The 114,317-nt window shown below is 54.8% G+C and carries 106 protein-coding genes, 2 tRNA genes, 1 pseudogene and 1 riboswitch (1 of these 110 running past the window's edge); of the genes and pseudogenes, 55 read left to right on the top strand and 54 right to left on the bottom strand.

The genetic code is table 11. The features are described from left to right. The 4 genes from tuf to rpsL all read right to left on the bottom strand — a co-directional run bounded on the left by tuf (nt 1) and on the right by rpsL (nt 4,233). Nucleotides 1-1,176 carry an elongation factor Tu gene (tuf, locus tag BLP79_RS10495; RefSeq protein WP_090218782.1) on the bottom strand — a complete coding sequence of 392 codons (1,176 nt, stop codon included), beginning with the start codon at nt 1,174-1,176 and terminating at the stop codon, nt 1-3. Between the two features lie 63 nt (nt 1,177-1,239). Beyond that, complete coding sequence (fusA, locus tag BLP79_RS10500) at nt 1,240-3,357, bottom strand: elongation factor G (RefSeq protein WP_090218784.1); 2,118 nt, start codon at nt 3,355-3,357, stop codon at nt 1,240-1,242. 18 nt (nt 3,358-3,375) lie between these two features. Continuing rightward, nucleotides 3,376-3,846: a 30S ribosomal protein S7 gene (rpsG, locus tag BLP79_RS10505; RefSeq protein WP_090218786.1), complete on the bottom strand. Its 471-nt coding sequence runs from the start codon at nt 3,844-3,846 to the stop codon at nt 3,376-3,378. Between the two features lie 15 nt (nt 3,847-3,861). Further along, nucleotides 3,862-4,233, bottom strand: coding sequence for a 30S ribosomal protein S12 (gene rpsL, locus BLP79_RS10510; protein WP_005621086.1), 372 nt, complete (start codon nt 4,231-4,233; stop codon nt 3,862-3,864). A gap of 434 nt (nt 4,234-4,667) precedes the next feature. On the opposite strand from rpsL, the gene BLP79_RS10515 reads away from it, so the two are divergent. After that, nucleotides 4,668-5,477: a putative rhamnosyl transferase gene (locus BLP79_RS10515; protein WP_090218787.1), complete on the top strand. Its 810-nt coding sequence runs from the start codon at nt 4,668-4,670 to the stop codon at nt 5,475-5,477. Here BLP79_RS10515 and BLP79_RS10520 read toward each other — a convergent pair. From BLP79_RS10520 to BLP79_RS10530, 3 genes are all read right to left on the bottom strand, one after another. Next, a complete protein-coding gene (locus BLP79_RS10520; RefSeq protein ID WP_090218789.1) occupies nt 5,452-6,339 on the bottom strand; it encodes a DMT family transporter in 888 nt (295 codons plus the stop codon). The genes BLP79_RS10515 and BLP79_RS10520 overlap by 26 nt on opposite strands. Beyond that, nucleotides 6,336-7,148 carry a glycosyltransferase gene (locus BLP79_RS10525; RefSeq protein WP_090218791.1) on the bottom strand — a complete coding sequence of 271 codons (813 nt, stop codon included), beginning with the start codon at nt 7,146-7,148 and terminating at the stop codon, nt 6,336-6,338. Before BLP79_RS10525 ends, BLP79_RS10520 begins: the two co-directional genes overlap by 4 nt. A gap of 99 nt (nt 7,149-7,247) precedes the next feature. Beyond that, nucleotides 7,248-7,334: transfer RNA gene (locus BLP79_RS10530), tRNA-Leu, on the bottom strand. A 215-nt stretch (nt 7,335-7,549) separates the two neighbouring features. Here BLP79_RS10530 and BLP79_RS10535 point away from each other — a divergent pair. Beyond that, a complete protein-coding gene (locus tag BLP79_RS10535) occupies nt 7,550-8,539 on the top strand; it encodes a complex I NDUFA9 subunit family protein (RefSeq protein ID WP_090218793.1) in 990 nt (329 codons plus the stop codon). 58 nt (nt 8,540-8,597) lie between these two features. On the opposite strand, the gene BLP79_RS10540 is transcribed toward BLP79_RS10535, so the two are convergent. Then, the gene (locus BLP79_RS10540) at nt 8,598-9,404 is read right to left on the bottom strand and encodes an undecaprenyl-diphosphate phosphatase (protein WP_090218795.1); all 807 of its coding nucleotides are present in this window, start codon (nt 9,402-9,404) and stop codon (nt 8,598-8,600) included. A 223-nt stretch (nt 9,405-9,627) separates the two neighbouring features. Between BLP79_RS10540 and BLP79_RS10545 the strand changes: the two genes are divergently transcribed. The 6 genes from BLP79_RS10545 (at nt 9,628) to BLP79_RS10570 (ending at nt 20,423) form a co-directional block, all read left to right on the top strand. Then, nucleotides 9,628-11,070, top strand: a complete 1,443-nt coding sequence (locus BLP79_RS10545) for an NAD(P)-dependent oxidoreductase (RefSeq protein WP_090218796.1) — start codon at nt 9,628-9,630, stop codon at nt 11,068-11,070. Between the two features lie 139 nt (nt 11,071-11,209). After that, nucleotides 11,210-15,742 (top strand): glutamate synthase large subunit, encoded by a 4,533-nt coding sequence (gene gltB, locus BLP79_RS10550; protein WP_090218798.1) that lies wholly within the window; start codon nt 11,210-11,212, stop codon nt 15,740-15,742. 106 nt (nt 15,743-15,848) lie between these two features. Next, nucleotides 15,849-16,583, top strand: a complete 735-nt coding sequence (gene mtgA, locus BLP79_RS10555; RefSeq protein ID WP_090218800.1) for a monofunctional biosynthetic peptidoglycan transglycosylase — start codon at nt 15,849-15,851, stop codon at nt 16,581-16,583. A gap of 69 nt (nt 16,584-16,652) precedes the next feature. Continuing rightward, nucleotides 16,653-17,318, top strand: coding sequence for an FtsZ-binding protein FzlA (gene fzlA / locus BLP79_RS10560; RefSeq protein ID WP_090218802.1), 666 nt, complete (start codon nt 16,653-16,655; stop codon nt 17,316-17,318). Between the two features lie 40 nt (nt 17,319-17,358). Beyond that, a complete protein-coding gene (gene queG, locus BLP79_RS10565) occupies nt 17,359-18,414 on the top strand; it encodes a tRNA epoxyqueuosine(34) reductase QueG (RefSeq protein WP_090218803.1) in 1,056 nt (351 codons plus the stop codon). Beyond that, nucleotides 18,411-20,423 carry a hydantoinase/oxoprolinase N-terminal domain-containing protein gene (locus BLP79_RS10570; protein ID WP_090218805.1) on the top strand — a complete coding sequence of 671 codons (2,013 nt, stop codon included), beginning with the start codon at nt 18,411-18,413 and terminating at the stop codon, nt 20,421-20,423. Before queG ends, BLP79_RS10570 begins: the two co-directional genes overlap by 4 nt. A 32-nt stretch (nt 20,424-20,455) precedes the next feature. Here BLP79_RS10570 and msrA read toward each other — a convergent pair whose 3' ends face one another. The 7 genes from msrA to ade all read right to left on the bottom strand — a co-directional run bounded on the left by msrA (nt 20,456) and on the right by ade (nt 27,291). Next, nucleotides 20,456-20,968, bottom strand: a complete 513-nt coding sequence (gene msrA / locus BLP79_RS10575) for a peptide-methionine (S)-S-oxide reductase MsrA (protein ID WP_090218806.1) — start codon at nt 20,966-20,968, stop codon at nt 20,456-20,458. Continuing rightward, complete coding sequence (gene msrB / locus BLP79_RS10580; RefSeq protein WP_090218808.1) at nt 20,968-21,414, bottom strand: peptide-methionine (R)-S-oxide reductase MsrB; 447 nt, start codon at nt 21,412-21,414, stop codon at nt 20,968-20,970. Before msrB ends, msrA begins: the two co-directional genes overlap by 1 nt. 102 nt (nt 21,415-21,516) lie before the next feature. Beyond that, the gene (locus tag BLP79_RS10585) at nt 21,517-22,677 is read right to left on the bottom strand and encodes a class I SAM-dependent methyltransferase (RefSeq protein WP_408607943.1); all 1,161 of its coding nucleotides are present in this window, start codon (nt 22,675-22,677) and stop codon (nt 21,517-21,519) included. Between the two features lie 171 nt (nt 22,678-22,848). After that, the gene (locus tag BLP79_RS10590) at nt 22,849-23,442 is read right to left on the bottom strand and encodes an NAD(P)H-dependent oxidoreductase (protein WP_090218812.1); all 594 of its coding nucleotides are present in this window, start codon (nt 23,440-23,442) and stop codon (nt 22,849-22,851) included. A 147-nt stretch (nt 23,443-23,589) separates the two neighbouring features. After that, nucleotides 23,590-23,883: an HU family DNA-binding protein gene (locus tag BLP79_RS10595; RefSeq protein ID WP_090218814.1), complete on the bottom strand. Its 294-nt coding sequence runs from the start codon at nt 23,881-23,883 to the stop codon at nt 23,590-23,592. 142 nt (nt 23,884-24,025) lie between these two features. Beyond that, entirely contained in the window at nt 24,026-25,492 is a 1,467-nt protein-coding gene (locus BLP79_RS10600) for an AMP nucleosidase (protein ID WP_090218815.1), read from the bottom strand. Next, nucleotides 25,489-27,291: an adenine deaminase gene (gene ade, locus BLP79_RS10605; protein WP_090218817.1), complete on the bottom strand. Its 1,803-nt coding sequence runs from the start codon at nt 27,289-27,291 to the stop codon at nt 25,489-25,491. Before ade ends, BLP79_RS10600 begins: the two co-directional genes overlap by 4 nt. Before the next feature lie 122 nt (nt 27,292-27,413). On the opposite strand from ade, the gene BLP79_RS10610 reads away from it, so the two are divergent. Then, the gene (locus BLP79_RS10610; RefSeq protein WP_090218819.1) at nt 27,414-27,809 is read left to right on the top strand and encodes a DUF2306 domain-containing protein; all 396 of its coding nucleotides are present in this window, start codon (nt 27,414-27,416) and stop codon (nt 27,807-27,809) included. Between the two features lie 8 nt (nt 27,810-27,817). Here the strand turns inward: BLP79_RS10610 and BLP79_RS10615 are convergent, their stop codons facing one another. Next, on the bottom strand, nt 27,818-28,759 hold the full coding sequence (locus tag BLP79_RS10615) for a GlxA family transcriptional regulator (protein ID WP_090218821.1): 942 nt from the start codon (nt 28,757-28,759) through the stop codon (nt 27,818-27,820). A gap of 80 nt (nt 28,760-28,839) precedes the next feature. Here BLP79_RS10615 and BLP79_RS10620 point away from each other — a divergent pair, with 80 nt between their 5' ends. From BLP79_RS10620 to BLP79_RS10645, 6 genes are all read left to right on the top strand, one after another. After that, nucleotides 28,840-30,003: an acyl-CoA dehydrogenase family protein gene (locus BLP79_RS10620; protein ID WP_090218823.1), complete on the top strand. Its 1,164-nt coding sequence runs from the start codon at nt 28,840-28,842 to the stop codon at nt 30,001-30,003. Nucleotides 30,004-30,005: 2 nt separating this feature from the next. Then, nucleotides 30,006-30,317 carry an Rdx family protein gene (locus BLP79_RS10625; protein ID WP_090218825.1) on the top strand — a complete coding sequence of 104 codons (312 nt, stop codon included), beginning with the start codon at nt 30,006-30,008 and terminating at the stop codon, nt 30,315-30,317. A 6-nt stretch (nt 30,318-30,323) separates the two neighbouring features. Then, nucleotides 30,324-32,354, top strand: a complete 2,031-nt coding sequence (locus BLP79_RS10630) for an acetate--CoA ligase family protein (protein ID WP_090218826.1) — start codon at nt 30,324-30,326, stop codon at nt 32,352-32,354. Nucleotides 32,355-32,357: 3 nt separating this feature from the next. After that, a complete protein-coding gene (locus tag BLP79_RS10635; protein ID WP_090218828.1) occupies nt 32,358-33,143 on the top strand; it encodes a carnitinyl-CoA dehydratase in 786 nt (261 codons plus the stop codon). A gap of 309 nt (nt 33,144-33,452) precedes the next feature. Continuing rightward, a complete protein-coding gene (locus tag BLP79_RS10640) occupies nt 33,453-34,316 on the top strand; it encodes an SDR family oxidoreductase (RefSeq protein ID WP_090218830.1) in 864 nt (287 codons plus the stop codon). An 8-nt stretch (nt 34,317-34,324) separates the two neighbouring features. Beyond that, the gene (locus tag BLP79_RS10645; RefSeq protein WP_090218831.1) at nt 34,325-34,654 is read left to right on the top strand and encodes a hypothetical protein; all 330 of its coding nucleotides are present in this window, start codon (nt 34,325-34,327) and stop codon (nt 34,652-34,654) included. A gap of 7 nt (nt 34,655-34,661) precedes the next feature. On the opposite strand, the gene dxs is transcribed toward BLP79_RS10645, so the two are convergent. From dxs to BLP79_RS10665, 4 genes are read right to left on the bottom strand one after another with little or no spacing between them, the layout of a single operon-like run. Beyond that, nucleotides 34,662-36,590, bottom strand: a complete 1,929-nt coding sequence (gene dxs / locus BLP79_RS10650) for a 1-deoxy-D-xylulose-5-phosphate synthase (RefSeq protein WP_090218833.1) — start codon at nt 36,588-36,590, stop codon at nt 34,662-34,664. Nucleotides 36,591-36,633: 43 nt separating this feature from the next. Beyond that, a complete protein-coding gene (locus tag BLP79_RS10655) occupies nt 36,634-37,497 on the bottom strand; it encodes a polyprenyl synthetase family protein (protein ID WP_090218834.1) in 864 nt (287 codons plus the stop codon). 3 nt (nt 37,498-37,500) lie between these two features. Further along, on the bottom strand, nt 37,501-37,743 hold the full coding sequence (locus BLP79_RS10660) for an exodeoxyribonuclease VII small subunit (RefSeq protein ID WP_090218835.1): 243 nt from the start codon (nt 37,741-37,743) through the stop codon (nt 37,501-37,503). Continuing rightward, nucleotides 37,740-38,666, bottom strand: coding sequence for a histone deacetylase family protein (locus BLP79_RS10665; protein WP_090218837.1), 927 nt, complete (start codon nt 38,664-38,666; stop codon nt 37,740-37,742). The genes BLP79_RS10660 and BLP79_RS10665 overlap by 4 nt, the downstream gene beginning before the upstream one ends. 254 nt (nt 38,667-38,920) lie before the next feature. On the opposite strand from BLP79_RS10665, the gene BLP79_RS10670 reads away from it, so the two are divergent. Next, nucleotides 38,921-39,379: a DUF3592 domain-containing protein gene (locus tag BLP79_RS10670; protein WP_090218839.1), complete on the top strand. Its 459-nt coding sequence runs from the start codon at nt 38,921-38,923 to the stop codon at nt 39,377-39,379. Between the two features lie 189 nt (nt 39,380-39,568). On the opposite strand, the gene BLP79_RS10675 is transcribed toward BLP79_RS10670, so the two are convergent. Further along, nucleotides 39,569-40,267 (bottom strand): response regulator, encoded by a 699-nt coding sequence (locus tag BLP79_RS10675; RefSeq protein WP_090218841.1) that lies wholly within the window; start codon nt 40,265-40,267, stop codon nt 39,569-39,571. Continuing rightward, the gene (locus BLP79_RS10680; protein ID WP_090218843.1) at nt 40,264-40,776 is read right to left on the bottom strand and encodes a MarR family winged helix-turn-helix transcriptional regulator; all 513 of its coding nucleotides are present in this window, start codon (nt 40,774-40,776) and stop codon (nt 40,264-40,266) included. The genes BLP79_RS10675 and BLP79_RS10680 overlap by 4 nt, the downstream gene beginning before the upstream one ends. A 158-nt stretch (nt 40,777-40,934) precedes the next feature. Between BLP79_RS10680 and BLP79_RS10685 the strand changes: the two genes are divergently transcribed. Continuing rightward, nucleotides 40,935-41,801, top strand: coding sequence for a branched-chain amino acid aminotransferase (locus BLP79_RS10685; RefSeq protein WP_090218845.1), 867 nt, complete (start codon nt 40,935-40,937; stop codon nt 41,799-41,801). Nucleotides 41,802-41,876: 75 nt separating this feature from the next. Here the strand turns inward: BLP79_RS10685 and BLP79_RS10690 are convergent, their stop codons facing one another. Then, a complete protein-coding gene (locus tag BLP79_RS10690; protein ID WP_090218846.1) occupies nt 41,877-42,305 on the bottom strand; it encodes an organic hydroperoxide resistance protein in 429 nt (142 codons plus the stop codon). 108 nt (nt 42,306-42,413) lie between these two features. On the opposite strand from BLP79_RS10690, the gene BLP79_RS10695 reads away from it, so the two are divergent. Beyond that, a complete protein-coding gene (locus BLP79_RS10695; RefSeq protein WP_090218848.1) occupies nt 42,414-42,851 on the top strand; it encodes a MarR family winged helix-turn-helix transcriptional regulator in 438 nt (145 codons plus the stop codon). Here BLP79_RS10695 and BLP79_RS10700 read toward each other — a convergent pair. From BLP79_RS10700 to BLP79_RS10710, 3 genes are all read right to left on the bottom strand, one after another. Then, nucleotides 42,848-43,789, bottom strand: coding sequence for a DMT family transporter (locus BLP79_RS10700; RefSeq protein ID WP_090218849.1), 942 nt, complete (start codon nt 43,787-43,789; stop codon nt 42,848-42,850). The genes BLP79_RS10695 and BLP79_RS10700 overlap by 4 nt on opposite strands. 199 nt (nt 43,790-43,988) lie before the next feature. After that, nucleotides 43,989-45,092, bottom strand: coding sequence for a chorismate synthase (gene aroC, locus BLP79_RS10705; RefSeq protein ID WP_090218854.1), 1,104 nt, complete (start codon nt 45,090-45,092; stop codon nt 43,989-43,991). Between the two features lie 113 nt (nt 45,093-45,205). Next, entirely contained in the window at nt 45,206-45,646 is a 441-nt protein-coding gene (locus tag BLP79_RS10710) for a 6,7-dimethyl-8-ribityllumazine synthase (protein ID WP_090218856.1), read from the bottom strand. Between the two features lie 79 nt (nt 45,647-45,725). After that, nucleotides 45,726-45,868: riboswitch (FMN riboswitch) on the bottom strand. 122 nt (nt 45,869-45,990) lie between these two features. Between BLP79_RS10710 and BLP79_RS10715 the strand changes: the two genes are divergently transcribed. From BLP79_RS10715 to BLP79_RS10740, 6 genes are all read left to right on the top strand, one after another. Continuing rightward, nucleotides 45,991-46,587, top strand: a complete 597-nt coding sequence (locus BLP79_RS10715; RefSeq protein ID WP_090218858.1) for a glutathione S-transferase — start codon at nt 45,991-45,993, stop codon at nt 46,585-46,587. 228 nt (nt 46,588-46,815) lie between these two features. Continuing rightward, the gene (gene petA / locus BLP79_RS10720) at nt 46,816-47,403 is read left to right on the top strand and encodes a ubiquinol-cytochrome c reductase iron-sulfur subunit (protein WP_090219178.1); all 588 of its coding nucleotides are present in this window, start codon (nt 46,816-46,818) and stop codon (nt 47,401-47,403) included. An 11-nt stretch (nt 47,404-47,414) separates the two neighbouring features. Next, on the top strand, nt 47,415-48,743 hold the full coding sequence (locus BLP79_RS10725) for a cytochrome b (protein WP_090218860.1): 1,329 nt from the start codon (nt 47,415-47,417) through the stop codon (nt 48,741-48,743). Between the two features lie 18 nt (nt 48,744-48,761). Next, nucleotides 48,762-49,556 carry a cytochrome c1 gene (locus tag BLP79_RS10730; protein WP_090218861.1) on the top strand — a complete coding sequence of 265 codons (795 nt, stop codon included), beginning with the start codon at nt 48,762-48,764 and terminating at the stop codon, nt 49,554-49,556. A 99-nt stretch (nt 49,557-49,655) separates the two neighbouring features. Continuing rightward, on the top strand, nt 49,656-50,108 hold the full coding sequence (locus tag BLP79_RS10735; RefSeq protein ID WP_090218863.1) for a thiol-disulfide oxidoreductase DCC family protein: 453 nt from the start codon (nt 49,656-49,658) through the stop codon (nt 50,106-50,108). Then, nucleotides 50,105-51,730, top strand: coding sequence for a saccharopine dehydrogenase family protein (locus tag BLP79_RS10740; RefSeq protein ID WP_090218865.1), 1,626 nt, complete (start codon nt 50,105-50,107; stop codon nt 51,728-51,730). Before BLP79_RS10735 ends, BLP79_RS10740 begins: the two co-directional genes overlap by 4 nt. On the opposite strand, the gene mtaB is transcribed toward BLP79_RS10740, so the two are convergent. Both mtaB and dapF read right to left on the bottom strand, forming a co-directional pair. Then, nucleotides 51,727-52,989 carry a tRNA (N(6)-L-threonylcarbamoyladenosine(37)-C(2))-methylthiotransferase MtaB gene (gene mtaB / locus BLP79_RS10745; protein ID WP_090218867.1) on the bottom strand — a complete coding sequence of 421 codons (1,263 nt, stop codon included), beginning with the start codon at nt 52,987-52,989 and terminating at the stop codon, nt 51,727-51,729. The genes BLP79_RS10740 and mtaB overlap by 4 nt on opposite strands. Beyond that, a complete protein-coding gene (gene dapF, locus BLP79_RS10750; protein WP_090218868.1) occupies nt 52,986-53,834 on the bottom strand; it encodes a diaminopimelate epimerase in 849 nt (282 codons plus the stop codon). Before dapF ends, mtaB begins: the two co-directional genes overlap by 4 nt. 197 nt (nt 53,835-54,031) lie before the next feature. Here dapF and BLP79_RS10755 point away from each other — a divergent pair. After that, nucleotides 54,032-54,107: transfer RNA gene (locus BLP79_RS10755), tRNA-Lys, on the top strand. A gap of 798 nt (nt 54,108-54,905) precedes the next feature. Here BLP79_RS10755 and BLP79_RS10765 read toward each other — a convergent pair. Both BLP79_RS10765 and BLP79_RS10770 read right to left on the bottom strand, forming a co-directional pair. Further along, on the bottom strand, nt 54,906-55,994 hold the full coding sequence (locus BLP79_RS10765) for a GlxA family transcriptional regulator (RefSeq protein ID WP_090218870.1): 1,089 nt from the start codon (nt 55,992-55,994) through the stop codon (nt 54,906-54,908). Nucleotides 55,995-56,023: 29 nt separating this feature from the next. Then, a complete protein-coding gene (locus BLP79_RS10770; protein ID WP_090218872.1) occupies nt 56,024-58,426 on the bottom strand; it encodes a GcvT family protein in 2,403 nt (800 codons plus the stop codon). A 221-nt stretch (nt 58,427-58,647) separates the two neighbouring features. Between BLP79_RS10770 and dctP the strand changes: the two genes are divergently transcribed. The 8 genes from dctP (at nt 58,648) to BLP79_RS10810 (ending at nt 67,227) form a co-directional block, all read left to right on the top strand. After that, nucleotides 58,648-59,631, top strand: a complete 984-nt coding sequence (dctP, locus tag BLP79_RS10775) for a TRAP transporter substrate-binding protein DctP (RefSeq protein ID WP_090218874.1) — start codon at nt 58,648-58,650, stop codon at nt 59,629-59,631. Nucleotides 59,632-59,695: 64 nt separating this feature from the next. Continuing rightward, complete coding sequence (locus BLP79_RS10780) at nt 59,696-60,199, top strand: TRAP transporter small permease (RefSeq protein WP_139163196.1); 504 nt, start codon at nt 59,696-59,698, stop codon at nt 60,197-60,199. 1 nt (nt 60,200) lies between these two features. Then, nucleotides 60,201-61,526, top strand: coding sequence for a TRAP transporter large permease (locus BLP79_RS10785; protein ID WP_090218878.1), 1,326 nt, complete (start codon nt 60,201-60,203; stop codon nt 61,524-61,526). 53 nt (nt 61,527-61,579) lie between these two features. Next, nucleotides 61,580-62,833 carry a sarcosine oxidase subunit beta family protein gene (locus BLP79_RS10790; protein WP_090219180.1) on the top strand — a complete coding sequence of 418 codons (1,254 nt, stop codon included), beginning with the start codon at nt 61,580-61,582 and terminating at the stop codon, nt 62,831-62,833. 14 nt (nt 62,834-62,847) lie between these two features. Beyond that, nucleotides 62,848-63,114: a sarcosine oxidase subunit delta gene (locus tag BLP79_RS10795; protein ID WP_090218880.1), complete on the top strand. Its 267-nt coding sequence runs from the start codon at nt 62,848-62,850 to the stop codon at nt 63,112-63,114. Next, a complete protein-coding gene (locus BLP79_RS10800; RefSeq protein WP_090218882.1) occupies nt 63,111-65,906 on the top strand; it encodes an FAD-dependent oxidoreductase in 2,796 nt (931 codons plus the stop codon). Before BLP79_RS10795 ends, BLP79_RS10800 begins: the two co-directional genes overlap by 4 nt. Beyond that, complete coding sequence (locus BLP79_RS10805) at nt 65,899-66,456, top strand: aminomethyltransferase family protein (protein ID WP_090218883.1); 558 nt, start codon at nt 65,899-65,901, stop codon at nt 66,454-66,456. Before BLP79_RS10800 ends, BLP79_RS10805 begins: the two co-directional genes overlap by 8 nt. A gap of 81 nt (nt 66,457-66,537) precedes the next feature. Further along, entirely contained in the window at nt 66,538-67,227 is a 690-nt protein-coding gene (locus tag BLP79_RS10810; RefSeq protein ID WP_157843981.1) for a TetR/AcrR family transcriptional regulator, read from the top strand. Here BLP79_RS10810 and BLP79_RS20215 read toward each other — a convergent pair. Further along, nucleotides 67,224-67,529, bottom strand: a complete 306-nt coding sequence (locus BLP79_RS20215; protein ID WP_332835866.1) for an Lrp/AsnC family transcriptional regulator — start codon at nt 67,527-67,529, stop codon at nt 67,224-67,226. The genes BLP79_RS10810 and BLP79_RS20215 overlap by 4 nt on opposite strands. A gap of 271 nt (nt 67,530-67,800) precedes the next feature. Between BLP79_RS20215 and BLP79_RS10820 the strand changes: the two genes are divergently transcribed. The 4 genes from BLP79_RS10820 to BLP79_RS10835 are packed head-to-tail and all read left to right on the top strand — an operon-like array spanning nt 67,801 to nt 73,310. Next, nucleotides 67,801-69,006, top strand: coding sequence for a methionine gamma-lyase (locus tag BLP79_RS10820; RefSeq protein ID WP_090218894.1), 1,206 nt, complete (start codon nt 67,801-67,803; stop codon nt 69,004-69,006). A 31-nt stretch (nt 69,007-69,037) separates the two neighbouring features. Continuing rightward, nucleotides 69,038-70,354 carry a trans-sulfuration enzyme family protein gene (locus BLP79_RS10825; protein WP_090218896.1) on the top strand — a complete coding sequence of 439 codons (1,317 nt, stop codon included), beginning with the start codon at nt 69,038-69,040 and terminating at the stop codon, nt 70,352-70,354. Next, entirely contained in the window at nt 70,354-70,905 is a 552-nt protein-coding gene (locus BLP79_RS10830; RefSeq protein WP_090218898.1) for an OsmC family protein, read from the top strand. Before BLP79_RS10825 ends, BLP79_RS10830 begins: the two co-directional genes overlap by 1 nt. Before the next feature lie 23 nt (nt 70,906-70,928). Further along, the gene (locus BLP79_RS10835; RefSeq protein ID WP_090218900.1) at nt 70,929-73,310 is read left to right on the top strand and encodes a 1-deoxy-D-xylulose-5-phosphate synthase N-terminal domain-containing protein; all 2,382 of its coding nucleotides are present in this window, start codon (nt 70,929-70,931) and stop codon (nt 73,308-73,310) included. A gap of 119 nt (nt 73,311-73,429) precedes the next feature. Here BLP79_RS10835 and BLP79_RS10840 read toward each other — a convergent pair whose 3' ends face one another. The 8 genes from BLP79_RS10840 to BLP79_RS10875 all read right to left on the bottom strand — a co-directional run bounded on the left by BLP79_RS10840 (nt 73,430) and on the right by BLP79_RS10875 (nt 78,228). Continuing rightward, a complete protein-coding gene (locus BLP79_RS10840; protein WP_090218902.1) occupies nt 73,430-74,092 on the bottom strand; it encodes a DsbA family protein in 663 nt (220 codons plus the stop codon). 27 nt (nt 74,093-74,119) lie between these two features. Further along, a complete protein-coding gene (locus tag BLP79_RS10845) occupies nt 74,120-74,743 on the bottom strand; it encodes a glutathione S-transferase family protein (protein ID WP_090218904.1) in 624 nt (207 codons plus the stop codon). Nucleotides 74,744-74,747: 4 nt separating this feature from the next. Beyond that, nucleotides 74,748-75,644, bottom strand: a complete 897-nt coding sequence (locus BLP79_RS10850; RefSeq protein ID WP_090218906.1) for an NmrA family NAD(P)-binding protein — start codon at nt 75,642-75,644, stop codon at nt 74,748-74,750. 10 nt (nt 75,645-75,654) lie between these two features. Beyond that, nucleotides 75,655-76,593: a pyridoxamine 5'-phosphate oxidase family protein gene (locus BLP79_RS10855; RefSeq protein WP_090218907.1), complete on the bottom strand. Its 939-nt coding sequence runs from the start codon at nt 76,591-76,593 to the stop codon at nt 75,655-75,657. A gap of 24 nt (nt 76,594-76,617) precedes the next feature. After that, a complete protein-coding gene (locus tag BLP79_RS10860; RefSeq protein WP_090218909.1) occupies nt 76,618-77,004 on the bottom strand; it encodes a YybH family protein in 387 nt (128 codons plus the stop codon). 23 nt (nt 77,005-77,027) lie between these two features. Beyond that, nucleotides 77,028-77,459, bottom strand: a complete 432-nt coding sequence (locus BLP79_RS10865) for a DUF4440 domain-containing protein (RefSeq protein ID WP_090218910.1) — start codon at nt 77,457-77,459, stop codon at nt 77,028-77,030. A gap of 69 nt (nt 77,460-77,528) precedes the next feature. Further along, nucleotides 77,529-77,915, bottom strand: a complete 387-nt coding sequence (locus tag BLP79_RS10870; RefSeq protein ID WP_090218912.1) for a YybH family protein — start codon at nt 77,913-77,915, stop codon at nt 77,529-77,531. A gap of 4 nt (nt 77,916-77,919) precedes the next feature. After that, nucleotides 77,920-78,228, bottom strand: coding sequence for a hypothetical protein (locus tag BLP79_RS10875; protein WP_090219182.1), 309 nt, complete (start codon nt 78,226-78,228; stop codon nt 77,920-77,922). A 99-nt stretch (nt 78,229-78,327) separates the two neighbouring features. On the opposite strand from BLP79_RS10875, the gene BLP79_RS10880 reads away from it, so the two are divergent. Further along, nucleotides 78,328-79,230 (top strand): LysR substrate-binding domain-containing protein, encoded by a 903-nt coding sequence (locus BLP79_RS10880; protein WP_090218914.1) that lies wholly within the window; start codon nt 78,328-78,330, stop codon nt 79,228-79,230. Nucleotides 79,231-79,525: 295 nt separating this feature from the next. Here the strand turns inward: BLP79_RS10880 and BLP79_RS20180 are convergent, their stop codons facing one another. After that, nucleotides 79,526-79,648 carry a hypothetical protein gene (locus BLP79_RS20180; RefSeq protein ID WP_269799321.1) on the bottom strand — a complete coding sequence of 41 codons (123 nt, stop codon included), beginning with the start codon at nt 79,646-79,648 and terminating at the stop codon, nt 79,526-79,528. Nucleotides 79,649-80,001: 353 nt separating this feature from the next. On the opposite strand from BLP79_RS20180, the gene BLP79_RS10885 reads away from it, so the two are divergent. The 4 genes and pseudogenes from BLP79_RS10885 to BLP79_RS19510 all read left to right on the top strand — a co-directional run. Continuing rightward, nucleotides 80,002-81,015 carry a TRAP transporter substrate-binding protein gene (locus BLP79_RS10885; protein ID WP_232716426.1) on the top strand — a complete coding sequence of 338 codons (1,014 nt, stop codon included), beginning with the start codon at nt 80,002-80,004 and terminating at the stop codon, nt 81,013-81,015. A gap of 75 nt (nt 81,016-81,090) precedes the next feature. Next, nucleotides 81,091-81,525 (top strand): TRAP transporter small permease, encoded by a 435-nt coding sequence (locus BLP79_RS10890; RefSeq protein ID WP_170830488.1) that lies wholly within the window; start codon nt 81,091-81,093, stop codon nt 81,523-81,525. Further along, the gene (locus BLP79_RS10895; protein ID WP_090218918.1) at nt 81,522-82,832 is read left to right on the top strand and encodes a TRAP transporter large permease; all 1,311 of its coding nucleotides are present in this window, start codon (nt 81,522-81,524) and stop codon (nt 82,830-82,832) included. Before BLP79_RS10890 ends, BLP79_RS10895 begins: the two co-directional genes overlap by 4 nt. Nucleotides 82,833-83,026: 194 nt before the next feature. Continuing rightward, nucleotides 83,027-83,161, top strand: a pseudogene (locus BLP79_RS19510) (IS5/IS1182 family transposase); the annotation flags it as partial. 9 nt (nt 83,162-83,170) lie between these two features. Here BLP79_RS19510 and BLP79_RS10905 read toward each other — a convergent pair. Further along, on the bottom strand, nt 83,171-83,779 hold the full coding sequence (locus BLP79_RS10905; protein WP_090218922.1) for a methyltransferase domain-containing protein: 609 nt from the start codon (nt 83,777-83,779) through the stop codon (nt 83,171-83,173). 73 nt (nt 83,780-83,852) lie between these two features. On the opposite strand from BLP79_RS10905, the gene BLP79_RS10910 reads away from it, so the two are divergent. After that, a complete protein-coding gene (locus BLP79_RS10910; RefSeq protein WP_090218924.1) occupies nt 83,853-84,293 on the top strand; it encodes a MarR family winged helix-turn-helix transcriptional regulator in 441 nt (146 codons plus the stop codon). Nucleotides 84,294-84,972: 679 nt separating this feature from the next. On the opposite strand, the gene BLP79_RS10915 is transcribed toward BLP79_RS10910, so the two are convergent. From BLP79_RS10915 to BLP79_RS10925, 3 genes are read right to left on the bottom strand one after another with little or no spacing between them, the layout of a single operon-like run. Further along, complete coding sequence (locus BLP79_RS10915; RefSeq protein WP_090218926.1) at nt 84,973-85,887, bottom strand: esterase-like activity of phytase family protein; 915 nt, start codon at nt 85,885-85,887, stop codon at nt 84,973-84,975. Beyond that, on the bottom strand, nt 85,860-86,711 hold the full coding sequence (mepA, locus tag BLP79_RS10920) for a penicillin-insensitive murein endopeptidase (protein ID WP_232716446.1): 852 nt from the start codon (nt 86,709-86,711) through the stop codon (nt 85,860-85,862). Before mepA ends, BLP79_RS10915 begins: the two co-directional genes overlap by 28 nt. A 29-nt stretch (nt 86,712-86,740) precedes the next feature. Continuing rightward, entirely contained in the window at nt 86,741-88,105 is a 1,365-nt protein-coding gene (locus BLP79_RS10925; RefSeq protein ID WP_090218929.1) for an MFS transporter, read from the bottom strand. Between the two features lie 283 nt (nt 88,106-88,388). Between BLP79_RS10925 and BLP79_RS10930 the strand changes: the two genes are divergently transcribed. The 3 genes from BLP79_RS10930 (at nt 88,389) to yaaA (ending at nt 91,628) form a co-directional block, all read left to right on the top strand. Next, on the top strand, nt 88,389-88,676 hold the full coding sequence (locus tag BLP79_RS10930; protein WP_090218931.1) for a YggT family protein: 288 nt from the start codon (nt 88,389-88,391) through the stop codon (nt 88,674-88,676). Nucleotides 88,677-88,773: 97 nt separating this feature from the next. Then, a complete protein-coding gene (gene recQ / locus BLP79_RS10935) occupies nt 88,774-90,834 on the top strand; it encodes a DNA helicase RecQ (RefSeq protein ID WP_090219187.1) in 2,061 nt (686 codons plus the stop codon). Nucleotides 90,835-90,863: 29 nt separating this feature from the next. Continuing rightward, the gene (yaaA, locus tag BLP79_RS10940; RefSeq protein WP_090218933.1) at nt 90,864-91,628 is read left to right on the top strand and encodes a peroxide stress protein YaaA; all 765 of its coding nucleotides are present in this window, start codon (nt 90,864-90,866) and stop codon (nt 91,626-91,628) included. On the opposite strand, the gene BLP79_RS10945 is transcribed toward yaaA, so the two are convergent. The 5 genes from BLP79_RS10945 to BLP79_RS10965 form a co-directional block, all read right to left on the bottom strand. Continuing rightward, the gene (locus tag BLP79_RS10945) at nt 91,629-93,827 is read right to left on the bottom strand and encodes a response regulator (protein ID WP_090218935.1); all 2,199 of its coding nucleotides are present in this window, start codon (nt 93,825-93,827) and stop codon (nt 91,629-91,631) included. A gap of 165 nt (nt 93,828-93,992) precedes the next feature. Next, the gene (locus BLP79_RS10950; RefSeq protein WP_090218936.1) at nt 93,993-96,035 is read right to left on the bottom strand and encodes a hypothetical protein; all 2,043 of its coding nucleotides are present in this window, start codon (nt 96,033-96,035) and stop codon (nt 93,993-93,995) included. A 3-nt stretch (nt 96,036-96,038) separates the two neighbouring features. Continuing rightward, nucleotides 96,039-98,801, bottom strand: a complete 2,763-nt coding sequence (locus tag BLP79_RS10955) for a DUF4159 domain-containing protein (RefSeq protein ID WP_090218938.1) — start codon at nt 98,799-98,801, stop codon at nt 96,039-96,041. Continuing rightward, the gene (locus BLP79_RS10960) at nt 98,798-99,685 is read right to left on the bottom strand and encodes a DUF58 domain-containing protein (RefSeq protein WP_232716428.1); all 888 of its coding nucleotides are present in this window, start codon (nt 99,683-99,685) and stop codon (nt 98,798-98,800) included. Before BLP79_RS10960 ends, BLP79_RS10955 begins: the two co-directional genes overlap by 4 nt. Then, complete coding sequence (locus tag BLP79_RS10965; protein ID WP_090218940.1) at nt 99,682-100,698, bottom strand: AAA family ATPase; 1,017 nt, start codon at nt 100,696-100,698, stop codon at nt 99,682-99,684. Before BLP79_RS10965 ends, BLP79_RS10960 begins: the two co-directional genes overlap by 4 nt. A gap of 63 nt (nt 100,699-100,761) precedes the next feature. Here BLP79_RS10965 and BLP79_RS10970 point away from each other — a divergent pair, with 63 nt between their 5' ends. From BLP79_RS10970 to BLP79_RS10980, 3 genes are all read left to right on the top strand, one after another. Next, nucleotides 100,762-101,346: a DUF1285 domain-containing protein gene (locus BLP79_RS10970; protein ID WP_090219191.1), complete on the top strand. Its 585-nt coding sequence runs from the start codon at nt 100,762-100,764 to the stop codon at nt 101,344-101,346. A gap of 124 nt (nt 101,347-101,470) precedes the next feature. Next, a complete protein-coding gene (locus BLP79_RS10975; RefSeq protein WP_090219193.1) occupies nt 101,471-102,232 on the top strand; it encodes a hydroxypyruvate isomerase family protein in 762 nt (253 codons plus the stop codon). A 74-nt stretch (nt 102,233-102,306) separates the two neighbouring features. Then, on the top strand, nt 102,307-102,540 hold the full coding sequence (locus tag BLP79_RS10980) for a DUF2798 domain-containing protein (RefSeq protein ID WP_090218942.1): 234 nt from the start codon (nt 102,307-102,309) through the stop codon (nt 102,538-102,540). Between the two features lie 250 nt (nt 102,541-102,790). On the opposite strand, the gene polA is transcribed toward BLP79_RS10980, so the two are convergent. The 3 genes from polA to BLP79_RS10995 form a co-directional block, all read right to left on the bottom strand. After that, a complete protein-coding gene (polA, locus tag BLP79_RS10985) occupies nt 102,791-105,598 on the bottom strand; it encodes a DNA polymerase I (protein WP_090219195.1) in 2,808 nt (935 codons plus the stop codon). 104 nt (nt 105,599-105,702) lie between these two features. Beyond that, the gene (locus tag BLP79_RS10990; RefSeq protein ID WP_090218943.1) at nt 105,703-106,314 is read right to left on the bottom strand and encodes a Pr6Pr family membrane protein; all 612 of its coding nucleotides are present in this window, start codon (nt 106,312-106,314) and stop codon (nt 105,703-105,705) included. Continuing rightward, nucleotides 106,311-106,493, bottom strand: coding sequence for a zinc-finger domain-containing protein (locus tag BLP79_RS10995; protein ID WP_090218945.1), 183 nt, complete (start codon nt 106,491-106,493; stop codon nt 106,311-106,313). The genes BLP79_RS10990 and BLP79_RS10995 overlap by 4 nt, the downstream gene beginning before the upstream one ends. A gap of 71 nt (nt 106,494-106,564) precedes the next feature. Here BLP79_RS10995 and BLP79_RS11000 point away from each other — a divergent pair, with 71 nt between their 5' ends. Further along, nucleotides 106,565-107,494, top strand: a complete 930-nt coding sequence (locus tag BLP79_RS11000; RefSeq protein WP_090218946.1) for an ABC transporter ATP-binding protein — start codon at nt 106,565-106,567, stop codon at nt 107,492-107,494. A gap of 66 nt (nt 107,495-107,560) precedes the next feature. On the opposite strand, the gene BLP79_RS11005 is transcribed toward BLP79_RS11000, so the two are convergent. Beyond that, a complete protein-coding gene (locus tag BLP79_RS11005) occupies nt 107,561-108,241 on the bottom strand; it encodes a type 1 glutamine amidotransferase domain-containing protein (protein ID WP_090218947.1) in 681 nt (226 codons plus the stop codon). A gap of 195 nt (nt 108,242-108,436) precedes the next feature. On the opposite strand from BLP79_RS11005, the gene gpmI reads away from it, so the two are divergent. Genes gpmI through BLP79_RS11020 form a run of 3 tightly spaced genes read left to right on the top strand, consistent with a single transcriptional unit; the run spans nt 108,437 to nt 112,433 of the window. Beyond that, complete coding sequence (gene gpmI, locus BLP79_RS11010; protein WP_090218949.1) at nt 108,437-109,957, top strand: 2,3-bisphosphoglycerate-independent phosphoglycerate mutase; 1,521 nt, start codon at nt 108,437-108,439, stop codon at nt 109,955-109,957. Next, nucleotides 109,954-111,093, top strand: coding sequence for a murein hydrolase activator EnvC family protein (locus BLP79_RS11015; protein WP_090218950.1), 1,140 nt, complete (start codon nt 109,954-109,956; stop codon nt 111,091-111,093). Before gpmI ends, BLP79_RS11015 begins: the two co-directional genes overlap by 4 nt. Nucleotides 111,094-111,098: 5 nt before the next feature. Beyond that, complete coding sequence (locus tag BLP79_RS11020) at nt 111,099-112,433, top strand: S41 family peptidase (RefSeq protein WP_090218953.1); 1,335 nt, start codon at nt 111,099-111,101, stop codon at nt 112,431-112,433. Between the two features lie 58 nt (nt 112,434-112,491). Here BLP79_RS11020 and BLP79_RS11025 read toward each other — a convergent pair whose 3' ends face one another. Further along, on the bottom strand, nt 112,492-112,884 hold the full coding sequence (locus tag BLP79_RS11025) for a VOC family protein (RefSeq protein ID WP_090218954.1): 393 nt from the start codon (nt 112,882-112,884) through the stop codon (nt 112,492-112,494). Between the two features lie 109 nt (nt 112,885-112,993). Here BLP79_RS11025 and BLP79_RS11030 point away from each other — a divergent pair, with 109 nt between their 5' ends. Beyond that, complete coding sequence (locus BLP79_RS11030; protein WP_090218956.1) at nt 112,994-114,058, top strand: bifunctional transcriptional activator/DNA repair enzyme AdaA; 1,065 nt, start codon at nt 112,994-112,996, stop codon at nt 114,056-114,058. Continuing rightward, nucleotides 114,055-114,317 carry the beginning of an isocitrate lyase/PEP mutase family protein gene (locus BLP79_RS11035; RefSeq protein ID WP_090218957.1) on the top strand. The gene runs 481 nt beyond the window's last position, so 263 of the gene's 744 nt are visible here — the first part of the coding sequence; its start codon is at nt 114,055-114,057; its stop codon lies beyond the right edge, outside the window. The genes BLP79_RS11030 and BLP79_RS11035 overlap by 4 nt, the downstream gene beginning before the upstream one ends.

Raw genomic sequence — 114,317 nt, forward strand, 5'->3', positions numbered from 1 at the left:
TTACTCAGTGATTTTAGACACAACGCCCGCGCCAACGGTACGGCCGCCTTCGCGGATCGCGAAGCGCAGGCCGTTTTCCATCGCGATCGGCGCGATCAGCTCAACGTCGAACTTCAGGTTGTCGCCTGGCATTACCATTTCGGTGCCCTCAGGCAGAGTAACGGTGCCGGTGACGTCAGTGGTCCGGAAGTAGAACTGTGGACGGTAGTTCGCGAAGAACGGCGTGTGACGGCCACCTTCTTCTTTGGTCAGAATGTAGGCTTCTGCTTCGAACTTGGTGTGCGGCTGAACCGAACCTGGCTTACACAGAACCTGACCACGCTCAACGCCGTCACGGTCAACGCCGCGCAGCAGGGCGCCGATGTTGTCGCCCGCTTCGCCGGAATCCAGCAGCTTGCGGAACATTTCAACACCGGTACAGGTGGTGGTGGAAGTGTCACGGATACCAACGATTTCGATGCTGTCGCCAACATTGATCACGCCGCGCTCAACACGACCGGTCACAACGGTACCACGACCAGAGATCGAGAACACGTCTTCGATTGGCATCAGGAAGGGCTGGTCAACCGCGCGCTCAGGAGTGTCGATGTACTCATCAACAGCCGCCATCAGCTCTTTGATTTTCTCTTCGCCGATTTCTGGCTTGTCGCCTTCCATCGCCGCCAGAGCAGAACCCGCTACGATTGGAATATCGTCGCCTGGGTAGTCGTAGGAAGACAGCAGCTCGCGGATTTCCATTTCCACCAGTTCCAGCAGTTCTTCATCGTCGACCTGGTCAACTTTGTTCATGAAGACAACCATTTTGGGGATGCCAACCTGGCGACCCAGCAGGATGTGCTCACGGGTTTGGGGCATTGGGCCATCAGCTGCGTTCACAACCAGGATCGCGCCGTCCATCTGCGCCGCACCGGTGATCATGTTCTTCACGTAGTCCGCGTGACCTGGGCAGTCAACGTGGGCGTAGTGACGGCCTTCGGTTTCATACTCAACGTGCGCGGTTGAGATGGTGATGCCGCGCGCTTTTTCTTCGGGTGCGCCGTCGATCTGATCGTAAGCTTTGAAGTCACCAAAGTATTTGGTGATCGCTGCCGTCAGCGTGGTTTTACCGTGGTCAACGTGGCCGATGGTGCCGATGTTAACGTGCGGTTTCGTACGCTCAAACTTTTCCTTAGCCATGATGGCCTCCTTATATGTTGAGGCGGATGGGCACCCGTTGCCCACCCGCCAATGTCGTATCGCTTACGCGAATTTTGCCTGGATCTCGTCAGAGATGTTCTGCGGAACCGGATCGTAGTGCGAGAACTGCATGGTGAACTGGGCACGGCCAGAAGACATCGAACGCAGGGTGTTGATGTAACCGAACATGTTTGCCAGCGGTACGTTTGCGTCAATTGCAATCGCGTTACCACGTGGTTCTTGGCCTGAAACCTGACCGCGACGTGATGTCAGATCGCCGATGATACCGCCGGTGTATTCTTCGGGGGTGATCACTTCGACTTTCATCATCGGTTCCAGAAGTTTCGCGCCAGCTTTCTTCATGCCTTCACGCATGCACATACGTGCTGCGATTTCAAAGGCCAGAACGCTGGAGTCAACGTCGTGGAACTTACCGTCCAAGAGGGCAACTTTGAAGTCGATCACAGGGAAGCCAGCCAGAGGGCCGCTGTCCATGACCGAGTTGATGCCTTTTTCAACGCCGGGGATGTATTCTTTTGGAACGGCACCACCAACAATGCGGCTTTCAAACGAGTAACCTTCGCCCGCTTCTGTGGGGGAGATAACCAGTTTAACTTCACCGAACTGACCCGAACCACCCGACTGTTTCTTGTGGGTGTAAGAGTGCTCGATTTCGTGAGAGATGGTTTCACGATAGGCCACCTGAGGTGCACCAATGTTCGCTTCAACCTTGAACTCACGCTTCAGGCGATCAACCAGAATGTCGAGGTGCAGTTCGCCCATGCCTTTCATGATGGTCTGACCGGATTCCAGGTCAGTCTCAACACGGAAAGATGGATCTTCGGCTGCCAGACGCTGCAGACCCTGAGACATTTTCTCTTGGTCAGCTTTTGTCTTTGGCTCAACTGCGATCTCGATAACTGGATCGGGGAAGGTCATGGTTTCCAGAACCACAGGATCGTTCACTGCGCACAGTGTGTCACCAGTTGTGGTGTCTTTCAGACCTGCCAATGCGATGATGTCGCCAGCAAACGCTTCTGTGATCTCTTCACGGTTGTTGGAGTGCATCATCATCATACGACCGATGCGCTCTTTACGACCTTTGGTGGAGTTCAGCAGAGTGTCGCCTTTTTCCAGCTTACCGGAGTAGATGCGGGTAAAGGTCAGCGAGCCAACGAAGGGGTCGTTCATGATTTTGAACGCCAGACCAGAGAAGGCCATGTCGTCATCCGCACGACGTGCAATGTTACGCTCTTCGTTCTCGTCACCTGGTGCAAAGCCCATGTAATCAACAACGTCCAGCGGGCTGGGCAGATAGTCGATCACAGCGTTCAACAGAGGCTGAACACCTTTGTTTTTGAACGCAGAACCACCCAGAACAGGCACGAATGCCATTTCCAGAGTACCTTTGCGCAGCAACTCACGCAGCTTTTCTACAGAAGGCTCTTCGCCTTCCAGATAAGCTTCCATCGCAGCTTCGTCCATTTCGACGGCAGCTTCGATCATCTTCTCGCGCCACTCGTCGGCCATGTCCTTCAGGTCTGCGCGGATTTCACGCTTGTCCCAGGACGCGCCCAGATCTTCGCCTTCGTAAACCCATTCTTGCATGGTTACGAGGTCAATTAGACCTTCAAGTTCGGTTTCTGCACCGATCGGAATACCAACTGGCACAGCGTTTGCGCCGGTGCGGTCGATGATCATGTCAACGCAGTTGAAGAAGTCCGCGCCGATTTTGTCCATTTTGTTGACAAAAACGATACGTGGAACTTTGTAGCGGTCAGCCTGACGCCAAACGGTTTCAGTCTGAGGCTCAACACCAGCGTTTGCGTCAAGAACACAAACAGCACCGTCGAGAACCGCCAGAGAACGCTCAACTTCGATGGTGAAGTCAACGTGGCCGGGGGTGTCGATGATGTTCAGGCGGTGCTTTGGCGTGTCAGCGGTTTTACCGTCTTCGGTGCGTTCCCAGAATGTGGTGGTCGCAGCCGAAGTGATGGTGATGCCGCGTTCCTGCTCCTGCTCCATCCAGTCCATGGTGGCTGCACCATCGTGCACCTCACCGATGTTGTGGGATTTACCAGTGTAGTACAGGATACGCTCGGAGCAGGTTGTTTTACCTGCATCGATGTGCGCCATGATACCGAAGTTACGGTAGTGGTTGAGTGTATATTCGCGTGCCATTGGACGGAAGCCTCTTGATTACCAGCGATAGTGGCTGAAGGCTTTGTTTGCCTCGGCCATCTTGTGGGTGTCTTCGCGCTTTTTAACGGCAGAACCACGGCTTTGTACAGCGTCCAAAAGTTCGCCAGCCAGACGCTCTTCCATTGTGTTCTCGTTGCGACCACGGGCAGCAGAGATCAACCAGCGGATGGCCAGTGCTTCGCGGCGCTCAGGGCGAACTTCAACAGGAACCTGGTAGGTTGCACCACCCACACGACGTGAGCGAACCTCAACGGCGGGTTTTACGTTGTCCAGAGCTTCGTGGAACACTTCCACAGGAGCACGTTTGATTTTCGATTCAACACGATCAAACGCGTTGTAAACGATTTTTTCTGCAACCGACTTTTTGCCGTCGATCATCAGGTTGTTCATGAATTTGGTCAGAACGCGATCGCCAAATTTGGCGTCGGGCAGTACTTCGCGTTTCTCAGCGGCGTGACGACGTGACATATCAGCCTCTCCTTCTTACTTAGGACGCTTCGCGCCGTACTTCGAACGACGTTGTTTACGGTCTTTGACGCCCTGGGTATCCAGAACACCGCGCAGGATGTGGTAACGAACACCTGGAAGGTCTTTTACACGGCCGCCGCGGATCAGAACCACAGAGTGCTCCTGAAGGTTGTGGCTTTCACCTGGGATGTAAGAGATAACTTCGAAACCGTTGGTCAAACGAACCTTGGCAACTTTACGCATCGCCGAGTTCGGTTTCTTAGGTGTGGTGGTGTAAACGCGTGTGCAAACGCCGCGCTTTTGAGGGCACTGCTCCAAGTGCATGGACTTTGAGCGTTTTACTTTAGGCTGACGCGGCTTGCGGATCAGCTGTTGGATCGTTGGCATTCCGGTTATATCCCCGTTTGCAACATTTCGTCATGCAAGGCTTGCACCTCGCGGCTCATCTCGATCCGATGCCTGCGCAAGCAGAAAAACCGCAAACGTTGCCATTCCGAGGTCAACGTCGCGGTGGGGTGACAGAGGGGGCAGTTGAAAAAGTACCTGACCCTTGATCCACATCGGTTTTGAATTCGGCGATCAAAAGACGGACTTTTGGTGCCGGATGCGCGCGGTATAGAGAGAGTCGGACAGCTTGTCAACTTTGCGAAAAAGGCAAAGATATGCGTTCTGGCGCAGTAGAAAAATACTCGTATGGGGCACTCTTTATTTCTGACTGGAACGGGTTTTTCGCAGATCTACTGACCTGATTGCGACTTGCGCCAACTGTGCTGCGATGCCAGTTTGGCATGACAAGTTTAAAACATAGTAGAGCACTTTATATGCAAGTCATCGGCCTGTGTCGTTTTTCCTATCCCGCGCTTGGTGGCTTTCAGATCACCCATGACAGTGTTGAAGACAGAATCGCCTATCTTTATGCTGAAGAACGTTTGGAGGAACGCTTCCGCCTGCTTGAAACGGTTGCTCTGCCCTGCTTGCGAGAGCAGACACATCAGGATTTCGATCTGCTGATTGTGATCGGCACATCGTTGCCAAAACACCATCGCGACCGTTTGTATGATCTGACGGCTGATATGCCACAGGTGCAGATCATAGCAGAGCCGCCGCGCAAGCAACGTGAAGTGATGAAAGAGCTGCTCAACAAGGCGCGCCGTGATCCTTCACAGCCTTGTTTGCAATTTCGTCATGACGATGATGATGCCTTTTCAGTCGATTTCATCGAACGCCTGCGCCAGACCCTTTCTGAGTGTTCCGGGTTAGTGCAGCAGCACAAAGCGATTGCGGTGGATTTCAACAAAGGGTTTGTGGCTGAATTTGGTGCGAAAGGGATCGCAGCTAGCGAGGTTCACAGGCCCTATTATGTTGCGGCGCTTGGTATGTATGTGCAGGGCAATTGCCCTTTGACGATTATGAATTTCCATCACGAGAAAATTTTGCGGTTTATGCCGACGATTACCCTATCAGATCAGCCGATGTTTGTGCGCAGCCACAACGGATACAATGATTCAGGTGGTCACAAGGCGAGCAAACCTGTCCCGGTAGAGCCACTTACCCCTGCGCAGATCGGTGAATTTGAAGCCCGTTTCGCTATTCGTGAAGCTCAGATTAAACAGGTTTTTGCGGCCTCTTAAGGGGCTGTTTTCTGTGTTCACGGGCAAGCGTGAAGAGGCCGGCACCGACGACAACTGCGGCGCCCAAAAGCGTAAGCGCGTCTGGCCATTGCCCAAAAACGAAAAGGCCAATGATTAACGCCACCAAAAGACCTGAATAGCGAAACGGTGCGGTGAAAGACACCTCGCCTGATCGCATTGCCAGCACAGAAAACAGATATCCAGATAGGATGAACAGGGCGGCGGTTAGCAATAGTCCGGCCTGTGTTGTGGTGACAGTTTGCCAGTCCTGACCGGCGGCCATGGTGGCACCAAAGAGGGTTACGGCGATGCTTGTACAAAAGGCAAGCGACATAGAAGACATGCCTTCGGGCATTTTGCGTGTGACAATATCTCGTGCTGTGATGCACAATACGGCAAAGAGGGTGTAAAATGTGCCCTCCGCGAACCCGTCCGGCCCTGGGCGGACAATCAGCACAATACCTAAGAAGCCGATCAAGATCGCGCCCAACCGGCGCCATCCGACCGACTCACGGAATAAAACTGCAGCTGCAAGTGTGACGGTTAAAGGCAGGGCTTGCATGACGGCGGTAATATTGGCGATGGGCATCACCAAGAGGGCTGTCAGAAAGAAATAAGTGGCGGCAACCTCACACCCGCCGCGCACCAGAACAAATCCCCATTCAGCCGCATTACGTGGGTTGATCTGCTCTTTTGCCACAATAGCCAAGGCCAACAAAAGCACCGACGCGGAGGTGCCGCGCAACACAAGAATTTGCGAAAGCGGCAGCGTTACGCCGAGCAGTTTTACGATTGCATCGTTGCAGGTGTAGGCGCTCATGGCCAAGACCATAAAAAGCGCCCCTTTTTGGTTTGCGGTCATTGCAACAGATCTTTCAGATGTTCGGGGCTGAGCTTGAAATGCGTTTTCAGCTGTTTGCGTATCTCACGCGTGCTCATTTGGTGTGTTTGTCCTAGGCGCGCAACGCTTGAAAGATTGTCGCCATGCATCGTGCGTATAAAAGAGGGCGTCGAAAGATCTGAATAGACACTATAGTGTTGTGCATATCTGCGGTGATTGCGGCGATAGGGGTTGAACTTGCGCTCAACTTTGCCCACCAGTGTTGCGCCTGTAGACAAGGGGGAAGGTTCGCAAGCATCAAAAACGTCAACACCATCACTGGACTTGATGGCGTAAAAGCCGCGATTTCCGCACAATATAAAAGGCTCTTCTGTTTCTTGCACAGGGATCAGCGCTTCGGCCAGACGCCGCGTTCGTTTGATGAAATCTCGATCAACACCATCATCATCGTCCAGACGGAACAAGGCTTTGTGTGTTGCGCCGTCTAAATGCGCAAGCTCATACCCGTTCTGGATTTGATTGTAGTGCTTAATGGGCGAGGGCGCATAGCAGATCACTTGCGGATGTGGATCTATCAAAGCGAGAAGGCGTTCTAGGTAGCGCGTCGGCATCTGGTCAGATGTGAGTATCACCAATTGAAAGTTTTTATCTGATTGGCGCAACAAAGATGGTAGGCAAAGCTGTTCAAAAAGACGAAACCTCAGTTCCATCCGCTCTGTCGTAAACAGCTGCGCGATTGCATCTTCAAGAGAAGAAAAACGGCGGGTGTTGAATGTCGGACTCAGCATAGAAAACCGAACCAAGCCCACGATTTGCAGCTGTATCTTCATAATGCCAATGCCTGCTGAAAATCTATATCACGAAAAACAGCTAACGTGGCGTCTTGCAAAACGCAAACGTGAAAATTTGGCGATGTCTTGAAAGGGATATGGTGCCCAGAAGAGGACTCGAACCTCCACGTCCATACGGACACTAGCACCTGAAGCTAGCGCGTCTACCAATTCCGCCATCTGGGCACAGATGTCGTGGGGCGCTCTATACGAAGGGTTTTTATTGACGTCAAATGGAATTTTGAAGTTTTTTTAAATTCCAGAGGTTAGATCTTGTGTTCCCGGGAGCGCACAGATGAGAAAAAGCTCAGGCTTTGACCTTAATGTGAGGTGCTTTGCGCCTTGTTCCGCGCGCTCAGGGGCGGTAAATCGGTTCAACAGCTATTATTTGGAGCCAACAGATGTCCAAACTGGTCACGATCTACGGCGGATCTGGTTTTCTTGGTCGCTATATCGCGCGTCGCATGGCCAAAGAGGGCTGGCGCGTGCGTGTTGCAGTGCGTCGCCCGAATGAGGCAATGCATGTCAAACCTTATGGTGTGCCAGGGCAGGTGGAGCCTGTGTTCTGCAATATCCGTGATGATGCGTCGGTTGCAGCCGCCATGCAGGGTGCCGATGCTGTGGTGAACTGCGTGGGTGTTTTGAACGAGCTGGGCAAAAACTCTTTTGCGGCCGTTCACACAGATGGTGCTGAGCGGATTGCACGTGTGTCAGCAGCGCAGGGTGTTGCGCGTATTGTACATGTGTCAGCGATTGGCGCATCCGCGACGGGTGCAAGCGAATATGCGCGGACCAAAGCAGCGGGTGAAGCAGCCGTTCTGAAGAATCGCGCGGATGCTGTCATCCTGCGACCTTCGGTGATTTTTGGCACCGAAGACGGGTTCTTTAATCGGTTCGCTGCGATGACCCGTTTGTCGCCGGTCCTGCCAATTGCCTGCGGCGCAACCAAATTCCAACCGGTGTTTGTGGATGATGTCGCAAAGGCCGCCGTGGCGGGTATCCTGGGTGATGCAGCGTCCGGCACATATGAATTGGGCGGCCCCGAGGTAAAGAGTTTCCGCGCGCTGATGACCCAGATGCTGGAAGTGATTCACCGGCGTCGCATCGTTGTATCGCTGCCTGGACCAATCGCGGGATTGATGGCCTTTGGATTTGACCTTGTGCAAAAAGCGACGCTGCAGCTGATTGAAAATAAAACGCTGACGCGTGATCAATTGCAGAACCTGAAGTCAGACAATGTTGTATCTGAAGGGGCAAAAGGATTTGATGCGCTTGGCATTCGTCCCGTGGCCTTGGGATCGGTTTTGCCAGATTACCTATGGAAATTCCGCCCGTCTGGCCAATATGACGAGATGGTTGGATCAGCGCGCAATCTGCGGAACGATATCTAACTGATTTACGATCGGATTTATAAAAAGGCGCTGCTCTGGCGCCTTTTTCTATGTGTGGTTAGTTGGTGTAAGCTACAATCAGCAGAATACCCCCCAAAATGATGCGGTAGATCACATAAGGGGTAAAGCTGACGCTGCGCAGCAGGCGCATCATCAATGTCAGGGCGCCAAGAGCGGATACAAAGGCAAGAGCGGCGGCAATGGCTGCATCGCGCATCACGGCTGCGTTTGCCTCAACCGCCATTTCAGCCCCCAGCAAGATCCCTGAGGCAATGATTGTTGGGATCGACATCAGCATTGCAATACGTGCGCCGTCTTCGCGGGTGTATCCCAGCTGGCGTGCGCCTGTGATGGTGATGCCCGAACGCGAGGTGCCGGGGATCAAGGCCAGCATCTGCCAGAGCCCCATGATCAGCGCATCACGTATGCCCCAATCTTTGGTCTCTTTATGTGTTGGGCCCCATTGATCGGCCAGGTAGAGGACAATGCCAAAGCCAAGCATGGTCCAGCCGATCACGGTCATCGAGCGCAACATGTCGCTGAGGCCTGAAAAGTGGAGAACAGCTCCGAATATAATTGTGGGAATGGTGGCTATGATCAGCCCCAGTGCAAGCCGTGCGCCGGGTGTGTTGGCGCGACCACATATGAGTGTTGGGATGCCCTGCAGCCCTTCTCGCACGTCTTTCCAAAAATAAAGGATCACAGCAAAAAGCGTGCCGACGTGGACTGCGACATCAATGAGTTGCCCCTGATCTTCTATTCCGGTGAGAGCAGGCAGAAGAATCAGGTGCCCTGAGGAGGAGACAGGCAGGAATTCGGTAATGCCTTGAATGATCGCGACAATAAACAGATGAGCAAAAGACATGGGTAAGCCTAAAAGGAGAGGAGGAGGTAATCTATACAAGGTGTATAAGCCCTTGGCCTAAAATGGAAGTTCCGCAATAAGGTCCGATTTGGACCTAAAATATCTGTACATCCCTCTGAAACTCGTTATGAGAAGGGTAAGAATTGATCAATTAGGTCAATAATACTGACTTTATTACGCCACTCCGGCCAGTTGCCGGTGGTAGCAAAGAAGGAGGCAGCCCGTGGCCAAGCAACCGATGCTCAAATTTGTTCAAGTTGAACGCGACATGCCCGAAAAACGTACAGCACATGTACGGACTGAAGATTTCGACGAGATTTACCAAGAGTTCGCTGCTGTGAAGGCAGAAGAACAATCTTCGCGCTGCAGCCAGTGTGGTGTGCCGTATTGCCAATCACATTGCCCGTTGCACAACAATATCCCGGATTGGCTGCGTCTGACTGCAACTGGCCGTCTGGAAGAGGCTTATGCGACCTCACAGGCAACAAACACCTTTCCTGAAATCTGTGGCCGTATTTGCCCGCAGGACCGTCTGTGTGAAGGCAATTGTGTGATCGAACAGTCTGGCCATGGTACCGTGACCATTGGCGCGGTTGAAAAATACATCACCGATACGGCCTGGGAAAAGGGCTGGGTGAAAGCCAATGCGCCTTTGGCGGAACGCAGCGAATCTGTGGGGATCATTGGGGCCGGCCCTGGCGGTTTGGCAGCTGCGGATATGCTGCGCAAAGCTGGCGTACAAGTCACCGTATATGATCGTTATGACCGCGCGGGTGGCTTGCTGACCTACGGTATTCCGGGCTTTAAGCTGGAAAAAGACGTAGTGATGCGCCGCAATCAGCTGCTGGCAGATGGCGGTGTGACCTTTGTGATGAACTGTAACATCGGCGAAGATATCGCGTTTGAAGAGATCCGCGCGAAACATGATGCCGTGATCATCGCAACCGGTGTGTATAAATCGCGTGACCTTGATATGCCGGGGTCTGGTGCCACAGGCATTGTAAAAGCTATTGATTTTCTGACGGTTGCCAACAAGGCGTCGAACTTTGGCGATAGCATCGCGGAATTTGAAGATGGCACGTTGAACGCTGACGGCAAAAAAGTCGTGGTAATCGGTGGCGGTGATACTGCGATGGACTGCGTGCGCACCTCTATCCGTCAGGGTGCGACCTCGGTAAAATGTCTTTATCGTCGTGACCGGGCCAATATGCCCGGTTCGCAGCGGGAAACCCAGAACGCTGAAGAAGAAGGCGTGGTGTTTGAATGGTTGTCTGCGCCGAAAGCGTTTACCGATACGGACGGCAAAGTGTCTGGCGTGATGGTGCAGAAAATGCGCCTGGGCCAGCCGGATGCTTCTGGTCGCCAAGCGCCTGAACTTATTGAAGGTGCGGATTACTTGGAAGAGGCAGATCTGGTGATCAAGGCGCTGGGCTTCTCTCCTGAAGATTTGCCAACCCTTTGGAACCAGCCCGAGCTGCCGGTGACACGTTGGGGTACGATCAAGGCGCAACATCTAACGGGCGCCACCGAAATGGACGGCGTTTATGCCGTGGGCGACATTGTGCGGGGGGCATCGCTGGTGGTTTGGGCCATCAAAGATGGCCGCGATTGCGCCGAAGCGATCCTTGAAAAGTTCAACGCCAAGGGCGCCGTGGCTGCCGAATAAGCCAGATTTCAAGGGGGGTGCTATTTGTGCACCGGGCGTGCACCGCCTGTGCAGCGCAGCGGCCTCCCCCTTTTTTCGAATTGGTCAGACAGAGTGACCTAAAGAACAGCAATGTTGCCTCTGAAGAAGGAAACAGCCAATGACAAAATATGATGCAGAATGGGCCCGCGCTGAGGAAGCAAAGCGCAAGTGGATGTCTGAAAACGGGCTTTATGGTGAAGAGGAAGAGCACTCTTCCTGTGGTGTGGGGCTTGTCGTATCCGTCGATGGCCAAAAAAGCCGCAAAGTGGTTGAAGCGGGCATCGACGCGCTGAAAGCGATCTGGCACCGCGGCGCTGTGGATGCGGATGGGAAAACCGGCGATGGCGCGGGCATCCACGTGCAGATCCCGGTTCCGTTTTTCTATGATCAGATCAAACGCACAGGCCATGAACCACGGCAGGATGAATTGGTTGCGGTTGGTCAGGTGTTTTTGCCGCGTACCGATTTTGGCGCGCAGGAGACCTGCCGGACCATCGTCGAAACCGAAATTCTGCGCATGGGCTATTTTATCTACGGCTGGCGTCACGTGCCGGTGGATGTGTCCTGTCTGGGAGACAAGGCCAACGCGACCCGGCCCGAGATTGAACAAATCCTGATTTCAAACTCCAAAGGCGTTGATGAAGAGACTTTTGAGCGCGAGTTGTATGTGATCCGCCGCCGGATTGAAAAAGCGGCTGCGGCGGCGCAGGTGGGTGAATTGTATATCGCGTCTCTGTCCTGCCGGTCGATCATCTATAAAGGCATGATGCTGGCGGAACAGGTTGCGGTGTTTTACCCCGATCTGATGGACACGCGTTTTGAAAGCGCCTTTGCGATTTATCACCAGCGCTATTCCACCAACACATTCCCACAATGGTGGTTGGCGCAGCCATTCCGCATGTTGGCGCACAATGGTGAGATCAACACGCTGAAAGGCAACATCAACTGGATGAAGAGCCATGAAATTCGCATGGCCTCGGGTACCTTTGGCGATTACGCAGAGGATATCAAACCCATCATCGCAGGTGGATCATCTGATTCAGCGGCGCTGGATTCGGTGTTTGAGGTTCTGGTGCGCGCAGGCCGGTCTGCGCCGATGGCGAAAACCATGTTGGTGCCGGAAAGCTGGTCCAAACAGGCGTTGGAACTGCCCAAGGCCTGGCGGGACATGTATTCCTATTGCAACTCTGTGATGGAGCCTTGGGATGGCCCTGCTGCATTGGCTATGACCGATGGGCGCTGGGTGTGTGCGGGTCTGGACCGCAACGGTTTGCGCCCCATGCGCTATGTGGTGACGGGTGATGGTCTGGTGATTGCGGGATCTGAGGCGGGCATGGTGCCAATCGATGAGGCGTCTGTGGTGGAAAAAGGCGCGCTTGGCCCCGGTCAGATGCTGGCTGTGGACATGAAAAAAGGCAAGCTGTTCCACGACACCGAAATCAAAGACAAACTGGCGCGCGCGCTGCCGTTTGGCGACTGGGTGGGCAAGATTGCTGATCTGGACGACACGCTGAGCGGCGTGACCGAGGCGCCGCTGTTTAAAGGAGAGGACCTGCGTCGCCGTCAGGTTGCGGCAGGCTATACCATTGAAGAGCTGGAGCAAATCCTGTCTCCGATGGCGGAAGATGGCAAAGAAAGCCTTGCATCAATGGGAGATGATACGCCCTCGGCTGTGTTGTCGAAAATGTATCGCCCGTTGAGCCACTTCTTTAGACAGAACTTTAGCCAGGTGACCAACCCACCGATCGACAGTTTGCGGGAATACCGCGTGATGTCGCTGAAAACGCGGTTTGGAAACCTGAAGAACGTTCTGGATGAAGACAGCAGCCAGACCGAGATTATCGTTCTGGAAAGCCCCTTTGTGGGCAATGCGCAATGGGACAAGCTGGTCGCGCAGTTCAATGCGCCTTTGGCGGAAATCGATTGTAGCTTTGAACCGGGCCAAGGCGCGCTGCGCGTTGCGTTGGACCGTGTGCGGGCCGAGGCCGAAGAGGCTGTGCGCTCTGGTGCGGGGCATATTGTGCTGACGGATCAGTATTCAGACGCGGGCAAAGTCGCGATGCCGATGATTCTTGCGACCTCAGCTGTGCATAGCCATCTGACGCGCAAAGGTTTGCGGACCTTCTGCTCGTTGAATGTGCGGTCTGCGGAATGTGTGGACCCCCATTATTTCGCGGTACTGATTGGCTGTGGTGCAACGGTTGTAAACGCCTATCTGGCTGAGGATTCGCTGGCGGATCGGATTAACCGTGGCCTGTTGGACGGCACGCTGACTGAAAACGTAGCGCGTTACCGTGAGGCGATTGATCAGGGTCTTCTGAAAATCATGGCGAAGATGGGGATCTCGGTTGTTTCCTCATATCGCGGTGGTTTGAATTTTGAAGCAGTTGGTCTGTCGCGCGCGATGTGCGCGGAATTCTTCCCGGGTATGACCAGTCGGATTTCCGGTATTGGTGTCACGGGTATTCAACAAAAGGCCGAAGAAATTCACGCCAAAGGTTGGTCCACAGCTGAAGGCGTGCTGCCGATTGGTGGCTTCTACAAGGCGCGTAAATCTGGCGAGACCCACGCCTGGGAAGCGTCATCCATGCATATGATGCAGATGGCCTGTAATCGTGCCTCTTATGAGATGTGGAAACAGTATTCAGCCAAGATGCAATCAAACCCGCCGATCCATTTGCGGGACTTGCTGCACATCAAACCTTTGGGCGAAGCGGTGCCGCTGGAAGAGGTAGAATCGATCACGTCGATCCGCAAACGGTTTGTGACGCCGGGCATGTCGCTGGGCGCGTTGAGCCCCGAGGCGCACAAAACCCTTAACGTTGCGATGAACCGTATTGGTGCAAAATCAGATTCAGGTGAGGGCGGCGAAGATCCGGCGCATTTCCACCCTGAATCCAATGGCGATAACCCATCTGCAAAGATCAAACAGGTGGCGTCGGGTCGCTTTGGGGTGACTGCGGAATATCTGAACCAGTGTGAAGAGCTGGAAATCAAGGTGGCACAGGGTGCAAAACCCGGTGAGGGTGGCCAGCTGCCAGGCATGAAGGTCACAGATCTGATTGCGCGCCTGCGCCATTCGACCAAAGGTGTGACGCTGATTTCACCGCCGCCGCACCACGACATCTATTCGATCGAGGATCTGGCGCAGCTGATCTACGACCTGAAGCAGATCAACCCACGTTGTAAGGTGACCGTGAAGCTGGTTGCTGCATCCGGCGTTGGCACCATTGCGGCAGGTGTGGCCAAGGCTGAGGCCGACGTGATCCTGATTTCAGGTCACAACGGTGGGACTGGCGCGTCGCCTGCAACGTCGATCAAATATTGTGGTCTGCCATGGGAGATGGGCCTGACTGAGGCGCATCAGGTTCTGGCGATGAACAATCTGCGGGATCGTGTGACCCTGCGCACCGATGGCGGATTGCGCACCGGGCGTGATATTGTGATGGCTGCGATGCTGGGGGCCGAGGAATATGGCATTGGCACTGCCGCGCTGATTGCGATGGGCTGTATCATGGTGCGTCAATGCCAGTCCAACACTTGCCCGGTTGGGGTCTGTACCCAAGACGAGGACTTGCGCGGCAAGTTTACCGGCAACGCAGATAAGGTTGTAAACCTGATCACCTTCTATGCGCAGGAAGTGCGTGAGATTCTGGCGTCGATCGGCGCGCGGAGCTTGGATGATGTGATTGGCCGTGCGGATCTTTTGGCACAGGTTTCACGTGGATCAGCGCATCTGGACGATCTGGACCTGAACCCGATGTTGATCACCGTCGATGGCGCGCATGACATTGTTTACAATCGTGATCGTGACCGGAACGAAGTGCCAGACACGCTGGACGCAGAAATCGTGCGCGATGCGGCGCGGTTCCTGAAAGATGGTGAAAAGATGCAGCTGTCTTATGCGGTGCAAAACACGCATCGGACAGTGGGTACCCGCACGTCTAGCCATATCGTGCAGAACTTTGGCATGCGCAACACGCTGCAGCAGGATCATCTGACGGTGAAACTGCAGGGATCAGCAGGGCAGGCGCTGGGCGCGTTTGCGGCTCCGGGGTTGAAGCTGGAAGTGTCGGGTGATGCAAACGACTATGTGGGTAAAGGCCTGTCTGGTGGTTTCATCACAGTGCGCCCGCAGCAGGTCAGCCCGCTGAACGCTTCGGAAAATACCATTATCGGCAATACCGTGCTTTATGGTGCAACTGATGGCTATCTGTTTGCAGCGGGCCGCGCAGGCGAGCGTTTTGCCGTGCGAAATTCCGGTGCCAAGGTGGTGATCGAGGGCTGTGGTTCCAACGGGTGTGAATACATGACCGGCGGTATTGCAGTGATCCTTGGATCTATTGGTGCAAACTTTGGCGCGGGCATGACCGGTGGGATGGCGTATCTGTATGATCCTGACGGCGAGGCTGAAGCGATGATGAACATGGAAAGCCTGGTGATCTGCCCGGTGACTGTGGCGCATTGGGAAGGCCAGTTGAAAGGCCTGATTGAGCAGCATCTGGCAGAAACCCGCAGCCGCAAAGCGGCGGATATTCTGCAGCACTGGGACACTGAAAAGAGCAAATTTGTTCAAGTGTGTCCAAAAGAGATGCTGAATAAATTGCCGCATCCAATCGCCCACGAGGCAGCGGCAATCCCGGCTGAGTAAGCAAATATTACTTTATCCCCAACTGGCCCGCAGGTGTTTCACTTGCGGGTTTTTTTCGTGTGAATGTTCTCTTGGTGATCCGTGAGAGGCTGGATTATAGAGAGATATGGCAAAAGCAAAAAAACGGCCCAAGGGCAAAGAGGCAGGGAAAAAGAGCAAGCGCGGATTTCACCCGATCCGTTGGCTGCGGCGCTGGCTGATGCGCGCAGTTTTGGGGATGGTGGCGTTTGTTTTGTGCTTGGTTGTGCTGTTTTCGGTGGTCAACCCACCAACAACCCATACCATCTGGTCTGAAAAACGGCGTTTGGGGGATGTGGACCGCGAATGGGTGCCGATTGAGGATGTTGCGCCTGTGATGGCGCGTGCGATTGTCGCGGCTGAGGATGCCAATTACTGCACGCATTGGGGGTTTGATGTCGCTGCCATTCGGGCGGCCATTGAAGGGGGCCGTAAACGCGGCGGTTCTACCCTATCGCAGCAGGTCGTGAAAAATGTGTTTTTGTGGCAAGAGCGCAGCTGGCTGCGCAAGGCGCTTGAAACATTGCTGACGCCCGCGGTGGAAGCGGTTTGGAGCAAAAAGCGCATCCTTGAAGTCTATATGAATGTGGCTGAGATGGATGAAGGTGTGTTTGGCGTCGAAGCGGGATCACGGAAATATTTTAGTGTGGGCCCGGATGAGCTCTCTGCGCGTCAGGCGTCGCTTTTGGCGGCTGTTTTGCCCAATCCAAAGGGGCGATCTGCCGCAAACCCCAGTAAAACCCTTGCAAAGCGCGCCGAACGCATTCGTGACGGCGCGGCTACGATCCGCGCAGATGGCAGATCAGCCTGTTTCGAGGATTGAAGTTTCTGACAGCATTGGGCATGTCAGGGAGATCATTGCTTTCCACCGATTTGGAGTCTGCGTTCCCCGATGGCCCGCTTGTATCATGTCCCTCTTTCTCCGTTTTGCCGTAAGGTGCGTCTGTCTTTGGCAGAGAAAAAAATTGAGGTTGAGCTGATAGAAGAGCGGTATTGGGAACAAGACCCGGATTTCCTGCGTCGCAATCCAGCGGCAAAAATTCCTGTGCTGCGTCTTGATGGGATCATGATGTCAGAAAGTGCTGCGATTTGTGAGTATCTGGAAGACACGCGCCCTGAACCCCCTTTGATGCCTGCAGATCCTGAGGCCCGGTTTGAGGTGCGCCGCCTGATCAGCTGGTTTGATGATAAGTTTCATCACGAGGTGACTTCAAAACTGCTGTATGAGCGGGTGAACAAAAAGGTCACGGGGGAAGGCTATCCCGACAGTAAGAATGTGAAAGCAGGCGCCAAGGCGATCAAATATCATCTGGATTATATGGCGTGGCTGCTGGATCATCGCCGTTGGTTGGCGGGCGATGTGATGACGCTGGCGGATTTTGCCGCGGCGGCGCATCTGTCTTGTCTTGATTATATCTCGGATGTGGATTGGAACCGCTCGGCTGCGGTAAAAGACTGGTATGCCAAGATCAAATCGCGGCCAGCCTTTCGCTCTATCCTTGCGGATCAGATTTCCGGCTTCCGTCCGCCCGCGCATTATGCCGATCTAGACTTCTGATCGCTTGCGAGACGGTCTGCTGCGCCTTAGGTAGCAGGGCATGACGGATACAGCAGATCTAAAAACGCGCCTTATTGAACAGGCTTTGGCGGAAGGCTTTGTGGCTTGTCGGATCTGCCGCCCGTGGGACGTGCCAGAGGTGCCGGGCCGCTTGCAGGCGTTTTTGGATGCGGGCTATCACGGTCAGATGGGATGGATGGCTGATCGCACGGCTTGGCGCGGAGATCCGGCACAGCTGTGGCCTGAGGCGCGATCGGTTATCATGCTGGCGGAAAGCTACACGCCGGATGCAGATCCGATGGCGGTGGTTGGCCAATCCGATCTAGGCGCGATTTCGGTTTATGCGCGCAACAAGGACTATCATGATCTGGTCAAGAAACGGCTGAAACGGTTGGCGCGCTGGTTGATTGCTGAAACAGGTGATGACACGGCGGTCAAAGTGTTTGTCGATACTGCGCCGGTCCCGGAAAAGCCGCTGGCGCAGGCAGCCGGGCTGGGATGGCAGGGGAAACATACCAATCTGGTGAGCCGTGATTTTGGCAATTGGGCCTTTATAGGGTCTGTTTTTACCACGCTGGAGCTGCCTGCAGATACGCGTGAGCGGGATCATTGCGGATCGTGCCGCTCTTGTCTGACAGCCTGTCCGACAGATGCATTTCCTGCGCCCTATCAGCTGGATGCGCGGCGCTGCATTTCCTATTTGACGATTGAACACAAAGGTCCGGTTGATATGGATCTGCGCAGCAAGTTGGGCAATCGGATTTACGGCTGTGACGATTGTCTGGCGGCCTGTCCATGGAATAAATTTGCGGTTGCGGCCAGTGATCTGCGCTACGGCGCACGCGAAGAGCTGAACGCGCCGAAACTTGTTGAATTGGCCGCGCTGGATGATGCGGGATTTCGCGCGTTCTTTTCTGGCTCACCCATAAAACGGATCGGGCGGGATCGATTTGTGCGCAATGTCATGTATGCGATTGGGAATTCTGGTGATGCCAGCCTGTGCCCCGCTGCGCAAGATTTGGTAGAAGATCCAGATCCCACAGTGGCCGAGGCGGCGCGCTGGGCCGTGGACCGCTTGCAGGGAGATGTGACATGACGCTTGCCTTGGGGGTGGACACGGGTGGCACCTATACGGATGCGGTTTTAATTCGGGATGAAGCTGAGGTGATCGCAAGCGCCAAAGCGCTGACCACGCGCCATGATTTGGCGGAAGGGATCGCCGCGGCTGTGCGTGCTGTTTTACAGGCTTCAGGTGTGGATCCACGCCAGATCAGCCTGGCGTCCTTGTCCACCACATTGGCGACCAATGCCTTGGTCGAAGGGCAGGGCGGCCGCGTGGCGTTGATCTATATTGGCTTTGCCGCTGAAGATCTTGCGCGCCATGGGCTGGAAGAGGCGTTGAAAGGCGATCCCGTTCTGGTGATGGCGGGGGGGCATAGCCATTCCGGGGAGGAGGCCGCCCCTTTGGATCTGCAGGCGTTGGATGCGTTCTTGTACGACCATGGCACAAGTGTCAGCGGGTTTGCCATAGCCAGCCTGTTTGCAACGCGCAATCCCGCCCATGAACAGGTTGTTGCGGCGCATATTCGTAAGGTCGTTGACCGGCCGGTGACGTGTTCCCATCATCTATCAGCCAAGCTGAATGGACCAAAACGGGCGGTGACGGCGGTGTTGAATGCGCGCCTGATTGGGATGATTGATGGGCTGATCAACCGCGCAGAAACCTGTTTGCAGGCACTGGGTATAAGGGCACCTATGATGGTGGTGCGCGGGGATGGGGCCCTGATGCAGGGGGCTGAGGCGCGCAGGCGTCCGATTGAAACCATCCTGAGCGGCCCTGCCGCATCGGTTGTTGGCGCGCGGTGGTTGACGGGGTGTGAGACAGCGCTGGTCAGTGACATTGGCGGCACCACCACAGATGTGGCGCTGATCCGTGGGGGCAGGCCTGCGATTGATCCGGCGGGCGCAACGGTGGGCGGATTTAACACCATGGTCGAGGCCGTGGCGATGCGCACCACGGGGCTTGGCGGTGACAGTCAGGTGCACGCGGTGACCAGCGGCTTGCAGGGCGGCGTGACGCTTGGCCCGCGCCGGGTGTTGCCGATTGCGCTGGTGGCCGAAGTTGCGCCTGATGTGGTGCACGGTGTCTTGGATCGTGCATTGAATGCGCCGATTCTGGGCGAATATGATGGCATGTTTGCCAAAGCAGCCCTCACTGGTGGTGTGGATGGTTTGGCCCCACGCGAAATGGCTGTGTTTGATCGGATCGGTACGGATGTTGTACCGCTTGGCAGGGTGCTGCGCACGCGTCTGGATCAAAGCGCACTGCAGAAACTGATTGCGCGCGGGCTGGTGCAGATCGCGTCGGTCACGCCGTCAGATGCGGCGCATCTTTTGGGGCGTACATCTGAATGGGATGGGGCGGCGGCCGAGAAGGCGCTGGCCGTGATGGCGCGTCGCCGCATTGGCAGTGGTGCGCGTCTGGCCCCAGATGCTGAAACCTTGTCCCAGATGATTGTAGATCAACTGACCCGACAAACGGCGCAGGCGCTTTTGGAAGCGGCCTTTGCCGAAGAGGCTGCGGTTTTTGGGCAAACGCCTGCAGAATTAGCGCAGCATGTTTTGATGCAAAAAGGGCTTTCAAAGCACCGAGGGATTTTGGCGTTTGACGCTGGGCTAAACGTGGATGTGGTGGGGCTCGGCGCTTCTGCGGCCTGCTATTATCCCGCTGTGGGCCGCCATTTGAATTGCAAGATGATCTTGCCGGAACATGCGGGGGTGGCCAATGCGATTGGGGCGGTTGTGGGGCGTTTGACAGAACGGCGAAGCGGCACGGTGTCGGTTCTGAGTGAAGGCGTATATCGCGCCCATATCGCAGAGCGCCCGCAGGATTTTACATCCTCAGAGGCCGCACTGGCGGCGCTGGAAACAGCCCTGAGCCTTGAGGTAAAAGCAGCGCTGGGCGGGCAGGGTGTTTCAGATGTGACGATTTCGCCTGTGCGGGACATTCGAACCGCCGAGGTCGAAAACCAAGTTGTTTTTGTAGAAGGAACGGTGACGGTTGAGGCCACCGCAAGACCGCGTGTGGCCTCTGACGCAGGATAGCACAAGCGGTTCTGGCCTGTGCCAAGCTTTGTTTATTCTGCGGCTTCGCGTTTGGGCAGAACCCAATCTGGCCGCGCAAAATGGCAAGTATAGCCATTGGGCAGACGTTGCAGGTAATCCTGATGTTCTGGTTCGGCCTCCCAGAAATCGCTGACGGGCTCCAGCTCGGTTACGACTTTGCCGGGCCATAGACCTGAGGCATCGACATCCGCAATTGTGTCTTGGGCGGTGGCTTTTTGCGCCTCATCCACATAATAGATAGCAGAACGATAGCTCATGCCACGGTCGTTGCCCTGACGGTTCACTGTGGATGGGTCGTGGATCTGAAAGAAAAATTCCAGCAGCTTGCGGAATGAGGTTTGAGTGGGATCAAAGATGATCTCGATCCCTTCGGCATGGGTGCCGTGGTTTTTGTAGGTCGCATTGGGGACATCACCGCCTGTGTAGCCGACGCGGGTTGATGTGACGCCGGGGAGGGCGCGGATCAGCTCTTGCATGCCCCAGAAACATCCCCCTGCAAGAACAGCGCGTTCATGTGTGCTCATCAGTGTTCCTCCACTTGGTCGATATAAGCGCCGTAGCCCTCGGCCTCCATGTCTGCCAATGGAATGAACCGAAGGGCGGCTGAGTTGATGCAATAGCGTAAACCACCCTGATCACGGGGACCATCAGGAAAGACATGGCCCAGGTGGCTGTCACCATGGGTGGATCGCACTTCGGTGCGGATCATGCCCAGGGTGCGATCTTCGATTTCGGTGACATGGGCGACCTCGATGGGTTTGGTAAAGCTGGGCCAGCCACAACCGGATTCGTATTTTGAGGAAGAGGCAAATAGCGGCTCACCAGATACGATGTCTACGTAAAGGCCTATCTCTTTGTTGTTCAGCAATTTGCCGGTGCCGGGGCGTTCGGTGCCGGCGTTCTGCGTGACATAGAACTCTTCTTCGGAGAGGGCTGCGATTGCAGCTGGATCTTTTGTGTAACGCGTCATTGCGGGACCCCTTGTTATGATCTTTCGTCTCTAAATGGGGGTTTTAGAGCAATAATCAAAGGGAAATGTCGCGCAGCCTGTTGGTTTGGCTGCGCGCAGTGGTCAATTGTGATGAGAGGGGCGAGATGGCGCAGCCTGTGCCTGTGACCAAATCGCGGCGTCTTCGGGCAGATCTTTTGACAGGTTGGGCTCTGTCTCTGCCCAATCTTTCTGCACCCACAGCACTGCGCCGTCTGATGTGGCGTGCTGCAAGGTATTTTCATGCAAAGCAAGGCTGAGCGCGGAGGTGTCATGTTGTGCGGTGACACGCATCATGTCGCCGGGCTGCACCCGTTTTGGCTGATCCAACAGAAAGGCTGTGCGTCCCCAATGGCCATCTGATCCCAGATCATTGGTGACTGAAATGCCGGGGGCAAGCTCCATCTCAAAGGAGACGCAGACGGCGTGGAATTTCCCGGTGCGGGTGATCAATACATCTGCGCTTTGGCGAGCGGATTCCAAGCTTGGGCGGGTGAAATCAAAGCCAAACAGATCCACTGCAGGACCAAGCGCGCGCAGATTATAGGTGGCACAATCATTTGGTGTGATTTGCGCAACCTTGGCAAAGCGGTGGAAGGCGGAGAGATCAAAGCCTTCTGCCTGCTGAGGCCGCATTTGATGCGCCAACCGGTGGCTTTCAACGGGCTGGACCATCAATCTCCCACGTTCGGGGATGGTGCGCGCACCGGGTTTTGCGAGGGCTGCCATAGCATGGGTGAGCGTGGCCAAAGCCCCTTCGCCCAGCAACATGGTATCGACAATTTCCGACAGCACGACATCTGCAGGTTCAGGCATGTCAGTGCCGATCACAATTTCATGCGACCATTTTGACAAAACAGTAATGCGATCGCTGAGCCCATTGTCCGCAATAACCTTGCGTGCGGCCTGAGCAATCAGGGGCTGTTGTTCACAGGTATAGACGTGTTTTGCGCCTGCACGCGCGGCCATCATCGCGGTTAAACCCGCACCACAGCCAATATCAAGAACGATGTCACCGGGGCGTACTTTGGCCTGAATGGCGGCGGTATAGGCTTCGTTTCGGGCGGTGTCAGCCATCATCGGATAATGCCAGCGTGGTACAAAAGAATGATGCAGGCGGTCCTGCAAGAGCTGAGCTTCGTGGTGGCTTGGATCTAATGTTAGAGCCTGTTTCAATAGATTTGCGGTCGCGATGCCGCCATCTTCTAAGGATTGTGATTTGGCCAATTGGACAAGTGTTTCCACATCTTGCGCTGTTGGTTCTGAATGAGCGCAAGAGGCATTGGGTATTCTAATTTGAGGCAACTTCTGTTTTCCCTGAGTTCTGAGCAAATGCGTTTGTGGACTATTCATGGTAGCGTTCTAAGAATTGGTAAAACCCCGGCGGAATAACGCAGGTGTGAAGGTAAATGCTTCTTAATCTTGAATGAATTTGCCTATGTTTTTGCCTGTGCGAAAGCTGGTCGCAAGCAGGGTCTGGCGTCGGTCATCAGACCCTTTTGCGCCGCACAGAAGCTCTAACTTGCGCGGGGTGCAACCGAAATAGCCAAACGTGCCTTTGAACCATATCGTTTCAAGTGCAGAGCGATAGCCTTTGGTCTCGAGCTCATCAGATCGTGAGCCTGCGGGAACCAGAAGGACAGTTGGCCGTGGTTTCAGAAGGGAGGCGTTGGGATCAGACAATTGATTATAGGCCCAGTCCCATTGAAACACCCGATCCATCCATCCCTTGGTCATTGCTGGCATCCCCCACCAGTACAGAGGGAAGACAAAGCAGAGCGCATCAGCTCGGGTGATCCGGTTTTGTTCGCGGTGCAGGGCTGCTTGGGCAGGGTGGTCTGGATCGGGGGTGATATCGCTTTGCCGCCAGACCGGATCAAACCCTTCAGCATGTAAATCCGCACATTCGGTTGTATGCCCGGCGGTTTTGGCTCCAGCCATGAAACGCTGTGCTACAGCGGCGCTAAAGGAATTTGGGTTTGGGTGATCCAGAATGGTCAGAACGTGCATCAATGGTCTCCATGTGAACGATGTGGTCAGATGGCGTCTTGTTTGCGACCTCAAGTTACCTTGAGGGCAAGTGAAAAAAGAGGGAGACCAAAAAGAAAGGGCCGCTACAAGAGCGACCCTTTTGAAAGCGTGTGCTGAAGCTGAGAATTAGGCGTCTTCGTTGACGCTGTCTTTCAGAGCTTTTGCGATGGTCATTTTCACGACCTTGTCCGCTTCTTTCATGAATTTCTCGCCCGTGGCGGGATTGCGCACTTCGCGCTCGGGGCGTTCACGGCAGTAGATTTTTCCAATGCCAGGCAAGGTGACGGCACCGCCGCCTGATACTTCGCGGGTGATCAAGCCACAGATCGCGTCCAGCGCGGCACCTGCGATTTTCTTGTCACTGTCCATCTCTTCTGCCAATGCGGCGACCAGCTGAGTTTTGGTCATTGGTTTGGACATTTTTGTCTCTCCTTAGAATTGCCCGATGTCTTGGGCCTCATGGCGCAACATTAGCGGTATGTTGTGGTTTAACACAACGAGCTGTTGCACAAAACCTGCTCGATTTCGGCAATTTTCCCTTAAAATAAGCTGTTTTTCGCTGTCAGAGAAAGGCGGTTTCGTCAAAGGATCGTAACTTGCGGCTGTGAAGGCGCTCCAAAGGCATGCCACGCAGGCCTTCCATGGCTTTGATCCCGATTTGCAAATGTCGTGCGACCTGCGTGCGGTAGAAATCAGATGCCATGCCGGGGAGCTTTAATTCACCGTGCAGGGGTTTGTCTGACACACACAGTAGCGTGCCATAAGGGACGCGGAACCGGTAGCCATTTGCGGCGATTGTTGCGCTTTCCATATCAAGGGCCACAGCACGCGACTGGCTGAGGCGTTTGACGGGGCCGGATTGGTCGCGCAGCTCCCAGTTGCGGTTGTCAATTGTTGCCACGGTGCCAGTGCGCATGATGCGTTTCAGATCATAGCCTTTCAGGGCCGTGACATCGGCCACGGCCTCTTCCAAGGCGACCTGAATTTCGGCAAGCGCAGGAATGGGTGTCCAGACGGGCAGATCATCATCCAAAACGTGATCTTCGCGCAGGTAGGCATGGGCCAGTACAAAATCACCCAGCGCCTGTGTGTTGCGCAGGCCTGCGCAGTGTCCAACCATCAGCCAGGCATGAGGCCGCAGAACCGCGATATGGTCGGTTGCGGTTTTGGCATTGGACGGCCCGACACCGATATTGACCAATGTGATGCCATTTCCGTCGTCCCGTTTGAGGTGGTAGGTGGGCATCTGCGGCATTTTGGAGGTTTCGGGGATCTCGCCATCGGTGGTTGTGATCTCGTGGTTGCCGGTGCTCACAAAGGCGGTGTAACCCGACGCCGGATCTGCCAGTTGTTCGCGGGCGTAGGCTTCAAATTCCGAGACATAGAACTGGTAGTTGGTGAACAGAACGTGGTTTTGAAAATGTTCAGGATCTGTGGCGGTGTAATGGGCCAAGCGGGCCAGCGAATAATCCACGCGCTGGGCCGTAAACAGTGCCAGTGGGCCGGTGTCGCCCGTGGAGACGTCATGGGTTCCGTTCACGATGTCATCATTGGTGGTGGACAGGTCCGGTACATCAAAGACATCGCGCAGCACAAAACCTGCGGTGCCTTCTTGGGGAACTGTGACGTCTTCGCGCCCGACGACAGCAAAATGGACTGGAATAGGCGTGGCTGAGACGCCGATTTCCACGGGCTGGCCATGGTTGCGGATCAAAAGACGAATTTGCTGGATCAGATAATGGCGAAACAGATCTGGCCGGGTGACAGTGCTGGCATAGGTGCCGGGGGCGGACACGTGGCCAAAGCTGAGACGGCTATCGACGGGCGTGTAAGAGGTGATTTTCAGCCGGATTTCGGGATAAAAGGCACGGTAATGCACCGTATCAGAGACACCGTTTTCAACAGCTTCTGAAAATGCATGCGTGAGAAAATCAGTGGCCTGATCATACAGCTCTTGCAGACGGTCTACGGCAGCTGTTGCATCCATAAAGCTTTCGGATGCGGGAGGATTGGGTGTTTTAAGTGTCATTCGGAAGCCTCAATTACATTTATTTTTTTGAAAGTACGCACATCAATCAGGCCAAGATCTGAAATCCGCAATTCCGGGATCACCACCAGCGCCAGCAAAGAGTGCTGCATATAGGCATTGTTCAGGTCGCAGCCGCAGGCCCGCATGGCGGCGCCCAAGGCTTCGGCCTTGGCGGCGACCTCAGTTGCGGGGCTGTCGGACATCAGCCCAGCGATGGGCAGTTCGACAAGGGCCTGTTCGGCCCCGTCTTTGAACAGGGTGACACCGCCGCCCACGTCGCCAAGGCGATTGGCCGCCAGCGCCATCTGTTCATGGTCTGTACCAACGACGATCATATGGTGACTGTCATGCGCCACGGTGGAAGCCATGGCCATTTTGCCTTGATAACCAAAGCCTGAAACAAAGGCGTTGGTGACGCCGCCTGTGCCGCGATGGCGTTCGACAAGCGCGATCTGGCAGATGTCTTGTGTTGGTTCAACAAGGCCGTCTTTCACTGCAAGATCTGCCTGCAGGGCTTTGGTTGGGGCCTGATTTTCCACCACGCCAATCACATTGGCGGTAACGGATGTGGCTCCGTCTGGCGCGCTGATTTCAAAGTTTTTCGCGTTCAAGGTATGGCCCAGATGCACTGTGCCACGCGCATGTTCGGGCCAGTCAAGGTGGGGGCAGTCAACTTTGATCTCTCCGTCCTCTGCGATGATTTTACCGCGTCCGATGACCATTTCGATGGGTAATGTGGTTAGATCTGAGGTCAGAATAATATCAGCCCGTCGTCCGGGGGTGAGAGATCCGAGGTCGCGCTCTAGCCCGAAATGGGTTGCGGTGTTGATCGTTGCCATTTGTAGCGCGATCAGCGGATCACATCCGCAGGCGATGGCGTGGCGCACCACGCGGTTCATGTGTCCGTCGTTCACCAACGTGCCCGAATGGCAATCATCGGTGCACAGGATAAAGTTGCGTGGATCAAGCCCTTTTTCAGTGATCGCTGTGATCTGGCTTTCCACGTCATACCATGCAGACCCGAGCCGCATCATAGAGCGCATGCCTTGGCGGACCCGCGCGATGGCGTCTGCTTCGCAGGTGCCTTCGTGATCATCCGCGGGGCCGCCGGCCACATAAGCGGCAAAGTCAGGGCCTAAATCAGGGGACGCATAATGCCCGCCCACTGTTTTACCCGCGCGTTGGGTGGCGGCGATTTCCGCGAGCATCTTTGGATCAGCATTGGCCACACCGGGAAAGTTCATCATTTCACCCAGACCAATAATTCCGGGCCATGACATGGCTTCAGCCACATCTTCGGGGGTGATTTCAAAACCGGTTGTTTCCAACCCCGGCGCGGAGGGGGCACAGGATGGCATCTGGGTGAAGATATTGACCGGTTGCATGAGGGCTTCGTCGTGCATCAATCGCACGCCTTCCAGCCCAAGCACATTGGCGATTTCATGGGGGTCGGTGAACATGGTTGTGGTGCCATGAGGGATCACGGCACGGGCGAATTCGGCGGGGGTCAACATGCCGGATTCGATGTGCATATGTCCATCACAGAGGCCGGGGATCATATAGCGGCCTTTGGCCTCGATGATTTTGGTTTCGGGTCCAATGCAGGCACTGGCGTCGGGTCCAACATAGGCGATGCGGCCCGATTTTATTGCGATGTCGTGGTGATCCAGAACCTCACGCGTGTGCACATTCACCCATATGCCACCACGCACAACCGTATCCGCAGGCGCGCGACCGGCGGCAACATTGATCAATTGGGGGGCGACGTCGGGCCAACTTGGGAAAGCAATCTCTGACATGGTTTATCAAACACTGTTTGCGCCCACATGCGCAAGAGCCACAATGGTGATTTCATGGGAACTTCATATGGATTGGGCGGATTCTAAGCGCTAAGCAGTTTATAGAATTTATTGAAAGTCGTATGATGCACCCTTTGTTTGATGCTGCTGCCCCCATTCCTTTGCATGCATTGGCCGCCATGGCTGCAACCCTTTTGGGCGCTGTTCAGCTGTTGCTGCCCAAGGGAGGTTTTTTGCACATCGTCATGGGGCGGCTCTGGGTCGCTGGGATGGCCGTGGTCGCCGTCAGCTCGTTTTTCATATTGGAAATCCGCCTTTTGGGACCGTTTAGCCCTATCCACGGATTGTCGCTCTTTACGCTTGTGGTGCTGGCCTATGCGGTGCACGCGGCGCGACGGGGGCGGATTGCAGCGCATAGGAAAGCAATGATACGGCTTTATTGCTTGTCTCTGTTGCTGGCGGGAGCCTTTACACTATTGCCCGGACGGATCATGCATCAGGTGGTGTTTGGCGTTTGAACTGGTTTTCAACGGCCTTTGCGCAGGGCGCGCGGGGTTGTGTGGTAGGCCAGACGAAAAGCACGGGTAAAGGCGCTTGCGTTTTCATACCCCGAACGCAGGGCGATCTCAGCGATGGAGAGGTCTTGGGTCATGAGGAGCCTATGGGCCTGTGACAATCGTAAATGCCGGTATAGCGTTCGCGGAGGGATGCCGAGTTCGGTCTTAATGCGGCGTTCCAGCTCTTTTTGGCTGAGGCCAAGGCGCTGTGACAAGACCGATAAGGGTAAGGGTGTTTCAAGATTGCGTTGCATCAGCTCTATCACACGGCTGGTGTTGGTACTGTAGATCCGCGCGGCACTTTCGGGCCCTGTCTGTTCGGCCCCCATAAAGAGGGCGGAGACATCCAGCCGCAAGGCCTGCCCATGTGTTTGCCCGATGAGATCCAGCATCAGTTCAAAGGCAGCCAATGCGCCTGAGCAGGTAATACGGTTTCGGTCCAAAACCTTGCGGTGGCGCTGGGCGGACACCTTTGGGAAGGTTTCAGAGAACCGTTCAAATTCATCAAAATGAAGGGTGGCGCGATAGCCATCAAGCAAACCAGCACCCGCCAAAAGCCAGGCCCCTGTATCAAGACCGGCAAGGCAGGTGTAGCGGCGTTCAGCCGCTCTGAGTGCGCGATGTGTTCCTGAGGTGCTCAGATCTGCAAACCCGTAGCTTGGCATTACAAAGAGCGTGTCGCCTGCGGCCTCTGACAGTGGGCCCTGGGCGTGAATTTCCATATCAGAGGATGAACAGACCGAAGCGCCAGTTAGGGTGAGAACACGCCATTTATAAAGGGTCTGCTGTGCCAGCTTGTTGGCGGCGCGCATAGGTTCCACGACATTGGCAAGGCATTGTAGCGAGAACGCGTCAAACAGCAGGATGTCCATTTGCTGCGCGGCGGCACTTTGTTTTTTCCAAATAGGCATGATTTCGTCTTTTTGAGCACAGTTTGAATTGTGGCGCTGCGTATCGTGATGTTCAAGGGTGAATCTTGGGGAGCTGATTCATGCATTTTGCTATGACCGACGAGCAATCAATGATTGTCGAAACCACACGTGCGTTTGTGGAGCGTGAATTATATCCGCACGAAGCCTTAGTGGAGCGCACTGGGCATTTGCCCCGCGAGATTATCCAAGAGGTGAAAGCGAAGGCCATTGAAGCGGGGCTTTATGCAGCGAATATGCCCGAAGAAGTTGGGGGCGCTGGGCTCGATACGTTGACGTGGCTGATGTATGAAAAGGAACTGGGGCGCGCAAATTATGCGCTGCATTGGACCTGTGTCGCGCGGCCCTGCAACATCTTGCTTGCGGGCACGGATGAGCAGAAAGAGAAATATCTTTATCCCTGTATGGCAGGAGAGAAATGGGATTGCCTTGCTATGACCGAGCCGGGGGCAGGGTCAGATCTGCGCGGTATGGCTGCAACGGCCCGGCAAGAGGGCAGCGATTGGATTTTGAATGGCACCAAGCATTTTATCAGCCATGCAGATATTGCGGATTTCGCCATCGTCTTTATGGCCACGGGTGTTGAAGAGACGGCGCGCGGCCCGAAAAAGAAGATCACGGCGTTTTTTGTAGATAAAGGCGCGCCAGGGTTTACGGTTCGGGATGGGTATCAGAATGTATCGCACCGCGGCTATACCAATCAGGTATTGGAATTTGATGAGTGCCGCCTGCCGTCTTCGGCGGTGCTGGGTGAGGTTGATAAGGGATTTGAGGTTGCCAACACATGGCTGGGGGCAACGCGCCTGCAGGTTGCGGCCACCTGTTTAGGGCGCGCTGAACGTGCGTTCCAACATGCGGTTGAATATGCAGCAGAGCGACAGCAATTCGGCCAGAAGATTGGCAAGTTTCAAGGCGTTTCTTTCAAACTGGCGGATATGGCGCTTGAACTGAAGGCGGCGCATCTCCTCACGTGGGAAGCGGGATGGAAATTTGATCAGGGCACAGTGACTGAGGCGGATATGTCCATGGCCAAGTTGAAAGCGACCGAGATGCTGGCGATGGTCGCGGATGAGGCCATCCAAATTCACGGCGGTATGGGCTTGATGGATGAGTTGCCGCTTGAACGCATCTGGCGTGATGCGCGGGTGGAGCGGATCTGGGAGGGGACAAGCGAGATTCAGCGGCATATCATCAGTCGTGAACTTCTTAGACCCCACGGAGGATAGTTATGACCAAGCCGACCCAGAAACCTGTTGTTACCATCACTTATTGCATTGGCTGCAATTGGCTGTTGCGCGCAGGTTGGATGGCGCAAGAGCTGTTGTCGACTTTTAAGGAGCAATTAGGGGGTGTGACGCTTGTTCCCGGTGAGACGGGCGGTATTTTTGAAATACATCTTGATACCACATTGATCTGGGAGCGAAAACGCGACGGTGGCTTTCCGGATGTGAAAGACCTAAAGACGCGGGTCCGTGACAAGATCAACCCGAACCAAGACCTTGGCCACCTAGATCGGGTGGAGCAGGCCAGCCCCGAATAGGATCACATGCAGGCTCTGAACAGGCTTTTTTGCCCCAAATCTATTGCAGTCATCGGAGGAGGGACATGGTGCGCCTCTGTGATTGAACAATGCCGTGCTATGGGATTTCAAGGCGAAATCTGGCCCGTGCATCCCAGCGCAGAGCAGGTTGCAGGGCTGCGTGCGTTTCGCAGTGTCACTGACTTGCCAGATGCGCCAGATGCTGCATTTGTGGGGGTTAATCGCACGGCAACGCTTGATATCGTTGCAGGTCTTGCAGCGTGCGGCGCTGGGGGCGCTGTGTGTTTTGCATCGGGATTCTTAGAGGCTGAGGCAGAAGATGACACGGTTCGCAGCCTGAACGCACAGCTGTTGGAGGCGGCGGGAGACATGCCGTTTTTGGGCCCGAACTGCTATGGGTTTATCAATTATCTTGATGGCGCTTTGCTGTGGCCGGATCAGCATGGTGGTGTGCGGGTTGACCATGGCGTCGCAATTGTCACGCAAAGTTCCAACATCGCGCTGAACCTAACAATGCAGCAGCGCGGTGTGCCGCTGGCCTATGTTGTCACCGCTGGCAATCAGGCGCAGACAGGCATTGCTGAGATTGCAACAGCGCTTTTGGAGGATCCGCGTGTTACAGCGCTGGGCTTGCATATTGAAGGCTTTGGAGATCTTCGCGCGTTTGAAGCCCTTGCTGCACGGGCGCGGGACTTGGGCAAACGTATCGTTGCTTTGAAAGTAGGCCGTTCCCATGCAGCGAAGGCTGCAACCCTGTCGCATACTGCTTCGCTGGCCGGGGGGGATGCCGGGGCCGCAGCATTTTTGACCCGGCTTGGCATTGCGCGTCTGCCGGATTTACCGAGCTTTCTGGAGACGCTAAAGCTTTTGCACATCACCGGGGCTTTGCCGTCAGGGCAGATCAGATGCATGAGCTGTTCAGGAGGGGAGGCCAGTCTGGTTGCAGATGCAGCGCTTGGTCTGGATCTCACCTTTCCTGCGCTTTCAGCAGATCAGGCCACCGCGCTTGGAGCGGTGCTTGGACAGGCTGTGACCGTGGCGAATCCGCTTGATTATCATACGTCAATCTGGCGCAATGAAGCTGCGATGACGCAGTGTTTTGCGACGATGATGGCGCCAGATGCCGCGATAACGCTGCTTGTGTTAGATGTGCCGCGCCCGGATCGCTGTGACCCCGAGGATTGGCACATCACACTGGCCGCTTTGAAAGCAGCCAAAGAAACAGTGCCGGGGGCGCATGTGGGGGTCATTTCGACATTACCAGAACTGATGGTCGAAGATGTCGCACAAGATTTGATAGCAGCTGGAATCGTACCCTTTGCGGGGATTGAGGTCGCTTTGACAGCCTGTGAGGCAGCCAGCGTTATCTTGCGAGATATACCTGATCCGGTGTTATTGCCGACGCCCCAAGTGGGCGCGGATCTGGTGCCTGAAGCAGATGCCAAGGCGCGGCTTGCTGCCTTTGGCCTGCGGGTGCCTTTGGCACGGCGTGCGCTCTCGCCTGGTGCGGCGCGGGCGGTTGCGGCAGATATCGGCTTTCCTGTGGTTCTAAAGGGAGAAGGTATTGCGCATAAAACCGAAGCAGGGGCGGTGGTGCTGAATCTGCAAGAGGGGCTTTCGGTGCGTGAGGCAGCTGATGCAATGCCCTCCAGCCGCTATCTGGTGGAGGAAATGATCACAGGTGTGGCGGCTGAGTTGTTGATTGGTGTTGTCAAAGACCCGGCCCATGGATTTGTGCTTACACTGGCGGCAGGGGGGACGTTGACCGAGCTGTGGCAGGATCAGGCGTCTTTGTTGTTGCCCGTGGCTGATGATATGATTGAACAGGCGTTGTCGTCTTTGCGTATCGCACCGCTGTTGGAGGGGTATCGCGGCGCGCCTGCAGCAGATCGCGGCGCGATCCTACGTGCGATCCGCTCTGTTGAGGCCTATGTGCTGGCCGAAGCAGAGGGGCTGGCCGAGATCGAAATCAACCCATTGCTGTGTACCGCAACGGATGCGGTGGCTGCTGATGCGCTGTTGCGCAGAAAGGATTAGTTCATGACGGAGGCTGCGATACGAACCCGACGTGATGGTGTAATTTTAGAGGTTACTTTGGATCGCCCCAAAGCGAATGCCATTGATCTTGCGACCAGTCGTGAGATGGGGCGCGTGTTTCAGACGTTTCGCGATGATCCGGACCTGCGCGTGGCGATTTTGACAGGGGGTGGCGAAAAGTTCTTTTGCCCCGGGTGGGATTTAAAGGCGGCAGCAGCGGGTGATGCTGTGGATGGCGATTACGGCGTTGGGGGCTTTGGCGGTCTGCAAGAGTTGCGAGACTTGAACAAACCGGTGATTGCAGCGGTGAACGGAATCGCATGCGGTGGCGGGTTGGAATTGGCGCTGAGCGCAGATCTGATACTTGCGGCGGATCACGCGCGTTTTGCATTGCCTGAAATTCGATCCGGTACGGTTGCGGATGCGGCCAGTGTGAAGCTTCCCAAGCGTATTCCATACCATATCGCGATGGAACTGTTGCTGACAGGGCGTTGGTTTGATGCAGAGGAGGCGCAAAGATGGGGGCTTGTGAATGAGATTGTTGCGGGGGATCAGTTGATGGACCGGGCTTGGGAGCTTGCACGACATCTTGCTGCTGGTCCGCCCTTGGTGTACGCGGCAATCAAAGAAATTGTGCGCGAAGCTGAAAATGCGAAGTTTCAAGATGCGATGAATCGCATCACCAAACGCCAGCTTGCCACGGTTGATGTGCTCTATGAGAGCGAAGATCAACAAGAAGGCGCGCGCGCTTTTGCTGAAAAACGCGATCCCGTCTGGAAGGGATATTAAGTTTCGGGGGTGCTCCCGCCTGTTCTAGGTCATCTGTGATGACCTTCACAGTTGGGCGTGGCGCCGTGCCTGTGGCACGGCGCGGTTGGTGGCAAGTACATTGGCTGCGCCTAGACGAGACTGCGCCGCGCAGCGGCGCTTGGCCCAACGGGGGAGGGATCTGTCATTTGACAGTCCCGAGACGGGCGGGAGCCCGCCCTCTTTTCTCTGCAAAAAGGTTGTAGTCTTTTTGTGCGATCTTGGGTTTTGACCTTATTCTTTTGCCAGTTGGCTCTTGCATGGTGATGGCATGCTGCGCATTTAGAAGGGATGGAAAATACTCTTCTTTGTCTTGGATATGGTTATTCAGCCCAGGCTTTGGCGCGTCTTTTGGGGCCGAAAGGATGGCGTGTGATTGGGACCTCTCGCGATGGGCGCGCCTTGTCTGAGGGGGAGGTGATCCAATGGCCGGGACAAGAGATTTCTCTTGCGGGTGTGACACATGTCTTATGCTCTATCGCCCCCACTGCAGAGGGAGACGTCGTCTTGCCCGAATTGGGAGCCGCATTGCGTGCTGCGGACTTAAAGTGGGTTGGCTATCTGTCGACCACCGCAGTTTATGGCGATCACGCTGGGGCTTGGGTGACTGAGGAGACGCCCCCCACGCCAAGCGCGGGCCGTGGAGCATGGCGCGTGGCAGCAGAAGACGCTTGGCAGGCATTGGGTGCCCCAGTACACATTTTTCGTCTTGCTGGGATTTATGGCCCTGGGCGCGGCCCGTTTGCCAAGCTGATGTCGGGTAAGGCGCGGCGTATCATAAAGCCGGGGCAGGTTTTTTCGCGGATCCATGTTGACGATATCGCCCGAGTTCTTGACGCTTCAATCGAGCGCCCCAATCCGGGTGCTGTCTACAATGTCTGTGATGATGAACCGGCGCCGCCACAGGATGTTTTGGGCTATGCCGCGGAGCTGCTGGGACTGCCCATGCCAGCTGAGGTGCCATTTGATGAAGCTGCGATGAGCCCAATGGCACGCAGTTTTTATGGTGAAAACAAACGTGTGCGAAACGATCGGATCAAGGGGGAGCTGGGTGTTAAGCTGCTGTATCCTGACTATCGGGCTGGATTGAAGGCTGTGTTGGAGGCCGAAGATCTGGCAGGGTTTGTGCCGCCTGAGGATCCGCCAGGGGTTTGACATAGGCAATGCTATTTTTGTTCATTGTTTTGCAGTGGCGGACGTTGGGGCGGTTGCGGCGGCAACTTGAAGTCCGTTTCCCGGGGACCGTGCAAAAGATCTGGCGTAACATTCCGCTGTCCCGACGGATCGGAATCATTTTTTCACCTGCAGTGTTTATTGCGGTGTCAGAGCGGATGGCGCTGTTGGATCTCTTTGTTGCTCGGCCTGAACATATTCCGGCGTGGATGATGGGTGACGATGAGGTTGCTGCTCTTGTCTACCGTGTGAACCGTCATTGGTCAGCACGCGTGTACAAGGTTTACTTTGAACTCTCCGTTGGTTTTTTGCCGAGGTAACGGGCGTTTAAGCCCGCTTCTCACCAATCGATGCAACGCCCAGAACTTCAAGCACTTTGGCTTCGATCTGGGGCGCGTTCATCGCCGCGACCTCATACATATCGGCAGGGCTCGCCTGATCGATAAAGGTGTCGGGCAGCACCATGGAGCGGAATTTTAGACCGTGATCAAAGACGCCTTCGTCGGCCAACAATTGCGCGACGTGGGAGCCAAAGCCGCCAACCGCGCCCTCTTCGATGGTGATCAGCGCCTCGTGGTTGGCCGCCAGATCTAGGATCATGTCACGGTCCAGCGGTTTGGCAAAACGGGCGTCAGCGATGGTGGGCGTGATGCCTTTTGCGGCCAGTGCTTCGGCGGCGTTTTGCACTTCGGACAGGCGCGTGCCAAAGGATAAAATCGCAACGCGTGCGCCCTTGGTCACAATACGGCCTTTGCCGATTTCCAGCGCTTCGGGCACCTCTGGTAGATCAACCCCAACGCCTTCGCCACGGGGGTAGCGGAAGGCGATCGGACCTTCATTGTAGTCAGCAGCCGTTTTGGCCATATGGGCAAGCTCGGCCTCGTCGGCGGCGGCCATCACCACCATGCCGGGCAGGTTGGTCATAAAGCCGATGTCGAAACTGCCTGCATGGGTTGCACCATCTGCACCAACAAGTCCTGCGCGATCGATGGCAAATTTCACTGGCAGGCGTTGGATGGCAACATCATGCACAACCTGATCATAGCCGCGCTGCAAGAAGGTCGAATACATCGCGCAAAAGGGCTTCATCCCACCTGCCGCGAGCGCGGCAGCAAAGGTCACACCATGCTGTTCCGCGATGCCAACATCAAAGGTGCGCGAGGGGTAGCGTTCGGCCATCAGGTTGAGGCCGGTACCATCGGGCATCGCTGCGGTCACGGCGCAGATTTTATCATCCTTAGCAGCGAGATCCACCAAGGTTTTGCCAAACACGGATGTGTAAGAGGGCGCGTTTGAGGGCGCTTTTTTCTGTTTGCCGGTGACCATATCAAATTTGGCGGTGGCGTGACCTTTGTCATCTGCCGCTTCAGCCGGGGCGTAGCCTTTGCCCTTTTTGGTCAGGACATGGATCAGGACGGGGCCGGTGGCGCGCTCTTTCACCGTGCGCAGAACCGGCAAAAGCTGGTCCATGTCGTGGCCGTCGATAGGACCAAGATATGAAAACCCCAGCGCTTCAAACAGGGTGCCACCGACCGCCATGCCTTTCAGCATGTCCTTGGCGCGTTTGGCGCCTTCCCGGAAGGGGCTGGGCAGCAGGGAAACGGCCCCTTTGGCGGCGGCTTTCAGATCCTGAAAGGGCTGTTCAGCGTAAAGGCGCGACAGGTAAGAGGACAGCGCGCCAACAGGTGGCGCGATGGACATTTCGTTGTCGTTCAGGATCACAAACATGCGTTTGTTCAGATGGCCTGCGTTGTTCATCGCCTCAAAGGCCATGCCTGCCGACATGGAGCCATCGCCGATCACGGCAATCGCATCGCCGTTGCCTTCGGGGATGATACCACCCAGATCGCGCGCAACAGAAAACCCAAGGGCGGCGCTGATGGACGTTGACGAATGTGCCGCGCCAAAAGGATCATAGGGGCTTTCGGAGCGTTTGGTGAACCCGGACAACCCGTCTTTGGTGCGCAGCGTGCGAATACGGTCACGGCGTTCTGTCAGGATTTTATGGGGGTAGCACTGGTGCGACACGTCCCAGATCAGTTTGTCACGGGGGGTATCAAAGACAGCGTGCAGAGCTACCGTCAGCTCCACAACGCCAAGGCCTGCACCCAAGTGGCCGCCGGTTTCAGACACGGCTGAAATCGTTTCAGAGCGCAGTTCTTGCGCCACTTGTGTCAGTTGGGCGTCGCTTAGGTGTTTCAGATCTGCGGGGCGTGCAATCTGGTCCAACAGCGGGGTATGGGGCCGGTCTGACATGGGCGTTCCTTGTGGCGTGTCTGAGGGGCTGGGCCCTCAAGGTTTAGCTATCGCGCGAAATAACGAAGCGCGCTGCATCCTTCAAGCATTGCGCGTCATCGCCGTAGGGTTTCAGCGCGGCGCAGGCCTCTGTAACCAATTCAGCGGCACGGGCTTTGGCAGTATCCAGTCCCAGCAAAGAGACAAAAGTGGCTTTGCCCGCTGCGTCATCCTTGCGCAGGGCTTTGCCAACTTTTGCGGCGTCGCCTTCTATATCTAGGATGTCATCGGCGATTTGAAAGGCAAGTCCAAGCGCCGTGGCATAGCGGCGCAGAGGGGCCGGATCATCGCCAGCCAGAACTGCGCCTGCGATGGTGGACCATTCGATCAGGCAGCCGGTTTTGCGGCTTTGCAATTTTGTGATCTGTTCCAGTGTCAAAGGCGTTGTGGCGGTTTCAGCGGCGATGTCCAGCATCTGGCCTGAGACCATGCCGTCTTTGCCTGCGGATTGCGCAAGACCTTTGATGAGTGTCAGGGCATGGGGGCCATTTGCGGGATCAGCCAAAAGTTCAAAGGCAAAGCCCTGCAGGCTGTCGCCTGCCAGAACCGCCATCGCCTCATCCCACTTTTTGTGGACCGTGGGCTGGCCGCGGCGCAGATCATCGTCATCCATACAGGGCAGATCGTCATGCACCAGTGAATAAGCATGGACGCATTCAATCGCGAGGGCGGCATTCAACGCCGCCTGAGGTGCCACTCCGTGCAGGCGCGCGCTTTCCAAAACCAGAAAGCCGCGCAGCATTTTCCCACCGACAATGGCATAACGCATGGCTGCATGCAGAGCATCATCACCGGTAAGGCGCAGGTTGACCTGTTCGGTGATCTGGGACTGGGCCTGTGTCAGCGCATCCTTGAAGATGTCGGCCATGTTTTAGCCTGCGTCCAATGGCGCGGTGCCGCGCGCAGTTCCATTTGCATCCAGCGTGATTGCAGCCACTTTTTCCTCGGCGCGCTTCAGCTCATCTTCGCAGCGTTTCTTGAGCGCCGCGCCGCGTTCATAGAGTGCGATCGAAGCATCTAGCGCGACATCGCCCCGCTCCAGCTGATCGACTACGGTTTCCAGTTCACGCATTGCCAGTTCAAAGCTTAGGTCTTCGACGGGGGTCTCGCTCATGATCCTGCCTTTATCAATTCTTCCACATGCGCCTTGGTGGCGGCGGCCAGCGCGTTCAGATCATATCCGCCCTCCAAAGTCGAGACGATACGGCCAGAACAGATTTCACGCGCAAGTGTACAAAGCTCAGCGGTGAGCCAGCCGAAATCGCTCGTAGACCAATTCAAATTGGCGAGCGGGTCGTCTTGATGGGCGTCAAAACCGGCAGAGATGATGATCAGTTCGGGGTTAAATGCCTGAATGCGCGGGAAGGCCTGCGCCTGATAGGCTGCGCGCATTTCCGCCCCACCTGATTCTGGAGCTAAGGGGATGTTCATGATCTGACCGTGTGCGCCATCTTCTTCGGGTTTGCCTGATCCGGGCCAGAGCGGCATTTGCTGTGATGTAATCACCAAAGCGCGCGCTTCATCCCATAACAAATCCTGCGTGCCGTTGCCGTGGTGGACGTCAAAATCCACAACCGCAACGCGTTTCAGCCCGTGGTGTTCCAGCGCGTGCTTGGCGGCCAGTGCCGCATTGCCAAAGAAACAAAATCCCATCGCCGTGTCTGTCTCGGCGTGATGGCCGGGTGGCCGCACAGCCGCAAAGGCGTTTTGAACATCGCCGCCTAATACGAGATCGACCGCGCGGATTGCTGCCCCCGCTGCGCGGTAGGCTGCCGCAACCGAGCCGGGCGACAGGAATGTGTCGCCGTCAACCTGCGCAAAACCTGCCTGCGGGGCAGCTGCACGGATCCCGTCTACATAATCCTTGGGATGCAGGCGCAACAGATCATCTTCGGCCGCCATCGGGGCCGTAACCCGCTGTAGATCAAGACCTTCTAGAGCGTGGAGGACATGTTCCAGTCGCGCGACACGTTCAGGATGCCCGTCTGGCGTGACATGTTGCAGGCAATCTGCGTGGGTTATCAATGCTGTGGTCAAAACACCCTCCCGGAGCGAAAGCCCTTTGCGTTTGTGTGGCGCAGACTATGCCTCCCGCTCTTTCGCCTGCAAGCTCTTTTTGTGGGGGTGTTCGCGCGTGGAAAGGGAGGAATGTTTATGGAAAATACGTTTAGGTTGGTATCGCGCAAAGTGCTTCTGAAGGCGAGAAAGCTACGCCGTTCCTTATTTAGGTGCCGTGGCCAAGCCCAGCTTCGGCGTTGTCTTTCTGAATTTCATTTGTTGTAGTGGGTTTCATGCAAGAGTTTTGGAACGATTTATGCGCTGGGGAACGTTATGCGGTTTTGTATGTTTGCATTGCTTACGCATTAGTTTTGTCTGTTTTTTGCGTGGTGAGCTGTTTTCGCATGCGTCGCTGGCCTCATACACTTGGAAGGCTCCTTGAAGAAGGAGTTTCAGGGTATGGAGGTGGTGGTGATGGGATGTATGCCGCGCGGGTGAAGTACGAATATTCTGTTGATGGAGTTCTGCATACCGGAGCAAACCTGAGCCCATTCATGGTTCAAGCAACTGGAACCAGAATGGCGAAGTGGCAGATGACTGGGATCCAAAGGCATCAGGGAAACGGTGTCACCGTTTTTTATAGTCCAAGGCGACCCCACAAATCCTATCTGATCGTGCCCTCACTGCGAGGCATCGCGGGGCTTTTTCTGCTTTTTGCCAGTGTCATTGTGGTGATGTGGTTGGCAATTTAATTTTCGTAGTATTTGAACTGGCTAATTGATGTACTTGGCACGCTGCCAATACTTTATCAGTGAATGGTCGGACATTTGCAAAAATGCTTTGCCAAATCACAATGCCGGGACCCGCGCCAAAAGTGTGCTTTGGCAGACTGTACCTGTGTGGTGTGCATAGCGTGGGGCGCTGCAGTCTTTAGCTTATGATCAATCCGGAGCCAGCATGTAGCCTGCGCCGCGGACGGTTTGCAGGTATTGGGGTTGTTTGGGGTTGGGTTCGATCTTGCGGCGCAGGCGTGTGATTTGCACGTCAACAGCGCGCTCTTGGGCCTGTCCCCGGTCGCGGCCCAGATCTTCGACCAGTTTGGCGCGGCTCACTGGCTCACCCGGGCAGGCGGAAAAGATTTTCATCAGCTGACTCTCGGTGCTTGTCAGGCGCACCAGTTCTTGTCCCTGCCAGAGTTCCCCTCGTTCGATATCATAGCGGTTTTCACCTAAATGCAGCACCTTGGGGGTGCTCTCTTCGGCCTTGGTGTCGGGAACACGGCGCAGAATGGCGTTTATACGCAGCAAAAGCTCTTTGGGCTCAAACGGTTTGGCCAGATAATCATCCGCGCCGGCTTCTAGACCCTTGATCCGGTCTTCGGTTTCGCCTTGCGCGGTGAGTAGCAAGATCGGAGTTGCCATGGTTTCGCGCAGCGACCGTGTGAGGGAAACGCCGTCTTCGCCGGGCATGCGCACGTCCATGATGATCATGTCAAAATCCAAGCCCCCCAGAATGCGGCGGGCGTGTTCCGCGTCGCGGGCTGAGGTTACCAGAAAGCCTGCGCGCATCAGGAATTTTTTTAGCAACTCGCGAATGCGCTCGTCATCGTCAACGATCAGAAGATGGGCATCAAAAATCATGAGCTGGTTTCCCGCAGTTTAACATAAGCACGGCGCATATCCGCATCCATCATTGCCTCCAGAACCTTACGAAAGCCTTGCACAGCTTCTGGTCCTGCGTCCTTGTAGGCGGCGCGCATGCGTTCGCGTTGCGCGTCTGACAATTGTGCTTCAAGCGCATGGCCTTGTTCTGTCAAGAACAGATGCCGTTCCCGCTTGTCAACTGTTCCGACACGGCTTTCAACCAAACCATCTGCAATCAAGGTGCGCAGAACGCGGTTAAGAGACTGTTTGGTGACGCCAAGAATAGACAGGAGATTGTTGACGGTGGTGCCCGGCGCGCGATTGATAAAGTGGATGGCGCGGTGATGGGCGCGGCCATAGGCCAGTTTTGCCAAGATCCGATCTGGGTCTGCGGTGAATCCACGGTAGGCAAAAAACATCGCTTCGATGCCTTGGCGCAATTGTTCATCCGTCAAAAACAGCAGGCTTTCGCCCCCGCCAAACGGTCCAGGTCGCCCATCAGACATATGTCTTCTCTTCCTTCTTCTTCGTCAGCAGTTTAAGTCAGTGATGTTGACATTCCAAGAGCGAACATGTATCGAATCTCAGATTTTGCGCAATAATGCTTCATTGGAATCTTTTGCGGCGCAATAAACGGAAATTCTGTGCCTTGGGAGCGAGAGATATGGCAACTTACGATGATCGCGATGGTTTGATCTGGATGGACGGAGAATTGATCAACTGGCGTGATGCAAAGGTGCATCTGCTGACCCATGCGATGCATTATGCGTCTTCCGTTTTTGAGGGTGAGCGGGCTTACAATGGTAAGATCTTCAAAAGCCGCGAACATTCCGAGCGTCTGATTGCCTCGGCTGAGGCGCTGGATATGCCGATGCCCTATTCGGTTGAGGATATCGAAAAAGCCAAAGAAGAGACGCTGAAAGCCTCGGGCCTTGAAGATGCCTATGTGCGCGCGATCGTCTGGCGCGGGTCTGGTGAGGACATGGGGGTTGCTTCTGCGAAAAACCCGGTGCGCATGGCAATTGCGATCTGGGGGTGGGGTGCCTATTACGGCGATGCCAAGATGCAGGGCGCAAAACTGGATATCGCCGAATACAAACGCCCCAGCCCTGAAACGATTCCTGTGCATGCAAAAGCCGCAGGCCTTTACATGATCTGTACGATCTCAAAGCACAAAGCCGAGGCAAAAGGCTGCTCGGACGCGTTGTTTATGGACTGGCGGGGTTATGTGGCTGAAGCAACAGGGGCCAATATTTTCTTTGTGAAAGACGGAGAAGTTCACACCCCATTGGCGGATTGCTTTCTGAATGGGATTACGCGCCAAACCGTGATTCAGATGCTGAAAGACAAAGGTATCACCGTTCATGAACGCCGTATCAAACCCGAAGAGATGGACGGTTTTGAGCAATGCTGGCTGACAGGCACCGCCGCTGAGGTGACTCCGGTTGGTGAAATCGGGCCTTATACTTTTGAAGTTGGCGATATGACGCGTGAGATTGCGGCTGACTATGAGGCGCTTGTACGCGCCTAACAGCATGCAAGCTGTTTAATTCGAAAGGCACGCTGCGGTTCAGCGTGCCTTTTTTATGTCCAAGCTTAAGGCTGGTTATACAAGGGTATTGGTTACCTCAACGTTGCCTCGAACGGCGTTGGAATAAGGGCAGATCTTATGGCCTGCTTCGATCAGCGTCTGTGCCGCCTCGGCGTCGACACCCGGCAGTGAAATATTCAGTGCGACCGTCAAGCCAAATCCACCCGCCTCACGTGGGCCAATGCCAACATCCGCAGAGACAGTGACATCAGCTGGGACTTTGGCCAGACTGTCATCTTGGGTTGTGGCGAATTGCATCGCGCCAATGAAGCAGGCCGCATACCCGGCGGCAAACAGCTGTTCTGGATTGTGGCCCTTGCCAGATCCGCCCATCTCGGTGGGGGGCGCAAGCGTAAGGTCTAGACCAGATGCTGGAACGGTTGCGTGGCCTTCGCGACCTCCAGTTGCTTTTGCTGAAGCGGTGTAGATGGGGCTTACAGACATGAGGTACTCCATTTATCGTTTGCGATTATATCGTGTGCGATATAAATATGGAGTTTCCAAAAATATGCAAGCCTTGAGCTCACTTCAGGGAAGATTTATGTCTTGTGAATGACCCGACAGACCTTGCCACTTGATCAACAGCTTTGCTTTGCGCTTTATTCCGCGAACCATGTGATGGGGCGTCTTTATCGGCCGCTTCTTGCGAAGCTTGGGCTGACCTATCCCCAGTATCTGGTAATGTTGGCTCTGTGGGAGAAAGACAACCAACCTGTGGGCGCATTGGGGCAGGCTTTGGCATTGGAAACCAATACGTTGACACCCTTGCTAAAACGGATGGAGGGAGCGGGCTTTTTGACACGCACTCGCAATCCGGAAGACGAGAGAAGTGTTTCGATTTGCTTGTCTGAAAAAGGGCGCGCGCTTGAGGTGGATGCGGTTGATGTCGGTCTATGTGTTTCGGCTGCTGCCGGGGATGATCCGGGGGCGATTGACCTTTTGCGTGAAGAGATCAAAGCTTTGACTGAGCGTTTGAAATCAGCATCTTAACCGCCTTTCATATCGATCATCGGGCGTGCCTTGCCACGGACAAGGCCAAGGCGGCTTTCGCGCCATATGACTACGACATTGCCGCAGATCACAAGTACGGCGCCTGCCAACATGATCACAGTGGGCAGCTCTGAGAACCAGAAATATCCAAGAATGACTGCAAAGATCATCGAAACATAGTCGTAAGGTGCCAGTAAGGAAGCTGGAGCAAATCGATAAGACGAGGTGATCAGGATTTGTGCTACGCCACCAATCAAACCTGCAGTGATAAGCATGAGCAGCGCGGCGTTGCTTGGCAGAACCCATCCAAAGGGCAGCGTCAGTAGGCCTAAGGCGGAAGCAGTGATTGAAAAGTAGAACACAATCGCTGCCGTGTGTTCGCTTTGCACAAGACGGCGAATGTGGATTTGGACCAGACCACGCAACATTGTTCCAACGAGCACGCAAACAGCACCAATGGCCGCAGCCGTGCTGAGCTCATCACCACCACCCAGGCGGGGCCACAGCATGATGGTGACCCCAACAAGGCCAATGACCACTGCGCTGATGCGCACCATTCGAATGGTCTCACCCAGCAGGGCTGCTGCAAAAATTAGTGTAAATATAGGTGTCGCAAAGCCAATCGCTGTGACTTCAGGAAGCGGCAGTAGGCTGAGACCGACAAATGTAAGTCCCATCGCTGAGGTGCCGATCACACCGCGCCAGACATGTCCCATTGGGCGTTTAGCAATAAGGCCGTCCCGTAATTCACCACGTACAAGAAGCCAGAGCATGATAATCGGGATCGCGCAGAACGAACGGAAAAACACCGCTTGTCCAATGGGAACCTCTTCAGTTGCGGCCTTTATCAGTGCCGACATGACGGTAAAGAGGCCAATCGCTGCAACTTTTAACAAGATGCCAAGGCCGGGGCGATGCGCGGTAAGGGGGCGTGTCATGGCGGCAGACTGCGTCTGGTAGATGCAAAATTCAATGCTGCGTCGCGTATCGCTACAATCTGGTAGGGAAATTTGAACGGGGGTACGCCCTTTAGGAAAGAAAGAAAGGCTGCTGGTTTCTAAGGGGGAACCCTAGCGCCGTATTTAAGGAGTGACGCTAAGGCTGGAAGGATGTGGTAACGGCCGTTGTGAAAGTGGGTTAGCCGATGTGCCCTTGGTTTTCACCAATTTGCCCGCGGTGCAGCAAGAGATGATCCAGAATCACACAGGCCATCATGGCTTCGGCCACAGGTACGGCACGAATGCCAACGCAAGGATCATGGCGGCCCTTAGTGATCACCTCAGCCGGGGTGCCGTCTTTGCGGATCGACGCGCGCGGTGTCAGGATGGATGATGTGGGTTTCACAGCAAACCGCACGACAACCTCTTGCCCGGTTGAAATGCCGCCAAGAATACCTCCGGCATGGTTGGAAGAGTAAACGGGCTGACCATCATTGCCCATAAAGATCTCATCTGCGTTTTCAGAGCCTTTCAGGCGAGCGGCATTCATGCCTTCGCCAATTTCAACAGCCTTTACCGCATTGATCGACATCATTGCTGCCGCCAGATCCGTATCCAGTTTGTTATAGATCGGCGCGCCCAGACCTGCTGGCACACCTTTGGCAACCACTTCGATGACGGCCCCAACAGAATCATGCGCTTTGCGCAGGCCTTGCAGATAGTCTTCCCAGTCCTGAACAGCTGCGGCGTCGGGGATCCAGAAATCATTGGTGTCGATTGCATCCCAGTCAAAGCGGCTGCGGTCGATTTCCATCTCACCCATTTGGGTCATGTAGCCTTTGATCTGGATCTGCGGCGCAAGAGCTTTGATCGCTTCACGGGCCACGCCACCCGCGGCAACGCGTGCGGCCGTTTCGCGCGCAGAGGAGCGCCCGCCGCCACGATAATCCCGGTTTCCATATTTCTGGAAATAGGTGATATCCGCATGGCCAGGGCGGAAGGTTTGGGCAATTTCTCCATAGTCGCGGCTGCGTTGATCGGTGTTTTCGATCATCAGCTGGATTGGCGTGCCGGTCGATTTGCCTTCAAACACGCCAGACAGGATCTTTACCGCATCCGGTTCATTGCGCTGGGTGGTGTTTTTGTTCTGACCCGGGCGGCGCTTGTCCAGCCAGACCTGCAGCATTTCCGGTGTTACCGACACATTCGGAGGGCAGCCATCTACTGTTGCGCCCAAGGCAGGCCCGTGGCTTTCACCCCAGGTGGTCACACGGAAAAGATGGCCAAAGCTGTTCATCGACATGGGATGCCCTCCAAAATGCTGGGCTGTGCTTACTCTTGTGCGCGCTGTCTCTCAAGGGGCTTTGCGTTTCACCGGGGCAAGAGCCTGTCTCATGCCCCGACAAAGTCGCGGTATTAAGCCAATTCTGCTGCCTTTGCGCGGGTCTTTGTGATCAGCAAAGCGGCCTGCGCGGCTTCGCGTCCTTTTTGCACAAAATGCTCGCGGTAGATGGCGACGTGATGGTCGGTTTCCTGAAAGTGGTGTGGAGTCAAGGAGACGGACAAGACTGGAACGCCTGTGTCCATCCCTGCACGCATCAGCCCATCCACCACGGCTTGTGCAACGAAATCGTGGCGATAGATACCACCATCGACCACGAGGGCCGCGCAGGCGATGGCTGCGTAGTTTCCTGTCTTGGCCAGGTCCTGTGCCATTAAGGGCAGCTCAAACGCGCCGGGCACGTCAAAGACATCGACCTGATCCGCTGGAATGAGGGACAGAAACCCCTGAAGGGCTTGATCCACGATATCAGCATGCCAATTGGCCTTGATGAAAGCAAAACGGGTGTGTGTCATAGTAATCTCCTTCGGTTTGACACGTCACCCAAGGCGATCACGGGCAAAGAGGGCACATGCCAACGCCTGTGCTCTCATCACTCGTTCTCTTCCATCCGGACTATAACCGTCGGCTTTGGTTTTTCACCAAATCTGCTGACACCCCGTTTGGGGCCGCTCGCGGGCTCATGGATGTTTCCATATACCGCCGGTAGGGAATTTCACCCCGCCCTGAGAACGAGGCCGACACTGCCAAGCGGATTGAAAGTGTGCAAGGGGTTTTTAACGCACGCGCATGAGGTTCTATCGTGGACAGCGCAGCCTTTTCGCTCATAGGGTGAGCGAGACAAATTGGAGGCCCTGACATGAAGCTCTATTGCAGCCTATCTTCCCCCTTTGTGCGCAAAGTGCGTATGCTGTTGGAGGAAACAGGGCGCGGTGATGAAATTGAGATTGAATTGGTGAAGACATCGCCCATGGCCCCGCATGAGACTTTGCGGTCGGCCAATCCGCTGGCAAAAATCCCGGCCCTGGCGCGGGATGATGGCCCCACACTCTATGACAGCCGGGTGATTTGTGAATTTTTGGACGCCCATTTCCAGAGCGGATTGTATCATGCGGGCTGGGATAGCAAAGTCCTAGAGGCGACCGGAGATGGCATCACCGAAGCCGCCCTGCAGATCACATATGAACGTCGCTTTCGCAGTGAGGATCATGTGTTGGAAGATTGGATTGCGGCTCAAATGGGAAAAATTCATGCCGCCTGTGCAGCCCTGAATACGCGCTGGATGAGCCATTTGAAAGGTCCGCTTGATATGGGGCAGATTTCCGTTGCCTGTGCGTTGGGTTATGTGGATTTCCGTCATCCTGACGCTGGTTGGCGGCAGGGGAATGAAGCGCTGGCTGATTGGTACGCGAGTTTCGAATCGCTTTCTAGTTTTGCCGCGACACGGCCCGAGTGAGTGCGTGTTTTGAACGGAGAGGGCTTGAAACGCAAAAGAAGGGTTACAATATTATCCTGTGTTTGCGTCAACTCTGTGAAAGAAAGGCCACACTCTGGCCCCCTGCGCTGCTTTGACCGCTGGACGAATGCGTCTCTCCCGTTTAGATACCCGAATTGAGGCTCCGCTTTTTAAAGCGGTGCATGCGCATGTTTGCCCTAAATGGGCGCTGGAATTGGAGAAAACCTCGTGTCCCACGCAGAAGACCACGAAGGAACCCGGAGAGATTTCCTCTATTACGCCACTGCTGGCGCCGGGGCTGTGACCGCAGGAGCCGCGATTTGGCCTCTTGTGAACCAGATGAACCCTTCCGCTGATGTTCAGGCTCTGTCGTCGATTTTCGTCGATGTGTCTGGTGTAGAGCCCGGTACACAGCTGACTGTGATGTTCCTCGGTAAGCCGGTGTTCATTCGTCACCGTACTGGTGCAGAAATCCAAAAAGCACAGGAACAGGACTCAGAAGCCGTAGGCAACCTACCTGATCCGGTCGCGCGAAATGCAAACATCACCGACCAAGCCGCGCCTGCGAGCGATGAAAACCGCGTGTTGCCGTCTCCTGAAGGGGAAGCACCCGGTGCATGGCTGGTTCAGATGGGCGTTTGCACGCACCTTGGTTGTGTTCCACTGGGCGATGCTGGCGATTTTGACGGATGGTTCTGCCCGTGCCACGGTTCGCACTACGACCTGGCTGGCCGTATCCGTAAAGGTCCTGCGCCTGAAAACCTGCCGATCCCACCAGTACGCTGGGACAACGGCCTCACCCTGAAAATCGGTTAAGGGAGACCCTGATGTCCGGCATTCCTCACGACCATTATGAGCCCAAAACGGGTGCAGAGAAGTGGCTTCACAGCCGCCTGCCCGTTGTTGGTCTGATCTATGACACTATTATGATCCCCACTCCCAAAAACCTGAACTGGTGGTGGATTTGGGGTATCGTTCTGGCCTTCTGCCTTGTTCTGCAGATTGTCACCGGTATCATTTTGGTGATGCACTACACCCCGCACGTTGATTTGGCGTTTGCAAGTGTTGAGCACATCATGCGCAACGTGAACGGAGGTCATATGATCCGCTACGTTCACATGAACGGCGCATCGTTGTTCTTTGTTGCGGTATATATCCACATTTTCCGTGGTCTTTTCTACGGTTCCTACAAGGCCCCTCGTGAAATCACGTGGATTATCGGGATGCTTATCTACATCCTGATGATGGGTACGGCCTTTATGGGATATGTTCTTCCTTGGGGGCAGATGTCCTTCTGGGGTGCAACCGTTATCACTGGTCTGTTTGGTGCGATCCCGCTTGTTGGTGAGCCAATCCAAACCCTTTTGCTGGGTGGTCCAGCGGTAGACAACGCGACGCTGAACCGTTTCTTCAGCTTGCACTACCTCTTGCCGTTTGTGATTGCAGGTCTGGTGATTGTACACATCTGGGCGTTCCACACCACAGGCAACAACAACCCAACTGGTGTTGATGTGCGTAAAGGGTCGAAAGAAGAAGCAGAAAAAGACACTCTGCCATTCTGGCCTTACTTTGTGATCAAAGATTTCCTTGGTCTGGCTGTTGTTCTGGTCGTGTTCTGGGCGATTGTTGGCTTTATGCCAAACTACCTTGGCCACCCTGATAACTATATTCCAGCCAATCCATTGGTGACGCCTGCGCACATTGTGCCTGAATGGTACTTCCTGCCGTTCTACGCAATCCTGCGTGCCTTCACCGGTGAAGTCTGGGTTGTGCAGTTTGCCTCCTTTGTCACCGGCGGCATTGTCGACGCAAAGTTCTTTGGTGTTCTGGCTATGTTTGGTGCGATCATCGCAATGGCGCTGGCGCCTTGGCTGGACACATCAAGCGTGCGTTCGGGTAAGTACCGCCCACAGTTCAAGTGGTGGTTCCTGCTGCTTGTCATCGACTTCTTTGCGTTGATGTGGCTGGGTGCGATGCCTGCGGAAGAGCCCTTTGCGACCTTCTCGCTGATCGCCTCTACTTACTGGTTTGCATATTTCTTCGTGATCCTGCCGCTCTTGGGTGTGATCGAGAAGCCTGATGCGATGCCTGCAACCATCGAAGAGGATTTCAATGCCCATTACGGCAAGAAATCCGAAGCTACTCCTGCTGAGTAAGAAGAAGGACAGCTACCAATGTTCAAGAAACTTGTAACCGGTGCTGCCTTTGCTCTGGCGCTCATCCCTGCCGCATCTTTTGCGGCAGGTGGCGGCGAGCAGCACATCGAAGACTTTCAGTTCTCGTTCGAAGGGCCTTTTGGATCTTTCGACCAGAACCAGCTGCAACGCGGCTTGCAGATCTACACTGAGGTTTGCTCAGCCTGTCACGGACTGGAATTGGTTCCAATCCGCACGCTTGCAGATGAAGGTGGCCCGCAGCTGCCAGAAGATCAGGTTCGTGCCTACGCATCTGATAATTTCAGCGTCTATGATGCCGAGCTTGACGATGATCGTCCAGCAAAGCCAACGGATAACTTCCCGGGCAGCGCGCTTGAAACTGCACCTGACCTTAGCCTGATGGCAAAAGCACGTGCTGGTTTCCACGGTCCTTACGGTTTGGGCATCAACCAGATCGTAAAAGGCATGGGCGGCGCTGAGTATATTGCCTCTCTCTTGAGCGGCTATACAGGTGAGACCAAAGAAGAAGCTGGCACGACATTCTATGAAAATAAAGCCTTCCCTGGTGGCTGGATCGCTATGGCGCCCCCACTGTCGGATGAGCAGGTAGAATTCATTGATGGCCATGCAAACGATCTGCATCACCTGTCCGAGGATATCTCGGCCTTCCTGATGTGGACCGCAGAGCCCAAGATGATGGACCGTAAACAAGCCGGTCTGGTGGGCGTTTTGTTCCTGATCTTGTTGTCCGTGCTGCTGTATCTGACCAACAAGCGCCTGTGGGCGCCGCACAAGGGCAAAAAGCTGCACTAAGCAATGTTGAAATAAAAAGCCCCCGCATGTGACGGGGGCTTTTTATATTTGGGCCTTTGCTCTTCATGGCATTGGCCGTTGCATCGGTTCAGAGGATCTATGGCACAGGCAGCATACTCCTACCGTGATGATTCTGATGTCCCGCTCTTTGATGACACAACACCCGTCGCGGTGATGGATGCAGAATGTGCGCTTTGCAGTTGGGGCGCACAGATGATCCATCGGTTGGATAAACGCGGCACTGTACGCATCTGTCCTGTCCAATCGCCCTTGGGTGCTGCGCTGCTACGCCACTATGGGCTGCAGCCAGATGATCCCGACAGTTGGTTGTTTCTGGACCAAGGCCAGCCTTATATGGATTTTGACGCGGTGCTCTATGCCTGCGCAACGTTTGGGGGATGGGCCCGTCTGGCGTTGTGCTTGCATCTCGTTCCCAAACCCCTCCGGCATTGGCTGTACCAGCGTATGGCGCGCAATCGCTATACTGTTTTTGGCCACAAGGATATGTGCGCCTTGCCCGATCCGTCCTTTCAGAAGCGGCTTTTGCGATGAAGGTTCTAGTACTGGGTGGGAGTGGCGTGTTTGGATCACGCCTCGCCCAACTTTTAGTGCGCGACCAACATGAAGTTACGATTGCAGGCCGGCAAAAAGGGGCTCTTGATGCTTATGCCGCCGAATTAGGCTGTGCGGCCCAGCAGATGGATCGCACTGGAGATCTGAGCGCACTTGGTGACTATGATGTTGTGGTGGACGCAGCAGGGCCATTCCATGCCTATGAAGGAGACCCGTACCGGGTGGCACGCGCGGCGATTGAGTGCGGTGTGCACTATTTAGACTTGTCGGATGATGCTGCATTTTGTGCAGGAATCACAAGTTTGGAAGCGGAAGCGAAATCTGCAGGTGTCTGTGTCCTTTCGGGAATGTCTACAGTACCCGCACTTTCGAGCGCTGCTGTGCGCAGCCTTGCCGGGTCGCAATCGATAAATGCACTCGACATTGCGATTTTGCCGGGAAACCAAAGCCCGAGAGGGCTTTCAGTGATGGCTTCGATCTTATCTCAAGCCGGGTGCCCCATGCGTATTTTTCGTGCGGGGAGGTGGGAATACGATATGGGCTGGTCTGATCCAAAACACTATATGCTGCCGGGCCAAGAGGTGCGCCAAGGGTTTAAGATAAACGTACCCGATACCTTATTGTTCCCAGCTCACTTCAAGGCGCAAACTGTGGTTTTCCGTGCTGGATTAGAGCTTGCAGTGATGCGCTATGGTCTTTGGGTGTTTGCGATGCTTCGACGGTTTTTGCCCATTCCCATCACACCCGGCCTTTTGCGAATGTTCAAAGGTGCTGCGGATCTTTTGGCGCCTTTTGGAAGTGGGGCTGGAGGAATGGTTGTTGAGGTGACAGCAAAAGAACAACGCCATTGGTGGCGTTTGCGCGCTGATGCAGGCGATGGTCCATATATTCCCGCTATTGCCATTCGGACTTTGTTGCGAAGTACAACTCTTCCAATCGGTGCTCAGCCTGCGCTTGAGATCATCACATTAGACGCAGCGGAGGCTGCGATGTCTGACTTGCAAGTGTCTTTTGAACGTGAGTCCGTAGATCTGAAGCCCATTTTTGCCGAGGTGTTGGGGGAGGCTTTTTCTGAATTGCCAATATCTGTCCAGTCCTCACATTGCACACCCTATATGAGCAGGTGGCAAGGGCGGGCGTCAGTGGAGCGGGGAAAGAGCTTATGGAGCCGACTTTTAGCCGCGGTTTTCGGATTTCCCGGCGAAGCGGCTGATGTTTCAATTGAGGTCACCAAAACCATCTCATCGGACCATGAGGTTTGGCAACGTAAGTTCGGCAAGCACATTTTTCGATCGACGCTGCGGGCAACACCAAAGGGCATGACCGAACGTTTCGGTCCATTTACCTTTTTACTTGGACTTGAGGTGAAAAACGGTAGCCTTTTCTACCCTGTAAAATCTGCAAGGCTTGGACCTGTGTCTTTGCCAAAGTGGCTTTTGCCAATATCGAATGCGCGAGAGTTTGAAGCGCAGGGACGTTTTCACTTCGACGTAGAACTTCGCGCGCCTTTGACTGGCCGACTGCTGGTTCACTACAAGGGAGAGCTGAGCGAAGTCAGCTCCAGTGACACAGATCGCGTTGTTAAAAGGTCTGTCTCTTAGGCGCGCAGCTGTGTGTCTGTTGTTCCCAGAATATTGGCGCTCACAATCTGGCCTTCGGGCTGAGGTGTCTCAAATGTCACCTCAGTGAATTGTTCGGTGCGCCCCATGTGTGGGTTTTCCATCAGGATGTGATGGGTACGGCCAATCTGCGCTTGGAGGTGTTTTTGGACCTGCGCAACGCCTGCCGCACGCAGGCGGGCCGCGCGGGATTTGATGTCATTTCCGTTCACCTGCTGTGGAATACGCGCGGCCGGGGTGCCTTCGCGTTTGGAATAGGGAAACACATGCAACCACGTCAGATTGCAGTCCGTCACCAGTTTGAGCGAGTTTTCAAAATGGGCTTCAGACTCGGTTGGGAACCCCGCAATGATATCCGCGCCAAATGTCATGTCTGGGCGTAGTTTCATCGCCTCTTCTGTAAACCGGATCGCATCATCGCGCAGATGGCGGCGTTTCATCCGTTTCAGGATCAGATCGTCCCCATGTTGTAGCGACAGATGCAGATGCGGCATCAGGCGGGGTTCAGTTGCGATAGCCTGCATCAGGTTTTCATCCACCTCGATCGAATCGATGGAAGAAATACGCAAGCGTCGCAGGTCGGGCACCAGTTTCAGGATGCGCATGACCAAATCGCCCAATTTGGGTGCGGCAGGCAGGTCCGCCCCCCATGAGGTCAGATCAACGCCGGTCAGGACAACCTCATTGTAGCCACGATCCACCAGCCGTTTGATTTGATCTACAACAACTCCGGCAGGGACAGAACGTGAATTGCCCCGGCCATAGGGGATAATGCAAAAGGTGCAGCGGTGATCACAGCCGTTTTGTACCTGAACATAAGCGCGGCTGCGGGTGCCAAACCCATCGATCAGATGGCCGGCAGTTTCTGTGACGGACATGATGTCATCAACCTGAACCTTTTCGGTCGCGCCGATGAAATCAGGGCCTTGGGCGATCTCTTGCCAGGTATCGGCCTGCATTTTTTCCGTATTGCCGATCACACGAGAAACCTCGTCCATTTTGGCAAAGGTCTCAGGCTCGGTCTGGGCTGCACAGCCTGTTACAATAATCGGAGCATCCGGGTTTTCCCGGTGCAGTTTGCGAATTTCCTGGCGGGCTTTGCGCACGGCCTCTGCGGTGACCGCACAGGTGTTCACGACCACCGCGTTTTTTAAACCGGCAGCTTCTGAAAGCTCTTTCATGGCTTCGGTTTCATATGCGTTCAACCGACAGCCCAAAGTGGTGAATTTAGGGGCGCTCATTTTGTGGCCAGAGAATTTAGAAATTCCAGCGTGAAGTGCCCGTCACAGACATGCATCGTGGGGCCGGTCATCCAAACGCCATCCTTGCGCCAATCAATCCAAAGCGTGCCGCCATCCAGATCAATCTGCACCTTGCGCCCTGTCAGCCCCCGGCGCGCTGCTGCAACTGCTGTTGCACAAGAGGATGACCCAGAGGAGAGGGTGACGCCAACGCCCCGCTCCCAGACCCGCATGCGGACGTGATCCGGCCCGACTAGATGCGCGACCTGAACATTCGTGCGTTCGGGATAAAGCGGGTGATGCTCATATCGGGGGCCAAACTCTTCGAGCGGGATGACCGTCGCATCCTCAACAAAAAAAGTGCAATGGGGATTTCCCATGCCCGTCGCCGTTGGGGCGCCTTCTATGGGCAATTCCAGCGTGTCAATCTCTTCGGAAAGCGGAACTTCATGCCAGGCAAGCTGCGGAGGACCCATATTAACAGATGTTAGACCATCACCAGCATCGACTGCATAAAGGTCGCCACGGTCCGTGGTTAAGTGCAGATCACGTTCGCCGCTTTCATTCAGTAGATAGCGTGCAACGCAGCGCGTTGCATTGCCACATGCGCCAGAGGTTGAGCCATCTGAATTGTAAAACGTCAGATGTGCGTCGCCTGTGCCTTTTGAAATCACCGTCAACTGGTCAAACCCAATTCCAAAACGCCGATGGGCGATTCCTTTGGCCATATCGGGCGAAATTTCAATTGGCTGCGCACGTGCATCCACGACGACAAAATCGTTTCCCAGCCCATGCATTTTCATGAAGGGCAATGTGTTATCTGACGAACTGTTCATAAGCGCCATATAGCTCTGGCAGATAAGTGAATCCAGCCTTGTCTGAAAAAAGTTGAAAAAAGCGCTTGACCCTCAGAGCTGCTACCCCTAGATAGCCGCCTATCGGATCGACACGGTAGTCACCAACTACCGCATCGGACACAAGTTAAGTTATTGATCTAACGGTCATAATAGTGTCTCAAAGTGTTGCCTGATGATAAGAGAGTGGGCCGTTAGCTCAGTTGGTAGAGCAACTGACTTTTAATCAGTGGGTCGCAGGTTCGAATCCTGCACGGCTCACCACTCAAACATCAGTTGTGATGTAATCACGACTGAGTTTCCTTTCAGTCAGGTTATTTGCATTTTTGCGTCAGAGTACAGTTCATGATTTTCTGTTTCTTATGTCTTTTTCGTCTTGTGACAAGAGATGAGAAAGGAAGCACATTCTGAACCAGAATCAAGAATCAGAAGTCAGAATGAGGTTTTCTACGCATTTCAACAGCACCCCGCATGGTGTCCATTTTAACGGCAGCATGAAACGCTATTTCATCTTAACAAGTGCGACGATAGCAACGGCAGGTAGCCGAGCGACGAGAAAAGTCGGTTCCGATTGCGCACAAGTGTTCGCGGTGTCATCCCAGTCTGGCTCGAAGCGCCACAATGTGTTCGGTGTATATTTTTTGAAAGCAAAATGGAGCTGATCTTTATCTTGCTTGCCACAACTTCTGGAAAAGTTGTGGACCTCTGGGAACGAGGCAAAGTTGCTCCCGAGCACAAGGCACCCTGTTTCCGACGCGCTTTCCAACAGTTTCCGACGAGAGGTCACGGCCATTTCTGCGTCGGAGTCGAATTTGAAATGCCATTCGGGATACCGGCACTGCGCGGTTGTGTGGATCGCATCTCCTGTAATTAGGGCACGCCGGTCTCCGTTGTTGATCTCGACCGAGACGTGGCCGGGTGCACCCACCGCTGCCACATCCTAGAAACCGGCAACGATAGCTACCGATTCAGTTCTCAGTGACAATCAACAACCAACTCCCAGAGATACAGTTTCAAAGATACTTCGAATTGAGTTCTGACGTAATCAGTACAGTTACATTTCTAACGAATCTTCAAACCGGTGCTTTTTCGGGTTTTTTGCAGACTTTTTCTGAATTCGTTTCGATATGCGGCGGCTAAACTTGCAACGGAGGAAAAACCCGTTGCCAGGGCGACATTGAGAAGCGTCATGTCGGTTTCCATTGCGAGTGCATGTGCCTTCCGAACTCTTAGGCTTCTGTAATATCGTGCGGGGGGAATCCCGACGTTTTTGACAAACAGCCGTTCCAGCTGACGCAGGGATACATTTACTCTATTCGCAATATCTTTCGGTAAGATCGGCTCTTCTATATTAGCTTCCATGATTTCTATAGCGCCAGAAACCTTGGACCCAAACGCGCTCATCAAATAGCCTATCCCTTTAGGTTGTTCAGACCTGCTATCACGAATTGATTGCACCAACAGGCGGTTGCATATTTCCATATATTCGCTTGGCGATATTAAGTTAGCGATTAAGGTGATGATCAATTCCGGTGTGTAGTTTAATCCGGCTGACGTCACGATTCCCTCAGAAACTGCTGCATATCGGCGCGTTAAATTGGGGTAGCTACCTGTCTCCTCCAAGATCCAAACGTCATACCAATGCGTCGCTACCGCCGCATTTGTGCTTCGCCATTCGCGGATAAACGCCGTCGCGGCATCAGAAAGTAACACGACGGGGGCAGACTGCCTTCGCATAGCGCGTACTCGCGGCAGCCAAGCATCTAGTTTTATTCCGTTACCACCGGTGACAACTAAAAATGTCTTAAGATTCTGGTCCCATATCAAAGGCTGCGCTCTCGCAATCATTCCGCAGCGACCTTCGACCAATCCCGGCGTGTCAGAAACGAACTCCCAATGAAATTGTTTTCTTTCCAGTATTCGATTGGCCATATCCAAAACAGATGTAACTGCAGCCACTTCGAGGTCAGAGAAACTGTTCTGGATAAAAATTTCGAACGTTATCGGTGTATTTTTTGCGTTTCGATTGGCCGTATTGTCAGGAATCTGGTCCATACAGATCAACAACGTTTCCCTTCCCATCGTGGCTGTTGTTTCAATCCCATCAAAACCGTAAGGTGAAGCCCCACTAGAAAGGGGGGCTTTACGCATTCAAAATGAGATCAACGTATCAAGATCGACTAAGCCCGCATTTTCGACCCAGAAGGATCATATGGAGACATTTCGATAATTGTCGCTTGCTGACGCTCTCCCGCGATATCAACAGTGACTGAGGTGCTGACCTCGGCATGTGAGATATCAATAAGAGCCATGGCAAAGCTTTTCTGCAACCGATGCCCGTAGTCGCCCGTTGTTGTCATGCCGACAATCGAACCTTGTGAACGTACGGGCTCAAAGCCCATCGCATCCGCGTTATTCGCCTCGATCTCCAACATGCATAAGACGCGCTCAGGCGGAAGGTCATTCTTCGCGGCCCCCTTGCCAACAAATTCTCCCTTATCCCATGCGATCCATCGATTTAGTCCGGTCATTTCTGGTGTATAAGCCTGTGTAAACTCTCCATTCCAGATGCCGATGCTTTTTTCCAAGCGCAGTGAAGCCATGGCCCGAAAACCAATTTCACGAATGCCCAAGTTGCGCCCGGCATCAAGCAACATTCGGCGCAAAGTTGCATGTTCAGTGGTCGAACAATTGATCTCGTAAGCCAATTCACCGGACAGTGACAAACGAGCGAGTTTGACACGCAGCAGACCCAGATCAATGGTGATAGCATTCATCATCTTGAGTCCGGATAGGTCTGTTTCGGTTAAGGTCTGTAAAATTTCGCGGGCCTTAGGACCGTGCAAAGAAAAACCGCTCATCGCGTCTGACTGATCACGGATAACGGCCCCAACCGCATTATGGTCGTCAAACCAGCGCTGGTGGAAAGCGCGCAGATAATAGCTACCCATCAGCCAATACGTTCCGTCGCCCCAGTTGAACAGCGTCAGATCTCCTTTGAGGCGGCCATCCTCTGCCAGCATGGGGGCAAGTTTGACCTTTCCGGGCTTTGGCAATTTACACGCGAGCAACTGGTCCAAAAAGGCGTCAGCGTTTGGACCGGAAATTTCGAACCGCGAGTAGGCGGTGATGTCCAGCAGGCCCGCAGCAGTTTCTACGGCTTTGCATTCCTCGCCCACCAGATCAAAAGCGGCATTTCGTTGCAGCGTTCCGGTTTCTACAAATTCAGGGTCTGGAGCGAAATATGCAGGTGCTTCCATGCCCCAAATGTTGGTCCAGCGGCACCCGGCCGCGCTCATATCAGCATAGGCGCCGGGGGTTTTCAGGTTGCGCCCTGCGGGAAGCTCTTCGTTTGGGTAGGTGATCATGAAACGGCGGGCATAGAACTGACCCGTTGTCTGACGGATATATTCCCGGTTGGATTGATGCAGTCCAAAGCGTGCAACATCCATGCCAAATACATCTTCTTCAGGGGCACCGTTGATCATCCATTCCGCAAGCGCTTTCCCGACGCCACCTCCTTGGCTGAAACCTGCCATCACACCGCAGGCCACCCAATAACCCCGTGGCCCAACCGGACCAACAAGCGGGTTGCCATCCGGTGCAAATGTGAAGCCGCCATTGACCCAACGGCGAATGCCTGTCTCGGCCAGTGCCGGGAAGCGTTCGAACCCGATCTCAAGCTCGGGCATGATCCGGTCAATATCCTCGGGGATCAGGTCCATGCCGTAATCCCAAGGGGCACCATCCATCATCCAATGTTTGACATTGCGCTCATAGACGCCCAGTAGCATTCCGTCCCGCTCCTGTCGGGCATAAGTAAATCCATCAAGGTCTGCCACGAGAGGGATTTCTGTTTTGCGCTCGGTCAGAGCCGGAATGCTGTCAGTGATCAGATAGTGGTGTTCCATCGGTGTGACGGGCAGGTCAACGCCCGCCATAAGCCCGCATTGCTTGGCCCACAGGCCGCCCGCATTCACAACATGTTCCGTGTGAATGGTTCCCTGTTCGGTCACGACATCCCATGTGCCGTCACCGCGTTGATTAAGTTCCAGAACACGGTTGCGCAGGATCACATCGGCACCGCGTTTCTTGGCTGCCCCTGTATAGGCGTATGTCACCCCGTTGGGGTCCAGATACCCTTCGTTATGATCGTAAAGCGCGCCATAAATATCATCAGTCTTCATAACATCACCAATGATGTCATGGACTTCGTCACGAGACATTAGTTTTGCGGAGTTAATGCCAATAGCTTGGAAGGTTGAAAGCCCGGCCTTCAACATCTCCCACCGCTGTGGGTTGGAAGCCAACATCAGGCCACCGGTTTCATGCATTCCAACACTTTGCCCGCTCTCGGCTTCAATTTCTTTGTACAGGTTGATCGTATAAGCCTGAAGCGCTGCGATGTTTGGGTCGGCGTTAAGCGAAAAATATCCCGCAGCCGCGTGCCAGGTTGACCCTGCCGTCAATTCAGCACGCTCTACGAGTGCAACATCTTTCCACCCGAATTTTGCAAGGTGGTAAAGGACTGATGCCCCCACGACCCCGCCTCCAATGACAATTGCCTTATATGCAGACTTCATTGTTTCTTAGCCTCCCACTGTCCTTAAGGACAGAATTTTTCCTTCACCATGCGTTGGATCAGATGAGCCGCCAAAATACCGATCGGTGCGTGCGAAGAGAATCCTTGCATTCTTAATATAGTTTAGCCTATGTTTAACCGTAGGGAACCCTATTGTTGAGAGGATCCCCAAAAAAATAAAGCACCAACAAAAAAAATGACGCCCCAACATGGAGAACAACTATGAAAACCCTTTTGCTCAGCAGCGCTGCAGCCTTGTCGATGATTTGCACAGCTGCCTTCGCAGAAATCGAACTGAAGATCGCAACAGATTCAGGCACAAATGATGCCCCTTCGGGACTTGCAATCGCCAAGTGGGCCGAGCGTATTGAAGAAGGCAGTAACGGTGAAATTGACGTAAAAGTCTTCTATCAGGATGAGTTGGGCAGTCAGCTTGAAGTGTTTGACCTGTTTGTTGCCGGTGAAGTCGATCTTATGCTCAGCTGGCCATCCACGTCATATGACAAGCGAATTGGTGTCGTGAACACACCTTTCATGGTCTCCAGCTGGGAAGAAGCAAGCGAAGCTTTTGGCCATAATGGCTGGGCCAGCGAGATCATGAACGAAGTTTTTGGCGGCATCGGCCTGAAGTATCTGGGCGCATGGCCTGAAGGTTTTGCTGGTGTTGCAACACGCGGCACGTTCTCAACCAATATCGAAGATGCAAACGACATCAAAGTCCGTGTTCAGCCATTCTTCCCAATCCCCAACACCATGCAGGCGCTTGGATATCAGACCGAAGCGCTGGAATGGGGGGAGGTGTTCACATCAATCCAAACCGGTGTTGTTGACGGCGATTCAGGGAACGTAATCTACTGGGATTATGAATTCTTCGGCGAGTTGCTGGATTACTATGTCCACACACGCCACGATTTCGTGACCGGCAACATTTTGGCAAATGCCGATACGTTTGACGGTATGTCGGATGAGCACAAGCAGCTGATCCTCGACACCTCGGCCAAGATGATGGACGAGCGTTTCAGCGGCGCCCGCGCTGAAGACGAAGCCAATATCGCACGCGCCGTGGAAGGCGGGATGCAGTATATCGAGCCTTCGGAAGAGGAAGTCGCAGCAATGAAAGTGGCGGTCCGCGATGCGGTCTGGCCCCTGATGGAAGACCAGATCGGTGCTGACATCATGGACAAGATCAGAGCCAAAGCAAACTGATCCCGCCAAGTGCGTGGGCCATGGCGCATACCGCTATGGCCCTTTCTTTCATAGCGAGGCAAACATGCAGAAACTGCAAAAGATCGACGATTTTCTTTTCGTCGTATTTAACGTGATGATTATCCTAACCAGCGTTTTCATGACTGGGCTGGTCTTTTTTCTGGTACTTTCCCGTTACTTTTTTGGGTCGTCGATGATCGGTACGCTCGAAATGGCAACGATCTGCGCGCTCTGGCTGTACATGCTAGGTTGTATGGTCGCTTCACGAAACAACGAGCACCTGACCGTCGACTTTCTTGAGCAGAGCATCGTCCGACCGAAACTCAAGGCGTACTATGAGATCAGCAAGTCCATCATCGTATTTGGCATTTCACTGTTCGTACTTTATCTCGCGAGCGAAATGCTGGCTTGGGCTCTAAAGCGGCCTCAGACGACTCCTGCGTTGGGTATCCCGCTTCTCTGGCAGCAAGCATCGATGCTGATCGCGACCGTCTTCTTTGTGACCTACGGGTTTCGAGACGTAATTCGTGCGTTCGGTTTGCTCAAGACGAACGAAGGGAGTGAATGACATGGAGCCCGTCTACGGTATCCTTATCCTCATTGCCTTGATGATTTATGGTGTCCCAGTTGCTTGGTCTTTTGCGGGGGTGTTGGCCTACTTAGTTTGGGCTTACGACACAAACACTACCACCCTTTTTCTACAAGGGTTTCGAGGCCTGAATTCAGTCATTCTGCTGGCGCTGCCACTATTTATTCTCGCCGGTTACCTGATGGAATCCGGGGGCATTGCCCGGCGGTTGATCACGTTTATGGAAGCGTCGGTAAAAGGGCGCAGAAATGGTTTAGGGTCCGCGCTTGTGATGTCATCCGCTGTCTTTGGAGCGATTTCTGGAACGGCCACTGCCGCCGTCGCGTCCATTGGCACAATCATGGTCGACCCATTGGCTGAACGTGGTTATCCCCGTCCATACACCAGCGCTCTTTTAGGGATATCTTCGCTGCTCGGCATTCTTATCCCACCATCTATCACATTGATTCTGTTTGGTGTTGTGACACGTCAGTCGATCACAGCGCTCTTCGCGGCCACCGTGGTGCCGGCAATTGTTCTGATCATTGGATTGATTATTTACAATAAGATCGCCTGTAAGACCTTCCTGCGCGAGTTCGACGAAGCACAGGCCGCAAAATCTGATGACCATAAACCGACCCAGACAGATGCAGAGCGAGACGGTTTCTGGAAGTCAGCATTCAAAGCCATTCCAGCACTCCTCATGCCCCTCGTCATTCTTGGCGGAATCTATGGCGGGTTCGCAACACCGACAGAGGCAGCTTCGATCGCAGTGGTTTTGTCAATCGCGGTTGGCTTCTTCATTTATAGAAATCTGACACCCAAGCGATTGATAACAAGCATTGTAAAGGCCGGAGAAACGACCGGTACTATTATCATGATCCTACTGTTCTCCCTGATGATCGGGCGGATCATGGTTGCAGAAAGTGTGCCGCAGGATCTGACAAAATTCGTGACGTCTCTGACAGAGAACAAGATCCTGATTTTGCTTATCGTAAATGCGTTTCTCACTTTCGTTGGCATGATCATGGATGACGTTTCTGTCACCGTCGTGATTGCGCCTTTGTTCATGTCCCTGATGGTTTCAGTTGGCGTTGATCCAGTACATTTCGCATCTATCGTTGCGTGTTCTGTCGTAATCGGCGCGAATAGCCCACCGATGGCACCCATTCTCTATATGGCATGTAAGATCGGCAAAGCATCAATCCATGAATCGGTCAAACCTGCACTGCAACTGATCTTCTTCGTAGCTCTGCCGGTTATGTTGATCGTGACATACGTACCAAGCCTGTCGCTGTTTCTGCCACGGCTTCTTGGGGTGTACTGATGACAAGTACGTTAGCGCAAAAATCAGCCAAAGCTACACAAGGTGAAATCGATATGACGCGCCACTATTCGGCATTTTCGGTCTTCCGCGAAGGGTTAAAAGGTCACAAAGGCTGGGCGCCGCTTTGGCGGAGCCCAGCCCCGCAAGACGCCTATGATGTGATTGTCATAGGTGGCGGTGGCCATGGCCTAGCAACGGCGTACTACCTGGCAAAAAATCACGGCATCAGAAAGGTTGCCGTGATCGAAAAAGGCTGGCTGGGTGGCGGCAATACGGGTCGGAATACGACAGTGATCCGGTCGAACTACTTCTACCCAGAAAGTACACGGCTCTATGATCTTTCGGTTCGGCTTTACGAAAAGCTCTCCCGCGACATCAATTACAACGTGATGTTCTCGCAGCGTGGAATGATGGTGTTGACCCATTCCGAAGCTGAGATGGAAATAGCCTCACGAACAGTAAATGCGATGCAGATCAATGGAGTGGACGCGGAACTGCTGGATGTCAAAGACGTTCAGAAAAAAGCACCCATTCTAAATTATAGAAGCGACGCCAGATATCCCATCCATGGCGCCATCTTTCAAGGGCGCGGTGGAACCGGACGCCATGATGCGGTCGCCTGGGGCTACGCGCGCGCAGCTGACCAACAGGGTGTTGATATCATTCAGAATTGCGAGGTCACCGGCTTTTTGATCGAAGGTGGCGTGTGCAAGGGTGTCGAAACTACACTGGGAAAAATCCGGTCTGATCGCGTTGGCGTCGCGGTTGCCGGTCATTCTTCGGTGCTTGCCGAAATGGGAGGATACAACCTGCCCATCAACTCTTACGCACTTCAGGCCTTCGTCACTGAGGCGGTCAAGCCAGTCATGGATACAGTCGCCTTTTCACCTATGACGGGAAGCTATTTCAGCCAGTCCGACAAAGGTGGTTTGGTTATTGGCGGCGGATTGGACCGCATTCCATCCTATGCGCAGCGTGGTAACACGCCGACGCAAGAGACTGTTCTGTCCGGTATCATTGAGATGGCACCTGCACTGGCCAAGGTCAAACTGCTGCGGCACTGGGCGGGCAACGTGGATGTGAGTCCTGACAGTTCCCCTCTAATCGGACCTTCGGGCACTCAGGGCATCTATATTAACTGCGGTTGGGGAACGGGGGGCTTCAAAGCTATTCCGGCAGGCGGATATGTCTTTGCGCATTTACTGGCGACCGGCAACCATCACGATATCAGCCGACCCTTTGACCCTGACCGTTTTCGTACTGGCCGCCTCCTAGATGAGGCTGCCGGCTCTGGCATTGCGCATTGAAGAAAGTAAGTTGAATGCAACGTTTCTCCTGTCCATTTTGCGGTCTTCGCGACGAACGAGAGTTTCATTTCGCTGGCGAGGCCGGAAAAACACGTCCTGACACCACACAAGATGTCAGCGACAAAGAGTGGGCCAACTACCTGTTTTTTTGCAAAAACACCAAGGGACCAACCCGCGAGATCTGGGTTCATACAACCTGCCAGGAATATTTCATCATGGAACGCGACAGCGTCACCATGGAAGTATTGGGCACCACCGCGATGAGAAAGGATACGGCATGACCGGGCACCGCATTGGAACGCGCGGTCTGCTTGACCGCTCGAAAACACTCAGCTTCCGTTTTGATGGAAAGACTTATCAGGGATTTCAGGGCGACACCGTCGCATCAGCCCTGCTGGCTTCTGGCGTCCGCATTTTCGGCCGCAGTTTCAAGTACCATAGGCCACGTGGTGTTTGGGGCGCTTGGTTCGACGACCCGAACGCAATAGTTGATATCAAACACGGCGGCGTGCACTACCCTAACTGTCAGGCAACCATGACTCAGTTGGTCGACGGAATGGAAGTTCGTTCCGTCAATGCCTGGCCGACAGCTCAAAAAGATCTGAAAGGTATTTTGGATCTTGCCCAAAGATTCATGCCTGCCGGGTTCTACTATAAGATGTTTATGTGGCCAGATTGGCACCTTTTCGAGCCAATGATCCGGAAAATGGCAGGGATTGGCACTCTCAGCGCAGATGTCCAAGACGATTTCGAAGCCGCGATCTTGCATGAGCACTGTGAAACACTCGTCATCGGAGGCGGGCCCGCTGGATTGACGGCAGCTCGCGCTGCAGCCAAAGCCGGAAAGTCGGTTCTTTTGATCGATGATCATCCCGACTTTGGCGGCAGTTCTTATCGTTACCCCAATGATGCCGCGGAAGGGCCGTCATATTGGGTTGCTGAGCAGCTATCCGCAATTGAAGATGCCGGTGGACGGGTGTTGAGCAGCACAACTGCGATTGGCGTCTATGATCATCAGGCGGTTTCGATTGTTACAGATCGAGGGCTTGGAACTGCTCCCGTCGTCCGGAAACTGCGCCCCGATAACGTCATTGTCGCAACCGGTGCTGTAGATCGCCCCGTCACCTTTTCCAATAATGATCGCCCGGGAGTTATGTCGCTGGATGCAGGCGCAGAGTTTCTGGCGCGCTTTGGCGTTCTGGTTGGTCAGCAGATCGCTATCCTTTCAAATCGTCCGGACGCACACGATGTGGCTGCACAGCTGGAAAATGCAGGCGCGAAAGTCGATTTACTTGATCCGAAATCGGACCCAGCGAAAGCGATTGGCTACCGAAACCTTAAAGGGGTGCGCGTCGCCGGACATACCTATCCTTGCGATACGATCCTTGCATCGGCAGGGCTGACACCGCTGGTACATCTCTGGCGTCATGCTGGCGGGAAGCTTGATTGGGACGAGGGGCGACAAACATTTGTACCGTCCACAGGACCAGATTGGATGCGCGTGATCGGTGGCGCGAATGGCACCTATGAAAGAAGCGCAGTTGAGGAAGAGGCTAGAAGTGCCGCGCTCAACACCTCACGGCCTGAACGTCATGTCTATAGCATTTCTCCGCTTCTGCCGAACACGAAAAATACCGAAGGACGTCAATGGATAGATTTCCAACACGATGTCACACTCAAAGACGTGGCGCTAGCCCATCGCGAGAACATGGTTTCGGTTGAGCACCTGAAGCGGTACACTACGCTTGGCATGGCTGGCGATCAGGGTAAAACATCGAATATAGCCGGTCTGGCGGCCATGGCCGATCTAAAGGGTCAAAGAATCCCGGAAGTTGGCACGACCACATTCCGCCCGCCTTTTGTACCTGTTCCACTAGAAGCCTATCGCGGTGCTTCTCGCGACACACAGGTCGCGCCACTCAAACGCCTTACGCTTGAACCTGAGCACCGCGCGCTTGGCGCGGCACTTGGGGAATATGGCGGCTGGCTGCGTCCAGCCTGGTATGGTGGTGACGATGAACAAAGTGCTGTCGCCAGCGAGTGCAAGATTGCGCGAGATGCTGCCGCTATTATGGACGGTTCAGCGCTCGGCACGATTGAAGTGATCGGCCCTGACGCGCGCGCCTTTGTAAATTTTGTCTATTACAACACCATGTCCAATCTGAAGCCCGGCCGCATCAGGTATGGCTTTATGCTGACCGAATCCGGTTTGGTTTTTGACGATGGGGTCATTGCTTGTGTGGATGAAACGCGTTTCATCATCTCTTGTTCTTCTTCTCATGCAGATGCAGTCATGGCGCATCTTGAAAACTGGCGACAGGACAGTTTCGACCCGGATCGCGTTCATATCCATGACACGACCCAGAACTGGTCCACGGTCACGATCGCCGGCCCCAAGGCCCGTGCCATCGTCGACGCGTTGGGTGTTCTGGACACGTTGGACGATTTTGCGCACATGACGCTGAGGTTTGGCGCATTCGAAGACGTTCCGGCCCGTGTTGCACGTGTCAGCTTCACCGGGGATAGCAGCTTTGAAGTTTCGGTGCCCAACAGCGCTGCGGTGAGGTTGTGGCAACGGGCGATCGCTGCTGGCAAGCCACATGGCGCTGGCCCCGTTGGGGCCGAGGCGCTGGTCGTCTTGCGGGCCGAAAAGGGTTACATCATCGTTGGTAAAGACACCGAAGGGGAGACCATGCCCCACGACCTTGGGTTTGGTGCCCCTCGCCTTCGCAAATCCGCAGCGTTTGTCGGAGACCGAAGTCTACATACAGAAAACGCCAACCGAGAGGATCGCAAACAGTTTGTAGGTCTCTCCGTCGAAGATGGCGAACCTAAGCTTCCGATTGGAGCGCATATCGTAACGGTTCAAAATGGGGAGCGGCGGTCTCTGGGGTACGTAACCTCTAGCCACGACAGTCCAACCCTCGAACGACCGATCGCGTTGGCATTGGTAAGCGGTGGTCTGGGGGCCATGGGCCAGCCGGTAGAAATCTACCACATGGGAAAAACCCGGCGGGCAACTATTACACCGTCCTGTGCATTTGATACCGAGGGAGCACGAATTGATGCGTGATGATCGCAGTAAATGGCCAGCAATCTTGGGCCGAAAACGCCCTGCACTGTCAGGTGTAGGCATCGAAGTACACATGCTTGATGTGGGACGACAAACCGTGATCAGCGGTGCGCTGAACAATTGCCTTTCGATTTGCGGTGCAGATATCGCGATTAAGGGCGGCACAGAGATAGCATCGGATGATTTCTATGCTGTGAGTCAGAGACGAGATCGTATTCTGGTTGTGAATGGACCAGTCTTGTCCGATGGGTGGCATGTCAGCGAAAGCGTTGCTGTTTCGGACATGAGTTCCGCTTATGCAGTTTTGTCCATTTCCGGTCCGAATGCCGAACGACTGATCGCCACAGGTACGGAATTTGTTGCAAATGCGCCTTCGCCCTCTGTTTCGCGATTGTGGCACGGTTTTGGTGTTCTTCTATATCGTCATAATCAACCCCAGACATACCGTATGCATGTCAGGGCTGGGCTCTTAGAAGCGGTTTGGGAGATGCTTGACCGGCAGATCGTCACTTTGACTGGTCTTTCCGAGCTGGACACAGCATATACGTGAGCGTCACTAATACGTACGGCCACACCGGACAAAATCGGATGAAAGTAAGCTGACGAACGAATCTATGGATCGGAAACCAAATTGAGCGCTAAGAAAAGAGCACCAAAGGCAGGTTCGATTTCAGCGGAAGACTGGATTTCAGCGTCGCGTGGCGTGTTGATCAAGCGTGGCATATCAGCCGTAAAGGTTGAGCCACTGGCTCGTAAATTGCAAGTGACCCCAGGAAGCTTCTATTGGCACTTCAAGAACCGCGATGCGCTTTACCGCGCGCTACTGAAAGATTGGCTGGCCACCAATGTTCATCCGTTTATTGAGGCCCTTGAGGACGCAGCCGACGAACCCCGCGCCCAGTATCTCGCTCTCGCGTATGTCTGGGTGTTGAGCCCCCAGTTCGATGCCCCATTGGATGTTGCGGTTAGAGAATGGAGCAAAACGTCTGAATTGGCAGCACGAACCCTACGCTTTATCGATCGCAAACGGATTTCATTGTATCAGTGGGTGCTCGAAGGGTTTGGCCACGACCCCATGTCGGCTTTGGTACGCGCGCGCACGATGTACTACCATCAGATTGGTTACTACACGATGCGAATAGAGGAAGATTCGGATAAACGGCTTCTGCAAATCCCTTATTATGCCGAAATCATCGCAGGGGATACATGGTTGAAGGACCTGAAAACACCGGACGAAATTCGGCGCACGTTAGCTGACTTTCCTCGACGCGAGAACTTGGCGGACCGCATGGCGCGTCGCCCCTTAACATCAGTAGATTAAGCGCCAAGTTTGGGAAATACATGCGCCTGCTTCACGACGCCATAGACAAAACTGGTGTCGATGGAATTAATGCATCCAATCTTGTGAATGCGTTGGCGGACAAACCGTTCATAGTCTTTAAGGTCAGACGCGACGACACGCAGCAAATAGTCAGCTGCGCCGGTCATGACGTAGCATTCTAGAACCTCCGGTATATTGCGCACTTCATTTTCAAACAGGCCAGCAACATCCGCCGTTTGCCCTTGAAGCGTGACACGAACAAACACGGTGATGGGCAGGCAGCCCATATGCTGCGGGATCAACGTTTACGCTATAGCCTCGTATCACCTGTTTCTGTTCCAGATTTCGGAGGCGTCTCAGGCAGGAGGGAGGCGATAGGTTCACTTCATCTGCAAGATCGAGATTCGTAAGTCATCCGTTGCTTTGCAACGCGCGGATCACCTTGCGATCTGTATCGTCTATTGTTGTTGTTTTTGGCATATAGTTTCAATCCAGACGCTTCTAGAGGCAAAGATAGCAACCAAATGCCTCTGACTCCATCCTAAAGTGCTTAAACGTACAGGAGGGGCTCTCATGAAGAAAGATGTTGCCGGGTTTTCAACACGGGCAATTCACCACGGCTATGATGCAGGACAACACCAAGGGTCACTGAACCCGCCCGTCTACCTGACCTCCACATTCACTTTTGAAACCGCTGAGGCGGGCGGTGCGATGTTTGCTGGAGAACAGCAAGGACACTTCTACAGCCGTATTTCCAATCCGACGCTTGATCAACTTGAAGAACGCATCGCCAATCTTGAGGGCGCGGAAGCCGGGTTGGCCACAGCCTCCGGCATGGGGGCAATTACCTCTGTTTTTTGGACACTCGTCAAAGCGGGTGACGAGGTCATCATCGACAAAACGCTCTACGGTTGCACCTTTGCCTTTCTAAGCCACGGGCTGACAAAGTTTGACGTCAAGGTCACTCCAGTTGATCTCACTGACCCCGAGAATTTGACCGACGCGATCACGGACCGCACCAGGGTTGTCTATTTCGAAACACCCGCCAATCCTAACAATCGTCTTGTGGATATTGCAGCGATCTCGCGGATTGCCCATGCAAAAGGCGCAAAAGTGGTGGTCGATAACACCTACGCAACACCTGTCCTCACCCGACCATTGGAGCATGGTGCAGATATCGTCCTACATTCTGCCACTAAATATCTGGGTGGCCATGGCGATCTGGTGGCAGGTCTCATCGCGGGCTCTGCCGAAGACATGACACAGGTCCGATTGGTCGGACTAAAGGACATGACTGGCTCGGTTATGTCCCCTTTCACAGCCATGTTGCTCCTACGCGGCTTGAAAACCCTGGAACTGCGGGTCGAACGGCATTGTCGCTCAGCAATGCAAATCGCCCAAATGCTTGAAGACCACCCGTCGGTGGCCAGTGTGCATTACCCCGGTCTCGACAGTTTTCCGCAAGCCGATTTGGCGCGTCGTCAGATGTCGGACTTTGGTGGCATGATCCCGTTCGAAGTTGTCGGTGGAAAAGATGGCGGTATTGCCATGATGAACCGCCTGAAGCTCATTCAACGGGCGGTCAGTCTGGGTGATGCGGAAAGCCTGATCCAACATCCCGCAAGCATGACTCATTCAACGTATACGCCGCAAGAACGGGCCGAACACGGAATTGCAGAAGGTCTCGTGCGCCTCTCCGTGGGATTGGAGACTGCAGATGACCTGATCGACGATTTGATGGCGGCCCTGTCTCAACACAATGCCATCGCGGCTGAATAGCCTGCACTGACTGGAGGATAAGGAGGATAAAATGACCAAGAAACCGCTATATGGCGATGCCACCAGCCAAGCCGCAAGCCGTAACCATGGCGGCTGGATCAACCAATTGGACCGCGCACGCAAATCCGGGCCCTTTCTTGATGCGCATCCGATGGACAGTATGGGCATGTCCACGAAGGCCGTCCATGCCGGAACGCATGACGACCCACGCACTGGCGCGGTAGGAACGCCGATCTACCAGGCGTCGACCTTCATTCTTCAGGAAGAAACCTATGGGTCTATCGAGGAAGGGTTTGGTCGCGATCGTTTCATCTACACGCGCTACGGAAACCCATCGCAATGGGCCGTCCAGGAAAAGCTTGCAACACTCGAAGGAGCCGAAAGTGCCATAGTGTTCAGCTCAGGTATGGCAGCTATCACGGCAGCGGTCATGGCCCTTGTCGACAAAGGTGCGCATGTCGTGGCGGCCAGCGATCTCTATGGCGGTACATACAATCTCTTCAATCAGGAATTCCCGTCGCTTGGCATGTCGGCCACGCTGGTAGACAGCTATGATCTTGAAGCCATTGAGGCTGCGATCCAGCCCAATACGCAAATCCTCTATTTCGAAGTGATCACCAATCCGGTGCTGAAGGTTGTGGACCTTCCAGCACTCGTCGATATCGCAAAGCGCCATAACCTGCGTTTGATCGTTGACAGCACTTTCGCCCCGCCCCCCGTCATGAAACCTTTGGAGTTGGGTGTGGATCTAGTGGTGCATTCGGCGTCGAAATACCTCAACGGCCATTCGGATCTGATCGCCGGCGTCGTTTGTGGACCACGCAAGCTCGTGGACATGATCTGGCCGCGATTGCTGAACTATGGCGGGTCGCTCGATCCGCACGCCTGTTTTCTACTGGAGCGCGGCCTTAAAACGCTGGATATTCGTATGAAGGCTCATGAAGCCTCGGCCACAGCATTGGCTGAGTTTCTTGAGACCCACCCTGCGGTGGAAAAGGTCTTGTACCCGATGCTGCCCAGCCACCCGGATCATGCCCGCGCAAAAGAGTTGATGAAGATGGGCACGGGCAACGTGACCTTCTTTGTCAAAGGAGGAGACCAGGCCGCTCTCGCTTTGATGGATCATCTGAAACTGCCAAAGCAGGCCACCAGCCTTGGCGGGATCGAAAGCCTCATCAGCCTTCCCTTCAATTCTTCACAAGCTACGATGACCGCGCGCCAACGCGCAGATATCGGCATTTACCCCGGTTGCGTCCGCCTTTCCGTCGGCATCGAAGACGCAAAAGACCTGATCGCCGATTTTGACCAAGCTCTCAATGCCATCTCCACCATGAAAGGTGCTGCATAATGCGTAACTCTATCCCCACCGCCGCCTTGAGCGAATTCGTCAACGAAGTCGCAGGCGATCCCGAAGAAGGCATTATGAGCTACGGTATCGAGATCGATTGGGAAAGCGGCACGCGCGCACGTTCGTCGACCAAACCGATGCTGGTCGGGCCGCATAAGGTTAGCCGTTCCTTCACCTGGAAGGCGGATGAGCCGCGTCAGCTGATGGGCAACAATCACGGACCCAATCCTCAGGAATTGCTGCTGTCAGGCCTAGGGTCCTGCATGATGGTCGCATTTGTAGCCGGTGCTACGGCTGAAGGTATTCAACTGGAGTCAGTGAAAATTGACTTTGACGGCGAGCTGGACCTGCGTGGTTTCATGGGGTTGGCCACCAATACACCCGTTGGGTTCCCTGAAATCCGCTACACCATGCATGTGACGGGCGATGGTACCCCGGAACAGTTCGAAGCGCTGCATGAAAAGGCCGTCAAACACAGCCCCAACGCACAAACGATCATCAACCCAGTCGCCCTGTCTGGTGAGATCATTATTACAGAAATCGAAGACTAACACGCGACCTGGGGAGGCTTGCTATGACCGCATCGCGCACGCATCTAAAAACTGTTGAACAGCTTCTACTGTGGCATTCGCACTGGATGATCCACCACGCGAACCATATCCGACCGAAGGTGGACGGGATCAAGATCGGTGGTCACCAGGCTTCCTCAGCCTCAATGGTGTCGATCATGACAGCGCTCTATTTCTCAGCGCTGCGGCCCGAAGACCGTGTGGCTGTCAAACCCCATGCTTCGCCGGTATTTCATGCCGCCCAATACTTGATGGGCAATCAGACCCGCGAGAAAATGGAAAATTTCCGCGGTTTGGGGGGTGTGCAAAGCTACCCCTCACGCACGAAAGATATCGACGATGTCGATTTCTCCACCGGCTCAGTGGGTCTGGGCGTTGCAATCACCTCTTTTGCCTCGATCATTCAGGATTACATAGCCGCGAAAGACTGGGGCAAAGGTTCCCCTATGGGCCGCATGGTAGCACTTGTGGGCGATGCCGAATTGGACGAAGGCAATATTTACGAGGCGCTGCAGGAAGGCTGGAAAAACGACCTGCGTAATACCTGGTGGATTATCGATTATAACCGACAGTCACTTGACGGAATTGTGCGCGAGGGCCTGTTCGAGCGCATTGAAAAGATCTTTGATGCTTTTGGCTGGGACGTGGTGCGGGTGAAACACGGGGCTCTGCAACGGGCCGCATTTGAAGAGCCGGGTGGAGACAAGCTGCGCGAGTGGATCGATGCCTGCCCGAACCAAGAATACTCAGCGCTGACCTTCATGGGGGGCTCTGTCTGGCGCAAGCGCCTCATGGATGATCTGGGTGATCAAGGTGACGTCACCGCGCTCATCGATCGGCGAAGTGATGACGAACTGGCCGCGCTGATGGAAAATCTCGGTGGAAACTGTGTGGAGACCATGGCCGACACGTTTGATGCCATCGACCACGACCGCCCGACCTGTTTTCTGGCCTACACGGTCAAAGGTTGGGGAACGCCAATAGCCGGGCACAAGGACAATCATGGCGGATTGATGAACAAGACCCAGTTTGCTGAATGGCAAAAACATATGGGTGTCGCTGAGGGTCAGGAATGGGAACGGTTCGCCGGAGTGGAAGATGTCGCCCATCTGGAAAGTTTCCTGAAGGCCGTCCCGTTCTTCGCGGAAGGACCACGCAGATTCAGCGATGGAAAGGTGTCGGTTCCTTCTGTGGAATTCAGCAGCGATCGCGAAATCTCGACCCAATCCGCCTTTGGGAAAATCCTCGATGGCCTCTCCAAAGGCGACAGCGAATTGGCCGCGCGCATTGTGACCACATCGCCTGATGTCACAGGCACCACTGGCCTTGCGTCTTGGGTCAACCGTCGCAAGCTGTTCGCTCGCTCTGAGCAGGCAGATGCCTTCATCGAGCATCGCATACCTTCGACCGCGAAATGGGCATTTACGCCCGAAGGTCAGCACATCGAACTTGGAATCGCGGAGATGAACCTGTTCCTTTTGCTTGGCGCGGCGGGACTTTCACATTCCCTTTTCGGGAAGCGCCTGCTTCCCATCGGCACGGTCTATGATCCCTTTGTGCATCGTGGCCTCGATGCGATGAATTATGCCTGTTACCAAGATGCGCGCTTCATGATCGTCGGCACGCCATCTGGTGTGACACTGGCTCCAGAAGGTGGCGCGCATCAGTCGATCGGTACGCCATTAACCGGCATGAGTCAGGACGGGCTGGCCGCCTTTGAACCCGCCTTTGCCGACGAGTTGGCGGTGATCATGGAATGGGCGTTTGATTACATGCAGCGAGATGGCGAGGGTGATCCAGATGAGCGCACTTGGCTGCGTGATGAGACCGGCGGCAGCGTCTATCTGCGCCTGACGACCAATCCCATCGAACAACCCGGAAAACGGCATGACGATGCGTTCCGGCAGGGTGCCATCGACGGCGCTTACTGGCTTCGCAAACCCGGTCCGAACTGTGAAGTCGTGATCGCCTATCAGGGTGCCGTGGCTTCAGAGGCAATCAAGGCGGCTGGGATCATCGGGGAGGGTCGACGTGACGTTGGTGTTCTCGCCGTCACTTCCGCAGACCGGCTTAATGCGGGCTGGACCGCCGCACAGCGCGCTCGCTCGCGTGGGAACGTGCTTGCCCGCTCCCACATCGAAACCTTGATGGGTGAATTGCCCTCACATTGCAAAATCGTCACTGCAATCGATGGGCATCCAGCCACTTTGGCGTGGCTTGGTGGTGTGGCGGGACACCAGACGATTTCACTGGGGGTAGAGCATTTTGGTCAAACGGGCACAATCGGTGATCTCTACAAGCATCACGGCATTGACGCGGGCTCCATCGCTGAGAAAATTCAGGGTCTTACGGACGGCAAGCACATTCGGATGCACGCCGTTTCGTGATCGTCAACTGGTCCGACATGGTCCGCAGCGCCTTAGCGGTGCTGGTGTGTTCAAACAAAACTATCGTGGCTTCATTGAGGCCACGATAATCTTCTTCACTACGTTACTGGAATTCGATCCTAACTTGGAACGGTGTGCGTCGCGCTCACCTTCTTGAAACTCACGATCTCATCGAAACGCGCGCGGAATGCTTCTGGCTGATACACGGAAGCGATCTGGCCAAGCAGCGTGTTGTCGTCCGAGTAGACAAGAATTGTCGGATAGGACTGGATACCTAGGGATGCGGAACGGTTATAGCTATCGGCGACCAATGGCGATTCTTCAGTCGCGCTTACAATCGCCTGGGTGTCGAGCTTGGGATATCCATGCGCGTCGCAAATTTCATCATAGGTGGCGGCAAGGTTGAGATCCTTGCCGTTCAGAAAATGTGCATCCTGAATGACATGCGCAAACTCCAATGCGCGTTCCGGAGCCAGAGCTTTCATCTGAAGAATGGCGTGGCTGGGTGGGGCTGAAATGCTAAGCGGAGCATCTTCACGCTGCAGCATGTCGCGGAACGGTTGCCCGATCGCACGCCCGGTAACCTGGGTCATCTTGACCTCGGCTTGGGCAATGTAGCCCGCCATATCAGAGTAGCTGCCCACCCGTTCGCCTTTGACCAATCCCCCCGGTACAACCTCGATGTCGACGTCTGGGTGAGATGAACAAAACGCATCAAGTGTGGGCGTGAAGCCAAAACACCAGCCGCAGAGGGTGTCGTGCCCATAGATGATCTTGGTCATGGAAAATTCCTCCGTATTGGGGCGGCCTCAGGCAGCTGACCCCATAATCTCTGCAACTGACTGGATTTTCGGGAAACCGTCCAAGGCTTCCAGACGGGCCAACCAAGCTTTGACATTGGGATAGTCAGCCAGAGAGACACCTGCCTCTTCGACGGCAGCAATATAGCCATAGTTCGCCACATCTGCGATGGTCGGTCTATTCCCCACAAGCCAGTCGTTTTCTGCCAGACGCGGCTCAAACATGGTGTTCATCAGGGCATGGGTTTTCTCGACCGCGCCGTCATAGTCGATTGGTACACCGAAGAATTTAGCGATACGCGCGCCGCAGGGTCCTTCGAACACTTCTTTGACACTGGTTGTCAACCATTCCTGAACCTGTGCCGCAGCGACCGGGTCCGTCGGCAGCCATGTACGATCCGCGTCGTATTGCATAGCCAGATAGGTCAGGATTGATGTGGAATCGCGCAAGGTGACATCACCATCGACCAGTGCGGGCACCTGACCCAGCGGGCTGATCTTCAGATACTCGGGTTGCTTATGCGCCCCGGTTTGCAGGTCCACGAGGACGGCCTCGTGGTCTACATTCAACAACGACAGCATGGCTGTGGCGCGGTGAGCGTGACCGGACAGGGGGTGTGTATAGAGTTTCATGAGGCTATCCTTGTTGGGTAAAGTGATTGCGATGCCGTGACACCCAGTCGGCAAAGGATGTCAGTTTGAGATTGAACCGGTTTTCGATCTCCGAAGGGTCGGTCAGGAAGCCGGGTTGGAACTGATCCGGATTGGCCTGCACGCCGCCATACATACCGGCGATCATGCCAGCGACGTGTGCGCCAGCCAGCACCGAAAGCTGTGACTCGAACGTGGCGGGGGTCATCACGTCATAGGTCAGATTTCTCCCCAGCACCTCGCCCATGATGCGGGAAAGGTCATCGCCATCTAATGCCGCAGGTCCGCCAAGGCGCAGCACCTTGTTCGGCAGATCGCCTTGCAAGGCCTTGTCTGCAACACGGCCAAAATCAGCAGCAGCACCCCATTGCATCTTGAAGCTGGCAGGCGTCGGATAGGCAAGCTTGCCGCGCGCAAGCCCTTCGGCGGTCCAAGGTCCAAGCAAATTTTCCATGTAGGTGATTGGCACCAGCCCGAGGAAGGAAAACCCGTCCTCCTGCAATCTACGCCACAACACGGCACCGGGGTCAGTGGTCGACGACGGGTCCATGATCGGCCCACCCGTGTTCCAGACGACACGTGTAATCCCGGCATCCTTTGCCGCCTTCAGCGCATTCACACCATAGGCGTTGCGGTCATCATTCGGGTCAGTGATCAACGGGACGTGCAAAAACAGCGCGTCCTGCCCTTCGCTGGCGCGGCGTAGGGTTTCGACATCAGCCATATCGCCTGTGACGACATCGACCCCGGCAGCTTTCCAACGCTCCGCGCCGTTGGAGGAACGGGTGAAGGCGCGGACTTGGTGACCTGCATCAATCAGAGCCTGAGTGCCTGCAGCCATCTGTGCGCCATTCGCGCCGTAAGAGAGAATTTTGAGGGGCATAATGCAGCTCCTATTGCTGGGTCAGGTCAGGATTGACGGGGGATGTTTCGATGAATTGCCACCTCAGCTCCGTGGCCGCCGTGCGACGTGTCACGCCCGAGATCGTGACTTGCAACAGACGCAAGGCACCGGGATGAGCGGCAGCGGCGGCCGGATCCTCGATCAGTTTGGCTGTGCCGTGCAGGTGAAGCTGGTCACCCGTTTCAAAATCGATAAATAACAGAGCCGCATCCGGGTTCAGCAACAGATTGCCAAACGTGTTGTAAAGATCGTTGCCACGGTAGTCGGGGATCGTGATTTGGGTCGCACTGTTTACTGACACAAAGCCGGGCTGGCCCCCACGGTGATTCACATCCACCCCTTCGTAGGGCGCGTCAGAGCCGTCCTGCACATAGGATGCGATAAAGAACGTGTCCGAGCGAGTGATCAGCTCGATGTCTTGCGGATCGAGCGATTCATAGACCTCCGCTGCGTTTGGCGGTGAAGTCATGCCGTTATCGCAGATATCCCGCAGATTGATGTATTTCGGACAGTTGCCATAGCTTTGGACAACGATGATGCTGATCTGTCCATCGTCCATGGCCGACACGCGCCCGTGCATCCGGTTGCGGCGCCGGTTTGACAAATCAATCCCCAAGACGCCAACCGGCTGGCCAATAGCAATCTGATCAAAGGCCGGCAGGCCGGTACGGTTGCCTGTTTGAACAATCAACGTCTTAGGATCCGGGGAGGAAGCAAACCCAGCTGGTCCGGTCAGTATCGTGGTATGAGGGAGACCTAGCCGGTCTACCGTGCCCAGAAAAATATATTCCAGACCCTCAAAAAAATCCCGGTGTTGATCTGGCATGTGATCCCGCATCAGGTGCTTGGTCAGCATGTCGATCTTCTCACGCATGCCAACCTGATTTTGCAGGCGCAGCTCACCTTCGTGAAAATGTTTGATGGTCATTGCAATCCTCCAGGAAGGTGGTGATCAGGACAAAGCAGGTGGGCCGTTCGGACAGTCGATCAGGTAACCCCAGCCGCCGTTTTCCAGCTTCTTGGCCACTTCGGTAGACTGACCTTCGGCCAGGACTGCGCCGTCAGGCGCAACGACGCTCCAATTGGCGCGCAGCAAGGCGACATCACCATTGATCACCTCACAGAACACATCGCTTTTGATGGTGGGTTTCAATTCCATGAACCCTTCAAATGCCTTGCGTGCACCGGTCAGCCCCATGAGTGGTGGTTGATCGGGCGGAAAGAAGATCTGGCAATCCGGGTGGAACATCGTGGTTATTCCATCAAGATCGCCATCTTGAAGGTAGGCGTTGACGCAATCCGCGATCTCGCGGGGCTGTTTTGCGATGTATTTGGACATGAAAAACCTCTGGTTGAGATGGATTAAAAGTCGAAGGAACCGGCGTCGCGTACGCTGTCGGGCAACCAGGTTTCCTGGATGTGCAGCCATGTTACGGGGGTGGTCATCTTCATGAGCACGCTGGTGACACGGGCATTTTTGTGTGCTGATTGCGTGGCCCCTATCTGCCACTCGGTATAGGTCGCCATCACCAGATCCCCAATTTCCTGCCGGATTGCGACGTCCCGGATCTCTATGCGGAAGTCAGTGTTCGAACCATATCCGCTGTCGAATCCGCCTTTCAGCATATCGCCTGTCAGGATGTGCCCTTCTGGTGGGATGAAGATGACGTTATCGTCCAGGTGGGACAGGAACCGTGGCGCAAGCTGGTCGCGCTCTACGGTACCGTTGAACCACTGGGTGAAGAAATCGTGCAAATCGACGATTTCCTTGGTGACGATTTCGAGCGTCGACATGTTGGTCTCCTGCAATGTGCTGAAGGGATGGAGAGGAGGCCGCACCAGTGTTGAAGCGGCCAGTGCGGTTTATTCGGGACCGTTATTGTCCAAGTCTAGGAACATCTTCCACGCGCCGGTTTCGTCGCGTTTATAACCAAGCACCAACCGGCCCTCAGGCTTTCTGACTTCGCCGGTGTCACGCATCTTCATGGTTCCGTAGAACCGTCCGGATACAATGACCGTGTCTCCGTATTCTTGCAGATCCTCGATATCGTAACCTGAGGTGATCTCTGCCGCCGCAATACGAGGGTTGTATTTGTCGCGGATCGCCTGCGTGCCAACCGTTACAGGCTGACGTTCATTGACCGTCATCACATCCGGGTGGCAAGAGGCCACCATGCGCTCAATATCGCCGCTGTCGAGGCCGTTGTTCCATTCGCTGATCGCCGCTTGGATTTCGTCACGTACCGTCATGGTCTTACTCCGAAGTTTTGGGTTGATAGGCTGTAAAAAACTGGCCGACGATGATTTCTTCGATCTCGGCCAGGAAGGCTTGGGTGGCAGGGCGCTTGGCAAATTGCGGCGTGACACGCTTTGCAGTGGCATGATCTGGGAAGGTGAAAATGTCGGTGTAGAGCGTCGGTCTACTGGGGTCGACAGACACCAGCGTTTCCCAGGACATGACACCATCCAGCGCCACAAAGTCCTTACGCGCTGCTTCGCGAACCGCATCCACATGGGCGCCGTCCTTCATCTTCAGGACGAAAATCTCGGTGATGGCGGTCATGGCAAGCTCCGTAACTGTGTTGCTTGCAGTGAACATAGTGAACTGCTATCGTAAGAATAACCCATCTTTATCCTAACAATCTGATCGGTTAAGCGAACAATGAGCCAGAACAACTTTGGAGAGATTCGTGTCTTTGTGGAAGTTGCACGCCGCGGTGGCTTTCGCGCAGCGGCGGAGCATTTGCATCAAGCACCGGCATCAGTCAGCGAGGCCATCCAGCGCTTTGAGGACCGACTGGGTGTAAGGTTGTTCGAACGCTCGACCCGGTCTGTTGCCCTGACACCTATCGGTGAACAGCTCTACACACGGAGCCTTCCAGCCGTCACGGATCTCGAAGGTGCGCTCAGTGCTTTGGATGAAGAGAAAGATCAGGTGAGCGGCAGATTACGCCTGTCCGCACCTTACAGTGCCGGTCCTTTCTTTCTCGATGATCTTTTGGCCAGCTTTGCCGCCGCCTATCCAAATGTTCAGGTTGAGATAATCTATGATGATAAGAAGGTTGATCTTCTAACATCCGGCATTGATGCTGCGATCCGATCACAAACCATGATGGCGTCAGACACACATGCTGTTCCCGTTGGCCCAGAGCTCAACATGACCATCGTCGCGGCGCGCAGTTATCTCGAAGACCGTGGCACGCCTACACATCCGCGTGACGTGCTCGAACATGATGCGATCTGCTATGCGTTTGGCCGAGGTGACCGGCTCGCGCCTTGGGGGTTCAAAGGACCGGACGGGTCTTTTGTCATGCAGCCCAAACCAAGACTAGTGGCGAACGATATGCGCTCACTCCTGCATTATGCTTCTCGTGGCCTGGGTCTTGCTTACATCTACCGTGAGATTGCCGTGCCACATGTTGCAAACAAAGAGCTTGTCGAAGTGCTCAGAGACCACCTCGCGCCAATGCCGCGCTACTCGATAAATTATCAAAGCAAAAGGCATATGACCCGCCGCCTGCGCGCGTTCATTGATCTGGCAAAGACCCAAAACCGCTTGCAGTAGCAGCCCAACACCGCTCAATTCCTGATAGATTTGACAAAACGCTCCGAACTCCCGTCGGGGCTGTCGTTCGACAACGTGCGGCGTCGAGTAAAATGGGCTCTCTTACGTCTTCGTAACGAGATCAACGAATGACCAGTGCTGTTGATAGGCAATGATCGCGACCGGCGTACAATATCGTTCATCTGTACAGGGCAGAAATCCCACGGATCAACGTCAACGTTGACGCTATAGCGCGAAAGCGCTCAGATCTGAATTTTGGCGGCAGCCTTAAAACCCATTCTTTCGCGACTACCCCCTACGACGTGCGTTTGGTCGAGGAGTGGCGCGCTTCACCGCGGGCAGCAGAAAATTCGGGTTCGGCGTTTAAGTCTTCAATCGTGGTTCTCAATTCTGTTCCGTACATTTCCACTGATTTCATCAAGTCACTCTTTGTATTGGGTAATTCAGGCACCATCCTCAGGCAAAGTGAACCGCTTTTTATTTTCATAAGCTTAAAGGGCTCGTCGAGGGGCCACATTATGTGTCCGCCTCGGGGTCTACGGGAAGAATTGAATGAGAATTATAACAGGTTCCTTTAGCGCAGTTAACGCACTCGGATTCTACAACAGACCTGTCTCCAGCGGCTTCCTGCGTTTTTCGACATCTTGGGCTGTCCCTGCCTAGGTGAACCTTCTTATTGACATTGTTTCAAATGCAACTAATTTGCCAAGATAGTTGCATGTGAGATGAGTCTTGTGTGCGCATGCTGTCGAATTTGGGGAGGATTTTCGATTGTCTAAACTTCAAAAAATTATCACTGCGGGGATTGTGGCTACAGGTCTTTGTGCACCAATGGCGTCAGCCGAAGAATTGGTGCTATCGTCTTGGCTGCCACCACAGCATCCGATCGCACAGGGTGTAATTCAGCCTTGGGCGACTTCAGTTGAACAAGTTACCGAGGGCCGTGTGACAGTTCGCATTCTGCCCAAACCACTTGGGCCACCGCCTGCGCATTTTGATCTGGCAGCGGACGGTGTCGCAGACATTACATATGGGCTGCATTCGTTTACCCGCGACGATCGTTTTCTGCGCTCGCGCATCGGTCAGTTCTCATTTCTTGGAGATTCCGCTGAGACAACTTCAGTCGCATATTGGAATGTTTACTCCGACCAGTTGGATGCACAGGCTGAGCATGAGGGCGTCAAACTGCTGGGATTGTTTGTTCACGGTCCCGGTATGTTCCACAACAATCAACGTAAGATCGAATCTGCCGATGATTTCGCAGGTTTGAAAATTCGGACACCAGGGGGGTATATTGCTGATCTTGCGACAGATTTAGGTATCACCACCCAATTCATGGGGCCAGGTCAGGTGTTTGAAAAACTGTCGACTGGTGTGATTGATGGAGTGACCTTCACGATGGAGGCTTTAAAGGCCTTTAAACTTACAGACCATGTGACTCACGCGATGCATATCCCCGGCGGCATGTACAACACATCTTGGTTCCTAGTCATGAACGAAGATCGCTGGGAGGACATTTCCGAAGAAGACAAAGCCGCAATCGAAAGCGTTTCTGGTGCGGCTTTCGCGACTCTTGCAGGCACAGTTTGGGACGCGGCAGACTCAGCTGGCGCAGAATTTGTTACGGGGACCAATGTCGAAGTTTATGACGCACCGCAGGAGGTTCTTGATGCGATCAAGGGCTTTGCAGACAAGCACGAGGCGGCTTGGGCTGATGCTGTCAGTGCAACCGGCTTTGACGGTGCCGCAGCCCTTACAGAACTGCGCAAACAAGCAAATCCGTAATCTGCGATGGAGCCACAAAACGACTTAAATCATCCCCGCCAAGGCCTTGGTCTGTGGCAGGGACTATTCCGCGCAATGGCCTATGGTTCCGTGATTGTGATGTTGGGCATGACCCTGCTCACATCCGTGGATGTCATCGCACGATATATATTCAATCGTCCCATCAGTGGGGCGTTTGAACTAACGGAAATTGGTCTCGCGCTGGTGGTCTTTTTGGCAATGCCTTTGACAACCTATTCCAAAGAGCATGTTGAGGTCGATCTGTTGTCGATTCCGTCAAGTGGCACAAGGCGCATTCTATTGCGGCTTTTGGCAGTTGTCTGTGTCGCAGGAATCTTTGGTTTCATGGCTTGGGAGGTCTGGGAACACACCGAAAAACTCTTGAAACGCGGGACCGTAACCAACTCGCTGTCGATCCCTCTCTATCTCGTTGCGGGTGTCGTCGCGTTGGCCTGTGCCATGTCTGCCGTTGCGGCAATCATTGGCCTTTTTAAAGGAGATACAGAATGACCGTTTCGCTCCTAGGTATTCTTATTCTCTTTGTTCTGGTGTTTTTACGCGTCCCAGTTGCTTTTGCAATGATCGGCGTTGGCACCGTCGGTTTTGCTCTCTTGCGGAGTTGGAAGGCGAGCTTCACACTATTGGGCAATACGACCTTTGACACTGCGCTTTCGTTTACCCTGTCGGTGATCCCGTTATTCATTCTGATGGGGAACTTGCTGACCGTCTCAGGCGTGAGCCACTCCCTCTTTGCGGCGTCCCACCGATTATTGCGCCGCTTGCCCGGCGGTCTGGCTATGGCGACCGTTGTTGCATGTGGTGGCTTTAGTGCGGTCTGCGGATCTTCTTTGGCAACCGCTGCGACAATGTCCAAGGTTGCGATGCCATCCATGCGCAAGGTCGGCTATGCGGATAGCCTCGCCACTGGAGCAATTGCTGCAGGTGGGACTTTGGGCATTCTCATTCCTCCCTCTGTTATTCTGATCATCTATGGAATCATCACCGAGACGGATATTGCCAAACTGTTTTTGGCTGGCCTTTTACCGGGTCTTTTGGGCGTTATCATGTATATCGGTGCGGTCTATGTTGCGGTGAAAGTGAAGCCAAGCCTTGCACCGGACGGCCTGCAGGATCACCCGCTCACCAAAAAAGATATTTGGGGTGTTACAACCGTCGTCGGGCTGTTTGCCATTATCATGATTGGAATCTATGGCGGATTCTTCACACCTTCCGAAGCGGCCGCGATCGGCGCTTTGCTTTCATTGGTAATTGCCCGTGTTATGGGCGGGCTAACACTTAAGGGTTTGATGCAGGTCGGGCTTGAAACGGTAAGACCTGCGGCGATGATTTTCGCGATTGTCATCGGAGCAGAAGTGTTTTCAAATTTCATCAGCTTTGCCGGATTACCAGACGCAATCTTGGCTTTCGTTCAGACCCTTGACGTAAGCGCTTTTGTCGTAATATTCGCGCTTGTGCTGATCTACATCGTTCTGGGCGCTGTGCTGGAAAGCCTGTCGATGATCCTTTTGACCGTGCCAATCTTTTTCCCAATGATCTTGGCGCTTGATTTCGGAACCGGCTTGCTGGCCTCACCCGAAGCCGTTGCGATCTGGTTTGGTATTGTGGTTGTCGTGGTTACAGAAATCAGCCTGATCTCACCGCCGATCGGCTTAAACGTTTTTGTCCTAAGAACCATCTTACCGGATGTTTCACTCAAGACGATGTTTGCAGGTATCTTCCCGTTTTGGGTTGCCGATATCCTTCGACTTTTCGTGTTAATCGCCTTTCCAGCGATATCATTGGCGTTGGTACTTTGATGCAGCAAAGACAAAAAGCGGCAGGACAGGCCGCCCCAGGCCTGTTATGGGGGCAATGCAATATCGGTGCTAAGCCTTTTTTGGCAAAGCCACTCGCGCCGCTCTGGCACGAGTGGCACCCCTCTCAGCGATCGCATATCTGGGCGATGAGGTGGGCTTGGCTTCTCGGGTATTTATCCAGATTACCGACTGAAAACCTGGTCGAGCGGTGCCTCAACAAGTTCAAAAATGCCCGTTGCATCACAACCAGCTACGACAAAACCGCAGAAAGCTACCTCGGATTTATCGACATAGCTTCGATCCGACTTTTGGTGCGCCATTTGTCAACATGGCCTAGCCTAAATGTGAAGGATCATTGCGGCTGCCGAGCCAGAGCAGTGAAGAGACTGAACACGACGCGCACCTGCTGTCATTGCTAATTCGCGCATTTTGCCATCGACCAAGAAGGATCCACGGCCCGTTTGTGAAATTCGGTGCCGTAGCATGCGGTCTGCGATAGACCGGGGCTGGCGGTCTGCACAGAAGACAATGCAAACATGACCACCGCATCGGGTAACGCGCACGAATTCTGACAACGCCGGATAGGGATCATCCAGCGTTTCGAGACCCCAGGCGCACGTGAGTAAGTCAAAGCTGTCGTCCCGAAAGGGTAAATTTTTCATGCAACCGATGACGCGTTGCGCGGGGATGTCATGGCAACAGTCAAGCATCTTTTGGGATGCGTCGAGCAACACTAAATTCGCACGACTTTCCAAACCTTTGAGCAATCTCCGCGCCACAGTTCCTGTGCCACATGCGACATCCAAGAGACGCACATCCGGGCGCAAAAGCGCTGTTACCGCACCTTCGAACGCGCATTGAGCTTCTCCTCCCGCAAAGCGGAGCCAGCGCGCATGAGCCCTGCCGTAAGAGTCTGCTATGTCGTCATAGATATTGTATGATCGCATCTTGCCTCATCCGCTTGCCGGAACCAGCTGAAAATAGTAACGTCAACTAGATTGACTACTATGGAGTTTGCACTTGGTCAAGCAAGTTGACGATTTTCGAATTGATCATGTGGGCTGGCGCCTTTGGGATGCTGCAGGGATGTGGAAGAAGAAGTTTGCGGCGGAGATGGTCGCAATGGGCCACGAGTGGTATGCTGAGGCCCGTTCCAGCGTTATGCCATATGTGGGGCTTAAAGGCACAAGACAGTCTGACATTGTCGTCCGAATGGGCCTTAGCAAACAAGCTGTTCAACAACTCATTTTGGATCTGGAAGAGTCTGGGATATTACGGCGAGAGCCTGATCCCAATGACGGCCGCAGTAAAATAGTACACTTTACAAAAAAGGGCTTAGCCGCTCAGCGAGACAGTCAAAAAGCCAAAAGGAAGGTGGAGGCCGAGATCAGGAAACGGCTTGGAGATGAGGAGTTCGAGCGACTTGTAAGCATTCTTAAGAAAATCGGATCCGAAGCATAATTTACGCCGCATCATCAAAGATGACGTGAACAGCAGTCATTCAGACCGTGTGCAACATTCATAACTGTGGGTTCGGTTCTGATCTTGGCTGTGGTTGATATGAATGTTTCCAAAGAGGAGACTACGGCCAGCTAACCGAAACAGGCGAACACCTTGCTCTGTTCCGTTAAGGACTTTCGACCTGCTGCATGGGCTGTTCTGGGCTGTGTTGCAGGATGCTTTGCCCCCATGCGTTTCAGAAACGGGTCTGGGTTTACTTAAAATCAGTCCTCGATCCGCGATGTGCCTGAAATTATCAATCATTTGTGCCGTTACGCAAACAGAAAAAGGGTTGCCTGTTTGCGTAACGGACAACCCTTCTTGAGTTTTCGGAGGTGCGCCGGTTAGGCTGGCACCAATTTGTGTTTAGCAGTCCCTAAGGGTTGCCTCAGATCTGCTTCTCCCAAACTGTTCCGACACCTATCTCCAAGTTCTCAATAGACACTAGAGCACCTCCTTTCAGTTGTTACGCTATACCTTGAGCGTGACACAGATTGTCTGAAAGTCAAAACAAAATAGTGTGGTGCAGTTCACGTTTTCCACAGGATGAAGCAAAGAGTGATAAATTTTAAGCAAGACTTAAAAGCCAGTGTCATCTGGATGATACAGGTCTGTGACGTCAGATAAATTGGTTTGGCTCTCAGCTGTCGGGAAGTAAATATTCCACTAACTCAGTGCGTAAAAGTGACATGAAATTATCGTCTGACACCATGGTTGCGCGCAGGCGTCCAGCAGGGTCACGCCAGATGCTGACGCCTTCCAGATTTTGGTGATGTCCCAGCCGACTTTGGAACACAGTTGTCTCCTGTGTCAGCCCGTCTGCATCCACGTCCCAGCGGCGCAAGCGGCTGCGAAATCCAATAAACCTAAAGTCGCGCTCCAGCACATAAAACCGCCCATCCGGGCCAAAATCAGCGCTGACGGGCAAAAATGGCCCACGGTTTGGGATGTGAAAAGCATCACGCCACTGTGTGCCATCCCAAGACCATACCGGGATGTCTCCGTCTGGCGTTTCACTGTCTTCCGGCAGCGTATAAAGCGTACCCTCTGCATCAATCGCCAGCGCTTCCAGACCACTGTTGCGGGGCAGGTTTTTAAATGCTGCGGGGCGTTTTAGATGCGTTGCCGAAGCATCGGAGCGTTCATAATGCGCAACCCGTGTGAACAGTTCAAATGAAACATAAAGCGATCCGTCTGGGGCAATCGCCAGCCCTTCACTATCGGCAAAATCTCCTGAAACCCCTCGCCCATTAGGTCGCCTCAATTGGGTGAAATCGGCAATTGCGATATCCGTAATATCGCCGCTTTGATCCCGTGAGATCTGCGCATGGGCCAGCGTGCCGCGATCCCCCAGTATCGTCAGGGTTTTCCCGTCACCTTGCAGATCAAGCGCTGAAAACCCCCCAAACCAGGGGGCCGAGTGGGTCCAGCGGTAGCTGGTCAGAAACACCGCCTCATGGTGTGGTGCAGGGCGCACAGCGGCCCAGCCTGCCACCGCAATTCCAATCAGCGGCAGCAGGGTGGCAATCAGTTTGAACGAAGGACGGCGGCGCATTGTTGAGGCAGATCCGAAAGAGTGATTTCACGTCGAGGTTTGGGTTTGGGCGCGTTTGGGTCCCTGGGTTTAGGGGGCGACGGGTTCAGGATTTCGTTGACCCAGGCCTGCGCATCGGCGCAGCCATCCCCGCGCGGGGGTGCGGCCTGTTCTACACAGCCTCGCGCCCCACGTGGACAATTCAAGCGCACATGAAAGTGGTAATGGTGCCCATACCATGGGCGAATTTTGCGCAGCCAGCGCCGATCCCCTGTTTCATCCTTGCACATCTGCACCTTGGCACCGGGGAACACAAAAATGCGCGCCACACGTTTGTCTTTGGCGGCCGCTTTCAGGATGGCGTGATGCTCTTTGCTCCACTTGCTGTTTACAAAGGCGCCGGCTGAACGTCGCAGGGAAATCGAGGAAATATTTTCGCGTTCATTGCGCGACAGGTTCAGCCGATCCGGCGGGCGCATCCAGATATCAATATCCAAGCCCATCTGATGGCTGCGGTGCCCTGATAGCATCGGCCCGCCACGAGGTTGGCTGATATCGCCAATGTACAACCCGTCCCAGCCACGTTGACGGGCGGCGACACGGCTTAGGTCTTTGACAAAATCAATTGCATCCGGGTGCCCCCAGTTGCGATTGCGCGACAGGCGCATCGCTTGCCATGTTGGGCCTGTTTCGGGCAGCTCTACCGCACCGGCAACACAGCCTTTGGCATAAGATCCATAAGGGGTTGGGCGTTGATCAGAGCCTTCTGTTTTTGCCCCAAACAGTTGTTTCGCCGCAGGGGCTGCTTCAACCGGATTTAGAAATGTTGCGCCACTTAGTAACATGCCTGCAAACAGGCTGGTCATCATCCACTTCACGCTTGATCTCCTTCTGCTCGCACCCAAGCTAGCAGAACAAGGCCCAAAACAAAGAGCCCAATTACGGGCAGTAGCCCAAGGCGCGCACTTCCGCTCATAGTTGTGGCGATCCCGATCAAAGCCGGGGCAAGAAAGGCTGTGGCCCGACCTGACAACCCATAAAGCCCAAAGGCTTCTGTGGCCTGATCTGGGCGCGTATGGCGCACCATCAGGCTGCGGCTGGTGGATTGCAGGATGCCACCAAAGCCCCCGATCAAAACTCCACAGATGAAAAACAGCGTATCCGGCAGGGTAGAGCCTTCGGTTAGGGCAATGCCAAAGATCTGTGTGCGTGACATGCCCACAATGGTGGCGCAGACCGCCATCAGAACCACAATTGCTGTGATGATTACTGGTTTTGGTCCAAAGGCGCGATCGGCTTTGCCGCCCAGCCAGCTGAACAGGGCCGCTGAAATGGCGGCCACAATGCCAAAGATGCCGATTTGCGTGATGCTCCAGTCCAAAACCAGCCGCGCATAAACCCCGCCAAAGGCATAAAGCCCGTTCAGCGCGTCGCGATACAGCATCGAGGCCCCTAAAAATCCTGCCAATGAACGCCGGTGGCGCAATTGCGCGATGGATTGAACGACCGTGGCAAAGGCCAGCGCCACGCCGCCAGATTTGCGCGGGCGCGGTGTTTCAGTGCACCACAGCATGTAAGGGATCATAAATACCAACAGCCACAGTGCGACAAAGGGGCCAACCGCGCGCGTTCCCTCCCGTGCTACGGCATCCAGTCCCAGAATAGGGTCAAGTCCAATTAGGGTTTTGCCGCTGTCTTGTTCCACAAACAGCAACAGCATGATGAACAGGGAAATCACCCCGCCCAGATAGCCAAATGCAAAACCCGAGCCCGAGATATCGCCAACCTCTTCCTTGCTGCCGAGTGACGGCAGCTGCGCATTGACAAAGATCAGCGCAAATTCTGCGCCGATAAATCCGATGCCAAAGCTCAGCAGGATCAGATACAGATTGCTGCCGCCCGGATCCATGAACCAAATGCCCCAGGCACCGAAAAAGGCGATGAGGCTAAAGATCACAATCCAAGGGCGCCTGCGCCCCGCGATATCTGCCATTGCGCCGATGAAAGGGGCAGACAGACCAATCGTCAGCCCGGTCAATGTCATGCATAAGGCCCAAAGCGCCTGCGCCTCAGCCTGGGCGCTTTCAGGAGCGCTGCCGAGTGACAGGAAATAATCGGTCGCGACGGCTGCAAAGAAGGGGCTAAAAACAAAGGTCACCAACAGCGTGTGATAGGGTTGATTGGCCCAGTCAAAGAACCACCAGCCCCAGATCCTTTTGCGGTTTGTACGCTTTGTCATTGCTGCTCTCTTTTGTACCTTTCTCAAAGGTATGCAGTGCGCGTGTCATAGAGACAAGATGCAACCTGCCCGAATGCTGGGGCAGGGATAGGCGCAACGGGTGCATCAGGGGGTGCACAGCCGGTGTACAGGGGCTGCATGGATTGTGCATTCCGTTTCCGGGATGCTCTCTGTGTCTTTGCCAGCATAGATTTACGTGTCGTAAACCTCAGATCCCGCGCGGTCTTGCGCTTTGTCGCCCCGCCGCTTACCTAAGATACGGTTTACAATATAGGGAAACGACATGCTGTCCTTGTTTCAAATCCTGATGCTGATCCTGGACATCGTCTGGTTCTTCATCATTGCCCATGTGATCATGAGCTGGCTGATCAATTTTCAGGTGCTGAATCTGAACCAACCTTTTGTGGCGCAGATCTGGTATGGGGTGAACCGATTGCTTGAACCCCTCTATGGTCCGATCCGGCGTCTGCTGCCAAATATGCAAGGCATTGATATCGCGCCGCTTGCGGTGCTGATCGCTGTTTATGCGTGCCGGATCATTCTGCAAAATAACATCGCAGCTTTCTACTAATTCTTGCGAAATGCGCGCGGCAGGCCCTTGCCGCGCTTGCTCTGTCATGAGAATGTATCTGAAACCCAGAGCAGTCCATGAAACAGAGATCCGCCGCATGACCGGCCCCACTTGTGCCCGCCCAGAGGCGCTGACGCTTTTACGTGACATTTTTGGATATGATGCCTTTCGCCCCGGTCAGGCCGAGATCGTAGATGCGGTCTCGACGGGGGAGAACGTGTTGGCGATCATGCCAACAGGGGGTGGAAAATCTTTGTGTTTTCAGCTGCCTGCGCTGATCCGCGATGGGATTACAATCGTAATCTCCCCTTTGATTGCCCTGATGCGCGATCAAGTGCGGGCCTTGCAGGAAGCGGGGGTTTCTGCCGGCGCGCTGACCTCTGGCAATACGCCAGAAGAAACAGATGCGGTTTGGGCTGCGATTGAAAGTGGTGAGTTGAAGCTGCTTTACATGGCGCCGGAACGGCTGTCTTCTGGTGCGGCACTGGGCATGTTACGCCAGATCAATGTCAGTCTTATCGCTGTGGATGAAGCCCATTGTGTCAGTCAATGGGGGCATGATTTCCGCCCCGATTATCTGCGCATCGGAGAGCTGCGCGAGGCACTGGATGTGCCGCTTGCCGCCTTTACGGCCACGGCGGATCCTGAAACACAGGATGAAATTGTCCAAAAACTGTTTGATGGGCAGCCGCCCCGTAGCTTTTTACATGGATTTGACCGGCCCAATATTCATCTTGCCTTTGCCGCAAAAGATGGGCCACGCCGTCAAATTCTAGAGTTTGCCAGCGCCCGCAAAGGTCAATCTGGCATTGTGTATTGTGGGACCCGTGCCAAAACCGAAGCGATTGCGCAGGCTTTGAACGCAGAAGGGCATACGGCCTGTCATTACCATGGCGGAATGGAGGCTGAAGACCGTCGTATCGTGGAAACGCGATTTGCGCGCGAAGATGGTTTGATTGTGGTCGCAACCGTGGCCTTCGGCATGGGGATAGACAAGCCCGACATCCGCTGGGTGGCTCATGCAGATTTGCCCAAATCGATCGAGGCTTATTATCAGGAGATTGGCCGTGCAGGGCGGGATGGGGCTGCAGCTGAGACGCTGACACTTTACGGCCCGGAAGACATCCGATTGCGCCGCTCGCAGGTGGATGAAGGGCTTGCACCCCCGGAAAGACGCGCTGCGGATCACGCCCGATTGAATGCGCTTTTGGGATTGGCGGAGGCGCTGAAATGTCGCCGCCAGACTCTGTTGGCGTATTTTGGGGAAACGACAGATCCGTGCGGCCATTGTGATCTGTGCGATACGCCGGTTGAAGTCTTTGATGGCACCACGGCTGTGCGTAAAGCGCTATCAGCGATTTTACGCACGCAGGAATCCTATGGCGCGGGTCATCTGATTGATATCCTGACGGGTCAGGACAATGAGCGCATTCGCCAGAAACGTCATGATGATCTATCTGTGTACGGCGTGGGTCGGGAATATGGCAAACGGCAATGGCAGGCGGTGTTTCGCCAGATGATGGGGCATGATCTGGTGCGCCCTGATCCAGAACGCCATGGCGCGCTGCGGATGACAGAGGCAGCGATGCCCATTCTGAAAGGCGAAGCGATGATTGATCTGCGCAAAGACACGATCAAATCCGCGACACGCCGCCCTGCGGTGAAAGCGCTGGTTGCTGAGGAAGATGCACCACTGCTGTCGGCACTGAAGGCCAAGCGGCGGGCTCTGGCTGAAGCACAGCGGGTGCCAGCCTATGTGATTTTTGCAGATAAAACCTTGATCGAAATGGCAGAACAGCGACCCGCCAATCTGGATGAGATGGCACGGATCAATGGGGTGGGCGCCAAGAAGCTGGAACGCTATGGCGATGATTTTTTGAGTGTGATCACAGGTGCGACAGAAGAGTTACATCCACAACGGCGCAAGCTTGCAGGACGCGAAGCGGGGCCTATCTATGACATGTTATTGGAAGCGCAGGCGCAGCTTGCACGGGGCGAAAACGGCACGGAAAAGCCGCTGAGCTGTTCTGCGTCGCAACTGGCGAAAGTGGCGCAGATGCGGCCCAACGATACCGTTGCATTGGAACGCTTGCTGGGGGAGCGCCGCGCCGAACGGTTCGCTGTGGCGTTTCTGGATGTTTTGCGCGGCGTAGGATAGGCCTGCGTCAAGGATAAAGGGGATTGCCGATGTTGGTTGTTGTATCGCCGGCCAAGAAGTTGGATTGGAGTGCGCAAGAGGTTGAGATGACCTGGCCTGCTCTGCAAGAAGAGGCTGTGAAACTGGCTGCGGTGGCCCGTGGCCTGACGGTTGCAGACCTGATGAAGCTGATGCACATCAGCGAAGATCTGGCCAAATTGAACTATGACCGCTTTCAATCTTTTGCAGAAGATCCAAAGGCAGACGCCATTCGCCCGGCGGTGTTGGCGTTTGCAGGAGATACCTATCAGGGGTTGGAGGCCAGTTCGCTTGATGCGGATGAAATGGCATTTGCCCAAGAGCATTTGCGGATCTTGTCGGGCTTATACGGGGTTTTGCGTCCGCGGGACGCGCTGCAGGCCTATCGGTTGGAAATGGGATCCCGTTTGCAGACTGAGCGTGGCAAGAACCTGTATCAGTACTGGGGGAGTAAAATCTCGGAGGCTTTGAATGCGCAGGCCACGGCGACGCAGTCAGAGATTTTGGTCAATTGTGCAAGCCAGGAGTATTTTGGAGCTGTGGATCTGGAGCATCTGCGTCCACGGGTGATTACCCCTGTGTTTATGGAAAACAAAAACGGCACGCCCAAAGTTGTTAGCTTTTATGCAAAACGGGCACGCGGTGCGATGGCGCGGTATATTGTGCAAAATCGTTTGAAAGAGGCAGACAGCTTGCTGGAATTTGACAGCGGCGGCTATGCCTATCAGCCCGCGTTGTCTGAAGCAGATAAACCCGTCTTTCTGCGCGACGCTTGATTAAAGTTCGAGCGGCTGGGCTTGGGCTGGGAAATGTGAGGCGATGCGTTCATGTATCAGCGCCTTGCGCAGGGGCTTGGTAAGGTAGTCGTCAAGCCCTGCAGCAAGGATGCCCTCGCTGTCACCCGCCATCGCATGAGCGGTAAGGGCGACAATGGGGACGTGCTGCCCCGTTGTCGCTTCGATTTTGCGGATTTCGCCGGTCGCCTCTTTTCCATCCATTTTGGGCATGGAGATATCCATAAAGATGAGGTCTGGCGCGAAGCTTTGATAGGCTTCGACGGCTTCTAGGCCATTGTTTGCAAATTGCAGGTCGATATTGAGCGTTTTGACCATTTTGCGGAAGACCAACTGATTGGTCTTGTTGTCCTCAGCTGCGAGGATCCGCATTTTGCGTTCAGTAATCTCCTGTGGTTTTTCGATGGGGGCCGCGGCCTGTACGCGTGGCGCGAGGGGGGTAACAGGTTTTTCGCCAGCTGCAATCTGATTGAGATGGGTGCACAACTCTTGCCGTGGAACGGGTTTGGTGAGAACGGATTGGACCATGGATTGCAATTCAGGGTTGGCAATCATCGCCGGGCTTGCGCTGAGCATCATGATGGGCACATCGCCCTGCGGCCCCAAGCGCATGTCGCGGACAAGCTGGAGGCCTTGATCATCCGGAAGGTCAACATCGCAGACCACTAGATCGGTCTCTGGTGAAAGTTTTTCGAGTGCTTCCTGCGGTGTTTGCGCCGTATCGACAACAAGTCCCAGTGTTTGCAGTTGTTTTTCAACAATCTCACGGTTGAGGGTTTGACCATCTACGATCAATGCCCGACGCAGAGTATCCGGGAGGTCAGGCAACGTTGGACCGTGATCATCGGTGAGAGGAAGCTGCAGACGTATGCCAAAGCAAGATCCCTCTCCGACCACGCTTTCCACCCAGATTTCACCATCCATGAGTTCGATCAGTTTTTTACTGATCGCAAGGCCCAGACCGGTGCCTTCAAACTCGCGATTGCGCTCGTCATCGACCTGATTGAATTCCCCAAAAATATGCTGGATTTTATTTTCGGGGATACCGATTCCGGTGTCCTGAATGGTGAAGTGCAGCGCGCAGTGATTTGTGTCAGGTTGGGTGACGCCGGTCACGCGAAGCGTGACATGGCCTTCGTTGGTGAATTTAACCGCGTTGCCCAGCAGATTTGTCAGCACCTGACGAATGCGCCCGGGATCGCCAACAAAATTGATTGGCAGGAACATGTCGTAGTCGACCATCATTGAAAGCGATTTGTCCCGTGCCGTGCCCTGCAACAGCATGATTACTTCGTGGATGCTTTGTTCCAGATTGAAGGGTTCTGGGTTTAGCACCAGCTTATCAGCTTCGATTTTGGAGTAGTCCAAAACATCATTGATTATGACAAGAAGCGCATCGCCTGAGTTTTTGATCGTATTGGCGTAAAGGCGCTGCTCGTTGGTCAGATCTGTATCGTTCAGCAATTCAGCCATGCCGACAACGCCATTCATTGGCGTGCGGATTTCGTGGCTCATATTTGCGAGGAAGGCTGATTTTGCACGGTTGGCTGCTTCCGCGCGTTCTCGTGCAGCATGGAGTTCTTCTTCGTGTTGAACGGTTGCCGTAATATCATGGGTCAGACAGACCATATCACCGCCATGACCGCGCTGGTCGATCAATTTAAGGTAGCGATCATCCCACATCCGCACTACGATCGGTTCGGGATTTTCGGAAATCCAGCGTTCTGCCATCATGGCGCGCCAATCGTCACCACTGGTTTCGCCGGTGTTGACGAGCCCTTCGTCGGTTAAGAGTTGCAGAATCCGTTGATAGGATATGCCGGGGCACACTTCCTCCAACCCATCGAAGATATTGAGATAAGCTGCATTGGCCCCAATAAGCATGCCGTCGCTGTCAAAAAAGGCAAAACCGTCTTGAAACACCTGAATGGAATGCCACAGGCGGCGCTCTGCCTGCTCCATTTTTTCATTGGCTTGGGTGAGGTCTAATTTGACCTTTTCGTTTTCGTCCCGAACCGTTGCGACTTCTGCTTTGGTGACGCCAATTTGTTTGGTCAGGGCCAAAGCATGACGACCCAGTTTGCGGTTCGCAGCTGTCAGTTCCGCCTGCTTTAATTCAAGCAGGCGTTCCGCCGCCAATCTGGCGCGGCGTTCTTCAGCCAGTTTGTCCGCAAAGTGCATCTCTGCAACTCTCCAACGCTCTAAGATAAAGGAGCAATCGCTACTTTTACTAATAATCGTCTTTGGGTCTACGACGAGAACTCTTGCGATGGCGTTAAGTGAGCGGCAATTCGCGATAACAATCTGTGTATGAGAGACAGAATTTTGGCAATCAATTTAATCTGCCTATGAACGCCCCTCTCGGATCCAGGCAAGAAGAACGCAAGCCCCGACCAACAAGAGCGTTAACCACGCAGGCAAAAGCTGTGTTTGGCTTATTGAGAGTGTTTCATAGGCGTCGCGTGGTGTCAGGCCGATCCATCCTCGGCCTGCAGCGGGGCGGCCTTCGTTGACGTTTCGCACGCGCGGGATGCCCTCTTCCATAGCCAGGACGCCGCCGTTGCTACTTGCGAGTGCAGGGCGAAGTACGTCACCGGTGGCGATGGTTTCCTCAAACTCTCGTGGGGCTGCGGGACCAAGGCCAATAACAGCTGTTTTATCCCCTTCGCGAAGACGATAGAGGCCGATGTCCGGGGCCTCATATCGGCCTTCCCATAAGCCGGGGGAGGTTTCGGTGAGGGGGGCGGCGGTGATGCTGCCGTCTGGCAGAGTGATCTGAACCTCTCCGACATCGTTATGAAGGGTGCGTCGCAAAATGCGCATGCTTTGTCCTGTGGCTTCGGCCCAGAGCATGTCTTCTTCCAGATCCGGTTCTTTCATCATCCAATGGGCAAGGCGGCGCAACAGTTCCAGTTGCGGTCCTCCGCCTTCATAACCGCGGCTCCACAGCCATGCATGATCTGATGCCAGCAGCGCCACACGGCCTGCATCAACGCGGTCAAGAATAAGCAGCGGCCGCCCGTCCTGGCCCGTCATGACGATATCGCCGCTGTTATGGGTGACATCGATCTGACGGAGCCAGCGTCCCCATGGGGCAGTCTGATCAAGATCGCTGGTGACGGGATGGCGTTGCCCCAGATCGCTCACACTGGGCAGGTAGGCCTCGTCAAGCACCCGTGCGGTTGGGGCTGCTGGGAGGATACGTGCGAGAGGGGAGCGATAAATGCTGTCTGCACTGGCAAAGTCCGGTCCGGCAGCGACCAGAACAGCGCCGCCTTGACGTACATAGTTTGCAACATTGTCGAGGTAGATAGCCGGTAAAATGCCGCGCCGTTTGTAACGGTCAAAGATGATCAGATCGAAATCATTGACCTTTTCTAGAAACAGTTCCCGCGTTGGAAATGCAATCAGTGACAGTTCATCAACCGGCACCCCATCTTGTTTTTCCGGTGGGCGCAGAATTGTGAAATGAACCAGATCAACGGCACTGTCTGATTTCAAAAGATTGCGCCATGTGCGCCCGCCGGGATGGGGTTCGCCTGACACCAGCAAAACCCGCAGCCGATCTCGCACGCCATTTATTTGTATCAATGCGGTATTGTTGCGGTCGGTTAGTTCAGTTTCAGCCGTGGGCACGCTGAATTGAATGACATTGCGCCCGCCATGCGGCAGGGTAAGAGGCAGATCAAAATCGCGCCCGACGGGTAGGGTAAAGCGCTGAGGCTCGCCCCCATCAATTGCAATATCGAGTTCTGCAACAGGCGGTGGCACAGGCACTGCGCCCTGATCCTCGATGCGCAAGGTCAAGGTGACGGGTTCCCCAATGATCGCAAAACTTGGGGCTTTTTGAACAACCAGCCGTCGATCCCAGTCTGTTGTGCGGCCGCTTTGGAGGAGATGCAGCGGTGCTGGAAGATCTGGCGTATTTTCAATGTCGTGAACCTGACCATCTGACAGCGCAACAATGCCGGCAATCCGCCCGCGTGGCTCATTTGCGAGCGCTTGCGAAATGGCCTGCATCATCTGTGTGCCGTTGTCGCCCTCACCGTCGTTGACTGTGATTTCACGCACCTCTGTATTGCTACGCGCCTGCAATCGTTCTTTTAGGCCCGCAAGCGTCGTTGCTGTTTGCTCCGGTCGGTCAGACAGCTGCTGGCTGGCGCTTTGATCCTGTACCAGTAGCACAATGTCATTCAGCGGCGCGCGTTCCTCGCTTTGTTGCACCGGGCCCATGAGGGCTGCAAATACGACAAGAGCGGCCAATGCCCGGAGGGCCCAACCGGGCAGGCGTTTCCACAGGGCAAGGGCCAGTGCGGCGATGGAAAGTGCCATTAAGATCCAGAGCACAGGCCAAGGGAGAAGCGGATCAAAAAGCAAAGTTTGTGTCATGCGTTATTGCCCCAAACGATCCAGAAGCGCAGGTACATGGACCTGATCTGATTTGTAGTTGCCGGTGAGAATATGCATCACCAGATTGACCCCAAAGCGAAACGCCATCTCGCGCTGCCGTTCCCCCGCAAAGCCACGTCCAACGGGATAAAGCGGGGTGCCAAAATCGCTCATTGCCCAGGCTGAGGCCCAGTCATTGCCACCAATTACAACCGGAGAGACCCCGTCGTTGAGATTGCGAAAGGGCAGGCCTTCGATCTGTTCCGCGTCATTGGGGGCGGCTTCCACCCAGACAGGGGCACCGCGCTGGCGGCCTGGAAAATCCTGCAGCAGATAAAAGGTACGGGTTAAAACGTGATCCTGTGGCACAGGTTCCAGTGGCGGGATATCAAGTGGCCGTGCAAGCTGCTGGAGGCGCCGTGTCGCCGGACTATTGGCGCCCGCCGTGGAAATATCAGCGTCGCGCGTGTCAAACAGGATCATGCCCCCAGACTGCAGATAGGCATTTAGTTTTTCATAGGCGGCGGCACTTGGTGTGGCTTGATTGGGCGACACCGGCCAATAGAGCAGCGGATAAAAGGCAAGTTCATCCTGATCAAGATTTACCCCTTGCGGATTGGCCGGTTCCACCGAGGTTCGAAATGACAGGGTAAGGGACAGCCCATGCAATCCCGCCTCTGAGAGGCGATCCAGTTCCGCGTCTCCGGTTTCGACATAAGCCAGAGTGACTTCGGCAGCGGCGCTGGTTTGCGGATTTGCGTCTTGTGCGTCTACAGAATGGGGAAGACCAATTGCTGTAATGAAGATCACCCCTGCTGCTGCCGTGCGAGACAGGCGCAACAGACCGGATACCCCCAACGTGGCAATGATATCAGCGGCTAAAAGAACCAGTGCCAGCGCTAGAAAATAACCGCTCAAGACGGTTTCTGCAGCGGAGGCAAAGCCGCGCAGGGTGACGTTTGCAGGCCAGATTGGCGGCGTCAGGGTTTCGTCGATGGTCAGAACGTTGCGCGCAATGGCGCGGCCCTCGCTTTGATACAGACCGGGCTGCAACGCCTCGCTGAGCGGATCTGTGAGCAGCGCGGTGCCCGCAACACCTGCAAGCCGCCCGGCTTCACCCAGTGTTCCAAACCCGTCCAGAACCTGCACAGGGGCCCAGGTTGTGCCTTCAAGGTCGCGTGCATCAGGTTGCCCAACCCCAGATGAAATGGCCAGACGCTCCAGCATTTCAACGAACAGGCCGGATAAGGGCAAAGAGCTCCATTCCGCGTTGGCGGTGACGTGGAACAAAATGACCTGACCTGCGCCAAGGGATTTGCGTGTCACAAGCGGGGTGCCATCCGACAATTCGGCAATGACCCGTTCGGCAAGTCGGGGTTCAGGCTGTGCGACCACCTGCGAGCGGACTTCGACCTCTGCCGGGATGTCTAGCCCGTAAAAGGGAGACCTGTCCGGAAAGGGGGCAAGGGTTTTGGGTGCGCCCCAGCTCATGGCGCCCCCAACGCTGCGCCCGCCTGCCCGCAGGCGAACGGGCATCAGCGGATGTTCTTCTGTGCGGGCGGTGTCACTGGCCGCAAGGCGCGGACCAGCAAAGCGCAGCAGGGTTCCCCCCTCTTCAACCCAGGCGATGAGAGCGGTTTCCTGCGTTGCAGGGAGATGGGCTATATCCGCTAAGACAATCGCATCCGGTTGCGCCGGGAGCAGATCCGCAAGGGGGCCTTCCAACAGATCTGTGCTTTCGATCAAGGCGTTGCGCAGGTAATGAAGCGGTGACAACAGCGCAAGCCCTTCATTGCCGCTTTGTGCACTGATCAAGGCAACTTCACGGCGGCGCAGACTGTCATCACTGAGCGCGACAGCCCCAGCAGAGCGAACACCCTGTAGCCCATACCATTGCACCCGCGCGCTGAGTTCTGCAGGAAGAGAAAGATCAATTTCTGCTGTTTTGGCTTCGGCGTCAAATGTGAGTGGCGTGGTCGAAAGCGCGCGTAGAGTACCGCTTGGGTCGAGACCCATGGCCTGCAGCGCCACCGTTTGTTCCAAACCTGCATGATTGCGCTGGGCGGTGATGTGCAGTGTGCCATCTTGGAATGTGACCGGATTGAGCGCCATGATTGGGGTGGGCGGCTCAATAACCTCAACTGTTCCGCGGGTTTCCAGCAGGGGCAATATAATTGCCTCAGCTTCAGAGGCGAGGCCATCGCTGTACCAGAGGGTGTCAAAATCGGTTTCGACGTTTTCCAGCGCGCTGCGTGCCTGGGATAAGTGCGTGGTATTCGCGCGCCAGGCTTGTGGGCGCAGGCCGGGGATTTGTTGTTGCCAAGTGTCAGCGCTTTGAAATTGCAGCGCGTCAGGTTTGGTCAGGCTTAGAACGGCAACAGGCCGTTCTGCACGGTGTGCAGCCTGAAGATCGGTTTCGATTTGATTTTGCAGGCGTGGCCAATGTCCTGCCCCTGCCCAACTGGCATCCAGTATGATGACCAGAGGTCCGCGGCCTGTGTCTGCGGTGTTTGGATTGAGAACGGGACCAGCAAGCCCAATGATTGCAGCGGCGACCAGCAGCAGACGTAAAAGCAGCAACCACCATGGCGTGCGATCCGATTGGCTTTCCTCATCTGTCAGGCCAACCAATAGGGTGACAGCTGGAAACTGTTGCAGCCGTGGTGCAGGCGGAACAGCGCGCAGCAGAAACCACAGTACGGGCAGCGCCAGCAATCCAAGCAGCAGCCAGGGGGCGGAAAAACCGATACCTGCCAAAACGGTCATGCGGCGCTCCTTTGCAGGGTTTCAAACAGCCACATCAGGGCAGATTGTGCGCTGTGATCTGTGCGATGTACATGCAGTCTCCAGCCAGCAAGTTGGCACAATTCGTCCATGAATTTACGTCGTTCTTCAAGGCGTTGAATGTAGCGTGTGCGCAGGGCTGAGGCTTTTAACGTTTCATGTTCAATGCCGCCATTTATGCTTTGAAAGCGGGTGCGGCCCTGAAAGTCAAAATCCACTTCGCTGGGATCAAGAACCTGCAGCAAGACACCGCGCACACCGCGATCTGCGGCTTTTCCAAGGGCGATTTGCAGTTCATCAAAAGGCCCCAGAAAATCTGATACAAACAAGGCCCGTGCATGTGGGATCAGGGCGCGGTGTTCTGGTGGAGTGTAGTCCTGAGGTTCGGTTTGGCTGAGCATTTCAGCAAGGCGCAGCACTTGAATATTGCCGCGCCGCGGGGGCAAAAGCCCCCCTGTGAGCCCAACGCGTTCACCCGCGCGGATCATCAAGATTGAGGCAGCCAGCGTCAGCAGGCGGGCGCGGTCAATTTTCTGCGGCACTGCAGCCTGAGAGGCGTAGCGCATAGAGGCGCCAAGATCGCTCCAGACATGAATGGTTTGGGCGATTTGCCATTCGCGTTCCCGCACAAATTGCTGATCGCCTTTTGCAGACATGCGGTGATCGATCATGCGGCGGCTGTCGCCCTGTTGCAGCGGGCGGTATTGCCAGAAATCATCGCCCGTTCCAGATCGCCTGCGCCCATGTTCGCCCAGCATTACGGAACCGGCAAGCTCTTGCGCTTCCACCAATAAGGGCGGAAAGGCGCTGGCGTCTTCTTCTGCGGCGTGACGCAGCGCGAGCGCAGAGGCGGGGGCGTCGTTCACGCGGCGGCCTCTTTGGCAGTTTGTGAGGCAACCGCTGCCGTGGTTTCTGTGATGAGCTCTGCAAGGCTATCGCCGCGCGCGCGCGCCGCAAAGCTGAGCTGCATGCGGTGGCTGAGTACGGGATGCGCCATGTCGATCACATCTTCGGCGTTTGGCGCCAGACGCCCCTGCAAAAGAGCCCGTGCGCGCACTGCGAGCATCAGCGCCTGTGCTGCACGCGGTCCCGGCCCCCAAGACACAGTATCTGCGACGCGGTCTGAAACGCCTTCTTCTTTGGGGCGAAAGGCGCGGACCAGCGATAGGATCAGCTCCACCACGCTGTCGCCTACAGGCATTCTGCGCAGAAGGGTTTGTGCAGCAATCAGATCTGCGGCGCTGAAGATTTCAGAGGCCTGCGCCTCTAGCGTGCCGGTTGTGGCAAGCAGGATCTCACGTTCGGTTTGTCTGTCGGGGTAGGGCACTTCGATTTGAAAGAGGAACCGATCCAGTTGTGCCTCGGGCAGGGGGTAGGTGCCTTCCTGTTCGATTGGGTTCTGCGTGGCCAGCACATGAAATGGCGCGGACAACGCACGGGTTTCCCCGGCGACGGTGACTTCGTGTTCTTGCATTGCTTGTAAAAGCGCGGATTGGGTACGCGGGCTTGCGCGGTTGATTTCATCTGCCATTAAAAGCTGACAGAAAATAGGTCCCGGTAAAAACCGAAAGGCACGGCTGCCATCGGATGCTGTTTCCAGCACCTCTGAGCCCAGAATATCTGCTGGCATCAGGTCCGGTGTGAATTGCACGCGTTTGCCATTGAGCCCCATAACCGTGGCCACAGTTTCGACGAGTCGCGTTTTGCCAAGACCGGGCAGACCGATGAGTAGCCCATGGCCGCCGCACAAAAGAGTGGCCAGCGTCAGATCCACCACACGGGTTTGACCAATAAAGCGTTGAGTGATCGACTGGCGCGCCAAAGAGAGTTTGGCGTCCAAAGTTTCAATCTCTGCCAACAAATTGTCGGGTTCGGACATATCTTTCCTTTCACGCGCTGCTACACTGTTACTCTACCGCGCGAAAAGGAAATGGCAAAAGTTATGAGTGTACAAAAAGTTGTGACGCCTACGGCTGATGGTCTGGCCGCTGCAGCAAAGGCTGCGCAAAGCGGTAGAAAACTGCCGCCAGTGCATCTGTGGAACCCACCGTTCTGTGGTGATTTGGATATGCGAATCGCACGTGATGGCACGTGGTTTTACCTTGGTACGCCGATTGGCCGGTTTGAATTGGTGCGCTTGTTCTCGTCGATTTTAAAGCGGGAAGGGGAAAAATATTTTCTTGTAACCCCGGTTGAGAAGGTTGGTATCACCGTAGAGGATGCACCTTTTGTTGCGGTGGATTTTGAGGTGTCAGAACAAGAGGATGCACAGGTTTTAACCTTTACCACACATGTTGGAGATCAAGCGGTTGCGGGGGCAGACCATCCGATCCGTGTTGTGCGCGACCCCGAGACAGGCGAGCCTGCGCCCTATATCCTGATCCGCTCAGATTTAGAGGCGCTTATTGATCGCAAGAGTTTTTATCGACTTGTGGAGCTGGGCAGCCATCAGGATGGTTGGTTTGGTCTGTGGTCTGCAGGCGTGTTCTTTAAAATAATACCCTCTGAAGAATTAGAGACTGGCTGATATAAGTCTGCTTGGGGTGGCAGGGTCCTGCTCAGATCACAATTGTTGAAAATCTTCGCTTTTCCGGGGCTTGGCGCAGGCCTAGGCTATGGGTAACGCGTTGACGCAAACGGAAGGGGATCTCATGCCACGCTTTGCAGCCAATATATCCATGCTGTTTGCCGAATTGCCGTATCTGGACCGGTTTGAGGCTGCAGCGGCCGCTGGTTTTGAAGCGGTCGAAATTCTGTATCCTTATGAATTGGCCGCAAAAGACACACAGCGCGCGTTGATGCGCAATGGATTGCAATTGTTGCTGATGAATGCGCCGCCGCCCAATTATACGGGCGGGCAGCCGGGATATGCCGCGATGCCTGAACTGGCGGATCGCTTTCAGCGGGATATGCGCCGTGTGATGCGCTATGCTGAGGTGCTGCGCCCGCGGATGATCCATGTGATGGCCGGATATGCCAAAGGGGCGGAGGCGCATGAGGTTTTTGTGCGCAATTTGCAATATGCTGCGGATCTGGCGCCCGATCAGAGGTTCACGATTGAGCCTTTGAACGCGGCGGATCAACCGGGGTATTTCCTTGATAGCTACGAGTTGGCGGCTGAGGTGTTGGAGGCCGTTGCGCGTCCCAATATCGGATTGCAATATGATGCCTATCACGCACAGCTTATTCACGGAGATGCAGTGCAGGTCTGGGAGAAATTTGGGGATCTGGCGATGCATGTGCAAATCGGCGCAGCGCCCGCGCGCTGTGAACCGGGTACCGGGCCTGTCGATTTTGACGCGCTGTTTCAAGTGATCGATGCGAGTGGTTACACAGGTTGGGTCAGTGCAGAATATACCCCATCCACCGTGCGTACAGAGGACAGTTTGGGATGGATGACGGCGGCGGAGTGAGCGCAATGCCAAAATCTTGAATGGTTGTTAGGGTGTTTCAGTATAAATGCTTTGGCACGAAGTCTGGAGATCTCATGTTACCTGCGCGATTCGCCCCTGTGCTGTTTGGTTTTTTATTGTCGGGCATCATGTCATGCATCGTGACATTTGTTGCGACGATCAAAAACATGGGCATGTCTGTTGATGTCTTTACGGCTTGGTTGGCGGCGTGGAGTTTTGGCTGGCCGATTGCCTTTTGTGTGGTGTTGGTGGTTGGACCCTTTGTGCGTCGCTTGGTCGCCAGGTTGGTGCGAGACCCGATTGAATAAACTTCAGGAAGAGCAGCCTGTGTGTTTAGGGGTGTTAGGCAAAGGAGGGGCTCCCGCCTGTTCGTGATCATCTAAGATGATACTTACCGTTGGGCGTGGCGCCGTGCCTTTGGCACGGCGCGGTTGGTGGCCTGCCCCAAGAGGCTTGCATGTCGTGAGGTGAAGCGCCGCGCAGCGGCGCTTGGCCCAACGGGGGAGGAACCTGTCGTAAGACAGTTCCCGAGACGGGCGGGAGCGCCCCCTTTTTCTGTTAATGCGCCTCTGCCCAGTTTGCGCCCTTCCCGGCGTCAACCACGAGTTTGACATCCAACTGCACGGCCGGGGTTGCAGCTGTTTCCATCACCCTCTTCGCGGTTGCGATGGTCTCATCCACGGCAGCCTCGGGCACTTCAAAGAGCAATTCATCGTGCACCTGCAGCAGCATACGCGCGGGCAGATGTGCGATCGCATCCGGCATGCGGATCATGGCGCGGCGGATCACATCTGCAGCCGTTCCCTGAATGGGCGCATTGATCGCGGCCCGTTTCGCAAAACCTGCCCGCGGCCCTTTTGAGGCAATATCTGGCGTATGGATCTTTCGTCCAAAGAGCGTTTCTACATAACCATGCTCTTTTGCAAACGTCACGGTTTCATCCATGTAGCGGCGAATGCCCGGAAACCGTTCAAAGTAGCGATCAATAAACCCTTGTGCATCTTTGCGGGGAATGCGCAGATTGCGGGCGAGACCAAAGCCAGAGATGCCATAAATCACACCAAAGTTGATCGCCTTGGCCTGACGGCGGATCTCGGGTGTCATTTCAGCCAGTGGCACATCAAACATTTCGGATGCGGTCATAGCGTGAATGTCCTGGCCTTGGGCAAAGGCCTCTTTGAGCGCGTCAATCCCGGCCATATGGGCGAGAATGCGCAGTTCAATCTGGCTGTAGTCCAGCGCCAAAAGCACATTGCCCTCTTCAGCCACAAAGGCTTCGCGGATGCGGCGACCTTCTTCGGTGCGAATGGGGATGTTTTGCAGGTTGGGATCACTTGAAGCCATCCGGCCTGTATTGGCCCCGGTCTGCAGATAAGACGTATGCACCCGACCGGTTTCAGCGTTGATATGATCCTGAAGGGCATCGGTGTAGGTTGACTTCAACTTGCTCAGCTGACGCCAGTCCAGCACAAGAGCAGGCAGGGCATGTTCGGTGGCCAGATCTTCAAGGATATCCGCCCCAGTTGCATAGGCGCCGGTTTTGCCTTTCTTGCCGCCGGGCAGTTCCAGCTTGTCAAACAGGATCTCACCCAGTTGTTTTGGGGAGCCGACGTTAAAATCCTGACCTGCCAATTCGTGGATTTCGGCCTCAAGCCCTGCCATTTTCTGGGCAAAGGCGTTGGACATGCGCGACAGGGTATCGCGGTCTACCTTGATGCCATTGCGCTCCATCTGCGCCAGAACCGGAACCAGAGGGCGTTCCAGCGTTTCATAGACGGTTGTCACTTGCCGTTGGTGCAGTTTGGGTTTGAACTGCTGCCAGAGGCGTAGGGTGATGTCTGCATCTTCTGCCGCGTAAGGCACAGCGTCTTCAATTGCGACCTTGTCAAAGGTGATCGCTGATTTTCCGGTGCCAAGGAGCGGTTTGATTGGGATCGGTTTATGTTCCAGATAGCGCTCTGACAGCGCGTCCATACCGTGCCCATGCTCACCGCCGTGCAGCGCATAAGACATCAGCATACTGTCATCGATGGGCGCGACCTGAACCCCGTAGCGATGGAGGATCTTGGCGTCGTATTTCATATTCTGGCCGATCTTTATGATCGCGGGATCTTCCAGAACAGGTTTCAGCAGGGCGACCGCCTCTTCCAGTGGCATTTGCCCTTCTGCAAGCCCATCGCCGCCGAAGAGATCATCGTTGCCCACCTTGTGGGTCAGCGGGATATAACAGGCCTTGCCCGCAGTAACGCAGAGGGAAATGCCGACAAGATCAACAACCATTTCATCAAGGCCTGTTGTCTCGGTATCAACCGCAACCCAGCCCCGTTCGCGGATCTGGGCAATCCAGCCTTGCAGCGCCTCTGCGTCGCGGACGCATTCGTATTTTTCGGCATCAAAGGGCACCGCCACCGGCGCAGAGATTTCAGCCGAAGGTGCAGATGGGGCAGCCTCGGCAATCACGGGGGCCTCAGCACCCATGTGATCCGCCATGCGTTTAGAAAGGGTGCGCAGCTCCATGTCGGCAAGGAAGGGCAAAAGCACATCGGCCTCGGGGTCGCGCACCTCCAGATCATCCAGCGTGAAATCCAGATCCATGTTGCAGTCCAGTTGCACCAGCTGTTTTGAAAGCTCGATCTGGTCGCGTTTTTCAATCAGGGTCTGGCGGCGTTTGGGCTGTTTGATCTCTTCGGCGCGGTCCAGAAGCGCTTCGAGAGAGCCATATTCATTGATCAGCAAAGCTGCGGTTTTGATACCAATACCGGGCGCGCCGGGGACGTTATCGACGCTGTCACCGGCCAGGGCTTGCACATCGACCACGCGGTCAGGGCCAACACCGAATTTTTCAACAACGCCGTCGCTGTCGATGCGTTTGTTTTTCATCGCATCCAGCATCTCAACGCCGCCGCCGACCAGCTGCATCAGATCTTTGTCTGAGGAGATAATGGTGCACCGCCCCCCCGCATCACGGGCCTGATGGGCCAGGGTGGCGATGATGTCATCTGCTTCGAATCCTTCGATCTCTTTGCAGGCGATATTAAAGGCACGGGTTGCATCACGGGTCAGAGGGAACTGTGGGCGCAGATCTTCGGGCGCGGGCGGGCGGTTGGCTTTATATAAGTCATAAAGGTCGTTGCGAAAGCTTTTGCCGGAATGATCAAAGATCACAGCCACATGGGTGGGTGCATCTGGGCCGGAGTTTGCCTCGACATATTTATGCAGCATATTACAAAAGCCGGAAACGGCCCCGATGGGGAGGCCATCAGATTTGCGGGTCAGGGGCGGCAGGGCATGATAGGCGCGAAAGATAAAAGCAGAGCCATCGATCAGGTGCAGGTGGCAGCCTTTGCCAAATTGCGTGTCGCTCATGGATGGGTCCTCTTGGATCAGATGTTCGCGTGATGTTTCGCCAATCTTATCCTTGATCTGGGCAGGCACTGCAATCTTCTATCTTGGCAAAAGCAGACCTGTGATCAGTCGCTGAAAGACTGTTTGCGTGCAAGGGCGCCCCCCAAAGCCACAACGCCCAGGCCGGTGACAATAAAGACGACAGATAAAACTGCGATATTGCGCATCACAAGATCCCAGCCAATTTCAGGCGGGCGCAGAAATCCATAGGGGTAGGTGCCATCCAAGTGTCCGCGTATCAGCACGTAAAGGCAGTAGAACACCGGGTAAAATTGCCAGAAGAGCGTTTGCCTGAAGGCAAGTTTGCTTTTGTCTACGAACCGAAGCCAAAACCCAAGCAGCCCGAATGGGATCACCGTGTGCAACATCCAATCCACCAGAATGTCTAACCCTTCGTAGCGATCCGGTTTGTACAGCACGAGATAATAGACACTGGACACCAGCGCCATGCTCATCAACAGGCACGAAAGAACACTGACAGGAATAGAACGCCCGGATGCGACCCAAAGCAGGGTCGCGCCAACCAGTGCGTTTGTCCAATAGGTGAAATAGCGCAGCATGTCCCAGATAGAGCCTGCAACGCTCATCCCGTCTTGAAGATCAAGCCAGATGTGTAGCGCAAGTGTTCCTGCAACCAAAGCTGCAAGCCCCCCAGCGCTGCGCTGTGTCTGGATCATGCCAATTTGTCAGCAAAATCTTTGTGCACATATTTGCAATCACAGTATGGGCATTCAACCCAACCAAGATCCTCTGGGATTTGCAAATAAACGCGGGGGTGGCCAAGGGCACCTTCGCCCCCGTCGCAAGCGACGCGGTAGCTGTCAACGATCGTGGTTTCTGGCGCTTCTTGTGTCATCGCTGGCGATCCTCTTGGTTTTCGTCTAAGCGCTGTTATGAGCGATCGAAAAACCGGGGGCAAGAGCTGCGATGAGTGAAGATGCAATCCGTCTTGAAGCATTGCGTAAAACCTACAAGGGACGCAAAGGGCAGCCTGAAAAACACGCGCTGAAAGGCATAGACCTGACAGTGCCGCGTGGATCCGTTTTTGGCCTGTTGGGGCCGAACGGCGCGGGCAAGTCTACGTTGATCAATATTCTGGCCGGTCTGGTTTTGAAAACGAGTGGCAAAGTATCCATCTGGGGCTTTGATCAGGATGAAAACCCCCGCCAGTCGCGAGCCTCAATCGGGGTCATGCCGCAAGAGCTGAATTTGGACCCGTTTTTTAGCCCGCATGGCGCGTTGGAAGTGCAGGCGGGGCTTTATGGCGTGCCAAAAGCCGAACGTTACAGCGATGAAATTCTTGAAATGATTGGGCTGGCTGACAAGGCAGATGCCTATGCGCGTACCCTGTCCGGGGGCATGCGGCGGCGTTTGTTGCTGGGCAAGGCCTTGGTGCATCGCCCGTCCATTCTGGTTCTGGATGAACCAACCGCGGGCGTTGATATCGAACTGCGCCAGATGCTGTGGGAAAACATCCGCAAACTGAATGCACAGGGCATGACGATCATTTTGACGACACATTACCTCGAAGAGGCAGAGGAAATGTGTGACGAAATTGCGATCATCAACCAAGGCGAAGTGGTGGCACGTGATTCGACCAGCAATCTTTTGGGGCGTCTGGATGCGCGTGCAATGGTGGTGCACCCGGCCGCAGCTGTGACAACCTTGCCGTCGGGGCCCGGCATTGAGGCTGAGCTGCGTACAGATGGCGCAGTTGTGCTGCGCTATCACAGCCAGACCACCAGTGCCGAAGCGGTGCTAGAGGCCGTGCGCACTGCGGGCATTTCAATCCGTGATGTAAAGACCGAGGAAGCGGATCTGGAAGATGTCTTCCTTGCGTTGACCGCATCTTCTTAACTGTGCGTCCTGAAACGACGGGCCGAGACAATATATGGGGGCCGTAATCTACGACCCCCATTAAATTTAGCTTTTCAAAGCAGCCAGAACCTTCTGGGCCGTTGCATCTGATGAGGCAGGGTTTTGTCCAGTGATCAGCAGCCCGTCTTGCACCACATGGGCCCCCCAGTCATCGCCATGGCTGTATTCGGCTCCTTTTTCTTTCAGCATATCTTCGACAAGGAAGGGAACGATGTCGGTCAGTTGAACCGCGGCCTCTTCTGAATTGCTAAAGCCGGTGACGGTTTTACCTTTGACCAACGGTGCGCCTTCAGTGTCTTTCACGTCGCGCAAAACGGCAGGGGCATGACATACAAAAGAGACTGGTTTTGCAGCAGCGTAAAAGGCTTCGATTAGGGCCGCGGAATCGGTGTCATTGGTCAGATCCCACAATGGACCATGGCCACCGGGATAAAAGACTGCATCAAAATCAGCCTGTGACACAGAGGCAAGTTTGACAGTTGAGGCCAGTTGCGCGGTGGCGTCGGCATCTGCATCAAAGCGGCGGGTGGCGTCCGTTTGAAAACCCTCGTCTGCGCTTTTGGGATCCAGTGGGGGGTGACCGCCCGCTGGTGACGCCAAAGTGATCTCAGCGCCTGCGTCTTTGAAAACGTAATATGGCGCGGCCAGTTCCTCAAGCCAGAAGCCGGTCTTTTCGCCGGTGTCGCCTAGCGTGTCATGTGAGGTCAGCACCATCAAAATTTTCATCTGTTTTCCTTTGATATCTATTAAACAGCCATCCCAATCCGTCTGACGGAACAGGCTCTTTAGCGCAGATAGGATGCGCCCCTTGAAACGTCCAGTGCTGTGAGGAAAGAGGTGCTGTGCGTCTAAGATGGTTCCCCATTGCGATTTGACGCGATAGAAGGCGAGTGACATGTAATTTGAACGCCGGAGAGCCCGATGAGCATCCCCACACCTGTTGTCCTGTGTATCCTTGATGGCTGGGGCAGTGCTGCGCCCGGTGCAGCAAATGCGCCACATCTGGCAGATACTCCTGCTTTTGATGCGATTATGGAGCAGGGGCCGCAGGCCCGATTGATCACCCATGGGCCGGATGTTGGGCTTCCAACTGGGCAAATGGGCAATTCAGAGGTGGGGCATACCAATATTGGCGCAGGCCGCGTGGTGGCGATGGATCTGGGACAGATCGATCTTGCGATTGAAGACGGGTCGTTTTTTGAAAACGAGGCCTTGCTGGCGTTTATTACCAAGTTGAAAGACAGTGGCGGTACCGCACATCTGATGGGGGTGGTCTCTGATGGGGGGGTGCATGGGCATCTGAGCCATATTGTGGCAGCCCTCAAAGCGGTGACAGATGCAGGTGTTCCAGCGGTTTTACATGCGATCACCGATGGTCGTGATGTGGCGCCTTCCTCCGCAGATGAATTTATGGCCCAATTGCTGGCCCAATTGCCTGCTGGTGCTGAGGTTGCGACAGTGACCGGGCGTTATTTTGCCATGGACCGGGACAACCGTTGGGAACGGGTTAGTCAGGCCTATGATGCGATGGTACACGGCCGTGGGCAGGAAAACGCTGCGGATGCGGCGGCTGCGGTTGCTGCGGCCTATGCGCGGGGTGAAACAGATGAATTTATTCGTGCAACAGTTCTGGATGGCTACACAGGTCTTCAGGCTGGGGATGGGCTGTTCTGTCTGAATTTCCGTGCAGACCGCGCGCGTGAAATTCTACGCGCCATTGGTGAACCTGATTTTGCTGAATTTGAAACCGGCCCGCGTCCGGCTTTGGCTGGATTGCTGGGCATGGTTGAATATTCGGATGGGCATAAGGCCTATATGACCACGGCCTATCCCAAGAAGGCGATTGTGAACACGCTTGGTGCATGGGTGGCAAAGCAGGGGAAACGTCAATTCCGTCTGGCGGAGACAGAAAAGTACCCACATGTGACTTTTTTCCTGAATGGCGGGAAAGAACAGCCTGAAGATGGCGAAGATCGTTTTATGCCCAAATCGCCAAAGGTTGCGACCTATGACCTGCAGCCTGAAATGTCAGCGCCTGAGGTGACAGAGAAATTTGTTGAGGCGATCCACGCAGGTTACGATCTGATCGTCACCAATTATGCGAATCCCGATATGGTGGGCCACACCGGAGATCTGCAAGCCGCGATGAAAGCCTGTGAAGCGGTGGACAATGGGCTGGCACGGGTCACTGCGGCGCTGAAAGAGGTGGGCGGTGCGATGATCGTGACGGCCGATCACGGCAACTGCGAGGTGATGGTTGATCCTGAAAGTGGCGGGGCCCACACGGCACATACGCTGAACCTAGTGCCGGTTGCGCTGGTTGGTGGCCCAAAGGGGGCAAGCCTGCGAGATGGACGTCTGGCGGACCTTGCACCAACGCTTTTGGATTTGATGGGCCTGGAAAAACCTGCTGAAATGACCGGGGAAAGCCTGCTGAAATGATCCGTCTGGGTCTGATTTGTGTGTTTTGGATCGCAGGCGCTCTAAGCACGACTGCACAAACGGCTGATCCGGCCGTGGCTGCACTTGCTGCGGCCAACCGTTTGGACACCGCCTCTGTACAGTTGCGGGATGCAAGCAGTGCCCGCGACCGGGTAAAAGCGCTGACAGAAACAGTGCGCGCATATGAAGATGGGCTCGGAGCCATGCGGGATGGCCTGCGCCGGGTGGCACAGCGTGAAACGCAGCTCACCACGCAGTTACGTGCCCGACAAAAAGATGTGTCAGACTTGCTTGGGGTGTTGCAAACGATTGAAACGTCAGAACCTCCTGTTTTGATGTTGCACCCGTCAGGCCCTTTGGGCGCGGCGCGCTCTGGTATGGTGCTTGCAGAAATTACACCAGGTCTGCAGGCCCGTGTTGATGCATTGAAATATGATCTGGAAGAGGTACAGACGCTGCGCCTGTTGCAGCAAAGTGCTGCCAAAACGCTCGAAGAGGGTTTGATCGGGGTTCAAGAAGCCCGGTCGCAGCTTTCAGCGGCGATTGCAGATCGCACAGACCTGCCACTGCGATTTGTGCAAGACCCTGTGCGCACTGCGATTTTGCTGTCGTCTACGGAAACACTCACTGGGTTTGCGGATGGGCTTTCAGAAATTGCAGGCGGTGAAGAAGTGGTGCTGCGTACCGATATCAATGATCGGCGCGGGGCTCTTGCCTTGCCGCTGCAGGGCTTGGTGATCCGTGGCTATGGTGAACCTGATGCCGCTGGCATTGCGCGCCCCGGTCTTTTGGTGGCCGCACGTCCGCGTGCGCTGGTTTCCGCCCCCACAGCGGCGACAATCCGCTACCTCGGGCCGCTGCTTGATCTTGGAAATGTGATCATACTTGAACCCCAATCCGGGACATTGTTTGTGTTTTCAGGCTTAGCTGAGGTTTACGGTGAACCTGGGCAGGTAATTCCCGAGGGCACACCTGTAGGTTTAATGGGCGGAGCGACGGTGCAAGCTGATGCGATTTTGTCACTTAGTGGTGAAGGGGCTGGAACTGATCGCACAGAAACGCTCTATATAGAAGTGAGAATGGACAACAGTCCGGTGGATCCGGAAACATGGTTCCAAACCGGGAGAGGTGGATAAGTTTCATGAAGAAAATGGCGATGGCCGCATTTGGCGGGACGCTGGCTGGTATTTTGGCAACGGGCTATGTGGCCGGGCCGCTTCTGGCTCAGGAAACAGCACGCGAGACCAGCATTTACGAGCAGTTGGATCTGTTTGGGGACATTTTTGAACGTATCCGCGTTCAGTATGTTGAACAAGTTGACGAAAAAGAGCTGATCGAAGCGGCCATTGGCGGCATGCTGTCGTCTTTGGATCCGCATTCCTCATATCTGTCACCGGATGATGCGGCGAGCATGCGTGTGCAGACCCGTGGTGAATTTGGGGGGCTCGGAATTGAGGTCACACAGGAAGAGGGCTTTGTGAAAGTTGTCTCTCCCATCGATGGCACCCCAGCCGAAGAGGCGGGGATCGAATCTGGTGATTTCATCACGCATGTCGACGGGAATAGCGTTCTGGGCCTTGGTCTTGATGAAGCGGTTGATCTGATGCGTGGCCCTGTGGGCTCTGAAATCGTGATCACCGTTGTGCGCGAAGGTGCTGAAGAGCCCTTTGATGTATCCATCATTCGCGACACGATCAAGCTGACCGCCGTACGCTCGCGCACGGAAGGGCAGACCGCTGTTGTGCGCGTCACTACCTTTAACGATCAGACCTATCCCAACCTTGAATCTGGTATTGCGAAACAGATCGAAGAGGTCGGCGGGATCGACAATCTCAACGGTATTGTTCTGGACCTACGCAACAACCCTGGTGGTTTGCTGACCCAAGCGATCAAAGTGTCTGATGCTTTCCTTGAAAGCGGTGAGATCGTTTCAACCCGGGGCCGTGATCCACAAGATGGCGAACGGTTTAACGCAGAACCCGGCGATCTGGCGCAGGGCCTGCCGATGGTGGTTCTGATCAATGGTGGGTCAGCGTCCGCGTCTGAGATCGTTGCCGGTGCTTTGCAAGATCACCGCCGGGCGATTGTGGTTGGAACCAAATCCTTTGGTAAAGGATCAGTCCAGACGGTGATGCCGCTGCGTGGCAATGGTGCGATGCGCCTGACCACGGCGCGTTACTATACGCCATCGGGCCGCTCTATTCAGGCGCTGGGTGTCAGCCCGGATATCGTTGTGGAACAGCCCCGTCGGACAGAAGCTGAGGAAGAGGAAGAAGCGACAAATCGTTTCCAGCGTTCCGAAGCGGATCTGCGCGGCAGTCTAAACAATGACAGTCTGACCGAAGATGAGGTTCGCCAGATTGAAGAAGACCGTGCCAAGGCAGAAGCGGCAGCGGAACTGCGCGAAGAAGATTATCAATTGGCCTATGCGATCGATATTCTAAAAGGCCTTTCGGCCCTTGGTCCTAAAAACTAAGACTTTTGATTTCAAAGCTTAAGCTTTGAAAGAGCTGCCCTCTTGGGCGGCTCTTTTTCTATGGGGCGCTGCTGGTGATATGGCACACTGCTTCGATGTTGTGTCCGTCAGGATCATAGACAAAGGCCGCATAATAGTTTGGATGATAATGGGGCCTTAGACCGGGCGGGCCATTGTCGCGTGCGCCAGCCTGCAGTGCAGCGTGGTAAAAGGCGTCAACCGCGCTGCGTGTGCTGGCGGAAAAGGCGATGTGCAGCTTTCCTGTCGTGGTGTCTTCTTCAGCCAGCCACAGCCACGGGCGGTCGTCTCCGTAGCCTGTGACCTGCACCCCCTCTGTTGTGCTTGGATCAGGGGTAAACAGACGTGCAACGCCAAGAGGCTTTAAGGCCTGATCATAAAAGGCAACAGAGCGTTTAAAGTCGGACACGCCGAATGTGATGTGATCAATCATATGCGTTCCTATATGCTCCTTTTCAAAATCTTTGTGGCATCTCGTCAAAAATCAGATTGATGCCCGAAAACCGGCGGTGCGGATGACTGGAGTGAGATTAAGGTGAGCCATGATGTTTGACCTTCCCGATTCCCAGATATTGTATCAGGCTCTGCTGACACGTGATGTGCAATTTGAGGGGCGCGCCTATGTTGGCGTGTCTTCGACAGGTATTTTCTGTCGCCTGACTTGCCCGGCCCGCAAACCCAAATATGAAAACTGTCAGTTTTTTGGTACCATTTCAGAGTGTATCGATGCTGGGTTTCGCGCCTGCAAGCGTTGCAAGCCCCTGCATCAGGCGGCTGGGGATGATCCGGTGGTGCGGCCTTTGCTGGAAGCGCTTGACGCTGAGCCGAGCCATCGCTGGCGCGAAGCGGATGTTGTTGCCTTTGGGTTTGATCCCTCGACTGTCAGGCGTGCGTTTAAACGGCAATTTGGCATGACCTTTCTTGAAATGGCCCGACAGCGGCGCCTGCGCGAGGGATTCACCACACTAAAAGCGGGCGAGCCTGTGATAGCGGCACAGATCGAAGCTGGTTTTGAATCCGCCAGCGCGTTTCGCGCAGCTTTTACCCGTTTGATTGGTCTTGCTCCTGGGAGTTTTTCACAAAATGCCCTATTGCAGGCGGATTGGATCGAAACCCCCATTGGCGCAATGGTAGCCATCTCTTGTCCGCACCAATTGCACTTGTTGGAGTTTGTGGATCGTAGGGCCTTGCCGGGTGAGGTGAAGCGGTTGATCGCCTCGCAACCGGGGGGGCTGGGCTTTGGGCGACCCCCTCCGACGCGGCAGGTTGCTGCAGAACTTGCACGGTATTTTACGGGGCAAGGTGCGCATTTTCAGACCCCTCTTGCCTTGCATGGGACGACGTTTGAACAAGACGTGTGGCGGATGTTACAACGCATACCTGCTGGGGAGACCCGCAGCTACAGTCAGCTTGCCTCAGATCTTGGACGCGCCACTGCAACACGCGCTGTTGCCCGTGCCAATGGGTGCAATCAGCTTGCTGTTGTTGTTCCCTGTCATCGCGTCTTGTCGGCTTCTGGGGATTTGACAGGCTATGGGGGCGGCCTGTGGCGAAAGCAGCGGCTGATTGAAATTGAGAATAGATACCGTGAGAGGGAATTATCATGACATATGAGGCCAAAGCGCGTGCTTTTGCAGATTTACACGTGCCCGGAACACCGCTGGTTCTGTATAATATCTGGGATGCGGGCACGGCGGGGGCTGTTGCGGCAGCGGGGGCAAAGGCGCTGGCCACGGGCAGCTGGTCTGTTGCAGAAGCACATGGGTATGGTGACGGAGAGCAAATCCCGCTGGATCTGCTGCTCACCGTGTGTGAGCGGATCACAATCAGGCAGGATCTCCCCTTTACGGTTGATTTTGAAGGAGG

This window comes from Epibacterium ulvae (genome assembly GCF_900102795.1).
Classification (GTDB): domain Bacteria; phylum Pseudomonadota; class Alphaproteobacteria; order Rhodobacterales; family Rhodobacteraceae; genus Epibacterium; species Epibacterium ulvae.

Bases quoted from the DNA above. Each gene is read 5' to 3' on its own strand.
- tuf (WP_090218782.1), bottom strand. From the start codon at position 1,176: ATGGCTAAGGAAAAGTTTGAGCGTACGAAACCGCACGTTAACATCGGC.
- fusA (WP_090218784.1), bottom strand. From the start codon at position 3,357: ATGGCACGCGAATATACACTCAACCACTACCGTAACTTCGGTATCATG.
- rpsG (WP_090218786.1), bottom strand. From the start codon at position 3,846: ATGTCACGTCGTCACGCCGCTGAGAAACGCGAAGTACTGCCCGACGCC.
- rpsL (WP_005621086.1), bottom strand. From the start codon at position 4,233: ATGCCAACGATCCAACAGCTGATCCGCAAGCCGCGTCAGCCTAAAGTA.
- BLP79_RS10515 (WP_090218787.1), top strand. From the start codon at position 4,668: ATGCAAGTCATCGGCCTGTGTCGTTTTTCCTATCCCGCGCTTGGTGGC.
- BLP79_RS10520 (WP_090218789.1), bottom strand. From the start codon at position 6,339: ATGACCGCAAACCAAAAAGGGGCGCTTTTTATGGTCTTGGCCATGAGC.
- BLP79_RS10525 (WP_090218791.1), bottom strand. From the start codon at position 7,148: ATGAAGATACAGCTGCAAATCGTGGGCTTGGTTCGGTTTTCTATGCTG.
- BLP79_RS10535 (WP_090218793.1), top strand. From the start codon at position 7,550: ATGTCCAAACTGGTCACGATCTACGGCGGATCTGGTTTTCTTGGTCGC.
- BLP79_RS10540 (WP_090218795.1), bottom strand. From the start codon at position 9,404: ATGTCTTTTGCTCATCTGTTTATTGTCGCGATCATTCAAGGCATTACC.
- gltB (WP_090218798.1), top strand. From the start codon at position 11,210: ATGACAAAATATGATGCAGAATGGGCCCGCGCTGAGGAAGCAAAGCGC.
- mtgA (WP_090218800.1), top strand. From the start codon at position 15,849: ATGGCAAAAGCAAAAAAACGGCCCAAGGGCAAAGAGGCAGGGAAAAAG.
- fzlA (WP_090218802.1), top strand. From the start codon at position 16,653: ATGGCCCGCTTGTATCATGTCCCTCTTTCTCCGTTTTGCCGTAAGGTG.
- queG (WP_090218803.1), top strand. From the start codon at position 17,359: ATGACGGATACAGCAGATCTAAAAACGCGCCTTATTGAACAGGCTTTG.
- BLP79_RS10570 (WP_090218805.1), top strand. From the start codon at position 18,411: ATGACGCTTGCCTTGGGGGTGGACACGGGTGGCACCTATACGGATGCG.
- msrA (WP_090218806.1), bottom strand. From the start codon at position 20,968: ATGAGCACACATGAACGCGCTGTTCTTGCAGGGGGATGTTTCTGGGGC.
- msrB (WP_090218808.1), bottom strand. From the start codon at position 21,414: ATGACGCGTTACACAAAAGATCCAGCTGCAATCGCAGCCCTCTCCGAA.
- BLP79_RS10590 (WP_090218812.1), bottom strand. From the start codon at position 23,442: ATGCACGTTCTGACCATTCTGGATCACCCAAACCCAAATTCCTTTAGC.
- BLP79_RS10595 (WP_090218814.1), bottom strand. From the start codon at position 23,883: ATGTCCAAACCAATGACCAAAACTCAGCTGGTCGCCGCATTGGCAGAA.
- BLP79_RS10600 (WP_090218815.1), bottom strand. From the start codon at position 25,492: ATGACACTTAAAACACCCAATCCTCCCGCATCCGAAAGCTTTATGGAT.
- ade (WP_090218817.1), bottom strand. From the start codon at position 27,291: ATGTCAGAGATTGCTTTCCCAAGTTGGCCCGACGTCGCCCCCCAATTG.
- BLP79_RS10610 (WP_090218819.1), top strand. From the start codon at position 27,414: ATGATGCACCCTTTGTTTGATGCTGCTGCCCCCATTCCTTTGCATGCA.
- BLP79_RS10615 (WP_090218821.1), bottom strand. From the start codon at position 28,759: ATGCCTATTTGGAAAAAACAAAGTGCCGCCGCGCAGCAAATGGACATC.
- BLP79_RS10620 (WP_090218823.1), top strand. From the start codon at position 28,840: ATGCATTTTGCTATGACCGACGAGCAATCAATGATTGTCGAAACCACA.
- BLP79_RS10625 (WP_090218825.1), top strand. From the start codon at position 30,006: ATGACCAAGCCGACCCAGAAACCTGTTGTTACCATCACTTATTGCATT.
- BLP79_RS10630 (WP_090218826.1), top strand. From the start codon at position 30,324: ATGCAGGCTCTGAACAGGCTTTTTTGCCCCAAATCTATTGCAGTCATC.
- BLP79_RS10635 (WP_090218828.1), top strand. From the start codon at position 32,358: ATGACGGAGGCTGCGATACGAACCCGACGTGATGGTGTAATTTTAGAG.
- BLP79_RS10640 (WP_090218830.1), top strand. From the start codon at position 33,453: ATGGAAAATACTCTTCTTTGTCTTGGATATGGTTATTCAGCCCAGGCT.
- BLP79_RS10645 (WP_090218831.1), top strand. From the start codon at position 34,325: ATGCTATTTTTGTTCATTGTTTTGCAGTGGCGGACGTTGGGGCGGTTG.
- dxs (WP_090218833.1), bottom strand. From the start codon at position 36,590: ATGTCAGACCGGCCCCATACCCCGCTGTTGGACCAGATTGCACGCCCC.
- BLP79_RS10655 (WP_090218834.1), bottom strand. From the start codon at position 37,497: ATGGCCGACATCTTCAAGGATGCGCTGACACAGGCCCAGTCCCAGATC.
- BLP79_RS10660 (WP_090218835.1), bottom strand. From the start codon at position 37,743: ATGAGCGAGACCCCCGTCGAAGACCTAAGCTTTGAACTGGCAATGCGT.
- BLP79_RS10670 (WP_090218839.1), top strand. From the start codon at position 38,921: ATGCAAGAGTTTTGGAACGATTTATGCGCTGGGGAACGTTATGCGGTT.
- BLP79_RS10675 (WP_090218841.1), bottom strand. From the start codon at position 40,267: ATGATTTTTGATGCCCATCTTCTGATCGTTGACGATGACGAGCGCATT.
- BLP79_RS10680 (WP_090218843.1), bottom strand. From the start codon at position 40,776: ATGTCTGATGGGCGACCTGGACCGTTTGGCGGGGGCGAAAGCCTGCTG.
- BLP79_RS10685 (WP_090218845.1), top strand. From the start codon at position 40,935: ATGGCAACTTACGATGATCGCGATGGTTTGATCTGGATGGACGGAGAA.
- BLP79_RS10690 (WP_090218846.1), bottom strand. From the start codon at position 42,305: ATGTCTGTAAGCCCCATCTACACCGCTTCAGCAAAAGCAACTGGAGGT.
- BLP79_RS10695 (WP_090218848.1), top strand. From the start codon at position 42,414: ATGACCCGACAGACCTTGCCACTTGATCAACAGCTTTGCTTTGCGCTT.
- BLP79_RS10700 (WP_090218849.1), bottom strand. From the start codon at position 43,789: ATGACACGCCCCCTTACCGCGCATCGCCCCGGCCTTGGCATCTTGTTA.
- aroC (WP_090218854.1), bottom strand. From the start codon at position 45,092: ATGTCGATGAACAGCTTTGGCCATCTTTTCCGTGTGACCACCTGGGGT.
- BLP79_RS10710 (WP_090218856.1), bottom strand. From the start codon at position 45,646: ATGACACACACCCGTTTTGCTTTCATCAAGGCCAATTGGCATGCTGAT.
- BLP79_RS10715 (WP_090218858.1), top strand. From the start codon at position 45,991: ATGAAGCTCTATTGCAGCCTATCTTCCCCCTTTGTGCGCAAAGTGCGT.
- BLP79_RS10725 (WP_090218860.1), top strand. From the start codon at position 47,415: ATGTCCGGCATTCCTCACGACCATTATGAGCCCAAAACGGGTGCAGAG.
- BLP79_RS10730 (WP_090218861.1), top strand. From the start codon at position 48,762: ATGTTCAAGAAACTTGTAACCGGTGCTGCCTTTGCTCTGGCGCTCATC.
- BLP79_RS10735 (WP_090218863.1), top strand. From the start codon at position 49,656: ATGGCACAGGCAGCATACTCCTACCGTGATGATTCTGATGTCCCGCTC.
- BLP79_RS10740 (WP_090218865.1), top strand. From the start codon at position 50,105: ATGAAGGTTCTAGTACTGGGTGGGAGTGGCGTGTTTGGATCACGCCTC.
- mtaB (WP_090218867.1), bottom strand. From the start codon at position 52,989: ATGAGCGCCCCTAAATTCACCACTTTGGGCTGTCGGTTGAACGCATAT.
- dapF (WP_090218868.1), bottom strand. From the start codon at position 53,834: ATGGCGCTTATGAACAGTTCGTCAGATAACACATTGCCCTTCATGAAA.
- BLP79_RS10765 (WP_090218870.1), bottom strand. From the start codon at position 55,994: ATGCGTAAAGCCCCCCTTTCTAGTGGGGCTTCACCTTACGGTTTTGAT.
- BLP79_RS10770 (WP_090218872.1), bottom strand. From the start codon at position 58,426: ATGAAGTCTGCATATAAGGCAATTGTCATTGGAGGCGGGGTCGTGGGG.
- dctP (WP_090218874.1), top strand. From the start codon at position 58,648: ATGAAAACCCTTTTGCTCAGCAGCGCTGCAGCCTTGTCGATGATTTGC.
- BLP79_RS10780 (WP_139163196.1), top strand. From the start codon at position 59,696: ATGCAGAAACTGCAAAAGATCGACGATTTTCTTTTCGTCGTATTTAAC.
- BLP79_RS10785 (WP_090218878.1), top strand. From the start codon at position 60,201: ATGGAGCCCGTCTACGGTATCCTTATCCTCATTGCCTTGATGATTTAT.
- BLP79_RS10790 (WP_090219180.1), top strand. From the start codon at position 61,580: ATGACGCGCCACTATTCGGCATTTTCGGTCTTCCGCGAAGGGTTAAAA.
- BLP79_RS10795 (WP_090218880.1), top strand. From the start codon at position 62,848: ATGCAACGTTTCTCCTGTCCATTTTGCGGTCTTCGCGACGAACGAGAG.
- BLP79_RS10800 (WP_090218882.1), top strand. From the start codon at position 63,111: ATGACCGGGCACCGCATTGGAACGCGCGGTCTGCTTGACCGCTCGAAA.
- BLP79_RS10805 (WP_090218883.1), top strand. From the start codon at position 65,899: ATGCGTGATGATCGCAGTAAATGGCCAGCAATCTTGGGCCGAAAACGC.
- BLP79_RS10820 (WP_090218894.1), top strand. From the start codon at position 67,801: ATGAAGAAAGATGTTGCCGGGTTTTCAACACGGGCAATTCACCACGGC.
- BLP79_RS10825 (WP_090218896.1), top strand. From the start codon at position 69,038: ATGACCAAGAAACCGCTATATGGCGATGCCACCAGCCAAGCCGCAAGC.
- BLP79_RS10830 (WP_090218898.1), top strand. From the start codon at position 70,354: ATGCGTAACTCTATCCCCACCGCCGCCTTGAGCGAATTCGTCAACGAA.
- BLP79_RS10835 (WP_090218900.1), top strand. From the start codon at position 70,929: ATGACCGCATCGCGCACGCATCTAAAAACTGTTGAACAGCTTCTACTG.
- BLP79_RS10840 (WP_090218902.1), bottom strand. From the start codon at position 74,092: ATGACCAAGATCATCTATGGGCACGACACCCTCTGCGGCTGGTGTTTT.
- BLP79_RS10845 (WP_090218904.1), bottom strand. From the start codon at position 74,743: ATGAAACTCTATACACACCCCCTGTCCGGTCACGCTCACCGCGCCACA.
- BLP79_RS10850 (WP_090218906.1), bottom strand. From the start codon at position 75,644: ATGCCCCTCAAAATTCTCTCTTACGGCGCGAATGGCGCACAGATGGCT.
- BLP79_RS10855 (WP_090218907.1), bottom strand. From the start codon at position 76,593: ATGACCATCAAACATTTTCACGAAGGTGAGCTGCGCCTGCAAAATCAG.
- BLP79_RS10860 (WP_090218909.1), bottom strand. From the start codon at position 77,004: ATGTCCAAATACATCGCAAAACAGCCCCGCGAGATCGCGGATTGCGTC.
- BLP79_RS10865 (WP_090218910.1), bottom strand. From the start codon at position 77,459: ATGTCGACGCTCGAAATCGTCACCAAGGAAATCGTCGATTTGCACGAT.
- BLP79_RS10870 (WP_090218912.1), bottom strand. From the start codon at position 77,915: ATGACGGTACGTGACGAAATCCAAGCGGCGATCAGCGAATGGAACAAC.
- BLP79_RS10875 (WP_090219182.1), bottom strand. From the start codon at position 78,228: ATGACCGCCATCACCGAGATTTTCGTCCTGAAGATGAAGGACGGCGCC.
- BLP79_RS10880 (WP_090218914.1), top strand. From the start codon at position 78,328: ATGAGCCAGAACAACTTTGGAGAGATTCGTGTCTTTGTGGAAGTTGCA.
- BLP79_RS20180 (WP_269799321.1), bottom strand. From the start codon at position 79,648: ATGAAATCAGTGGAAATGTACGGAACAGAATTGAGAACCACGATTGAA.
- BLP79_RS10890 (WP_170830488.1), top strand. From the start codon at position 81,091: ATGGCCTATGGTTCCGTGATTGTGATGTTGGGCATGACCCTGCTCACA.
- BLP79_RS10895 (WP_090218918.1), top strand. From the start codon at position 81,522: ATGACCGTTTCGCTCCTAGGTATTCTTATTCTCTTTGTTCTGGTGTTT.
- BLP79_RS10905 (WP_090218922.1), bottom strand. From the start codon at position 83,779: ATGCGATCATACAATATCTATGACGACATAGCAGACTCTTACGGCAGG.
- BLP79_RS10915 (WP_090218926.1), bottom strand. From the start codon at position 85,887: ATGCGCCGCCGTCCTTCGTTCAAACTGATTGCCACCCTGCTGCCGCTG.
- mepA (WP_232716446.1), bottom strand. From the start codon at position 86,711: ATGTTACTAAGTGGCGCAACATTTCTAAATCCGGTTGAAGCAGCCCCT.
- BLP79_RS10925 (WP_090218929.1), bottom strand. From the start codon at position 88,105: ATGACAAAGCGTACAAACCGCAAAAGGATCTGGGGCTGGTGGTTCTTT.
- BLP79_RS10930 (WP_090218931.1), top strand. From the start codon at position 88,389: ATGCTGTCCTTGTTTCAAATCCTGATGCTGATCCTGGACATCGTCTGG.
- recQ (WP_090219187.1), top strand. From the start codon at position 88,774: ATGACCGGCCCCACTTGTGCCCGCCCAGAGGCGCTGACGCTTTTACGT.
- yaaA (WP_090218933.1), top strand. From the start codon at position 90,864: ATGTTGGTTGTTGTATCGCCGGCCAAGAAGTTGGATTGGAGTGCGCAA.
- BLP79_RS10945 (WP_090218935.1), bottom strand. From the start codon at position 93,827: ATGCACTTTGCGGACAAACTGGCTGAAGAACGCCGCGCCAGATTGGCG.
- BLP79_RS10950 (WP_090218936.1), bottom strand. From the start codon at position 96,035: ATGACACAAACTTTGCTTTTTGATCCGCTTCTCCCTTGGCCTGTGCTC.
- BLP79_RS10955 (WP_090218938.1), bottom strand. From the start codon at position 98,801: ATGACCGTTTTGGCAGGTATCGGTTTTTCCGCCCCCTGGCTGCTGCTT.
- BLP79_RS10965 (WP_090218940.1), bottom strand. From the start codon at position 100,698: ATGTCCGAACCCGACAATTTGTTGGCAGAGATTGAAACTTTGGACGCC.
- BLP79_RS10970 (WP_090219191.1), top strand. From the start codon at position 100,762: ATGAGTGTACAAAAAGTTGTGACGCCTACGGCTGATGGTCTGGCCGCT.
- BLP79_RS10975 (WP_090219193.1), top strand. From the start codon at position 101,471: ATGCCACGCTTTGCAGCCAATATATCCATGCTGTTTGCCGAATTGCCG.
- BLP79_RS10980 (WP_090218942.1), top strand. From the start codon at position 102,307: ATGTTACCTGCGCGATTCGCCCCTGTGCTGTTTGGTTTTTTATTGTCG.
- polA (WP_090219195.1), bottom strand. From the start codon at position 105,598: ATGAGCGACACGCAATTTGGCAAAGGCTGCCACCTGCACCTGATCGAT.
- BLP79_RS10990 (WP_090218943.1), bottom strand. From the start codon at position 106,314: ATGATCCAGACACAGCGCAGCGCTGGGGGGCTTGCAGCTTTGGTTGCA.
- BLP79_RS10995 (WP_090218945.1), bottom strand. From the start codon at position 106,493: ATGACACAAGAAGCGCCAGAAACCACGATCGTTGACAGCTACCGCGTC.
- BLP79_RS11000 (WP_090218946.1), top strand. From the start codon at position 106,565: ATGAGTGAAGATGCAATCCGTCTTGAAGCATTGCGTAAAACCTACAAG.
- BLP79_RS11005 (WP_090218947.1), bottom strand. From the start codon at position 108,241: ATGAAAATTTTGATGGTGCTGACCTCACATGACACGCTAGGCGACACC.
- gpmI (WP_090218949.1), top strand. From the start codon at position 108,437: ATGAGCATCCCCACACCTGTTGTCCTGTGTATCCTTGATGGCTGGGGC.
- BLP79_RS11015 (WP_090218950.1), top strand. From the start codon at position 109,954: ATGATCCGTCTGGGTCTGATTTGTGTGTTTTGGATCGCAGGCGCTCTA.
- BLP79_RS11020 (WP_090218953.1), top strand. From the start codon at position 111,099: ATGAAGAAAATGGCGATGGCCGCATTTGGCGGGACGCTGGCTGGTATT.
- BLP79_RS11025 (WP_090218954.1), bottom strand. From the start codon at position 112,884: ATGATTGATCACATCACATTCGGCGTGTCCGACTTTAAACGCTCTGTT.
- BLP79_RS11030 (WP_090218956.1), top strand. From the start codon at position 112,994: ATGATGTTTGACCTTCCCGATTCCCAGATATTGTATCAGGCTCTGCTG.